94 protein-coding genes (2 of these 94 cut by a window edge) are annotated in these 115,343 nt (G+C 62.6%); 38 read left to right on the forward strand and 56 right to left on the reverse strand.

The genetic code is table 11. The features are described 5' to 3' along the window. Together AB4Z53_RS10365 and pbpC are read left to right on the forward strand one after the other, a co-directional pair. Positions 1 to 4,748: the 3' portion of an MG2 domain-containing protein gene (locus AB4Z53_RS10365; RefSeq protein WP_441595740.1), read on the forward strand. It extends 709 nt beyond the left edge of the window; 4,748 of the gene's 5,457 nt are visible here — the last part of the coding sequence; its start codon lies off the left edge, out of view; its stop codon occupies positions 4,746 to 4,748. A gap of 8 nt (positions 4,749 to 4,756) precedes the next feature. Beyond that, positions 4,757 to 6,838 carry a penicillin-binding protein 1C gene (pbpC, locus tag AB4Z53_RS10370; RefSeq protein WP_441595741.1) on the forward strand — a complete coding sequence of 694 codons (2,082 nt, stop codon included), beginning with the start codon at positions 4,757 to 4,759 and terminating at the stop codon, positions 6,836 to 6,838. Here the strand turns inward: pbpC and AB4Z53_RS10375 are convergent. Next, positions 6,828 to 8,615, reverse strand: coding sequence for a hybrid sensor histidine kinase/response regulator (locus AB4Z53_RS10375; protein WP_441595742.1), 1,788 nt, complete (start codon positions 8,613 to 8,615; stop codon positions 6,828 to 6,830). The two genes, pbpC and AB4Z53_RS10375, sit on opposite strands and share 11 nt — an antisense overlap. Positions 8,616 to 8,684: 69 nt before the next feature. On the opposite strand from AB4Z53_RS10375, the gene AB4Z53_RS10380 reads away from it, so the two are divergent. From AB4Z53_RS10380 to hpaH, 3 genes are all read left to right on the forward strand, one after another. Beyond that, positions 8,685 to 9,344, forward strand: a complete 660-nt coding sequence (locus AB4Z53_RS10380; protein ID WP_291151330.1) for a response regulator — start codon at positions 8,685 to 8,687, stop codon at positions 9,342 to 9,344. A gap of 212 nt (positions 9,345 to 9,556) precedes the next feature. After that, positions 9,557 to 10,171, forward strand: coding sequence for a LysE family translocator (locus tag AB4Z53_RS10385; RefSeq protein WP_441595743.1), 615 nt, complete (start codon positions 9,557 to 9,559; stop codon positions 10,169 to 10,171). A 74-nt stretch (positions 10,172 to 10,245) separates the two neighbouring features. Next, positions 10,246 to 11,049, forward strand: coding sequence for a 2-oxo-hept-4-ene-1,7-dioate hydratase (gene hpaH / locus AB4Z53_RS10390; RefSeq protein WP_291151324.1), 804 nt, complete (start codon positions 10,246 to 10,248; stop codon positions 11,047 to 11,049). A gap of 40 nt (positions 11,050 to 11,089) precedes the next feature. Here the strand turns inward: hpaH and AB4Z53_RS10395 are convergent, their stop codons facing one another. The 4 genes from AB4Z53_RS10395 to gcl form a co-directional block, all read right to left on the reverse strand. Continuing rightward, positions 11,090 to 12,358: a glycerate kinase type-2 family protein gene (locus tag AB4Z53_RS10395; RefSeq protein WP_441595744.1), complete on the reverse strand. Its 1,269-nt coding sequence runs from the start codon at positions 12,356 to 12,358 to the stop codon at positions 11,090 to 11,092. A 173-nt stretch (positions 12,359 to 12,531) separates the two neighbouring features. Next, on the reverse strand, positions 12,532 to 13,416 hold the full coding sequence (locus tag AB4Z53_RS10400) for a 2-hydroxy-3-oxopropionate reductase (protein ID WP_113535225.1): 885 nt from the start codon (positions 13,414 to 13,416) through the stop codon (positions 12,532 to 12,534). A gap of 5 nt (positions 13,417 to 13,421) precedes the next feature. Next, positions 13,422 to 14,237 carry a hydroxypyruvate isomerase gene (gene hyi / locus AB4Z53_RS10405; protein WP_441595745.1) on the reverse strand — a complete coding sequence of 272 codons (816 nt, stop codon included), beginning with the start codon at positions 14,235 to 14,237 and terminating at the stop codon, positions 13,422 to 13,424. Between the two features lie 78 nt (positions 14,238 to 14,315). Next, positions 14,316 to 16,100, reverse strand: a complete 1,785-nt coding sequence (gene gcl, locus AB4Z53_RS10410; RefSeq protein WP_441595746.1) for a glyoxylate carboligase — start codon at positions 16,098 to 16,100, stop codon at positions 14,316 to 14,318. A gap of 170 nt (positions 16,101 to 16,270) precedes the next feature. On the opposite strand from gcl, the gene AB4Z53_RS10415 reads away from it, so the two are divergent. Next, the gene (locus AB4Z53_RS10415; RefSeq protein WP_223728680.1) at positions 16,271 to 17,092 is read left to right on the forward strand and encodes an IclR family transcriptional regulator; all 822 of its coding nucleotides are present in this window, start codon (positions 16,271 to 16,273) and stop codon (positions 17,090 to 17,092) included. Between the two features lie 107 nt (positions 17,093 to 17,199). Here the strand turns inward: AB4Z53_RS10415 and guaD are convergent, their stop codons facing one another. Continuing rightward, entirely contained in the window at positions 17,200 to 18,549 is a 1,350-nt protein-coding gene (gene guaD, locus AB4Z53_RS10420; protein WP_441595747.1) for a guanine deaminase, read from the reverse strand. Further along, positions 18,546 to 19,784 carry a urate hydroxylase PuuD gene (locus tag AB4Z53_RS10425; RefSeq protein WP_113535230.1) on the reverse strand — a complete coding sequence of 413 codons (1,239 nt, stop codon included), beginning with the start codon at positions 19,782 to 19,784 and terminating at the stop codon, positions 18,546 to 18,548. Before AB4Z53_RS10425 ends, guaD begins: the two co-directional genes overlap by 4 nt. Positions 19,785 to 19,931: 147 nt before the next feature. Between AB4Z53_RS10425 and AB4Z53_RS10430 the strand changes: the two genes are divergently transcribed. Beyond that, complete coding sequence (locus AB4Z53_RS10430; protein WP_113535231.1) at positions 19,932 to 20,846, forward strand: LysR family transcriptional regulator; 915 nt, start codon at positions 19,932 to 19,934, stop codon at positions 20,844 to 20,846. 3 nt (positions 20,847 to 20,849) lie between these two features. Here the strand turns inward: AB4Z53_RS10430 and AB4Z53_RS10435 are convergent, their stop codons facing one another. Then, positions 20,850 to 21,776: a LysR family transcriptional regulator gene (locus AB4Z53_RS10435; RefSeq protein WP_441595748.1), complete on the reverse strand. Its 927-nt coding sequence runs from the start codon at positions 21,774 to 21,776 to the stop codon at positions 20,850 to 20,852. Positions 21,777 to 21,870: 94 nt separating this feature from the next. Between AB4Z53_RS10435 and AB4Z53_RS10440 the strand changes: the two genes are divergently transcribed. Then, positions 21,871 to 22,662: an NAD(P)H-dependent oxidoreductase gene (locus AB4Z53_RS10440; protein ID WP_441595749.1), complete on the forward strand. Its 792-nt coding sequence runs from the start codon at positions 21,871 to 21,873 to the stop codon at positions 22,660 to 22,662. A gap of 34 nt (positions 22,663 to 22,696) precedes the next feature. Here the strand turns inward: AB4Z53_RS10440 and xdhC are convergent, their stop codons facing one another. The 4 genes from xdhC to uraH are packed head-to-tail and all read right to left on the reverse strand — an operon-like array spanning position 22,697 to position 27,790. Continuing rightward, positions 22,697 to 23,566, reverse strand: coding sequence for a xanthine dehydrogenase accessory protein XdhC (xdhC, locus tag AB4Z53_RS10445; RefSeq protein WP_441595750.1), 870 nt, complete (start codon positions 23,564 to 23,566; stop codon positions 22,697 to 22,699). Positions 23,567 to 23,582: 16 nt separating this feature from the next. Beyond that, positions 23,583 to 25,922, reverse strand: a complete 2,340-nt coding sequence (xdhB, locus tag AB4Z53_RS10450; protein ID WP_441595751.1) for a xanthine dehydrogenase molybdopterin binding subunit — start codon at positions 25,920 to 25,922, stop codon at positions 23,583 to 23,585. Between the two features lie 11 nt (positions 25,923 to 25,933). Further along, complete coding sequence (xdhA, locus tag AB4Z53_RS10455) at positions 25,934 to 27,415, reverse strand: xanthine dehydrogenase small subunit (RefSeq protein WP_441595752.1); 1,482 nt, start codon at positions 27,413 to 27,415, stop codon at positions 25,934 to 25,936. Positions 27,416 to 27,418: 3 nt separating this feature from the next. Continuing rightward, entirely contained in the window at positions 27,419 to 27,790 is a 372-nt protein-coding gene (uraH, locus tag AB4Z53_RS10460) for a hydroxyisourate hydrolase (protein WP_441595753.1), read from the reverse strand. A 172-nt stretch (positions 27,791 to 27,962) separates the two neighbouring features. On the opposite strand from uraH, the gene puuE reads away from it, so the two are divergent. The 3 genes from puuE to AB4Z53_RS10475 all read left to right on the forward strand — a co-directional run bounded on the left by puuE (position 27,963) and on the right by AB4Z53_RS10475 (position 30,966). Further along, the gene (gene puuE, locus AB4Z53_RS10465) at positions 27,963 to 29,378 is read left to right on the forward strand and encodes an allantoinase PuuE (protein ID WP_441595754.1); all 1,416 of its coding nucleotides are present in this window, start codon (positions 27,963 to 27,965) and stop codon (positions 29,376 to 29,378) included. Positions 29,379 to 29,389: 11 nt separating this feature from the next. Continuing rightward, on the forward strand, positions 29,390 to 30,409 hold the full coding sequence (gene alc / locus AB4Z53_RS10470; protein ID WP_441595755.1) for an allantoicase: 1,020 nt from the start codon (positions 29,390 to 29,392) through the stop codon (positions 30,407 to 30,409). Between the two features lie 71 nt (positions 30,410 to 30,480). Further along, positions 30,481 to 30,966, forward strand: coding sequence for an ureidoglycolate lyase (locus tag AB4Z53_RS10475; RefSeq protein ID WP_441595756.1), 486 nt, complete (start codon positions 30,481 to 30,483; stop codon positions 30,964 to 30,966). An 86-nt stretch (positions 30,967 to 31,052) separates the two neighbouring features. Here AB4Z53_RS10475 and AB4Z53_RS10480 read toward each other — a convergent pair whose 3' ends face one another. Then, a complete protein-coding gene (locus AB4Z53_RS10480; RefSeq protein WP_441595757.1) occupies positions 31,053 to 31,901 on the reverse strand; it encodes an AraC family transcriptional regulator in 849 nt (282 codons plus the stop codon). A gap of 112 nt (positions 31,902 to 32,013) precedes the next feature. Here AB4Z53_RS10480 and AB4Z53_RS10485 point away from each other — a divergent pair, with 112 nt between their 5' ends. Both AB4Z53_RS10485 and AB4Z53_RS10490 read left to right on the forward strand, forming a co-directional pair. After that, a complete protein-coding gene (locus AB4Z53_RS10485; protein ID WP_441595758.1) occupies positions 32,014 to 33,267 on the forward strand; it encodes a cytochrome P450 in 1,254 nt (417 codons plus the stop codon). 42 nt (positions 33,268 to 33,309) lie between these two features. Next, positions 33,310 to 33,630, forward strand: coding sequence for a 2Fe-2S iron-sulfur cluster-binding protein (locus AB4Z53_RS10490; protein ID WP_043613820.1), 321 nt, complete (start codon positions 33,310 to 33,312; stop codon positions 33,628 to 33,630). 100 nt (positions 33,631 to 33,730) lie between these two features. Here the strand turns inward: AB4Z53_RS10490 and AB4Z53_RS10495 are convergent, their stop codons facing one another. Further along, positions 33,731 to 35,023 carry an NCS2 family permease gene (locus tag AB4Z53_RS10495; protein ID WP_113541458.1) on the reverse strand — a complete coding sequence of 431 codons (1,293 nt, stop codon included), beginning with the start codon at positions 35,021 to 35,023 and terminating at the stop codon, positions 33,731 to 33,733. A gap of 423 nt (positions 35,024 to 35,446) precedes the next feature. Between AB4Z53_RS10495 and AB4Z53_RS10500 the strand changes: the two genes are divergently transcribed. From AB4Z53_RS10500 to AB4Z53_RS10540, 9 genes are all read left to right on the forward strand, one after another. Beyond that, positions 35,447 to 35,644: a heavy-metal-associated domain-containing protein gene (locus tag AB4Z53_RS10500; protein ID WP_441595759.1), complete on the forward strand. Its 198-nt coding sequence runs from the start codon at positions 35,447 to 35,449 to the stop codon at positions 35,642 to 35,644. A gap of 376 nt (positions 35,645 to 36,020) precedes the next feature. After that, positions 36,021 to 38,453 carry a heavy metal translocating P-type ATPase gene (locus tag AB4Z53_RS10505; RefSeq protein WP_441595829.1) on the forward strand — a complete coding sequence of 811 codons (2,433 nt, stop codon included), beginning with the start codon at positions 36,021 to 36,023 and terminating at the stop codon, positions 38,451 to 38,453. A gap of 97 nt (positions 38,454 to 38,550) precedes the next feature. Beyond that, positions 38,551 to 39,021: a Cu(I)-responsive transcriptional regulator gene (cueR, locus tag AB4Z53_RS10510; RefSeq protein WP_441595760.1), complete on the forward strand. Its 471-nt coding sequence runs from the start codon at positions 38,551 to 38,553 to the stop codon at positions 39,019 to 39,021. Between the two features lie 96 nt (positions 39,022 to 39,117). Further along, positions 39,118 to 39,507, forward strand: coding sequence for a hypothetical protein (locus tag AB4Z53_RS10515; protein WP_441595761.1), 390 nt, complete (start codon positions 39,118 to 39,120; stop codon positions 39,505 to 39,507). Positions 39,508 to 39,933: 426 nt separating this feature from the next. After that, entirely contained in the window at positions 39,934 to 41,391 is a 1,458-nt protein-coding gene (locus tag AB4Z53_RS10520) for a TolC family protein (RefSeq protein WP_441595762.1), read from the forward strand. Between the two features lie 68 nt (positions 41,392 to 41,459). Continuing rightward, positions 41,460 to 42,797 (forward strand): multicopper oxidase family protein, encoded by a 1,338-nt coding sequence (locus AB4Z53_RS10525; protein WP_441595763.1) that lies wholly within the window; start codon positions 41,460 to 41,462, stop codon positions 42,795 to 42,797. A 50-nt stretch (positions 42,798 to 42,847) separates the two neighbouring features. Beyond that, on the forward strand, positions 42,848 to 43,333 hold the full coding sequence (locus AB4Z53_RS10530; RefSeq protein WP_113541451.1) for a cupredoxin domain-containing protein: 486 nt from the start codon (positions 42,848 to 42,850) through the stop codon (positions 43,331 to 43,333). Positions 43,334 to 43,360: 27 nt separating this feature from the next. Beyond that, positions 43,361 to 43,648 carry a copper-binding protein gene (locus AB4Z53_RS10535; protein WP_441595764.1) on the forward strand — a complete coding sequence of 96 codons (288 nt, stop codon included), beginning with the start codon at positions 43,361 to 43,363 and terminating at the stop codon, positions 43,646 to 43,648. Between the two features lie 83 nt (positions 43,649 to 43,731). After that, positions 43,732 to 44,193, forward strand: a complete 462-nt coding sequence (locus AB4Z53_RS10540; RefSeq protein WP_113541449.1) for a DUF411 domain-containing protein — start codon at positions 43,732 to 43,734, stop codon at positions 44,191 to 44,193. A 128-nt stretch (positions 44,194 to 44,321) separates the two neighbouring features. Here the strand turns inward: AB4Z53_RS10540 and AB4Z53_RS10545 are convergent, their stop codons facing one another. Further along, positions 44,322 to 45,038, reverse strand: a complete 717-nt coding sequence (locus AB4Z53_RS10545) for a phosphoribosyltransferase (RefSeq protein WP_291158469.1) — start codon at positions 45,036 to 45,038, stop codon at positions 44,322 to 44,324. A 157-nt stretch (positions 45,039 to 45,195) separates the two neighbouring features. On the opposite strand from AB4Z53_RS10545, the gene AB4Z53_RS10550 reads away from it, so the two are divergent. Continuing rightward, entirely contained in the window at positions 45,196 to 46,371 is a 1,176-nt protein-coding gene (locus AB4Z53_RS10550; RefSeq protein ID WP_113541469.1) for a M20 aminoacylase family protein, read from the forward strand. A gap of 146 nt (positions 46,372 to 46,517) precedes the next feature. Here AB4Z53_RS10550 and AB4Z53_RS10555 read toward each other — a convergent pair whose 3' ends face one another. From AB4Z53_RS10555 to AB4Z53_RS10585, 7 genes are all read right to left on the reverse strand, one after another. Further along, positions 46,518 to 48,275: an adenine deaminase gene (locus tag AB4Z53_RS10555; protein WP_441595830.1), complete on the reverse strand. Its 1,758-nt coding sequence runs from the start codon at positions 48,273 to 48,275 to the stop codon at positions 46,518 to 46,520. Between the two features lie 26 nt (positions 48,276 to 48,301). Further along, positions 48,302 to 49,222: a nucleoside hydrolase gene (locus AB4Z53_RS10560; protein ID WP_113541446.1), complete on the reverse strand. Its 921-nt coding sequence runs from the start codon at positions 49,220 to 49,222 to the stop codon at positions 48,302 to 48,304. A gap of 6 nt (positions 49,223 to 49,228) precedes the next feature. Continuing rightward, positions 49,229 to 50,257, reverse strand: a complete 1,029-nt coding sequence (locus AB4Z53_RS10565) for an ABC transporter ATP-binding protein (protein WP_441595765.1) — start codon at positions 50,255 to 50,257, stop codon at positions 49,229 to 49,231. Continuing rightward, entirely contained in the window at positions 50,250 to 51,029 is a 780-nt protein-coding gene (locus AB4Z53_RS10570; protein WP_060586135.1) for an ABC transporter permease, read from the reverse strand. The genes AB4Z53_RS10565 and AB4Z53_RS10570 overlap by 8 nt, the downstream gene beginning before the upstream one ends. After that, complete coding sequence (locus AB4Z53_RS10575) at positions 51,026 to 51,853, reverse strand: ABC transporter permease (RefSeq protein ID WP_113541444.1); 828 nt, start codon at positions 51,851 to 51,853, stop codon at positions 51,026 to 51,028. The genes AB4Z53_RS10570 and AB4Z53_RS10575 overlap by 4 nt, the downstream gene beginning before the upstream one ends. Positions 51,854 to 51,958: 105 nt before the next feature. Beyond that, the gene (locus tag AB4Z53_RS10580) at positions 51,959 to 52,981 is read right to left on the reverse strand and encodes an ABC transporter substrate-binding protein (RefSeq protein ID WP_441595766.1); all 1,023 of its coding nucleotides are present in this window, start codon (positions 52,979 to 52,981) and stop codon (positions 51,959 to 51,961) included. Further along, entirely contained in the window at positions 52,978 to 54,057 is a 1,080-nt protein-coding gene (locus AB4Z53_RS10585) for a LacI family DNA-binding transcriptional regulator (RefSeq protein ID WP_291158430.1), read from the reverse strand. The genes AB4Z53_RS10580 and AB4Z53_RS10585 overlap by 4 nt, the downstream gene beginning before the upstream one ends. Positions 54,058 to 54,527: 470 nt before the next feature. Between AB4Z53_RS10585 and AB4Z53_RS10590 the strand changes: the two genes are divergently transcribed. From AB4Z53_RS10590 to AB4Z53_RS10615, 6 genes are all read left to right on the forward strand, one after another. Next, positions 54,528 to 56,072 (forward strand): ABC transporter substrate-binding protein, encoded by a 1,545-nt coding sequence (locus AB4Z53_RS10590; protein WP_113541468.1) that lies wholly within the window; start codon positions 54,528 to 54,530, stop codon positions 56,070 to 56,072. Between the two features lie 219 nt (positions 56,073 to 56,291). Then, positions 56,292 to 57,257 carry an ABC transporter permease gene (locus AB4Z53_RS10595; RefSeq protein ID WP_113541441.1) on the forward strand — a complete coding sequence of 322 codons (966 nt, stop codon included), beginning with the start codon at positions 56,292 to 56,294 and terminating at the stop codon, positions 57,255 to 57,257. Then, a complete protein-coding gene (locus AB4Z53_RS10600; RefSeq protein WP_441595767.1) occupies positions 57,254 to 58,105 on the forward strand; it encodes an ABC transporter permease in 852 nt (283 codons plus the stop codon). Before AB4Z53_RS10595 ends, AB4Z53_RS10600 begins: the two co-directional genes overlap by 4 nt. Then, complete coding sequence (locus tag AB4Z53_RS10605) at positions 58,102 to 58,914, forward strand: ATP-binding cassette domain-containing protein (protein ID WP_441595768.1); 813 nt, start codon at positions 58,102 to 58,104, stop codon at positions 58,912 to 58,914. The genes AB4Z53_RS10600 and AB4Z53_RS10605 overlap by 4 nt, the downstream gene beginning before the upstream one ends. Continuing rightward, entirely contained in the window at positions 58,908 to 59,654 is a 747-nt protein-coding gene (locus tag AB4Z53_RS10610) for an ABC transporter ATP-binding protein (protein ID WP_441595831.1), read from the forward strand. The genes AB4Z53_RS10605 and AB4Z53_RS10610 overlap by 7 nt, the downstream gene beginning before the upstream one ends. A gap of 192 nt (positions 59,655 to 59,846) precedes the next feature. Continuing rightward, the gene (locus AB4Z53_RS10615) at positions 59,847 to 60,554 is read left to right on the forward strand and encodes an OmpW/AlkL family protein (protein WP_441595769.1); all 708 of its coding nucleotides are present in this window, start codon (positions 59,847 to 59,849) and stop codon (positions 60,552 to 60,554) included. 70 nt (positions 60,555 to 60,624) lie between these two features. Here the strand turns inward: AB4Z53_RS10615 and AB4Z53_RS10620 are convergent, their stop codons facing one another. The 11 genes from AB4Z53_RS10620 to AB4Z53_RS10670 form a co-directional block, all read right to left on the reverse strand. After that, positions 60,625 to 61,044, reverse strand: coding sequence for a CBS domain-containing protein (locus AB4Z53_RS10620; protein WP_291158411.1), 420 nt, complete (start codon positions 61,042 to 61,044; stop codon positions 60,625 to 60,627). Positions 61,045 to 61,131: 87 nt separating this feature from the next. Beyond that, positions 61,132 to 63,267, reverse strand: coding sequence for a glycoside hydrolase (locus tag AB4Z53_RS10625; protein ID WP_441595832.1), 2,136 nt, complete (start codon positions 63,265 to 63,267; stop codon positions 61,132 to 61,134). A 29-nt stretch (positions 63,268 to 63,296) separates the two neighbouring features. After that, positions 63,297 to 64,295, reverse strand: coding sequence for a glycosyltransferase (locus tag AB4Z53_RS10630; protein WP_441595770.1), 999 nt, complete (start codon positions 64,293 to 64,295; stop codon positions 63,297 to 63,299). An 81-nt stretch (positions 64,296 to 64,376) separates the two neighbouring features. Then, positions 64,377 to 64,739 (reverse strand): VanZ family protein, encoded by a 363-nt coding sequence (locus AB4Z53_RS10635; RefSeq protein ID WP_291158405.1) that lies wholly within the window; start codon positions 64,737 to 64,739, stop codon positions 64,377 to 64,379. 138 nt (positions 64,740 to 64,877) lie between these two features. Then, positions 64,878 to 65,978 carry a glycosyltransferase family 4 protein gene (locus AB4Z53_RS10640; RefSeq protein ID WP_441595833.1) on the reverse strand — a complete coding sequence of 367 codons (1,101 nt, stop codon included), beginning with the start codon at positions 65,976 to 65,978 and terminating at the stop codon, positions 64,878 to 64,880. Between the two features lie 325 nt (positions 65,979 to 66,303). Then, on the reverse strand, positions 66,304 to 67,548 hold the full coding sequence (locus AB4Z53_RS10645) for a glycosyltransferase family 4 protein (protein ID WP_441595771.1): 1,245 nt from the start codon (positions 67,546 to 67,548) through the stop codon (positions 66,304 to 66,306). A 9-nt stretch (positions 67,549 to 67,557) separates the two neighbouring features. Further along, positions 67,558 to 68,319, reverse strand: coding sequence for a polysaccharide deacetylase family protein (locus AB4Z53_RS10650; RefSeq protein WP_441595772.1), 762 nt, complete (start codon positions 68,317 to 68,319; stop codon positions 67,558 to 67,560). Continuing rightward, the gene (locus tag AB4Z53_RS10655; protein WP_113541429.1) at positions 68,312 to 69,640 is read right to left on the reverse strand and encodes an O-antigen ligase family protein; all 1,329 of its coding nucleotides are present in this window, start codon (positions 69,638 to 69,640) and stop codon (positions 68,312 to 68,314) included. Before AB4Z53_RS10655 ends, AB4Z53_RS10650 begins: the two co-directional genes overlap by 8 nt. A gap of 11 nt (positions 69,641 to 69,651) precedes the next feature. Continuing rightward, the gene (locus AB4Z53_RS10660; protein WP_441595773.1) at positions 69,652 to 71,265 is read right to left on the reverse strand and encodes a GumC family protein; all 1,614 of its coding nucleotides are present in this window, start codon (positions 71,263 to 71,265) and stop codon (positions 69,652 to 69,654) included. 128 nt (positions 71,266 to 71,393) lie between these two features. After that, entirely contained in the window at positions 71,394 to 72,464 is a 1,071-nt protein-coding gene (locus tag AB4Z53_RS10665) for a GNAT family N-acetyltransferase (protein WP_441595834.1), read from the reverse strand. 67 nt (positions 72,465 to 72,531) lie between these two features. Next, positions 72,532 to 73,851, reverse strand: a complete 1,320-nt coding sequence (locus AB4Z53_RS10670) for a lipopolysaccharide biosynthesis protein (protein WP_441595774.1) — start codon at positions 73,849 to 73,851, stop codon at positions 72,532 to 72,534. A gap of 217 nt (positions 73,852 to 74,068) precedes the next feature. On the opposite strand from AB4Z53_RS10670, the gene AB4Z53_RS10675 reads away from it, so the two are divergent. Both AB4Z53_RS10675 and AB4Z53_RS10680 read left to right on the forward strand, forming a co-directional pair. Then, positions 74,069 to 74,776: a HemK/PrmC family methyltransferase gene (locus AB4Z53_RS10675; protein ID WP_113541425.1), complete on the forward strand. Its 708-nt coding sequence runs from the start codon at positions 74,069 to 74,071 to the stop codon at positions 74,774 to 74,776. Beyond that, positions 74,773 to 75,888, forward strand: a complete 1,116-nt coding sequence (locus AB4Z53_RS10680) for a hypothetical protein (RefSeq protein ID WP_441595775.1) — start codon at positions 74,773 to 74,775, stop codon at positions 75,886 to 75,888. Before AB4Z53_RS10675 ends, AB4Z53_RS10680 begins: the two co-directional genes overlap by 4 nt. A 70-nt stretch (positions 75,889 to 75,958) precedes the next feature. On the opposite strand, the gene nadE is transcribed toward AB4Z53_RS10680, so the two are convergent. The 7 genes from nadE to AB4Z53_RS10715 all read right to left on the reverse strand — a co-directional run bounded on the left by nadE (position 75,959) and on the right by AB4Z53_RS10715 (position 85,525). Next, positions 75,959 to 76,966: an NAD(+) synthase gene (gene nadE / locus AB4Z53_RS10685; RefSeq protein WP_441595776.1), complete on the reverse strand. Its 1,008-nt coding sequence runs from the start codon at positions 76,964 to 76,966 to the stop codon at positions 75,959 to 75,961. Further along, positions 76,963 to 78,510 (reverse strand): class I adenylate-forming enzyme family protein, encoded by a 1,548-nt coding sequence (locus AB4Z53_RS10690; RefSeq protein WP_441595777.1) that lies wholly within the window; start codon positions 78,508 to 78,510, stop codon positions 76,963 to 76,965. The genes nadE and AB4Z53_RS10690 overlap by 4 nt, the downstream gene beginning before the upstream one ends. Before the next feature lie 21 nt (positions 78,511 to 78,531). Further along, positions 78,532 to 78,798: an acyl carrier protein gene (locus AB4Z53_RS10695; protein ID WP_113535695.1), complete on the reverse strand. Its 267-nt coding sequence runs from the start codon at positions 78,796 to 78,798 to the stop codon at positions 78,532 to 78,534. Between the two features lie 22 nt (positions 78,799 to 78,820). Beyond that, on the reverse strand, positions 78,821 to 80,758 hold the full coding sequence (gene asnB, locus AB4Z53_RS10700; RefSeq protein WP_441595778.1) for an asparagine synthase (glutamine-hydrolyzing): 1,938 nt from the start codon (positions 80,756 to 80,758) through the stop codon (positions 78,821 to 78,823). Between the two features lie 635 nt (positions 80,759 to 81,393). After that, positions 81,394 to 82,155, reverse strand: coding sequence for an FkbM family methyltransferase (locus tag AB4Z53_RS10705; RefSeq protein ID WP_441595779.1), 762 nt, complete (start codon positions 82,153 to 82,155; stop codon positions 81,394 to 81,396). A 112-nt stretch (positions 82,156 to 82,267) separates the two neighbouring features. Then, on the reverse strand, positions 82,268 to 82,732 hold the full coding sequence (locus tag AB4Z53_RS10710) for a cyclic nucleotide-binding domain-containing protein (protein ID WP_113535699.1): 465 nt from the start codon (positions 82,730 to 82,732) through the stop codon (positions 82,268 to 82,270). A gap of 90 nt (positions 82,733 to 82,822) precedes the next feature. Further along, a complete protein-coding gene (locus AB4Z53_RS10715; protein ID WP_113535700.1) occupies positions 82,823 to 85,525 on the reverse strand; it encodes an ABC transporter ATP-binding protein in 2,703 nt (900 codons plus the stop codon). Between the two features lie 305 nt (positions 85,526 to 85,830). Here AB4Z53_RS10715 and AB4Z53_RS10720 point away from each other — a divergent pair, with 305 nt between their 5' ends. After that, positions 85,831 to 86,505: a class I SAM-dependent methyltransferase gene (locus tag AB4Z53_RS10720; RefSeq protein WP_441595780.1), complete on the forward strand. Its 675-nt coding sequence runs from the start codon at positions 85,831 to 85,833 to the stop codon at positions 86,503 to 86,505. Positions 86,506 to 86,887: 382 nt separating this feature from the next. Here AB4Z53_RS10720 and AB4Z53_RS10725 read toward each other — a convergent pair whose 3' ends face one another. The 9 genes from AB4Z53_RS10725 to AB4Z53_RS10765 form a co-directional block, all read right to left on the reverse strand. After that, entirely contained in the window at positions 86,888 to 88,024 is a 1,137-nt protein-coding gene (locus tag AB4Z53_RS10725) for a glycosyltransferase family protein (RefSeq protein WP_441595781.1), read from the reverse strand. After that, a complete protein-coding gene (locus AB4Z53_RS10730; RefSeq protein ID WP_441595782.1) occupies positions 88,024 to 89,268 on the reverse strand; it encodes a glycosyltransferase family 4 protein in 1,245 nt (414 codons plus the stop codon). Before AB4Z53_RS10730 ends, AB4Z53_RS10725 begins: the two co-directional genes overlap by 1 nt. Positions 89,269 to 89,272: 4 nt before the next feature. Beyond that, on the reverse strand, positions 89,273 to 90,490 hold the full coding sequence (locus tag AB4Z53_RS10735) for a glycosyltransferase family protein (protein WP_113535704.1): 1,218 nt from the start codon (positions 90,488 to 90,490) through the stop codon (positions 89,273 to 89,275). A gap of 70 nt (positions 90,491 to 90,560) precedes the next feature. After that, positions 90,561 to 91,736, reverse strand: coding sequence for an ABC transporter permease (locus tag AB4Z53_RS10740; protein WP_441595783.1), 1,176 nt, complete (start codon positions 91,734 to 91,736; stop codon positions 90,561 to 90,563). Further along, a complete protein-coding gene (locus AB4Z53_RS10745; RefSeq protein ID WP_441595784.1) occupies positions 91,733 to 92,731 on the reverse strand; it encodes an ABC transporter permease in 999 nt (332 codons plus the stop codon). The genes AB4Z53_RS10740 and AB4Z53_RS10745 overlap by 4 nt, the downstream gene beginning before the upstream one ends. Before the next feature lies 1 nt (position 92,732). Continuing rightward, complete coding sequence (locus tag AB4Z53_RS10750; protein ID WP_441595785.1) at positions 92,733 to 94,634, reverse strand: ABC transporter substrate-binding protein; 1,902 nt, start codon at positions 94,632 to 94,634, stop codon at positions 92,733 to 92,735. Next, complete coding sequence (locus AB4Z53_RS10755) at positions 94,631 to 96,523, reverse strand: ABC transporter ATP-binding protein (protein WP_441595786.1); 1,893 nt, start codon at positions 96,521 to 96,523, stop codon at positions 94,631 to 94,633. The genes AB4Z53_RS10750 and AB4Z53_RS10755 overlap by 4 nt, the downstream gene beginning before the upstream one ends. A 122-nt stretch (positions 96,524 to 96,645) precedes the next feature. After that, positions 96,646 to 97,596, reverse strand: a complete 951-nt coding sequence (locus AB4Z53_RS10760) for a polysaccharide lyase (RefSeq protein ID WP_291155534.1) — start codon at positions 97,594 to 97,596, stop codon at positions 96,646 to 96,648. A 9-nt stretch (positions 97,597 to 97,605) separates the two neighbouring features. Beyond that, positions 97,606 to 98,955, reverse strand: a complete 1,350-nt coding sequence (locus tag AB4Z53_RS10765) for an adenylate/guanylate cyclase domain-containing protein (protein WP_441595787.1) — start codon at positions 98,953 to 98,955, stop codon at positions 97,606 to 97,608. Between the two features lie 372 nt (positions 98,956 to 99,327). Between AB4Z53_RS10765 and AB4Z53_RS10770 the strand changes: the two genes are divergently transcribed. Continuing rightward, on the forward strand, positions 99,328 to 100,665 hold the full coding sequence (locus AB4Z53_RS10770) for a nucleotide sugar dehydrogenase (RefSeq protein WP_441595788.1): 1,338 nt from the start codon (positions 99,328 to 99,330) through the stop codon (positions 100,663 to 100,665). 52 nt (positions 100,666 to 100,717) lie between these two features. Here AB4Z53_RS10770 and AB4Z53_RS10775 read toward each other — a convergent pair whose 3' ends face one another. Next, positions 100,718 to 101,887: a DUF3095 domain-containing protein gene (locus AB4Z53_RS10775; protein WP_441595789.1), complete on the reverse strand. Its 1,170-nt coding sequence runs from the start codon at positions 101,885 to 101,887 to the stop codon at positions 100,718 to 100,720. A 277-nt stretch (positions 101,888 to 102,164) separates the two neighbouring features. Between AB4Z53_RS10775 and AB4Z53_RS10780 the strand changes: the two genes are divergently transcribed. Further along, on the forward strand, positions 102,165 to 102,995 hold the full coding sequence (locus tag AB4Z53_RS10780; protein WP_441595790.1) for an MBL fold metallo-hydrolase: 831 nt from the start codon (positions 102,165 to 102,167) through the stop codon (positions 102,993 to 102,995). Here the strand turns inward: AB4Z53_RS10780 and AB4Z53_RS10785 are convergent. The 6 genes from AB4Z53_RS10785 to AB4Z53_RS10810 all read right to left on the reverse strand — a co-directional run bounded on the left by AB4Z53_RS10785 (position 102,982) and on the right by AB4Z53_RS10810 (position 111,539). After that, on the reverse strand, positions 102,982 to 103,755 hold the full coding sequence (locus AB4Z53_RS10785; RefSeq protein ID WP_441595791.1) for a polysaccharide deacetylase family protein: 774 nt from the start codon (positions 103,753 to 103,755) through the stop codon (positions 102,982 to 102,984). The two genes, AB4Z53_RS10780 and AB4Z53_RS10785, sit on opposite strands and share 14 nt — an antisense overlap. Continuing rightward, entirely contained in the window at positions 103,752 to 104,849 is a 1,098-nt protein-coding gene (locus AB4Z53_RS10790; RefSeq protein WP_441595792.1) for a glycosyltransferase family 4 protein, read from the reverse strand. The genes AB4Z53_RS10785 and AB4Z53_RS10790 overlap by 4 nt, the downstream gene beginning before the upstream one ends. 66 nt (positions 104,850 to 104,915) lie before the next feature. After that, positions 104,916 to 105,203 carry a hypothetical protein gene (locus AB4Z53_RS10795; RefSeq protein ID WP_223728598.1) on the reverse strand — a complete coding sequence of 96 codons (288 nt, stop codon included), beginning with the start codon at positions 105,201 to 105,203 and terminating at the stop codon, positions 104,916 to 104,918. Between the two features lie 36 nt (positions 105,204 to 105,239). Beyond that, entirely contained in the window at positions 105,240 to 106,694 is a 1,455-nt protein-coding gene (locus AB4Z53_RS10800) for a transglycosylase SLT domain-containing protein (protein WP_441595793.1), read from the reverse strand. A gap of 39 nt (positions 106,695 to 106,733) precedes the next feature. Further along, positions 106,734 to 108,860: a mechanosensitive ion channel domain-containing protein gene (locus tag AB4Z53_RS10805; RefSeq protein WP_441595794.1), complete on the reverse strand. Its 2,127-nt coding sequence runs from the start codon at positions 108,858 to 108,860 to the stop codon at positions 106,734 to 106,736. A 108-nt stretch (positions 108,861 to 108,968) separates the two neighbouring features. Beyond that, complete coding sequence (locus AB4Z53_RS10810; RefSeq protein ID WP_441595795.1) at positions 108,969 to 111,539, reverse strand: SH3 domain-containing protein; 2,571 nt, start codon at positions 111,537 to 111,539, stop codon at positions 108,969 to 108,971. Positions 111,540 to 111,997: 458 nt separating this feature from the next. Between AB4Z53_RS10810 and AB4Z53_RS10815 the strand changes: the two genes are divergently transcribed. From AB4Z53_RS10815 to AB4Z53_RS10830, 4 genes are all read left to right on the forward strand, one after another. Beyond that, positions 111,998 to 112,450: a helix-turn-helix domain-containing protein gene (locus tag AB4Z53_RS10815; protein WP_223728594.1), complete on the forward strand. Its 453-nt coding sequence runs from the start codon at positions 111,998 to 112,000 to the stop codon at positions 112,448 to 112,450. A gap of 27 nt (positions 112,451 to 112,477) precedes the next feature. Beyond that, positions 112,478 to 114,352 carry an SARP family transcriptional regulator gene (locus AB4Z53_RS10820; protein ID WP_441595796.1) on the forward strand — a complete coding sequence of 625 codons (1,875 nt, stop codon included), beginning with the start codon at positions 112,478 to 112,480 and terminating at the stop codon, positions 114,350 to 114,352. A 32-nt stretch (positions 114,353 to 114,384) separates the two neighbouring features. After that, the gene (locus AB4Z53_RS10825; protein ID WP_113535721.1) at positions 114,385 to 114,606 is read left to right on the forward strand and encodes a hypothetical protein; all 222 of its coding nucleotides are present in this window, start codon (positions 114,385 to 114,387) and stop codon (positions 114,604 to 114,606) included. Positions 114,607 to 114,678: 72 nt separating this feature from the next. Further along, positions 114,679 to 115,343, forward strand: the 5' portion of a protein-coding gene (locus AB4Z53_RS10830) for a YcaO-like family protein (protein WP_441595797.1). Its footprint extends 520 nt past the window's final position; 665 of the gene's 1,185 nt are visible here — the first part of the coding sequence; it begins with the start codon at positions 114,679 to 114,681; its stop codon lies off the right edge, out of view.

Here is a 115,343-nt window from a genome sequence, read left to right on the forward strand (position 1 = left end):
CCTTGAACGCCTACAAGGCGAGCCTGGAACTGGTGAAGGCGAAATCGGTCGAGGCGGCCTATCTCGATCTCAAGCAGCGCAAGGGCTTCCGCGTCGTCGAACATACGATTGATTCCGATGCTGCAACGCCGCGCGCCTGCGTGCAGTTCTCCGAGCAGCTTTTAAAGAGCGGCGCCGATTATGCCTCCTTCGTCACCGTCAATGGTGCCGCTCCGAAGGCGCTGGAAGCCAAGGGCGACCAGATCTGCATCGAAGGCCTTTCGCATGGCGAACGCTACAAGCTGACCCTTCGCACCGGCCTGCCCTCCACTGTCGACGAAGTGCTTGAGGCGCCGGTGACACTCGACATCTATGTCGCGGACCGCGCCCAGATGGTGCGCTTCACCGGTGACAGCTTCGTGCTGCCTTCGACCGCACGCCGCGGCATCCCGATCGTTTCGGTCAACACCGACAGCGCCAAGCTGAAACTCTACCGCGTCGGCGACCGCAGCATCGCCCAGGTGCTGCAGAGCTCGCAGTTCCTGAACCAGCTCGACGGCTACAGCGCGCAGCGCATCGAAGACGAAATCGGCGAACTCGTCTGGCAGGGCTCGATCGACATCGAGCGTGACGTCAACAAGGAGGTCGTTACCAGCTTCCCGGTCGACGAAGCGTTGCCTCAACGCAAGCCCGGCGTCTATGTCCTGACCGCCGCACCGACCACCGGCGTCAGCCAGGAATGGGACGCCCGCGCGACGCAGTGGTTCGTCGTTTCCGATATCGGCATCTCCACCTATGCCGGCACCGACGGGCTGAACGTCTTCGTACGCTCACTGGCCACGGCCGAGCCTATCGAAGGTGTGGAACTGCAGCTCGTCGCCAAAAACAACGAGATCCTCGGCACGGCGGTGAGCGATGGCGATGGCCGCGTCACCTTCACGGCGGGCCTGATCCGCGGCACGGCCGGCCTGACGCCTGCGGTGATCACCGCCAAGAAGGGTGAAGACGACTACGTCTTCCTCGACATGAGCCGCGCCGGTTTCGACCTTTCCGACCGCGGCGTCACGGGCCGCGCGGCTCCCGGCGCCATCGACATTCTCGCCTGGACCGAGCGGGGAATCTACCGCGCCGGCGAGACGGTGCATGCAGCAGCGCTTGCCCGCGACGTCGACGGGATGGCGATCGAGAACCTGCCGCTGACCTTCGTCTTCCTCCGGCCGGATGGTGTCGAATACCGCCGCATGACCAGCGCCGGTGGCAAGCTCGGCGGCCATACGCTTGACCTCAATACCCAGGCAAACGCCATGCGCGGCACCTGGACGATGCAGATATTCACCGATCCGAAGTCGCCTGCGATCGGCGAGAAGCAGTTCCTCGTCGATGACTTCGTGGCGGATCGCACCGAATTCGACCTCACCAGCGACGCCAAGGAAATCGCCGTCGGCGAAACAGCAAGCGTGGCTGTCGACGGGCGCTATCTCTATGGCGCGCYGGCTGCCGGCCTGGAACTTGAAGGCGAAGTGACGATCAAGCCGACGCGCGAAAGCGCTGCCTTCAAGGGTTACTCCTTCGGTCTCGCCGATGAAGAGGCGAGCGAGGACACGCGCCTGCCGCTCGAGGAACTTTCGCCACTCGACGAGGAAGGCAAATCCAGCTTCGACGTCCTGCTCGACGAAGTGCCCTCGACCACGCAATTGCTCGACGCAACCGTGACCGTGCGCATGCGCGAAGCTGGCGGCCGCGCCGTTGAGCGTTCGCTGAAACTGCCGGTGCGCGCCGAAGGCCCGATGCTCGGCATCAAGCCGGAATTCGAAGGTGAACTCGCCGAGAACTCGGTCGGCAAGTTCCGCGTCATCGCGGTGGATCCGGACGGCAGCAAAACCGCAATGCCCGGTCTCTTGTGGAAGCTGATCAGCGTCGAGCGCAATTATCACTGGTATCGCGACGGCAGCGCCTGGAAGTACGAACCCGTCGTCACCACCAAGCAGGTGGCAAACGGCAGCGTCGACCTGACAGAAGACGGCGGCGAGATTACCGTGCCCGTCGGTTGGGGGCGCTATCGCCTGGAAGTCGAGACGGCTTCGGTCGATGGCCCGACCTCGAGCGTCGAGTTCGACGCCGGCTGGTATGTCGCCGCAACTTCGACGGAAACCCCTGACGGCCTGGAAATCGCGCTCGACAAGGAGAAGTATGCGGTCGGCGACACCGCCAAGCTCAAGGTCTCGCCGCGCTTTGCCGGCGAACTGCTGGTGACCGTCGGCACCGAGAACCTGATCACGACGCAGACGGCTTCGATCGCCGCGGAAGGCGGCGAGGTCGACCTGCCGGTCACCGACGCCTGGGGCGCCGGTGCCTATGTCACGGCCACGCTCTATCGGCCGGGCGATGCGCAGGAAAGCCGCATGCCGATGCGCGCCATCGGCATCAAATGGCTCTCCGTTGATCCGGCCGAGCGCAAGCTCGCCGTCACGCTCGACGCGCCGGAAAAAATGGAACCGCGCAAGGCTCTCGACATCAGCCTTCAGGTCGCCGGTGCCGGCGCCGATGAGGAAGCCTATGTGACCATCGCTGCCGTCGACGTCGGCATCCTCAACCTCACCCGGTACGAGCCACCAAATCCGGAGGCCTGGTACTTCGGCCAGCGGCAGCTCGGCCTCGAAATCCGCGACCTCTACGGCCGCCTGATCGACGGCTCGCTTGGCGCCACCGGAAAGCTGCGTACCGGCGGCGACGGCGGCCAGGTCGCGCTCCAGGGCAGCCCGCCCACGGAAAAGCTGGTCGCCTTCTTCGAAGGACCGGTGCAGCTTGACGGCGACGGCAAGGCCACCGTCAGCTTCGACATCCCGCAATTCAACGGCACGGCACGGCTGATGGCCGTTGCCTGGACGAAATCCGGTGTCGGCCACGCCACCCGCGACGTGGTGATCCGCGATCCGGTTGTCGTCACCGCCAGCCTGCCGCGGTTCCTGGCGCCAGGAGATCGGTCCGAGCTGAGGCTCGACATCGCCAACACCGACGCACCGGCCGGCAACTACCAGATCCAGGTGACGACCAGCGGCCCGGCAACCGTGGAGCAGCCGGGAACGGGCAACACGGTAACTCTGGAACAGGGCGGCCGCTCCTCCATCACCCTGCCGGTGGTCGGACAGTATCCTGGCAACGGCGTCGTCACCGTGGCGCTGACCGGTGCCAACGGCCTTTCTCTCGAACAGTCGCTCGATCTGCTTGTGCGTCCGGCAACCCTGCCGGTGACACAGCGGCAGGTGGTCGCGATCGCACCGGGAAGCAGCCTGACGATCGACGGGCAGTTGCTCGCCGACAGCATCCTGCAGGGCGCTTCGGTCAATCTCAGCGTTACCCGTTCCGCCGCCTTCGACATGCCGGCGCTGCTGATGACGCTCGATCGCTACCCCTATGGCTGCACGGAGCAGACGACCAGCCGCGCGTTGCCGCTGCTCTACCTCAGTGAACTCGCCAAGCAGTCCGGCCTTGCTGATGACGAAGGCGTGACGAAACGGGTGCAGGAGGCGATCTACCGCGTGCTCTCCAACCAGTCGTCGTCAGGCAGCTTCGGCCTCTGGGGTCCGGGCTACGGCGACCTCTGGCTCGACGCCTATGTCACCGACTTCCTGACCCGCGCCCGCGAGCAGAAATACGACGTGCCCGAGGCCGCCATGGTTCAGGCCCTCGAAAATCTGCAGAACGGCGTCAGCTACGACACGAATGTCAAGGATCGCGGCAACGAGATTGCCTATTCGCTCTACGTGCTCGCCCGCAATCGGAAGGCCGCGATCAACGATCTGCGCTACTACGCCAACACGCTGATCAACGACTTCCCGACGCCGCTCGCCAAGGCGCACATCGCCGCGGCGCTCGCGCTCTACGGTGACGCTCAAGGCTCGCAGGATACGTTTGCCAATGCGGCGAACATGTCGACGGGCCTCGTCAATGTCAGCCTGTCGCGCTCCGACTACGGCTCGTCACTGCGTGACGGCGCGGCGGTGCTCGCGCTCGCGGCCGAAAGCCGACCGGTCCCGCCGATCGTTCCGGAACTATCGAAAATGGTCGCCCGCGAATGGGAACAGAAGACCTATACCAGCACCCAGGAACAGGCCTGGATGCTGCTTGCGGCCCGGGCCATCCAGAACGGCGACGAGGACATGGCGCTCGAAGTCAACGGCGCATCGAAGACAGGCAGCTATGCCGCCCAAATGACCGGCGACGCGCTGACCACCCATCCGGTCGTGATCCGCAACCAGGGAGCTGATCCGGTCTCGGCCGTCGTCACCACGGTCGCGGCTCCCGCCCAGCCGCTTTCGGCCGGCGGTGACGGCTTCACCATCGAGCGCACCTACTACACGCTCGATGGCGCCGAGGCGAACGTCATGGAAGCGCGGCAGAACGAGCGCTACGTCGTCGTCTTGAAGATGACGGAGGCCAACGACTGGCCCTCGCGCGTGCTGGTCACCGACCTGTTGCCGGCCGGCTTCCAGATCGACAATCCGAGCCTCGTCGACAGCGCCCAGCTCAGCAATTTCGAGTGGCTCGGCGAAATCACCGCGACCCACACGGAGTTCCGCAACGACCGCTTCGTCGCAGCACTCGACCGCAGCACCGGGGCCGGCCGCGAGGTCACGCTTGCCTATGTGGTGCGCGCAGTGACTCCCGGTGTCTACGATCATCCGGCCGCAACGGTCGAGGATATGTACCGGCCGCAGCTTTCGGCCCGCACCGCGACCGGACGCATGGAGGTGTTGGCCGCGCAATAGGCTGGATCATGTCGATTGGGCGCAAACTGCTGATCGCCTTGCCCGTCTGCTTGCTTCTGACGGGGCTGACGGGCTTTGCGATCGAAAAGGCCGACGAGGCCTTCCCGCCTCCGCTTGCGGAGGCGGGCGTCGTCTCACGGGAGGTGGACGACGCCGATGGGCAGTTGCTGCGCGCCTTCGCGACACCCGACGGCCTCTGGCGGCTGAAGACGACGGTCGACGATGTCGATCCGCAGTTTTTGAAGATGCTGATCGCCTACGAGGACCAACGTTTCGAGGAGCATTCCGGCGTCGATTTCCTGGCGCTCGGCCGCGCCGCGCTGCAATTCGTCAGCAACGGCCGGATCGTCTCGGGCGCCTCGACGCTCTCCATGCAGGTCGCGCGGCTGATCGAACCGCGGCAGAAGCGTTCGATCACGGCCAAGCTGCTGCAGATTGCCCGTGCGATCCAGATCGAGCGACGGCTATCCAAGGACCAGATCCTCAATCTCTATCTCACTCATGCCCCCTATGGCGGCAATATCGAGGGCGTACGTGGAGCAAGCCTTTCCTGGCTCGGCAAGGAGCCGAAGCGGTTGACCGCTGGCGAAGCAGCCCTGCTCGTCGCGCTGCCGCAACTGCCGGAAAAGCGCCGCCCGGACCGCAACCACGCGGCCGCCGTCGCCGCCCGCGAACGGGTGCTCACTCGCTTGGCGGTTGCAGATGTGATCGGAGACGGTGAAGCGGAGCGCGCGATCGCCACCTCCGTCCCCTCGCGACGGCTGCAGCTTCCCGCCTATGCCGCCCATCTCGCCGAGCGGGCGTTGCGCAAGGATCCGCAGGCGGTTCGGCACCAGACAACCCTACGCCTTGCCATTCAGCGCAACCTCGAAGCCGTGGCAAGGGATGGCGCTACCAAGCTGGGACCGAAGGTTTCGGTCGCCATGGTGATGGCCGATGCGAAGACCGGAGAGATCGTCGCTTCGGTCGGATCGGCCGACTATTTCGATGCGAGCCGCTCCGGCTGGATCGACATGACCCGGATCACGCGCTCGCCGGGTTCGACCCTGAAACCTTTCATCTACGGCCTTGCTTTCGAAGAAGGGCTCGTCAGCCAGGAGACGATCATCGAGGATCGGCCGGCGGACTTCTTCGGCTATCGCCCACGCAATTTCGACATGAGCTATCAGGGCGATGTCAGCGTGCGCGAGGCGCTGCAATTGTCCCTAAACGTGCCGGCGATCCGCCTCCTCGACGCTGTCGGCCCCGCCGAGCTGATGATGCGCTTCCGCCGTGGCGAGGTGAAACCGGCGCTTCCCGCTGGCGAAGCGCCGGGACTTGCGATCGGTCTTGGCGGTGTCGGGCTTTCGTTGCGTGATCTTGTCCAGCTCTATGCCGCCCTCGCCAATCGCGGCTTCCCGCTGCGGCTCGGTGACGGCGTCGATGGCAAGCCCGGCCTGATCGAAGCCGAACCGCTGCTGTCTCCGGTTGCCGTCTGGAATGTCTCCGATGCGCTCTCCGGCGTGTTGCCGCCGACCGGCAGCCGTCAGCGTGGCATCGCCTACAAGACCGGCACCAGCTATGGCTACCGCGATGCCTGGTCGGTCGGCTATGACGGCCGCCATGTGCTCGGGGTCTGGGTCGGACGGCCCGACAACGGCGCGGTTCCCGGTCTCACCGGCTATGGCAGCGCCGCCCCCATTCTCTTCGAAGGCTTCGCCAAGTCAGGCTTCGGCATCACGCCACTGCCCGATGCGCCGGCCGGTGCAATCCGTATTTCGCAGGCGGAACTGCCGATCAGCCAGCGCCGTTTCTCGCTGACTGCGAGCGGTCTCGTCAATGCCTCTGCCCGCGAACCGGCGCCGCAGATCGTCTTCCCGCCCGAGGGGGCGCGCGTCGAACTCGGCATGGACCACCAGGCAATCTCGCCGCTAACACTCAAGCTCCAGGGCGGGCGAGCACCGTTCCGGTGGCTTGCCAACGGTCGGCCCTTGCCGGAACTGAGCCGTCGCCGGGTGACACAATGGCAGCCGGACGGCGTCGGCTATTCGACACTGACGGTCATCGATTCTGTCGGCCGCGCCGCCAGCGTGCGCGTGTTCATCCAGTAGCAGTGCTACGCTCACGCACCGCGTCGCCTGCCACTATCGCTTCGATCTCCTCCTCCAGCCGCGCCGCATCGAGCGGCTTGTGCAGGAGTCGATAGCCGCTTTCGGTCACCTCCTTGAGCCGCGCCGGAGATGTATCCCCGGAGAGGATCAGGGCCGGCACGTCCCGACCGAAATAGCGGCTGACGTCACGAATGGCACCGATCCCCGTCTGCCCGTCTTCGAGACGATAGTCCGTGAGGACGAGGTCGACCGGCGCCTCGTTCTGGCTTGCGGCCTTGGCGTGCTCGCGGCAGGCCGCTGCGGCCGAACGACCGGCATAGACGCGGTAGCCTAGCGTTGTCAGGAGCAATGCCGTCGCGTCCAGCGCGTCCCGCTCGTCATCAATGACGATGATGCCGCCGTTCTGCATAGCGGCAGTCGGGCCCGCGCGGTCGCTCTGCTGGACAAGGCGCGGCGCGGTCACCGGCACGATGATGGAAAAGGTCGAGCCGCGGCCTTCCTTCGAGACCACTTTGACCCGATGTCCGAGCAGTGCCGCGGTCCGCTCTACGATCGCAAGCCCCAGACCGAGCCCTTGTGTCCGGTCGCGCGCCGGGTTCGCGAGCTGGACGAACTCCTCGAAGACTGCCTCCTGCTCAGCATTAGGGATTCCAACCCCCGTGTCCCAGACCTGGATTTCCACCTCGGCGCCACGGCGCCTGCAACCGAGCAGGACCGTGCCGGTCTGTGTGTAGCGAAAGGCATTGGAAATCAGATTGTCGAGAATCCGCTTCAGCATCATCGGATCGGTATCGACCCAGATGTCCGTCGTCATGACACGCCAGTCGAGCCCCTGCCCGCCGGCAATGCCAGCATATTCCGCCTTGAGATCGGAGAACAGTCGCCGCAACGCGACCGGCTCGCGCGCCACGGTCACGACACCGGCATCAAGCTTGGAAATATCCAGCAGGGCGTCCAGCAGACCGCTCAGATTGCCGATTACCGACCGCGCACGCTCGGCGAGCTCACGGGCACTTCTTGCCGGCACGTCGCCATTGCGACCCAGCGCGCCAAGCGTCGAGATGAAAAGGCCGAGCGCGTGGATCGGCTGGCGCAGATCGTGGCTGGCAGCGGCCAGAAAGCGCGATTTGGCGCGATCCGCACTTTGCGCCCTGTCGCGCTGTTCCTGCAGGCTGCCGATCAGCGACAGGTTTTCGAACCGGAGCCTTGCCGTTTCGGCGAGCGTCCGGTGGGTGACGCGGCTGTAATAGAGGTCGACCCCGAACAGACAGGTGGTGAAGATCAGATAAGTATCATAGAGCGGCCCCTCGCCCAGGAAGCAGCGGATCGCGAATGGCAGCAGGATCGCTACCAGCGAACCGGCATAGGCCAGCGGAAAGGCCGACAGCGACGGCACCGCACYGCTGGCAATGCCCGTGATCACGATGCAGATGAAGGCAAGCGTCTGCGGCTCGTTCGGATGGAAGGCAAACCAGCCAAGCGCGCCCCAGAGGCCGCTCGAAATCCACGAAAGCAGCGTGAAGCGCCAGGCCCACCGGCGCCAGTCCCGGCTCCGCGCCTCAGGTTTCTGCCGCCGGTAGCGCCAATCGAGAAGGATGCGGGCGATGGTCAGCAGGTAAAGTGCTGCGACCCAGGAAAGCAGGAGCTGCTCGGACAACAGATCGCGCAGGACATAGGCAACCGGCAGTGGAATTGCAAAATTGGCAAAAAGCACCGCGTAAGATTGACGAAATAATAAGTCTATCAGGAGAGGTTGCAGCTGCTCGCGAGTCTCCATTGCCGCTCTTCTCCCCGTGTTGCTCGGTATCCGCTGAGAAATGCCCGAATTCGATGAAGGATTGCTTACATGCGCAAGCTACTGACGGTCGTGGTGGCCGATGATCACGCTATCGTCCGCGAAGGCCTGAAGCTGCTGCTCTCCACCATGGATCATGTATCGGTGGTTGCGGAGGCTGCCGACGGCGAGGCGCTGGCGAGCATCGTTCGCGCCGGTAGCACCGACCTGGTGATCCTCGATCTCGGCATGCCGGGCGTCGCTGGCGTACAGTTCATCAGCGAACTCAGGGCCATCGCCCCACGCATGAAGATCCTGGTACTGACCGCCAACATCGAGCCGCGAACCGTGCGTGCCACGATCGCAGCCGGTGCCAGCGGCTACCTGACGAAGAGCGGGGATCCGGCGGAATTGACTGACGCGCTTGATGCCATGCTGCGGAGCGAAATCTATCTCAGCCAGTCCGTGCGCTTTGCTGTCGACGATCCGCGCAGCCACCAGCCGCCTCCGGTGACCGACGTGGCCCTTTCGCCCATACCCCTCACCCGGCGCGAGATGCAGATCCTGTCGCTCGCCGCACAAGGGCTGACGTCCCGTGAAACCGCCGATCGCTTGGGCATCAGCCCGCTGACGGCGCGCAAACACCGCGAAAACCTGATGCGCAAGCTCAGCCTGCACAACGCGGCGGAGATCGCGGCCTATGCGGTGCGCATCGGCCTGCCGATCGGCTGATGTCCTCATTTCCTCTCCTTAGCCCGCGACGGTCACAGTCCCTTAACCACCACATCATAGGTGCCGCTGCCGCGACGCCGAAATACGGCACCTGCCGTATATCGCCCCGGCACAACCAGGCGTAGTTCTCCCGCCACATCGCGCCACGAAAACCGTGGCCCGGCGAAACGACACCGGCCCCGCGAGGGCCGGCCATATCGGGAGGAACCGCCATGCCTTCGGTGGAGCATTGGATTTCGTTCGCGCTGGCAACGGCGGTCTTCGCTTTCATGCCTGGCCCCGCCATCCTCTACATGACGGCGCAAACATTGGCGCATGGTCGAAAAGCCGGCCTTCTTGCGGCACTTGGCATCCATCTCGGCTGTTACGTTCATATCGCCGCCGCGGCTCTTGGCCTCGCCGCACTGCTTCACCACGCGCCGGTTCTCTATGCGGCGATCAAGCTTGCAGGCGCCGCCTATCTCGTCTGGCTCGGCGCGACCATGTTGCTTGGACTTGGCAAGCACTCCGCCCATACGGACGCGGTCAAATCGGGGGTACTGCGCGACAGCATCGTGGTCGAGATCCTCAACCCCAAGACGGCGCTGTTCTTCGTGACCTTCCTGCCGCAATTCGTCGATCCCGCGGCCTCGATTTCGGTATCGGCGCAGTTCCTGATGTTCGGCCTGCTGGTGAACCTTGCCTTGTCGGTGGCGGACGTCGCAGCGGTGTTCCTCGCTTCGTTCACGCTTGGGCGCTTCGCTGACGGCGCCGGCCGTCTGGTGCCGCGCGCCTGCGGCTCGATCCTCATCGGCCTCGGCCTGATGCTCGCGAGCCAACCCATCTGATCGCCCGAAGACGGCCCGTGCCCACGTCACGAGCTTGGTGTATCCTCAAACACGCTGAAGTCGAGGGGCGCACCATGCTGAATGCAACCGAGATCGCCAAGGCCACTGAAAGCCTGCATCAAGCAGAGCACGATCGAAAGCAGATCGGACTTCTATCGCTCAAGCACCCTGAGATGACCGTCGAGGACGCCTATGCGATCCAGGCGGCCTGGGTCCGGCGCAAGCGCGAGGATGGCCACCGCATCATCGGCTGGAAGATCGGGCTTACCTCCAACGCCATGCAGCAGGCGCTCGGCATCGACACGCCGGATTCCGGCGTGCTCTTCGACAATATGCTGTTCGACGACGGTGCAACCATACCCGCCGAACGCTTCATCCAGCCACGCGTCGAAGCCGAGATCGCCTTTATCATGAAAACCGGGCTCAAGGGCCCGCGCGTCAACATCGTCCAGGTGCTGAACGCTACCGACTATGTGATGCCGGCGCTGGAAATTCTCGACAGCCGCATCGTCCGCACGGATCCGAAGACAAAGAAGGCGCGCACCCTCGTCGATGCGATATCCGACAACGCCGCCAATGGCGGTCTCATCCTGGGCGGGCGTGCTGTGCGTCCCGATACGGTCGACATGCGCTGGATGGGCGCGATCGTTTCACGCAATGCGGTGATCGAGGAGACGGGGCTGGCCGCCGGCGTGCTCAACCATCCCGCTCGCGGCATCGCCTGGCTTGCCAACCGGCTGGCGCAGTGCGGCGACGCAATCGAACCTGGTCAGATCGTACTTTCGGGCTCCTTTATCCGCACCCTCGAAGCCAGGAGCGGCGACACGATCGTCGCCGACTTCGGCGCCTACGGCTCGGTGAGCTGCCACTTCGCATGAACGTGGACGATGACGGGCGCGGCACGCCCGTCACGCTGTTTCACTGCACCAGGATGGCGCGGAAATCGTTCACATTGGTGCCGGTCGGCCCCGGCTTGAAGAGATCGCCGAGCGCATCGAACGCCGACCAGCTGTCGTTCTTCTGCAAGAGTGCTGCCGCATCGATGCGTTGTGCGACCAGCCTTGCGATCGTCGTGTCATCGGCAAAGGCGCCGGCATTGTCTTCCGACCCATCGATGCCGTCGGTATCGGCGGCGAGCGCCGAGACGCCCTTGGCACCGTCGATCCCGAGCGCCAGCGCCAGCAGGAACTCGCTGTTGCGACCGCCCTTGCCCTTGCCGCGGATGGTGACGGTCGTCTCTCCGCCGGAGAGAACGACAACCGGCTTGGTGAACGGCCGGCCGCGGCCGGCAACCTCCCGGGCGATTGCCGCGTGGACACGACCGACGTCGCGCGCCTCGCCCTCGATCGCATCGGAAAGAATGATCGCCTCGATGCCGGCCGCCTGCGCCTGTGCGGCAGCAGCCTCCAACGAAACGGACGCGGACGCGATGAGCCGGACTTCGTTTCGGGCAAAACGCGGATCATCAGGCAACGGCGCAGCGCTTTCCGGGTTCTTGAGCCAGGCCATGACTGTCGCAGGCAGTTGCAGGTCGTAACGTTCGACGAGCGTCAAGGCGTCTTCGCGATTGCTGACATCCGGCAACGTAGGCCCGGAAGCGACCAGCGCCGGGTCATCGCCCGGAATATCGGAAACGATCAGCGAGACCACCTTGGCCGGATAGGCGGCGGCGGCGAGCCTGCCGCCCTTGATCAGCGAGACGTGCTTGCGCACCGCATTCATGGCGCTGATCGGCGCGCCAGAGGCAAGCAGTGCCCGATTGACAGCAATCTCGTCCTCCAGCGTCAGGCCGGATGGCGGTGCAGGCAACAATGCCGAACCACCGCCACAGACGAGCGCGACGACGAGGTCGTCCTCCGTCAGTCCGCTGACCTCGGCCAGCAGTCGCTTAGCGGCCTGCAGACCGTTTTCATCCGGGAGCGGATGCGATGCCTCGAGGACCTCGATTTTCTTGCACGGAGCAGCGTAGCCATAGCGGGTGACGACCACGCCCGAGAGCGGACCATCCCAATGACGCTCGAACGCGGCCGCCATCTGGGCTGCGCCCTTACCGGCGCCGACGACGACCGTGCGCCCCTTTGGCCGCTCGGGCAGATTTGCAGCGATCACCCGTTCCGGGTCGGCGGCGACAACGGCCGAGGTGAACAATGTCTCCAGGAAGCTGCGTGGGTCGGTGATGGCTGGCATTGGTCTCCCCCTAGAGCACTAGCGCAATATCTGACGGAAAACCGCTTCGCACTTTTCCTGGATTGCTTGAAGGTCTCGGGCGGCGGTTCCTCCAACCGCCGCCCGGGCACATGACCGGCCCGGCGCAATGGGTTGCCGGACGAGTCATGCGCATTTTTACTCTTACAAAAGGATCAGGCGACCTGGTGGTTCGCCATGCGCTCGAGTGCGCGGACAAGGCCGGAGTGGTCGAGGCCGCTGTCGCCATTGGCGGCGCAGTTGTTGAAGAGCTCCTGCGTTGCTGCGGTGTTCGGCAGCGAAATGCCGAGCGACTTCGCACCCTGGAGAGCCAGGTTCAGGTCCTTCTGGTGCAGCGAGATGCGGAACCCCGGGTCGAAGGTGCGCTTGATCATGCGTTCACCGTGAACCTCGAGAATACGCGAGGAGGCAAAGCCGCCCATCAGTGCCTCGCGGACGCGTGCCGGGTCTGCACCGGCCTTCGACGCGAAGACGAGCGCTTCCGATACAGCCTCGATCGTCAGCGCGACGATGATCTGGTTGGCAACCTTGGTGACCTGGCCGTCGCCGCAATCGCCGACGAGCGTGATGTTCTTGCCCATCAACTGGAGGAGCGGCAGGGCGCGGTCGAAGCTTTCCTGGGACCCGCCCGCCATGATCGACAGTGAGGCGTTCTTGGCGCCGACTTCGCCGCCGGAGACCGGGGCGTCGATATATTCGGCGCCGGTCTCGCGTACCTTCTTGGCGAACTCCTTCGTCTCGATCGGCGAGATCGAGCTCATGTCGATGACGAGCTTGCCCTTCGAAAGACCGTAGGCAACGCCGTTTTCGCCGAAGAGGACGTCCTTGACCTCAGGGGTGTCCGGCAACATCAGGATAATCGTGTCGACGGTTTCGGCCAGCGCCTTCGGCGAGTCGACGAACTTGAGGCCGTTGTCGAGCAGTTCCTGGCGTGGGGGAATGACGAACTTCGAGGTGACGATGGTGTGGCCGGCATCCTGCAGGTGGCGCGCCATCGGCGTGCCCATGATACCCAGTCCAATGAAACCGATTGTTGCCATGGTGCTTAGCTCCTGATCTTGATGATGTCTGCGGATTGGGTGCGCTGGCGCTCGGTGCCGAGCCAGCCAAGGCCATCGGCCGTCGTGGTGCGCGGCTTGTATTCGCAGCCGATCCACCCGTCGTAGCCGGCCTCTTCCAGTGCGTCGAAGACGAACGGATAGTTGATCTCGCCGGTGCCGGGCTCGTTGCGGCCGGGGTTGTCGGCAAGCTGGACGTGGGCGATGCAGTTGGCATAACGCTTGTAGGTGCCGACCAGTTCACCCTCGGTGCGCTGCTGGTGGTAAAGATCGTACTGGATAAAGAGGTTGTCGCTGCCGACTTCCTCGATGATCGAAGCAGCCTGGCCAACAGTGTTGAGGTAGAAGCCCGGAATGTCGAAGCGGTTGATCGGCTCGATCAGCAGGCGAATGCCGTGCTTGCCGAGTTCGCTGGCTGCGAGCTTGAGGTTGGCGACCAGCGTCTTGCGCAGGATGCTGTCGGAGACACCATCAGGCGCGATGCCGACGAGGCAGTTGACTTGGCGGCAATCGAGCGCAGTCGCATAATCGATCGCGCTCGCTACGCCCTTGCGGAATTCGTCGACCCGGTCCGGCAGAATGGCGATGCCGCGTTCGCCGCGTGCCCAATCACCGGCCGGCAGGTTGTGCAGAACCTGGGTGAGGCCGTGGCGCTGAAGTTCGGCGCGCAGGCTCACCTTCTCGAATTCGTAGGGAAACAGATATTCCACGCCGTCGAAGCCGGCCTTGGCAGCAAGGGCGAAACGGTCGAGGAACGGCACCTCGTTGAACAACATTGTCAGGTTCGCAGCGAACTTCGCCATGCGATGCTTCCTCCTTGTGTTTGTCTTTGGAGCGAGATGCGGGCGGCTGACCCACTGCATCTCGTCAGTCAGGTGGCCTCAGTCGAGCAGCGCCGTGATCGCGGTCGGTACGTCCTCGCCGCGGGTCGCCAGTTCCTCGAACTCGACGACGGCGTTGATGTCGGCGCCCATGGAGATGTTGGTGACGCGCTCCAGGATGAACTCGATGACGACGGGAACCTGGTGCTCATCCATCAGGGCACGGGCACGGTCGAAGGCCTCCTGGAACTCGTTCGGGCTGCGCACCCGGATCGCCTTGCAGCCGAGACCTTCGGCAACCGCGACGTGGTCGACGCCGTAGCCCTTCTCCGCATCGCCAGAGGCGTTGATGTTGTCGAAGGCGAGGCTGACCTCGAAGTCCATGTTGAAGCCGCGCTGTGCCTGGCGGATGAGGCCGAGATAGGAATTGTTCACGACCACATGCAGGTAGGGCAGCTTGTGCTGGGCACCGACGGCCAGTTCCTCGATCATGAACTGGAAGTCGTAGTCGCCCGAGAGAGCAACGATCGGCCGGTTGGGATCGGCGGCGCGAACACCGAGAGCGGCAGGCAGGGTCCAGCCGAGCGGGCCGGCCTGGCCGCAATTGATCCAGTTGCGCGGCTTGTAAACGTGCAGGAACTGCGCGCCGGCGATCTGGCTGAGGCCGATGGTCGAAACGTAGCAGGTGTCGCGGCCGAAGGCCTTGTTCATTTCTTCATAGACACGCTGAGGCTTCAGCGGTGTCTGGTCGAAGTGTGTCTTGCGCAGCATGGTGCGCTTGCGCTCGCGGCACTCTTCCGCCCAGACGGACCAGTCACGCAGCTTGCCAGCTGTCTTCCATTCCGTCGCGACATCGAGGAAGAGCTTCAGCGCGGCCCCGGCATCCGAGACGATACCGAAATCGGGCGCGAAGACGCGGCCGATCTGCGTCGGCTCGATGTCGACGTGAACGAACTTGCGGCCTTCCGTATAGGTCGGGACGTTGCCGGTGTGGCGGTTGGCCCAGCGGTTGCCGACACCGAGAACGAAGTCGGAGGCGAGCAGGTTGGCGTTGCCATAGCGGTGCGAGGTCTGCAGACCACACATGCCGGCCATCAGCGGATGGTCGTCCGGAATCGTGCCCCAGCCCATCAGCGTCGGAATAACCGGTATGCCGGTGATCTCGGCAAATTCGGTCAGAAGATCGGAAGCGTCGGCGTTGATGATGCCGCCGCCGGCGACGATCAGCGGACGCTCCGCCTCGTTCAACATCGCCAGAGCCTTCTCGGCCTGGGCGCGGGTCGCCTTCGGCTTGTAGGGCTCGAGCGGCTGATAGGTGTCCGGATCGAACTCGATCTCGGCCAGCTGAACGTCGACCGGGAGGTCGATCAGGACCGGGCCGGGACGGCCGGAGCGCATGATATGGAATGCCTTCTGGAAGACGAAGGGAACGAGTGCCGGCTCCATGACGGTGACCGCCCATTTGGTGACGGGTGCGGCGATCTTCGAGATATCGACGGCCTGGAAATCTTCCTTGTCGAGACGGGCGCGCGGCGCCTGGCCGGTGATGCAAAGGATCGGGATCGAATCCGCCTGGGCCGAATAGAGGCCGGTGATCATGTCGGTACCGGCCGGGCCCGACGTGCCGATGCAGACGCCGATGTTGCCATGCTTGGCGCGGGTGTAGCCCTCCGCCATATGCGAGGCACCTTCAACATGGCGTGCCAGGATATGGCGAACCGAGCCGCGCGCCTTCAGCGCCGAGTAGAACGGGTTGATGGCGGCACCCGGTACGCCGAAGGCACAATCGATGCCTTCCTTCTCCAGAACATAAACAGCCGCGTCGACGGCACGCATCTTAGCCATGGGAACTCCTCCTATTTCCTGAAAACATAATCCATTATTGCCGCGACGCAATACATAAATGGAAATCATTTCCATCATGTGGAAATAAAGATTTTCAACAATTCGGAGAAAATCGCAGCAGGGCCTGATAGAGGATGATGGCGAGAGATGTGATTTGCAGAGAGGCTTCGATGGACGGCAACGGCCGAGGAAAACGCGGACGCAAGGCGGGCGAGAATGCTGCGCCGTCCTCCGTCCAGGTGCTGGACCGCAGCCTTGCTCTGCTGACGGTGGTGGCTAAGGGCGACGGCTCGACCTTGACCCAGCTTGCCGACGAAACCGGCATGGCGCCCTCCACGGTTCACCGCCTGCTGACGACGCTTTCCGGCCACGGCATGGTCATGAACGACCCGGATACCGGCGCCTGGACCGTCGGGCTCAAGGCATTCGAAATCGGCAATGCCTATCTGCGCTTCCGCAAGCTCGGCACCATCAGCCGGCCATTCCTCAAGGGGCTCATGGAGGAAAGTGGCGAGACGGCCAATATCGGCATCGAGGAAGGCGGCGACGTCGTCTTCATCTCGCAGGTCGAAAGCCACGCGCCAATGCGCGCCTTCTTTCGCCCGGGCCGCCGTGGCCCGGTTCATGCCTCCGGCATCGGCAAAGCCATCCTGTCCACCTGGTCCGACAAGGACATCGCCCAGCTTCTCCATGGCCGCGAGCTCGCGCATTTTACCGACAAGACCCGCGACACGCTGCCGGCACTGCTGAAGGACATCCAGGAGATCCGCCACCGCGGCTGGTCGGTCGACGACGAGGAGCACACGCTCGGCATGCGCTGCGTCGCAGCACCGATCTTCAACGAATATGGCGAAACGATTGCCGGCATCTCCATCTCCGGCCCATCGGTCCGCGTCAGCGATCAGAAGCTCTCGATCTTCGGCCCTGTGGTGCGCGAACGCGCCGACGCCCTGACCAAAGCGATGGGCGGCAAACGGCCGGAAGAACTGTAAGCGATCAAGCAGGCGCCGCGCATCCGGTTGGAATAGGCTGCACGCAAACAAAAAGGCTTGCAGATCCTTGCAGATCTGCAAGCCCTGAGAACGCGGTGCTATGCCGGTCAGACGGCTTCGAGGCGTTTGGCCGCCGGTGTCGTGTCCTTCACACCGCTGGTGGCACCCTTCATCGGCTTGCCGGCGACGTAGGTTTCAGTGACGCAGCGGTCATCGCCCATCGTCTGCAAGATGAAGAGCTCTTCCGCGAGCGAACCGGCGACCCGCATGCGAAGCTCCATCGACGGCTTGGCGCGACTGTCGAGCACGACGATATCGGCATCCGCGCCGACATGAAGGGAGCCGATGCGGTCGTCGAGATCGAGCGCGCGGGCGTTGCCGAGCGTCATGCGGTAGAAGGAATTGAACGGCGTCAGCCGCTGGCCCTGCAGGTGCAGTACCTTGTAGGCCTCGTCCATCGTCTCCAGCATCGAGAAGCTCGTTCCGGCGCCGACATCGGTCGCGACCGACCAGCGGGCACCTAGCTTGTCGAAGCGGTCCCGGTCGAAGAGACCGGAGCCGAGGAAGAGGTTCGAGGTCGGGCAGAAGGTGCCGACGGCCCCGGTCTCGGCGAGAACCGAGATCTCGCGATCGCTCAGATAGATACAGTGACCGAGCAAGGTCTTGCGCGTCAGGAGATCGTAGCGCGCATAGATGTCGGTATAGTCCTTCGCCTCCGGATAGAGCGAGGTCGCAAAGGCAATCTCGTCCCTGTTTTCGGAAAGATGCGTCTGCACGTAGCATTCCGGATGCTCGGCGACGAGCGTCCTGCTCGCCTCCATCTGCTCCGGGGTCGAGGTGATGGCAAAGCGCGGGCTGATGGCGTAGTGCGCGCGGCCGCGGCCATGCCATTTGGCGATCAGCGCCTTCGTCTCGTCATAGCCCTGTCGTGGCGTGTCGCGCAGCGCATCGGGCGCGTTGCGGTCCATCATCACCTTGCCGCCGATCATCAGCATGCCGCGTGCTTCCGCCGCGCCGAAGTAGGCGTCCACGCTTTCCGGATGCACGGAGCAATAGGCGACCGCCGTCGTCGTGCCGTTGGACAGGAGCTCGTCCATGAAGCGGCCGGCGATGAAGTTGGCATGTTCCGGCTTCCGGAACTTCTGTTCCTCGACGAAGATGTAGGTGTTCAGCCATTCAAGAAGCTGAGCGCCGTAGGAAGCGATCGCCTGCGTCTGCGGGAAATGCAGATGCGTATCGATCAGACCGGGCAGCACGAGGTTGGGGCGATGGTCGGCGACCTTGACGCCGGCGCCGGCGCAGCGGGCAACCACGGCATGTTCGCCGATATCGGCGACCTTGCCGTCCCGCACCAGCACGGCGCCATCCTCGAAGTAACGATAGGAGGCCGCATCGTCGAGACCCCTGGGCTCCTCGACGAAGGTGAGCACGCGGCCCCGGATCAGCAAATCGGTCATTGGGTCTTGCCTCCATTCACGACGGATTCGTACCAGGCGACGAGCAGCTGCCGCTCCTCGTCCGATACGCCGGTGACATTGGCGGGCGGCATTGCGTGGGTGCGGCCGGCCTGCAGATAGATTTCGCGCGCGTGGTTGGCGATCTCGGTGTCGGTTTCGAGCGTCACGCCCTTCGGCGGCACGACGATACCCTCCCAACCGGGCTCCTTGGCATGGCACATGGAACAACGGCCGAGCACCGTGTCGCGCACCTTCGGAAAAGCTTCTGCCGTCACGAAGGGCTGCTGCGCGGCCGAGATCTTCTCCTCGCCGCCGCCGGCCAAAATCTTCGGCACGGTCGACAACCACATGATCGCGACGAAGAGCAGCGCGGTGACGAGCCAGGTCCAGGTCGGGTTACCCTTGTTCGCGTGCCKGGTGTTGAAATAGTGGCGGATGGTGACGCCCATCAGGAAGACCAGCGAGGCGATGATCCAGTTGTACTGGGTACCGAAGGCCAGCGGATAGTGATTCGACAGCATCAGGAACAGAACCGGCAGCGTCAGGTAGTTGTTGTGGGTCGAGCGCTGCTTGGCAATCACGCCATATTTGGCGTCCGGCGTGCGGCCGGCGATCAGGTCGCCGACGACCACCTTCTGGTTCGGGATGATGATGAAGAAGACGTTGGCCGACATGATCGTTGCGGTAAACGCACCGAGATGCAGGAAGGCCGCGCGGCCGGTGAAGAGCTGCGTGTAGCCCCAGGCCATGGCGACCAGGATGAAGTAGAGCAGCACCATCAGTCGCGTGTTGTCACGGCCGAGTGGCGACTTGCAGATGGTGTCATAGGCGAGCCAGCCAAAGGCGATCGAGGCAAGCGAAATGGCGATCGCCACCGGCTTCGAGACATCGAGCACGTTCGGATCAATCAGGTAAAGGTCCGCGCCGGCATAATAGACCAGGCAGAGCATGCCGAAGCCCGAGAGCCAGGCGACGTAGGACTCCCATTTGAACCAGATCAGGTGTTCCGGCATGTTGGTCGGCGCAACCAGGTACTTCTGGATGTGGTAGAAGCCACCACCGTGCACCTGCCATTCTTCGCCATAGGCGCCGACGGGCAGGCCGGGATGCTTCTTCAGACCGAGGTCAAGGGCGACGAAGTAAAAGGACGAACCGATCCATGCAATGGCGGTGATGACGTGCAGCCATCTCACGGCAAAGGTCAGCCAATCCCAGGCGATGGCATAGTCGTACATGCAATTCTCCCATTTCTCCTCCAGCCATTATGTGTCATTGCTGGAGGTCGCGGGAACGTCGCTGCTTCACCAACACTTTCAAAAAAATCTATAAAATAGCGACGCAATGGATGGGCTAGTAAGAAGCCGGAGGAGTGGGACGGAGGCATGTCGTATCTGGACAATGTGCGCGTCTTCGTACGCGTCGTAGAGCTTGGAACCCTGTCGGCGGCCGGTCGCGACCAGCGCGTGACGCCGGCGGTTGCGAGCAATAGAATCAAAGAGTTGGAACGCCATATGGGGGTTCGCCTGTTCAATCGGACGACGCGCAAGCTGACCCCGACAGAGCACGGTCGCGTCTTTTACGACGGCGCGGTAAAGATCCTCGAAGCGGTCAACGAGGCCGAGAATGCGATCGCCGATCTTTCGCGAAATCCCAAGGGTGCGCTGAAGATTACCGCTCCTTTGGGGATAGGTCGGCGCCTGATTGCATCGGGCATTCCGGAGTTTCACGACAAATATCCCGACATCGAAGTGCGCCTTCGCCTTTCGGACCATAATGTCGACATCCTCTCGGAAGGCGTCGACGTCGCCTTCAAGCTCGGCATCCTCGAAGATTCGAACCTGCGCATGCGCGGCATCATGAATTGCGAGCGGGTAATCTGCGGGGCGCCCGCCTATTTCGAGAAACGAGGCATACCGCAAACGCCTGAAGCGCTGATCGCCGACAAGCATGACTGTCTGTTGCTGCGTTATCCCGGCTCGAAGGAGTACTTCTGGACGCTCCAGACCATGGAGGGCGTGCGCAAGCTGGAGGTGATCGGCCCTTACGATTCGGATGACGGTGACGTGCTGACCCAATGGGCCCTCGATGGGCGCGGCATCATCAACAAGCCGCTCTTCGAGGTGAAAGGCCACATCAACTCCGGCGCGCTGGTGCCGATTCTTGTCGATACGCCGCCGCTCAGCGTACAGCTTGCGGCGATCTATCCGCACAAGCGCTTCCAGGACCCGAAGGTTCGGTTGATGATCGACTACATGGCCGAACGCTGTCAGCGCCTGATCGGCAAGGCGCTGGAATAGCGCCTAGCCCTTGGTTCGCTCGATCCCGGGAACGCCGCCGATCTGCTCGACGAGAAAATCGACCAGCAGCCGCACCCGGGCAATGCCCGCGCGCTCCGGAACGATCAACAGGCTGAGCGGCACGGAAGGCAGCGTGTAATCCTGCAGCAGTTCCACGAGTTGGCCGCTCGCCAACAGATCGTCCACAAGCCAACGATGTGCAGGCGCAATGCCACGGCCGGCGGCGAGCGCCTCGCGCGCGCCAAGTCCGTGATCGATCCGAAATCGTCCGGCAAAGGGTACGGAATGGCTGTGGCCGTCCGGGCCCTCGCATGAGAGCATGTCGCTGCCGGCGACATTCGACATGCGGATCCCCTCATGGCGGGAGAGGTCCTGAGCCGAAGCGGGAGTGCCATGTGCCGCCAGATAGGTCGGCGCCGCCACGAGCAGGCGTCGGCTTTCGCCGAGAGGCCGGAGCTTCATCGAGCTGTCGGAGAGCGGCCCGAGGCGCAGCGCGATATCGACGCCTTCTCGCACCAGGTCGATGCGCTCGTCGGTCAGGCTGAGGTCGACCCCGATCTCCGGATACTTGTCCTGGAAGGCGAAGATCAGCCGGCTGACATGCAAGACCCCAAAGGCCGCAGTACAGGATACGCGGATGATGCCCGCAGCGGCACTGCGCGTGCCACGGGCTTCGTCGCCGGCCTGTTCCACCAGGCGCAAGATCTGGATGCTATCGGCATAGTAACGGCTGCCTTCGTCGGTCAGCGTGACGCGCCGGGTGGTGCGGCTGAGCAGCGGCACGCCGACCGCCTCCTCCAATTCCCGCAACTGCCGCGTGACCGTGGACTGACCAATGCCAAGCTCACGGGCAACCGCCGAGAGGTTGCCGCGCTCGGCGACGCGCACGAAGGTTCGCACCCGTTCGAGCGTAACGTCGGATTTATCCATTTTTCGGCACAATCCTATGCATTTCGGATATCTACCGCATAAGGGCGCAGCGGTCTACCTAGAGTCTCAATTGAAGACGCCAGGGATACCGACCATGAAAGTTCTGCTTGTTTATGCTCACCCCGAGCCCCGCTCGCTCAACGGCACGCTACGCGATGTCGCCATCAAGGCACTTGAGGCGGAAGGCCACGAAGTTCGTGTCACGGACCTCTATGCCGAGGGATGGAAGTCCGAAATCGACCGCGCCGACTTTCCCGTCCTTGTCCCGGACACGCGCTTCAAGCCGAGTCGCGCTTCGAAGGAGRCCTTCGCCACCGATACGCTGACCGCCGACGTCAAGGCCGAGCAGGAAAAGCTGCTCTGGGCCGACGCGCTGATCCTGCAGTTTCCGCTGTGGTGGTACTCGATGCCGGCGATCCTCAAAGGTTGGGTCGACCGCGTCTACGCCTACGGCTTTGCCTATGGCGTCGGCGAGCACAGCGACAAATACTGGGGCAGACGCTTCGGTGAAGGCACGCTTGCCGGCAAACGCGCAATGCTGGTGGTGACAACAGGCGGCTGGGAGGAGCACTATTCGCCGCGGGGCGTCAACGGGCCGATCGACGACCTGCTCTTCCCGATCAATCACGGGATCCTCTTCTATCCCGGCTACGACGTGCTTCCGCCTTTCGTCGCCTATCGCGTCGACGGACTGGACGAGTCCGGTTTCGAAGCCACGGCCGAGCGCCTGCGGGAGAGGATGCATGCGCTTGGAACGGCCGCACCCATTCCCTATCGCCGCCAGAACGGCGGGGACTATGCGATCCCGAGCCTTGAACTTCGACCTGAACTTGGCACGCCGGATACACGCAGCTTTGCGCTGCACCTGAACGGCGCGGCCGGCTAATGTAGAGAACGCTTGGTTCCTCCGCCTCGCCTGCCTAGCGCGCAAGCTTGGCGGCGGCCGGCCGACGTGAAGCATCGGCTTGCGCCGGCTCGCGGAAATTGAGTGCCGCTGCCATCACTTCGGCGGCCGCAAGCGCGCCAATGACCGCCGGCCGCTTGTCCTTCACCGTCGTGCCGCCGATCGGGCAGACGAGCCGGTCGAAAAGCTCCGGGCGGCCGATCTCGCGCGACAGCCAGTTCTTGAAGGTCGCACGCTTCGTCTTCGAGCCGATCATGCCGACATAGGAGGCGTCATCACGGCGAAGCGCTTCCGCGGCGATCAGGAAGTCGAGCGCATGGTCATGGGTGAGGATCACGAAGGCGCTGCCGGGGGGCGCATCGCGCACCACCGCCTCCGGCATCGCCGTCAGGCAGGTTTCGATACCGGGAATGTCGGCAACGGCGGAAAGCTCGTTTTCGCGGGTATCGACGAGAACGGTGCGCACCGGCACCAGGGAGAGCGCCATCGCCAGCGCATCGCCGACATGGCCAGCGCCGAAGACATAGACATGCGGCCGGCTGGCGATTTCCAGGTCGCTGCGTTCAATCAGCATGGCGGCTTTCTCCCGATCGATGCGTGTGAAGGCGAGCGCCACGCGCCCGCCGCAACACTGGCCGATCTCCGGTCCGAGCGGGATCGTCATCGCCTCCGGCGCATCGCCACGTTTGAGCGCCCGCCGGCCATGATCAATCGCCATGTATTCGAGTTGCCCGCCGCCGATCGTGCCAAAAAGGCTATCGGCGGCGACGAGCATCCAGGCATCGGTGTCGCGCGGGGTCGAACCCGCAGCACCCGTCACCTCCACGAGCACGCAGTCGCGCTCGCGTCGGAGAAAGTCCCTGATATCCTCGCGGCTCGCTACCATGGTCGATCAGCCCCTGTTACCCTTTCTGCCGTGCAGCCGCCCGCAACCGCTCGATCGCCATCAGCACCCGTTCCGGGGTTGCCGGCGCATCAAGGCGCGGTGCTATACGATACTCCGCAACGCTCGCGGCCGCCATCGACAAGGCCTCCAGAACAGAGATACCGAGCATGAAGGGCGGTTCGCCCACGGCCTTCGATCGACGGATCGTTTCTTCGCGGTTGACCGACCATTCGGCAAGCCGGGTGTTGAACACGCGCGGCCGATCTGAAGCCAACGGGATCTTGTAGGTCGAAGGCGCATGCGTGCGCAGCCGGCCCTTGGCATCCCACCAGAGCTCTTCCGTCGTCAGCCAGCCCATGCCCTGAACGAAGGCGCCTTCCACCTGGCCGAGGTCGAGCGCCGGGTTCAGCGAGCGGCCGACATCATGCAGGATATCGGTGCGGTCCACCTGGTATTCGCCGGTCAAGGTGTCGACGCTGACCTCCGAGCACGAGGCGCCATAGGCGTAGTAGAAGAACGGCCGGCCCCGGCCTTCGGCGCGGTTCCAATGGATCTTCGGCGTCTTGTAGAAACCGGCTGCCGAAAGCTGTATGCGGGCGCCATAGGCGATCTTGATGAACTCGTTGAAGCTCAGGCGCTCGGCACCGATCCGCACCACGTTCGGTTCGAAGGCGACATCGGCCTCGGCGACGTTCCAGCGCTCGGCAGCAAACTTGACCAGCCGTTCCTTGATCTGCTGCGCGGCGTTGGCCGCGGCCATGCCGTTGAGATCGGAGCCGGACGACGCCGCGGTTGCGGACGTGTTCGGCACCTTGCCCGTCGTCGTCGCCGTTACCTTGATCCGGTCGAGATCGACCTGGAACTCGTCGGCGACCACCTGGGCGACCTTGGTATAGAGCCCCTGCCCCATCTCGGTGCCGCCATGGTTCAGATGGATCGAACCGTCCGTATAGACATGCACGAGGGCGCCGGCCTGATTGTACTCCGTCTTGGTGAAGGAGATGCCGAATTTCACCGGCGTGAGCGCAATGCCGCGCTTCACCACGTTGTTCTCGCGGTTAAACGCGATCACCGCCTCGCGACGCTTGGCATAATCCGCCGAGGTTTCCAGTTCCTCGATGATGCGGCCGATGATGTTGTCTTCCACGGTCTGGTGATAGGGCGTGAGGTTACGCCCCTGCCCGCCGTAGAAGTTCAGTTTGCGGATTTCGAGCGGATCCTTGCCGACGGCATAGGCGATGTCCTCGATCATGCGTTCGCCACCGACCATACCCTGCGGCCCGCCGAAACCGCGGAATGCGGTGTTGGAAACGGTGTTGGTCTTCAGCGGACGCGAGCGCAGGCGCACGTTCGGATAGAAATAGCAGTTGTCGGCGTGGAAGAGCGCACGGTCGGTGACCGGGCCTGAGAGATCGGCCGAATAGCCGCAGCGCGCCGAGAAGACGGCATCCACCGCCTCGATGCGACCTTCGTCATCGAAGCCGAGTTTGTAGTCCACATGGAAGTCGTGGCGCTTGCCGGTCGCGCTCATGTCGTCGTCACGGTCCGGGCGGACCTTGACCGGGCAGCGGTATTTCTTGGCGGCAACGGCCGCAACGGCGGCGAAGATGTTCGCCTGGGTTTCCTTGCCGCCGAAGCCGCCGCCCATGCGGCGCACATTCACGGTGACCGCATTCGACGGCACGCCGAGCACGGTTGCGACCATGTGCTGCGTTTCTGCCGGATGCTGGGTCGAGGAATAGACGAGCACCTCGTCGTCCTCGCCGGGAATGGCAAACGAGATCTGGCCTTCCAGATAGAAGTGATCCTGGCCGCCGATGCGCATCTCGCCTTCGAGGATGTTCTTCGACTTGGCAAAGCCGGCGTCGATGTCGCCGCGCTCGAGCTTCAAGGGGTCGATGACCAGCGGATAGTTGGCCGCTGCCGCTTCGAGCACGTCAGTCACATGCGGCAAGTCGCGATACTCGATCTTGACCTTGGCCGCCGCACGCCGCGCAGCCTCGCGCGAAGTGGCTATGACTGCGAAGATCGGCTGGCCGTGGAACTCCACTTTGTCGGTGACGAAGATCGGCTCGTCGTGCTTGTGTGCCGGGCTGATATCGTTTTCGCCGGGGATGTCGGCCGCCGTCAGAACACCGATCACGCCTTCGCTGGCGTTCACGGCCTCGAAGTCGATCGACAAAATGTCGGCGTGCGCGCGCTGCGACAGGCCGAGATAGCCATGTAGCGTGCCCTGGGGCTCAGGAATATCGTCGATGTATTCGGCCGTTCCCGACACATGCTTGTGACCGGACTCGTGCCGTTCCTTTTCGTGTACGCCGCCGCGGATGCGGTCGATGGGCTGCATCACGTTCATGGCTTCCTCCCTTAAACCGCGACAGCAATGGTGCGATCGAGACGGAGCTGGCCGCCACTCGACTGCGTTTCGAGATAGAAGCGGCGAAGCAGGTTCTTCGCCACCAGCTGGCGGTATTCCGCCGAGGCGCGCCAGTCGGTGAGCGGCGTGAAATCCTGATCGAAGGCGGCGACAGCGCGCTCGATCGTCTCCTCGTTCCACTCGGCACCTTTCAGCACCGCCTCGACATGGGCGGCACGCTTCGGCGTCGCGGCCATACCGCCGAAGGCGATGACGGCGTCGGTCACCCGACCAGCGTCGAAGCTGATGTTGAAGCCGCCGCAGACGGCGGTGATGTCCTCGTCGAGACGCTTCGTCACCTTGTAGACGGCAACACGGGCTGTGTCCGAAACGAACGGAATGCGCACGCTTTCGACGAACTCGCCCGGCTCGCGGTCCTGCTTGCCATAGGCGATGAAGAAGTCTTCAAGCACCACCGTGCGGCGGCGATCGCCCTTGCGGAGCACGATCGAGGCGCCAAGCGCGATCAGCGCCGGCGGCGTGTCGCCGATCGGCGAACCGTTGGCAATGTTGCCGCCGACGGTACCCATGTTGCGGACCTGCTGGCCGCCAATGCGGTCCCAAAGCTCCGTCAACTCGGGGAAGTGTTCGACGATAACAGGATAGGCCTCGGCGTAACTGACGCCGGCGCCGAGCGTCACGCCATCTGAATTGACGGTGATCCGGCGCAGTTCTTCGAGATGGGTCAGATGGATGACCGGCGAGATGTCGCGCATGAATTTCGTCACCCAGAGCCCGACATCGGTCGAGCCGGCGACGATCGTCGCCTTCGGGTTGGCTTCGAGCACGGCGGCGAAATCGTCGACCGAGCCTGGAAGGATGAAGCGTTCCGTCTCCGAGCCGATTTCGACACGGCGGCCATCCTGAAGTGCTGCCAGTTCGCCTGCGATCCGGTCACGCTCTGCAACCAGCGGATCCTTGCCGACGTCGCCGATCGTCGAGATCGCCTCGGCGGCGCGGATGATTGCGGCATAGCCGGTACAACGACAAAGATTGCCCTGAAGCGCCTTTTCGATTTCGGCGATCGAGGGCTTCGGGTTTTCCATCCAGAGGCCGTAGAGCGACATAACGAAGCCTGGCGTGCAGAAGCCGCACTGGGAGGCGTGGGTGTTGACCATCGCCTGTTGCACCGGATGCAGCGGGCCTGCCGGCTGTGCTAGCGAATCCACCGTCACGATATGACAGCCATCGAGCGAGCCGACGAAGCGGATGCAGGCGTTGACGGATTCATACTTGATTTTGCCGTCGAGCAGACGGCCGACAAGCACCGTGCAGGCACCACAGTCGCCTTCGGCGCAGCCTTCCTTGGTGCCCTTCAGATTGCGGTCGATGCGCAGGAAATCGAGCAGGGTCTGAACGGGCGACACATCGGCAAGTTCGACCAGGCGGTGGTTCAGAATAAAGCGGATGGTGTTGCGGATCTGGATCGTCATTACTCAGCTCCCGCGGTAGGTGGAGTAGCCGTAGGGCGAAAGCAGCAGCGGCACGTGATAGTGCGCCCCCTGGTTATCGATGCCAAAGCGGATCGGGATCACGTCGAGGAACGGGTTCTCACCGCGCCTGACCGCGCCGCCGAGATAGTCGCCGGCATGGAACTGCAGCTCGTAGGTGCCGGTCTGCATGCGCTCGCCGCTCAAAAGCGGCTCGTCACAGCGGCCGTCGTCATTGGTCTTGACGGATTTGATATGCGTCTGGCGATCGCCCTCGACCCGGTAGAGCTCGATGCGCAGCCCTTCGGCCGGTTTGCCGCTGGCCGTATCCAGCACGTGCGTCGTCAAACGGCCGGCGTTTCCACCCTGAGATTGCATAGTTTTCGCTCCTCCCGAAGTCAGCTTTCCACCTCGCAGTATTCCGGCATTCCCACCTGCTTGGTAGCGAGCGGATCATTCGAGACTTTCAAATTTTTTGGGGGGAATGGCTCGAAACAAATGCCGCTAGAAATTGGATGCAGAGACGAAAATGTCTGGAGGAGCTGCTTTGATGAGATACCCCCGCGATCTTCACGGCCACGGCCCGAACTTCAAGATCACATGGCCCGACGGCGCGCGGATCGCCGTGCAATTCGTCATCAACTACGAGGAAGGCGGAGAGAACTGCGTGCTGCATGGCGACGCAGCATCCGAAGCATTCCTGTCGGAAATCGTCGGTGCGCAGGCCTGGCAGGGCCAACGGCACTGGAACATGGAATCGATCTACGAATACGGCGCACGCGCCGGTTTTTGGCGCCTGCATCGCATGTTCACCGAGCGTGGCGTGCCTGCCACCGTTTATGGTGTGGCCACTGCGCTGAAGCGCTCGCCTGAGCAGGTCGCCGCCATGCAGGATGCCGGCTGGGAAATAGCCTCGCACGGTCTGAAATGGATCGAGCACAAGGACTTCTCGCCGGAGCGCGAGCGCCAGGAGATCGCCGAGGCGATCCGGCTGCACACCATCGTCACCGGCGAGCGTCCGCGCGGCTGGTACACGGGGCGCTGTTCCGACAATACGCTCGACCTCGTCACCGAGGCCGGCGGTTTCGACTACGTGTCGGACGCTTATGCCGACGATCTGCCCTATTGGCATGAGCATGCCGGGCGCCATCAGCTGGTCATCCCCTATACGCTCGACAGCAACGACATGCGCTTTGCCACGCCGCAGGGTTTCAACAGCGGCGACCAGTTCTTCAGCTACCTGAAGGACAGCTTCGACGTGCTCTACGCCGAAGGCACCGCCGGTGCGCCGAAGATGCTGAGCATCGGGCTGCACTGCCGCCTCGTCGGCCGGCCCGGCCGCGCCGCAGCGTTGGCGCGCTTCCTCGACTACGTGCAAGGCCACGAGAAGGTCTGGCTGGCCAAGCGCGTCGATATCGCCCGCCACTGGACCCAAAACTACCCTTACAAGGCCTGGGACGATCGTCCGTCGCGGCTTGGCGAAGAGGCGTTCGTCGCCAAGTTCGGCGGTGTCTTCGAACATTCGAAGTGGATCGCAAAGCGCGCCTTCCAGGGTGAGCTCTCGCCGGCCAACGACACCGCGATCGGCCTTGCCGCAGCCCTTTCCGCCGTCTTCCGCGAAGCCTCGGCCGAGGAACGGCTTGCCGTCCTCATCGCCCACCCGGATCTCGCCGGCAAGCTGGCGCAGGCCAAGCGCCTGACCGAAAGCTCGACCAACGAGCAGGCCGGTGCCGGCCTTGACGCGCTGACCGATGCGGAGCTCGAGCGCTTCACCACGCTCAACGCCGCCTATGTCGACAAGTTCAAGTTCCCGTTCATCATGGCGGTCAAGGGCCGCACCAAGGACGAGATCCTCGCAGCCTTCGAAAGCCGGATCGGCAACGACCGCGACACGGAGTTCGAAACCGCGTGCAGGCAGGTGGAGCGGATCGCCTATCTGCGCCTCAAGGACATGCTGCCGAGCTGAGGAACCCCGCGATGACGACCGACGGCGTGACCGTGCCCGAATTCGCCCGCGATGCGATCAACCTTGCCTCCGCCGGCCTCGGCGCGCGGCCGGTCTTTGCGACAGACGAATTCTTCGCACCGCTGGAGCGTATGCTCCAGGATGCCTCGCCGGTCTATCATCCCGGTGTCTACGACGAGAACGGCAAGTGGATGGACGGCTGGGAGACGCGGCGACGCCGTGGCCCCGGCAACGACCACGCCATCGTGGCACTCGCAACGAACGGCCGTATCCGCGGCTTCGAGGTCGATACCGCGCATTTCACCGGCAACTACCCGAGCGCCTGTGCCATCGACGCCTGTCTGGCACCGGACGGCCCGGACAAACGGACGGTATGGACGGAATTGGTGTGCCCACGACCGCTCGGCCCGAGCGCGCTACATCACTTCGAAGCGCGATCGGATTCTATATGGAGCCATGTGCGCTTGCGCATCTATCCCGATGGCGGCATCGCCCGCCTCAGGGTCTACGGCACGCCTGCCCTCGACCGGGCAGCGATCGGCGACACTGTGGTCGATCTGGCCTCATCCTTGCTCGGCGGCCGGATCATCGCCTATTCGAACGGACACTACGGCCACCAGCGGCTGCTTGCGCCCGGACGCGGCATCAACATGGGCGATGGCTGGGAGACCCGCCGACGGCGCGAACCCGGCAACGACTGGATCGTCGTGAAACTGGCCGCCCGCGGTGAGATCGATTGCGTTGTGGTCGACACCGCGCACTTCAAGGGAAACTTCCCGGACGCCTGTTCGCTGCAGGCGGCAGATCTCGGAGCGGCCGCTTGCGAAGTGGCCGCATCCGTCACGGCATCGTCGATGTTCTGGCGCGAGCTTCTGCCGCCGCAGAAACTCGCCGCCGATAGCATCCACACCTATGAAGCAAACGGGCTCGCGGCCGCAGGTCCCGTAACCCACGTGCGCTTCAACATCTTCCCCGACGGCGGCGTCAGCCGGCTGCGTGTCTTCGGGCGTATAGCGAAAGCCGGCATCTAGATCGTTTCACCGAGGAGGCGAAACGATCAAACTTCCAGGCAACCGATCAACATTGGACGGAGGAGCGTCACATGAAGGAGATCGTCATACAGCCGTTGACCCGGGAGGCCTTTGCGCCTTTCGGCGACGTGATCGAAACGGAGAATGCCCACAACTTCCCCATCAACGGGGGCAATGCAACCCGCTACCACGACCTCGCCAAGATCGATACGACAGGCGAAAAGGCCCGGCCCATGATCAGCCTGGTGCGCGGCGTACCCTATCCACTGCCGCTGAAACTCACCATGGTCGAGCGCCATCCGCTCGGCAGCCAGGCCTTCATCCCCTTGAGCGACAATCCGTTTCTGATCGTCGTCTCCCGGGAAACCGACGAAGGCCCGAGCGAACCGATCGCCTTCAAAACTACGCCGGGCCAGGGCGTCAACATCGCCCGCAACGTCTGGCATGGCATCCTGACGCCACTCGATGACGTCTCGGATTTCGCGGTGGTCGACCGCGGTGGCGAAGGCGTCAACCTGGAAGAGCATTTCTTCAAGGAGCCGTTCCTGATCGTGTGAATGAATGCATGACCCGGTCGTCCGGTCGGGTTATCGGTGCGCCAGGGCCTCGCTGGCCGCCGAAATCGGACGATAGGACTAAGACTTCAATACCCCCCGTCACGCCTGAACTTCGTCGGCGTGTATCCCGTCAGCCGCCGAAAATCGCGCGAGAAATGATAGGGATCCGGGTAGCCGCAGACCGCCGCCACCGTCGAGACCTTGGCATCGGGTCCAACCAGCAGGCGTTTCGCCTGGTTGATCCGCTCATGCCGCAACCAGTCCATCGGCGTCGTCCCCACCATGTCGCGAAAGCGGCGAAAGAGCTGCGACTGGCTGAGCCGCGCCCGAGCCGCAAGATCATCGATCGTCCAGGGCCTCGCGAGATCCTCGCGCATCGCTGAAAGAACAGCCAACAGGCGATCCTCGCCCGGTGCATCCTGACCCGGCTCACTACCGGTCAACCGCGGCCCGATCATGTCTGCAATGAGCCCGGAAATGGCGGCACTCGCCAGGGCATCGGTCGCCGGCGACCGTTCGGCCAGAAACCTGCTTACGCCCTCGAATGCCGTTTGCGCCGTCTGCGGATCCCTCGGCACGAACAGTGGCGACTGCTGAACGTTGAGGAACTGATAGAGCGCATCAAGCCCGTGTCCCTCGATCCCCATCCAGAGATAACGCCAGCTTTCGCTCTCGGGCGCGCAGCTATGCGCATAGGCCTGGGCCGTATCGAGCCAGGCGACACTGCCGGTTTCGGCCGTGAACCGTTGACCGCGCACCTCGATCAACCCGCATCCCCCCGTCGTGTAGACGAAGACATGCTGGTGGAACCGCTTGCGGATCGGCACCTCCTCGGGACGGGCCGTCCGGTTTCCGGCCACCAGTGCCAGATAGGGAAACGCATCGGCGAATTTTGCCGGTGTGTGGAAATGGATTTCTTCGCTTTCGGGCAGCATGCCATTTTTCTGGCACCCGATGCGAGTTTTGTCCATCACCTTGCGACAGGGCACCATTCCCAAAGCCAATGCAGCGACGTTATCATGCAGCTTTATGCACGGAGTATTGCCCATGACCGAAGCCGCGCCGAACGGCGACGCCGCGAACTTCACCTTCGCGCCGCTGTCCCCGGATTTTGCTCGCGATCCCTATCCGACCTATCGCGCGCTGCGTGAAAAGGAGGGGCTGCACTACTTTGCGGATTTCGACATCTGGCTCGCCTCGCGCTTCGAGGATGTCTCGGCGATCGTCATGGACAAGCGCATGGTGCGCTCGCTCGAGGACATCGCGACGAAGGAAGAGCTTGCGAAACTGCAGCGTGCCGCCAATTGGCACGACATGCCGCACCATGAACGCTTCGTGCAGTTCAGCCTGCTCGACAGCGATGGTGCTGTGCATGACCGGCTGCGCAAGCAGGTCTTCAAGCTGTTCACGCCAGCCATGATCGCGAAGCTCCGCGACCAGATCCAGGCCTATGTCGACCGGCTGATCGACAGCCTCGCCGATCGCGGCGAGATCGATTTCGTCGATGACCTCGCCGCCCATGTTCCCGGCCACATCATTGGCCGCCTACTCGGCGTTCCGGACGAAGACTGTCCGCAGCTCCGTATCTGGTCGGAGAACATTGTTCAGTTCTTCGACGTCGACCGCTCCGACGCGCGCAAGGAGCTCGCCGAACGCAACACGACCGAGTTCTACGAGTATCTGACGGACTTGAAGGCCGAGCGTGAGCGAGCGCCGAAGGATGACCTCATCTCGGTCCTGATCGAAGCGGAACGCTCCGGCGCCATGAACTTCGACGAATTCATCTCCACCTGCATGCTGATCCTGATGGCCGGCCACGGCTCGACGATCGACGTGCTGGGCAGCGGCATGCATGCGCTTCTGCGCTTCCCCGAGCAGATGGCGCGGCTGCGGAGCGAGCCCGGCCTTATCCAGACCGGCGTCCAGGAGATGTTCCGCTACGAGTCGCCGCTTCCGTTCTTTCACCGCCATTGCGTCGAGGACATCGAGATCTTCGGCCGTCGCTTCGAACGCGGCACCAAGTTCGGCCTGCTCTATGGCGCCGCCAACCGCGATCCCAAGCAGTTCGACAATGCCGACACGTTCGATATCGGCCGCACGCCGAACCGGCACCTGGCCTTTGGCGGCGGTGTGCATTTCTGTCTCGGCAACCACCTCGCGCGCCTCGACATGGATATCATCTTCAGCACCCTGCTTCGCCGCTTCCCGACCATCGGGCTCGTCGACAAGGAACCCGAATACAAACGCGGCCTTTCGGTCCGTGGACCCAAGCGGCTGAAGATCGCCATCCGGCCCGCCTGATCCCGTATCCTCGACACCACCATACGCAATCGGAGAATACCCATGCCCAAGATCGTCTTCATCGACGCGGACGGCACGACGAAAGAAATCCAGGCGGAAATCGGCCAGTCGCTGATGTCCGCCGCTGTACAGAACGGCATCGATGCCATCGCCGCCGAATGCGGCGGTTCCTGCGCCTGCGGCACCTGCCACTGTTACATCGACGGCGAATGGAGCGACCGCCTGCCGGCGCCCGAATTCCAAGAACAGGACATGATCGAGTGCGTCGTCAATCCGAACGAACGCAGCCGCCTGAGCTGTCAGATCACGGTGTCTGCCGAACTGGATGGCCTTGTGGTGCACCTGCCCGCCGGCCAATACTGAGACGAAAAGAAAAGAAGGCCGGAGCGACGTTTCGCTGCTCCGGCCAACACTTACGGGGAAGTTCTGATCGGCCGAGGCGGCATGCCCCGGCCGAATTTCGTTATTCTGCGAAGAACGCGAAGCGCACGATGAAGAGCGCTGCAACGAGCTGGGTCGCCGGGTGGATGACGCTCCACTTACCGGTGAAGACCTTCAAGACGACATAGCTGACGAAGCCGAAGGCGAGGCCGTTGGCGATCGAGTAGGTGAAGGGCATGGCGAGTGCTGTAAGCGCTGCCGGTGCCGCTTCCGTCAGGTCGTCCCACTCCACTTCCGTCAGTTCGCGCATCATCAGGCCGGCGACATAGAGCAGAGCCGGAGCCGTCGCATAGGACGGAACGGCGGCTGCCAGCGGCGAGAAGAACAGCGCTGCCAGGAACAGGACGCAGACGGTGAGCGCAGTCAGACCCGTGCGGCCGCCAGCCTGAACGCCCGAGGCGCTTTCGACATAGGCGGTGGTGCTGCTGGTGCCGATCAGCGAGCCGGCGACGATCGCCGTGCTGTCGGCGAGAAGCGCGCGACCGAGACGGTTCGGCTTGCCTTCTTCGACGAGCTTGGCGCGCTTGGCTACACCGATCAGCGTGCCGGTGGCGTCGAAGACTTCGACAAGCACGAAGACGAGGATGACATGCAGCAGGCCGCCATGCAGGGCGCCCATGATGTCAAGCTGCAGGAAGGTCGGCGCAATGCTCGGCGGCGCCGAGACGATGCCTTTGAACTCGCTGACGCCGAGGATCATCGACAGGATGGTAACGACCAGAATGCCGATAAGGATCGAACCGCGAACCTTGAGCGAATCCAGCACCGCAATGACGAAGAAGCCGAGGATCGCGAGCAGCGGACCCGTCTGCTTGAGGTCGCCGAGACCGACGAGCGTTGCCGGATTGTCGACGACGATGCCGGCGTTCTTCAGGGCGATGATGCCGAGGAAGAGGCCGATACCCGTGGCGATCGCGCTTCGGAGTGAGTGCGGAATGCCGGCGATCAGCCAGCTTCGGACTCCGGTCACGGTCAGGATCAGGAAGATCACGCCCGAGATGAAGACCGCACCCAGCGCCTGCTGCCAGGTGAAGCCGAGGGCTGCGACGACGGTGAAGGCGAAGAAGGCGTTGAGGCCCATGCCGGGCGCCATGCCGATCGGCCAGTTGGCGACGAGCGCCATGACGGCAGAGCCGAGTGCGGCGGCAATACAGGTTGCGACGAAGACGGCATCCCTATCCATGCCCGTGCTCGACAGGATGTCGGGGTTGACGAAGATGATGTAGGACATCGTCAGGAATGTCGTGATACCGGCGATCACCTCGGTGCGCGCCGTCGTTTGATGCTCTTTCAGCTTGAATAGTCGTTCAAACATCTTTCCTCCCTTGGCGGCGTCACCACGACGCAGCCGAACGACAGTGAGCGGGAAACCGTCTCCTCCAGTTCCCGACCAGTGCATTTCGAACGCCCGGATAATTCCGAAGCGATCGCTTCGCTTTAGGCTTCGTGCCGGCTGGCGATCGTCCGCCCTCTTCCGGACGACGCGAATGCCTTTTGCACAGCCTTGGGATTGTGCGTCTTCCGCAGCCGGATCGCTAGCCGTCCATTCCCGGGATCGACGATGAAAGACTTTCAAATTTTTCGGAGAATTTGGCGGCGCCAAAACGACGCCATTGGGCCGGTTTCCACCTTCTGCGGGAGGCCAAAAAACCCTCGAAAAATATACGGAAAGGCCCTATTGACCTTCCAACGATGGGAACCGCCATGTTTCTCTCATACAGAAACGAAGGAGACAAGCATGCAGAACTACAAGATCGACAACATGACCTGCGGCCACTGTGCCGGCGCCGTCCAGAAGGCGATCCTGAGCGTCGATCCGCAGGCGACGATCAAGGTCGATCTCGGCAACCGGGAGATCAGCGTCGAGACCGCTGCTGCCGCCGGCCCGATCGCCGATGCCTTGAAGGCCGCCGGCTATGAGAGCCGCGCGCTCTGAACGACGCGCTGCAACGACAATTTCCGCCAGAACGCTCCGGCCAATCCGGGGCGTTTTTCTTTGAACTCTTTCTCGTCGGCGCTCGTTCGGCACAGCCGCAGAAATTTGTAAAACCCGCTCTTGACCTTCCAACGCTGGGAACCTCTACCTTACAGTCATTGGAAGCTTTGAAGGCGCCAAAGGCACGGAAGATCAGCTCGCTTCGCCGCACAGAAAATGCGGCATGCACCCTTGACCTTCCCACCGTTGGAAGCCCCAGATTATGATAAAAGACTGTGAAAGGAGCACGATCATGGGATCGGTGACCCCCATTAGAAATAACAACGTTGAAGCAATTTCCGCTGCCGCCTTCAGCGCCAGCATACCCGTCGAGGGCATGACCTGCGCCTCCTGCGTCGCCCGTGTCGAGAAGGCGATCCGCGCCGTCCCGGGCGTGACGTCTGCCTCGGTCAATCTCGCGACCGAACGCGCCGACGTGCACTTTGATGCAGGCACCAAGTCAGGCGATATCGTCAAGGCGATCGAAAATGCCGGTTACGGCGCGGCCGAAGACACGATCGAATTCACCATCGAAGGCATGACCTGTGCCTCCTGCGTCGCGCGCATCGAAAAGGCGCTGAAGACAGTTCCGGGCGTCACGCAAGCCAATGTCAATCTGGCGACCGAGCGCGCCTCCGTTCGCGTGACGAAGGGCATCGCCACGGCCGCTGCGCTCGAAGAGGCAGTCCGCGTTGCCGGCTACGCCGCCAAGCGCATCACCGGCGACGAAAGCGTCGATCGCGAAGGCGAGAAGCGCGAACAGGAGACGCGGAAGCTCGCGCGCTCGCTGCTGATTGCAGGCGTCCTGACGCTGCCGATCTTCGTGCTCGAAATGGGCTCGCACTTCATCCCGGCCGTGCACGAATTCGTCATGAACAATATCGGCATGCAGGAAAGCTGGTATCTGCAGTTCGTGCTGACGACGCTGGTGCTCTTCGGCCCGGGCCTGCGCTTTTACCAGAAGGGCGTTCCCGCCCTCTTCCGCCTGGCCCCGGACATGAACTCGCTGGTCGCGATCGGCACGTCCGCCGCCTGGATCTATTCGGTCGTCGCCACCTTCGCACCCGACCTTCTGCCCGACGGTACGGCCAACGTCTACTACGAGGCGGCTGCCGTCATCGTCACCTTGATCCTGCTCGGTCGGTTCCTGGAGGCGCGTGCCAAGGGCCGGACCTCCGAGGCGATCAAGCATCTGATGGGCCTGCAGGCAAAGACTGCCCGCGTCGTCCGCAACGGCGAGACGGTCGAGGTACCCCTTTCCGACGTCACCGCCGGCGATACCGTCGTCGTGCGCCCCGGCGACCGGGTTCCGGTCGACGGCAGCGTCCTCGACGGCAACTCCTATGTCGACGAATCGATGATCACCGGCGAGCCGGTTCCGGTCGAAAAGATCGCCGGCAGCGAAGTGGTCGGCGGCACGATCAACAAGACCGGCTCCTTCACCTTCCGCGCTACCAAGGTCGGCGCCGATACGGTGCTCGCGCAGATCATCAAGATGGTCGAGCAGGCCCAGGGCGCCAAGTTGCCGATCCAGTCGCTGGTCGACCGTGTCACCGCCTGGTTCGTGCCGGCCGTCATCGCGATTGCGCTTCTGACCTTCGGCGTCTGGCTGGTCTTCGGCCCGGATCCGGCACTCACCTTCGCGCTCGTCAACGGCGTCGCGGTGTTGATCATCGCCTGCCCCTGCGCCATGGGCCTTGCCACCCCGACTTCGATCATGGTCGGCACCGGCCGCGCAGCAGAAATAGGTGTGCTCTTCCGCAAGGGCGAGGCGTTGCAGACGCTGCGCAACGCCGCGGTTATAGCAGTCGACAAGACCGGTACGCTGACCAAGGGCCGCCCGGAATTGACTGACCTCGAAACCGCTGAAGGCTTCGACCGTGACACCGTGCTGACGCTGGTCGCCGCCGTCGAAACCCGCTCCGAGCACCCGATCGCCGAAGCAATCGTCGATGCCGCCAAGGCGAAGGGTCTTGATATCGGCGAGCCCGCCAAGTTCGAGGCGATCCCCGGCTTCGGCGCGAGCGCCGAAGTCTCGGGCCGCACCGTGCATGTCGGCGCCGACCGGCTGATGACGCAGCTGAAGCTCGACGTGTCGGCTTTCGCAGAACAGGCAGCGCGTCTCGGCTCTGAGGGCAAGAGCCCGCTCTATGCGGCGATCGACGGCAGGTTGGCGGCGATCATTGCCGTTGCCGACCCGATCAAGGAAACCACACCGCAGGCAATCCGCATGCTGCACGATCTCGGCCTGAAGGTCGCGATGATCACCGGCGACAACCGCCGCACCGCAGAAGCGATCGCCGCCAAGCTCGGCATCGACGAGGTCATCGCCGAAGTTCTGCCGGATGGTAAGGTCGCGGCCCTGAAGAAGCTGAAGCAAGGCGGACGCGCGGTCGCCTTCGTCGGCGATGGCATCAATGATGCGCCGGCGCTCGCCGAAGCCGATGTCGGTCTCGCGATCGGCACCGGTACGGATGTCGCCATCGAGAGCGCCGACGTGGTGCTGATGTCCGGCGATCTCCTGGGTGTGCCGAACGCGATCGCGCTGTCCAAGGCGACGATCCGCAACATCAAGGAGAACCTGTTCTGGGCCTTCGCCTATAACGCAGTTCTCATCCCGGTTGCCGCTGGCGCTCTCTACCCGGCCTATGGGTTGCTGCTGTCGCCGATCTTCGCAGCCGGTGCCATGGCGCTGTCGAGCGTTTTCGTGCTCGGTAACGCGCTGCGGCTCAGAGCGTTTCGCCCGGTTGCCGCAGCCCGCGCGGCTTAGGTTCGACATTCTTCCCGGCTGCTGCGGCGTGGCGGCGGCCGGGAAGAGCCCTTATATTCGAAGGGAATGGCCGTAGGGCCGCAGCAAGGATGACATCATGAATATCGGCGAAGCTTCCCGCGCCTCCGGCGTCTCGACGAAAATGATCCGCTATTACGAGACGATCGGCCTCATCCCGCAGGCGGACCGCAGCGAGTCCGGTTATCGCAACTACGGCGACAACGACGTCCATACGCTGCAGTTCATCCGCCGCTCGCGCGACCTCGGTTTCACCGTCGAACAGATGGCCGATCTCCTGGCGCTGTGGCGTGACCGGTCGCGCGCCAGCGGCGAGGTCAAGAAGATCGCGCTCGAACATGTCGCAATCCTCGAGCGCAAGGCCGAGGAACTCAAGTCGATGAGCCGGACACTGAAGTATCTCGCCGCCCACTGCAATGGCGACGGCCGCCCGGATTGTCCCATTCTCGACGACCTCGCCGATGCCGGAAACAAGCCCGCAAAGGCAGCCGAGCCCGCCCGCTTCGGCACGGCCGGCATCGATCCGGTCCGCAACCGTCGGCATGGCTGACCAAAACAGGTGCGCGTCGCCGCGTCTCACGCATTCGTGACGTCGCCGAACATCCGCAGCATTGACAGGAATCAAAGGCGTTTCTACGGATCGATCATGGAGAAGGTGCGAACCACATATCTGCGTTTGCTGATGGTGCTGAAGCTGGCGATCGCTTTGTCGCTGGCCCTGTTGCCTTTTTCCACCGCCTCTGGCATGATGCATGCAGCCGCGCACGGCTCGATGCAGATCGAGGCTTCGGCCAGCCCGACGCAAATTGCGACCGAGCACTGCCCGAGCCTCGACAAGGGCAAGGTGAAGCCGGCGGAGCAAAGCGGCAAGACCGACAAGAAGGATTGCTGCAAGACCTTCTGTGCCGCAGTGGCGGTGCTTGGCGATGCCGACGGCAGCCATCCGGCTTTCCTGCGCTCCATCAGCAATTTCGGCCCGCATCCGCAGCTCACCCCCGGCGAGCTCGACGGCCTCCATCGCCCTCCAAGAGCCTGATTTCGTGAATCCGTGACCGCTGCTGCGGGTCTCCTTTGGTCCTTGCCGACTGAAGGATCTGCGGTGGTGCGAAGCGCTGCGGCGGCTTCCGCGTGTCCGATGAGACGCTCGGCCCACCTCTAGTGCGGTCCGCGACAAGGCCCGCCCGGTTTCATCCGGTCGATCGCCGACCTCTGCCATTCACATTTCAGGTTTGACCATGAAACGTTTGTTTTCCATGGCGCTACTGCCCATGATCCTGGGCGGATGCGCTGCCACATTGCCTGCCGAGGTCTCAAGCCTTGGCGATCCCGCTGACAGCTCGAGCGGCATTCGAAGCACGCAATATCGCAGCCCCATTTCGGGCTATACCCATCGCGAACCGACCGGCCCCAAGGCGTGGCGCCCACTCAACGACGCGCAATCGACCGCCAAGGGAGACGCGTCATGAGGCTTCGCAAGCTCAACCTCGCGGCAGCCATCGGCCTGCCGCTCGTGCTCGCCGGATGCGTGACCGAATACTCGGCCAAGAATGCGGGCTTTACGACGGTGGACGCCAGGGTTTCGAGGGCCGCAGCCAAGAAGAGCGTCTGGGTTCAGAACCGCGAACAGGCCGACAAGGTCAATGCCGAGGTCAAGGCGCTCCTGAAGCGCAAGACCATCGACGCTGACACCGCCGTCCAGGTCGCACTCCTCAACAACAAGGGCCTGCAGGCGGCCTATGCCGATCTCGGCGACGCGTCGGCGGATGCCTGGCAGGCGACATTGTTCCTCAACCCAACCATCTCGATCGGCACCACCGGGGTCGGCACGCCGGAACTGCAAGCCTACAAGGCGATCGAAGGCCTCGTCACGACCAACATCCTGGCGCTTCTCACTCGCGACAAGACCATTGCCGTCGCCGATGCGCGTTTCCGCCAGGCGCAGCTGAATGCAGCGCTCAGCACATTGCAGCTTGCCGCCGAAACCCGCCGCGCCTGGATCGAAGCGGTCGCCGCATGGGAAACAGTCGGGCAACTGAACCAGGCGCAAGCCGCCGCCGACGCCTCCTCCGAACTTGCCGCCAAACTCGGCGAGACCGGCGCCATGGGCAAGGGCAACCAGGCGCGTGAGCACGTCTTCAACGCGGAACTTGCCGGTCAGGCAGCTGAGGCCCGGCTTGCGGCGCGCCTTGCCAAGGAAAACCTGACGCGGCTGATGGGGCTCTGGGGCGCTGACCTCGATTACCAGGTGCCCAATCGCCTGCCGAACCTGCCGAAGACCCTTGCCCGCAAGAACAGTATCGAGGCGGAAGCGCTGAAGCGCCGCGTCGACCTGCAGATCGCCCGCCTCGACCTCGAAGCCGTGGCCAAGTCCTACAAGCTCACCGAAGCGACCCGTTACGTCAGCGATCTGGAACTCGTAGCCGGTGCGGAAGCGGAACGGGAGAAGGAGGACCACGGCACCAAGGTCGAGACCACAGCGCAGTTCGAGCTCGAATTCGTCATCCCGATCTTCGACAGCGGCAGCGCGCGCATGCGCAAGGCTGAGCTTGCCCATATGCGCTCGGCAAACCTGCTCGCGGAAAGGGCGGTCAACATCCGCTCGGAAGCGCGGTCGGCCTATGAGGCTTATCGCTCGCGCTACGACATTGCCCGGCACTACCGCAACAACGTCGTGCCGCTGCGCAGCAAGATCGAGGAAGAAGCGACCCTCAGCTACAACGGCATGATCACCAGCACATTCGAACTGCTTGCCGACGTCAGGGCCAAGGTCAATTCGACCGTGCTCTCCGTCAACGCAAAGCGCGATTTCTGGCTGGCCGATGCCAACCTGATGACCGCAATCCACGGCGGCGGATCAGGTGGCGCGGCGGGAGGGGCAGCAGCGCCCGCAGCGGCGGAAGCCGGCGGCGCCGGGCACTAGGGCGGGTTGAGGAAAAGTGTGTGCGGTTTTCCGCACGCATCCCGCCTAACTCAAAAAGGATCAGAAAGATGTTCAATAGAAGACACTTCCTCGGCGCTGGTGCTGCTCTCGTTTCGACAGCCGCCTGGGCGCAGACCTCGAACTCCGGCCTGCCGGAAGCGGCAAGCATGGACAATGCCACGACCCAGAAGCCGCTCGTGCCGACGAGTGGTCCCGACTACAACCCGGTCGTCACCCTCAACGGCTGGACGTTGCCGCATCGCATGAACAACGGCGTCAAGGAGTTCCACCTCGTCGCCGAGCCGGTCGAACGCGAAATGGCCGATGGCATGACGGCCTACCTCTGGGGCTATAACGGCCAGTCACCGGGGCCGACGATCGAGGCCGTCGAAGGCGACCGTGTCAGGATCTTCGTCACCAACAAGCTGCCCGAGCACACCACCATCCACTGGCACGGCATGATCCTGCCTTCGGGCATGGACGGCGTCGGCGGGCTGTCGCAGCCGCATATCCCGGCGGGCAAGACCTATGTCTACGAGTTCGACCTCGTGAAGTCCGGCACCTTTATGTACCACCCCCATGCCGACGAGATGGTGCAGATGGCCATGGGCATGATGGGTTTCTTCGTGGTGCATCCGAAGGATCCGAACTTCATGCGCGTCGACCGCGACTTCGTGTTCCTGCTCAATGCCTACGACATCGATCCCGGCACCTATGTGCCGCGCATCATGGAAATGACCGACTTCAACATGTGGTGCTGGAACAGCCGGATCTTCCCGGACATCGACCCGCTGGTCGTGTCCAAGAACGACCGCGTGCGGGTCAGGGTCGGCAACCTCACCATGACCAACCATCCGATCCACATGCACGGCTATGACTTCGAGGTGACCTGCACCGATGGCGGCTGGGTGCGGCCGGAGGCGCGCTGGCCGGAAGTGTCGATCGACATTCCCGTCGGCGCCATGCGCGCCTACGAATTCGACGCCAAGTACGAGGGCGACTGGGCGATCCATTGCCACAAGTCGCACCACACGATGAACGCGATGGGTCACGACATCCCGACCTTCATCGGCGCCGACAAGAAATCGGTCGCGGAAAAGATCCGCAAGGTGAAGCCCGACTACATGCCCATGGGTACGGCCGGAATGGCCGACATGGGCGAAATGGAAATGCCGCTCCCCGACAACACGATCCCGATGATGACCGGCTGGGGTCCGCGCGGCGCGTTGGAGATGGGCGGCATGTTCTCGGTGGTGAAGGTGCGTGAAGGCATCTCCGCCGGCGATTACAGCGATCCCGGCTGGTACGAAAACCCGCCGGGAACACAGGCCTGGGAGTGGACCGGCGCATTGCCGGAGCCGACACGGGCCAAGGATGCCAAGACCGTCATCACGCCCAAACCGTGAGAGGGCGGCCGACTGCAATGAACTCTTTCAAATCCATCAGGAACATTACGATGAAGAAATCAGCATTCGCTCTGGCGCTCGTTGTCGCCTCCGCCCTTTCCTCTGAGGCCCTTGCCAGCGGCAGCCACGCCGGCGGCCACGACAAGGTGTCGATCGGCGAGCCCGGTGACAGCAAGAAGTCGACCCAGACGATCCGCGTCACCATGAAGGAAACCGACGACGGCAAGATGATCTTCACGCCGGCGACCATCAAGGTTCGCCAGGGCCAGACGGTCCATTTCGCCATCAAGAACGCCGGCGAACTCGCGCATGAATTCGTGCTCGACGACAAGGCGACGATCCAGGAACACAAGATCACCATGGAAAAGTTCCCGGACATGGAGCATGACGACCCGAACGCCATCCGGCTCGAGCCCGGCAAGTCCGGTGACATCTACTGGACCTTTACCAATGACGGCACCTTCGAGTTCGCCTGCCTGGTGCCGGGCCACTACGACGCCGGCATGCATGGCCCGCTCGACGTCGTGAAGAAGTAACCCGAGAAAACAGGAAAGGATGAAACCATGAAGTCTGTAGGTACCCTCTTTGCAGCGCTCGCGCTCACCGTCTCCGCCACCTTCGCCCTGCCCGCATACGCGGCCGAGTTCACCAAGGGCGTCGTCAAGAAGATCGACACCAAGGCCAAGAAGGTGACGATCGACCACGAGGACCTGAAGAACCTCGACATGCCGGCCATGACCATGGTGTTCCGCGCCGACGACGCGGTGCTTGCCAAACTCAAGGAAGGTGCTGCGATCGAATTCGTCGCCGACCGGGTCAACGGGAAGCTGACCGTGACCGAGATCAAGTAACAGCGACAAACTGCCCGGGTCGACTTTGCGCGGCCCGGGCGCCACAATCCTGAAATCAGGCAAGTAATGGAAAGGAATGTTCGATGAACGTATTACGCAGGCATTTCGTGGCGGGCACGATCGCGGGCATCACCCTCTTTGCAACGGGCGCGGTCGCGGCAACCGGTACCATGGCCGTCTACAAGGATCCACAATGCGGCTGCTGCGAGCAATGGGCCGACGCCATGGAAGCGGCCGGCTACAAGGTCGAGGTGCGCGATGAGGCCGACATGTCGGTGATCAAGACGCGCTTTGCGGTTCCCGCCGACATGGAAGGCTGCCATACCGCAGTCATCGACGGCTATGTCATCGAGGGCCATGTACCACTCGAAGCGGTCAAGAAGCTACTGGCCGAAAAGCCTGACGTTGCCGGTATCGCGGTTCCCGGCATGCCCTCGGGCTCGCTCGGCATGGGCAACGATCCGCAGGCTTCCTACGACGTCTATACGATCGCCAAAGCAGGTGCTCAGCCGACGGTCTACTATCAGGTTCGGCCGGCGAACTAAAGAATCCCTGCCGTTTGGCGCCCTCTCGGGCAATCCGGCGGGAAACAGTTCGGGCGTCTCCGCGAACACGGTGGCGCCCGACTTCGATCTCGACCAGTTGAGACGCGCGACCCCACTCCTGCGCTCGATCAAGCCCCTCGCCAGCTGCCGTCTTCGTTGCTGGTGAGCAACGGGGTCTGGAAGACGCCGACGACACGCTCCGGCCAATGGGACGCGCGGTCGGCAAGCGGCTGGCGCCAGCGCTCGGTCTGCAGCATGGCTGCGCCGATCCCGACCGGTTCGATGCCACAGGTCTCCATCAGTGTCAGCCCGGCAAGGATCGAGGTGCCGCTGGAAATCACGTCGTCGATCAGCGCCACGCGCCTTCCTTCAAGCAACGGCAGCATGCGCGGATCGACATAGAGCCGCTTCTTCTGGTCCGGCGTGGTGATCGAGGAGAGCGGCACAGAGAGATCGTCGACATACCAGAATTTCCTTGATGTACCGAGCGGCACGTAGCGGCTGTGCCCGAGCTTTCGGGCGACGGCCGAGGCGAGCGTGAGGCCGAGCGTCGGCAGACCGGCGATGACTTCGGGCTCATGGGGCGCGAGCTTCGCCGCAAGTTCCGTTGCCAATGCGTCCTCGACGGCAAAACTCGCCTGATTGACGATCAGCGAGGCCAGCGCGTGCTTGCCGTCGGCGAGCGGGCGGATCGGCAAGAGGATCTGTCTGCCATCACCGAGAGACGTTGGAAAGAAATCGCGGTAACCCATCTGAATATCGAAGCTTTTCGGCGGATAGATTTCCTGCCAGAAGTCGTGGGGCTGCATCGGTCCGGTCCTCGTCTGCGCGCTTTCGCCCGAAATGAAAGGCGATCAAAAAGGCCGGCTTGCTGTTCTGGTCCCGGCCGTTTTCGTCTATACCGTTTGCGACTTCGATCAAACCGAAAGGGCAACGCGGCTCAAGCAAAGCACGCGGAATTCACAAGCCCCTTCGCGCAATGAAACATGGGAATGCCTGCCGATGCGCCTGCCTGACGGAATAGCCGACGACCTCACCTTCCTCACCGACCTCCGTCGTGATCTGCATGCTCATCCCGAACTCGGTTTCGAGGAGGTGCGCACCAGCGACCTCGTTGCCAAATGGCTTGAAGAAGCGGGCCTCAAGGTCCACCGTGGCTTGGGAAAAACCGGTGTCGTCGGCACGCTGCAGGTGGGCAACGGTACGCGCTCTATCGGTCTTCGCGCGGACATGGATGCACTCGCCATGCCCGAGATCGCCGATCGCCCCTACAAATCTCGCGAGGCCGGCAAGATGCATGCCTGCGGCCATGACGGCCACACCACGACGCTGCTCGGCGCGGCCCGCCATCTGGCGAAGACGCGCAATTTCTCCGGCACCGTGCATTTCATTTTCCAGCCGGCCGAAGAAGGGCGCGGTGGCGCGAAGCGCATGGTCGAGGACGGACTGTTTAGCCTCTTCCCCTGCGACGCGGTTTACGGCCTGCACAACATGCCTGGCCTCGATCCGGACGAGATGGCCGTCGTCGCCGGCCCGCAGCTTGCCTCATCGGATAGCTGGCGGCTCACCTTCCGTGGCGTCGGCACCCATGGCGCCAAGCCGCATCTCGGCCGCGATCCGGTGACGGCATCAGGCACCTTCCTTGCCTCGCTGCAGTCGATCGTCGGCCGCGTCGTCGATCCGCTGCAGCCGGCCGTCGTCAGCGCCTGCTCGGTGCGGGCCGGCGACCCGAAGGCGCTCAACGTCATTCCTGATATCGTCGAGATCGGCGGGACCGCGCGCGCCTATACGCCCGAAGTCCGCGACCAACTCGAAACCGAGATCGGTCGTCTTGCCCGCGGTACTGCTGAGATGTACGGAATCTCCGTCGACTACGAGTTTGAACGACGCATTCCGCCCGTCGTCAACGACGCGGATGCCACTGCCCGAGCGTTGAGCGCCGCACAGGCGGTGTTCGGCAAGAAGACACGGACGGCATTTCCGCCGTCAACCGCCGGCGACGATTTCGCCTTCTTCGGTCTGGAAGCCCCCGGCTGCTATGTCTGGCTCGGCAACGGCCCCGCCGTCGACGGTGCGCTGCACCACAACACGGCTTACGACTTCAACGACGCGGCGATCGGCCCGGGCGTCGCCTTCTGGTCGACTCTGGTGGAGCAGGAACTGGCACGCGCCAAGTAGCGCGTTTCTTGCAAAGGCCTGCGAGGTCAGTCGCAAGCCTGCGATCTCAAGGATTTAGCGCGTTTATTTGAACCTTGAGATGATCAGAACCTGCAAGTTCGGCTCCCACCTATACTCGGCCGCCCTGCACGGGCTGCCTGTTAAAGTCATGCTTCAAGAATCTCGAGGATCGGGCTTTCCATGACCTTGCCCGTCGCCACGTCGGCGATGCCCCGATCGGTTTGGTGCGGGCCGGCATTGCAAGCGAGCGTCGCGCCGAAGCAGGCCTTGAAGACCAGATAGGGCGGCTGCCAATCGACGATACGGCCGACCGCTTCGCGGAGTTCGGCAAAGCTCTTTGCGACCTCTTCCAGCGGCTTTTCCGAGACCAGCCCGGCGAGCGGCAGAGGCAGCAGCGCATCCACCTTTCCGCCGGACGCCACAGCCATGCCGCCACCGGCGGCGATCACCGCATTGGCCGCAACCGTCATATCAGCGGCATTGCCGCCGAAGACCGTGAGGTTGTGGCTGTCATGCGAGACCGTGGTTGCAAAGGCACCGCGCCAGGTGCCCCAACTCGACAACAGACCAACAGCCGGCCGGCTATCAGCGCGTCCGTGACGGTGCGCCACTGCGATCAGCGTCGTACCCTCTGGCGGAACGACGAATCCGTCCTCGACCTTAGCAATGGCTTCGCCCCACTGGGTGAAGCGCGGCCGGTCGATCGTCGCGACGCGGACCTTCGTGCCATCGGCTGGAATGCGGAAGTCGTCATCCGAAAGTGGCGCGATCTTCATCGTGCCGTGCAGCGTCTCGGCGGCGATACCGCTCAACGGCTCGATCATCCGTCCGGCATTTGCAGTCACCTTGCCGTCGACAATGACCGTGCGTGCACGGAAGTCAGAGAGATCTTCGAAGACCACGATGTCCGCCCGACGTCCCGGCGCCACAAGCCCGAGATCGTGACGGCCGAGGCGCACGGCGCCATTGAGCGTTGCAGCCCGAAGCGCCCATTCGGCGGGCAGGCCATAGCGCACCAGTCGACGAACGACGTCGTCGAGGCCACCGGCATGGGCAAGATCGTCCGGGAAGACATCGTCGGTGCAGAGCGTTACCGTCTGAGGAAGATGGCCGAGCGCATTGAGTGCATTGACGAAATCCGGCAACAGGTGGTCATGCGAGCCACGCAGTTCGATCGACAGACCGGCCCGGAGCTTCGCCATCAGATCGTCACCCGAGACGAGCTCGTGGTCGGAGCTGACGCCGGCGGTAACGAAAGCTTGCAGATCTGCACCGGTAAGGCTGCGCGCATGGCCATTGACTGGCTTGCCGGCAGCAAGCCCCGCTTGAACGATCCCGGTGATACGCGCTTCGCCGTCGATGACGCCGCGCATGTTCATCATTTCGGCGATACCGCCGATTTCCGGCCAGCTCAGCATGTCGGCAATCACACCAGCGTCGAAATCGGCACCGGCCAGTTCCAGGCCCGGTGCTGACGGCACGCTCGACGGCGCGAGCAGCACTGTGCGCAGCGGACGATCGCGACTGGCGTCAGCGGCCCAGCGCACGCCGGCAACGCCGTTGACATTGCCGAACTCATGCGGATCCCAGACGACGGTCGTCACGCCACGCGGCAGCACCGCATTGGCATAGGTTGCCGGTGTCACCATCGAACTCTCGACGTGCATATGGGTGTCGATCAGACCGGGCGAAACGAAAGCGCCCGTCCCTTCGATCATGGTTGCCGCATCGGAGCGCGCGCCCGGTTCGTGGACACTTGCGATCAACGATCCAACGAGCCCGATATCGGCCGGGCGAAGCTCGCCGGTCACCACATCGACGAGCGTACCGCCCGAAATCAATACGTCGAACGGCGCATCACCACGCGCTGCGGCCACTGCCCGGGTGCGGAGCGCCGCATCCATCAAGTCCTGAGGCTGCTCTACGGAACTCACTTCTGCGCTTCCTTCATCAGGGCGCCCAGGATCTGTGCCCGTGTCGTCTCGACATGGGCGTCGACTGCATATTCGGCATTGAAAATCGCATGGCTTTCGCGCGTTTCAACGACGGTGCGTCCGCGGGTGAGCGTCGCGCCGAGTTCGACATCGATGCGCGCCTTGCGAAATGAGATCGCGCCCGCATTGACGAAGGCGACGGCCGCTGACGGGTCATAGATCGCCATGCCCGGCCGGCCGCGGCTGGTGCCGATGGAGATGTAGCCGGCAAGCAGATCGGCGATAAGCCCCGCATTGGCACCGCCTGCCGAGCGGATCGGCGCGACATCGTCAGGATAGGCGAAAACCTTGCGGCAGAGATCGAGATCGACCATGCGCAGCGGCAGGCCATGCGCGATCACGATCGCCAGTGCTTCCGGGTCGGCAAAAGCGTTGAATTCGGCAGACGCCGTGTGGTTGCCGCTGGTGACACCGCCGCCCATCCAGGTGAGATCGGTGATCCGGCTGGCCAAGTCCGGGCGGGCAAGGCAAAGGGCTGCGAGATTGGTGAGCGGTCCGAGCGCCAGAATGCGCTTCGGCCCCTCCTGCTCCAGCCAGCCACAAAGGGCAGCAAAGGCGTCGCTGACAGGCAAAGCATCGGCTTCCGGCAGCGTCAGACCAGCGGTCGGCATGCCGGCTTCGCCAAGGATCCGTTCGGCAGTCTCAAGCTTGCCGAGCACCGGCAGGGCACGCCCTTCGTGTACGGCGAAAGCCCAGTCGAAAGCGCGCGCGGCGCCGGCGGCATTGCGCTTCACCTGGTCAAGCGGCGTATTGCCGAAAACGAGCGACACGCCATCGATTTCTTCACCGCCATGAAGGACGACAAGCACCGCAGCGATGTCGTCGAAGCCCATGTCCGTATCGATCCAGACACCCATTTATCGTTACCCGAACTTCTTGAGGCGCGCGGCCTTCTCGACCGGCAGGTCGAAGGCGATGGCAGAGCCGGTTTCACGCGCTGCAAGTGCTGCATCCTCTTCCGCCTTGATGGCGCCGAGCGGCGTATCGAGCAGATACTCGCGCGTGCTGCCGGAGAAAGAGGCTCCGCGCACGGTGCCTTGGAAAGGACCTGAACCAAGGGTCACCATGCGCGGACGCCACGCAAGCCCTGCCGTGTCAGGCGGCAGGGATCCGGAAAGATCGATCGGGCCGTTGCCGGCCTTCAGCTTGCCGCCCTCGACGGCAAAGATGTTCTCGAAACCGACGAAGTCGGCGACGAAGCGGGAGATCGGGCGGTTGTAGATATCTTCGGGCGTGCCGATCTGTTCGATCGCGCCATTCAGCATGACGACGATCCGGTCCGCCAGCGACAGGGCTTCGCCCTGGTCGTGGGTGACGAAGATCATCGTGACGCCGGTTTCCTTCTGCACGCGCTGCAGCTCCGTACGCATTTCGAGGCGCAGGCGAGCGTCGAGGTTCGACAGCGGCTCGTCGAGAAGCAGCACCTTCGGCTCCATGACCATGGAGCGCGCGAGCGCGACACGCTGCTGCTGGCCGCCCGAAAGCTCGCCCGGCTTACGGGCGGAGAACTTCGAAAGCCCGACCGACTTGAGACCAGCCGTAACTTTGCTCTCGATCTCGGCAGCGGGCAACTTCTTCAGCCGCAGGCCGAAGGCGACGTTTTCGAACACGGTCAGGTGCGGGAAGAGCGCGTAGGACTGGAAGACGAGGCCTACCGAACGCTTGTTGGCGGACACGCGGGTGATGTCGGCACCATCGAGCTTGATCGCGCCTGAGGCCGGCGACAGCAGGCCGGCGATCGAGCGCATCGTCGTCGTCTTGCCGCAACCGGACGGACCGAGGAATGCCACCAGTTCGCCCTTGCGGATCGAAAGGTCGAGGTCCTTCACCGCAACGGTGTCGCCATAGGCGAGCGTCAGTTTTTCAAGGCTGAGGAAAGCGGCATCAGACATAGCGAGAGAATCCCAGGAAGCGTTCGGCAAGGAAGACGATGCCGATGGACATGAAAGCGAGCAGCGCGGAGAGGGCTGCGACCGACGGATCGTAGGTGATCTCCATATAAGAGAGCATGTCGATCGGCAGGGTGCGCACACCCGGGCCGGAGAGGAAGAGCGACACCGGCACCTGGTTGAAGCTCGTGACGAAGCCGAGAATGAAGGCGGCAAGAATACCGCTGCGGATGTTCGGCATCACCACCCGGAAGAAGGCCCCTGCGCGCGAGGATCCGAGCAGCACCGCGGCCTCCTCGATATCGGAGCGCAGATTGTTGAGGCTCGCCGAGACGACCCGTACCGCATAAGGCAGAACCAGCGCGGTGTGGGCGAGGAACAGGGTCAGTGTGATGTTGAGGCCAAAGGGCACGACGATGTAACGCAAGAGCGCCAGGCCTACGATGATGCCGGGCACGATGATCGGCAGCGAGACGATCGTGCGGATGGTTTCGCCGAAAGGCAGCTTGTAGCGCGACAGGGCGTAAGAGGCGGGAACGCCGAGCACGAGAGCGGCCGCCGTGCCACCGATCGCAAGCAGCATCGAGATCGCGAAACTCTCCTGGAAGCTCTCGACCGTGAAGACCTTGGCGACCCATTTGAGCGAGAAGCCCTGCGGCGGGAAGGCCAGCGTCTCGCCGCCGGAAAGCGACGCGGCGACGATGATGAAGAACGGCCCGATCAGGAAGCCGATCACCAGGAAGAGGACGAGCGGAGTAAAGATGCGAGGTGTCATCGCTTGTTCCTCGCAGTGGCAAGCCGTTTCAGGAGAAGATTGGCGGCAAAGCTCATGACGATCAGGATGAACGCGATGACGCTGGCGGCGACGAAATCATTGGCCACCGTGACGCGCTGATAGAGCAGCGTTTCGAGCATCAGCACCTTGGAGCCGCCGAGGATCGCCGGCGTGATGTAGGCGGTGAGCGAACCGGTGAAGACCAGTGTTCCGCCGATGACAAGGCCTTCCTTGGTCAGCGGCAGGATCACCTTGAAGAACACCTGGATCCAGTTGGCGCCGAGAACGCGCGCTGCCGGAATTGCATCCTTCGGCATGTTTTCGAGCGCGCTGATCAGCGAAAGGATCATCAGCGGCAGGAAGAGCTGCAAGAGGCCGATGAACACGGCAGTCTCGGTGAAGAGAAAGCGGATCGGCTCATCTGACAGGCCGACGAGCTGCAGCGCCTGGTTGACGATGCCGGTACGGCCGAGAATGACGATCCAGGCATAGGTGCGCGCAACAGACGAGATCATTAGCGGCAGCACGACAAGACCGATCATCTGTCCCTTGTTGCGCGGCGTCAGATTGACGATCGCAAAGGCGGCCGCATAGCCGATGACCGCCGAAACGGCGGTAACCATCAGGCCGAGCCGGAAGGTGCGCAGGAAGACGGTGCGGTTCAGCGGATCGGAAAAGAAGGTCGTGTAGGCTGACAGCGACCAGCTGTCGGCACTGCGAAAGCCTTCCGCCAGCAGGATCACCACCGGCGCCAGAAAGACGATCGCCGCAAAGACCGCTGCGGGCAGAGCGAGCGCCAGGGCTTCGGCGCGGTTCTGGAACATCCTTCTTCCTTTCGAGGCATTCGTGGGCGCCACGTCATCGCGCCCGAAGCATGAGGTCTCCACCGGCGACCAAGGCCCGCCGGTGGAGGTAGCTGTTGCTTGGATTTACTGGCCGACCTGCGCGTTCCACTCCGACAGCCACGCTTCGCGGTTGTCGAGGGCAACGGCCGACGGGATCAGCTTCAGGTTCTTCACGGTTTCTTCGCCGTAGGTGAGGTTTTCGGCGATCTCGGGCGAGACCTTCACTTCCTTGTTGGCCGGGCTGTCGACCAGCTTTTCGGCAAGGGCCGTCTGGATTTCGGTCGAGAGCCAGAAGTCCATGAACTGAAGTGCGAGATCCTGGTTCTTACCGCCCTTGGTCAGCACCATGACGTTCATGCCGCCGGTCTGGCCTTCCTTGGGCGTTGCCCACTTGATCGGCAGGCCGAGCTTGGTGAAGCCTTCCCAGGAGAAGCGGCCGATCGGTGCGGCCCAGATCTCTTCCTGCTGCATCAATTGCACGAGCTGCGAGGACTTGACGTAGAAAGTGACGATATCGTCCTTCTTGGCGCCGACGGCGGCGATCGCTTCCTTGAGATCCGGCGCGTTCTTGCCGATGGCTTCGCCGACCATGTAGAGCGCCGGCGGGCCCTGGTTGGTGGTGACGTTCGGGAAGGCGACGTGGCTGGCGTTCTTCTCGTCGAGAAGATCGGCCCAGGAATTTATCTCCATCTTGTCCGAGCGATAGACGATCGAGGTGGCATAGAAGGTGTAGCCGACGCTCATGCCATCGCCGTTCGGATCCTTGGCGAGGTCATAGAGCTTGTTGAAGTTCGAAAGCTTCGACGTATCGATCTTCTCGATCAGATCGGCGCGGGTGGCGGAAAGCGCGTCGGCCATCGAGACGACGGCCATGTCGACGACCGGGCTTGCCTTGTTGGCTTCCATCTTCGCCAGACGCTCGACGCTGTTGCCGGTTTCGACGACGAGCTTGCAGCCGCATTTCTGTTCGAACGGCGTGTAGACCAGTTCCTTGAATGCGTCCTGGGCAAAGCCGTAGACGGAAATGGTGAGCGTCTTTTCCTGAGCAGACGCGGCGTTGGCGCCGACGAGCAAAAGCGCGCTCGAGGCAAGCAAGAACTTCTTCATGGCTGGTGTCCTCCTTCGGTGACGGATGTAGCTGCGGTGGCAGTGGTAAGAACGGGTTGAAACGCGGGCGGTGCGGCCGCCGATTGCCGGACGACCAGGTGCATCGGCACCTTGGCCTTCTCGGCCGTAACCGGGGCACCAATCTCTGGATCAGACGGGTCGCGCTCGCTGATCGCCTTGACGAGGGCAGCGACGGCGATCGCCGCGATCTCGGTCATGTCCATGCGGGCCGTCGTCAGCGCCGGCGTGATGACCGGTGACCAGATCAGGTCGTCGAAGCCGGTGACGCTCGCCTTTTCCGGCACGTTGATGCCGGCGCGCTGCAATTCGGTCAGTGCCCGGAGCGCATGGAGATCGGAGATGCAGGCAAAGGCGGTGTAGCCTTGCGCCACCTTGTCCGCGAGCCCGAGCGGACAGCCCTTGCCGGCCACTTTTTCCAGTGGCTCGATCCAGAGCGTGTCGGTGTGGGTGCCCTCACCGAAGACCGAGCGGATACCGCCGGCGCGGTCGTTCTGCACATTCGAGGCGGGATTGTTTCCGATGATCAGCACGCGGCGGTGCCCGAGCGCCTTCAGGTGCTCGGCGATCTGCTGGCCGCCACCCCAATGGTCGGCGGCAACGGTATTGCCCGGCGTCGAGGGGGTATCGATGACGGCAACCGGACAGCCGACATCGGCGATGCGCGTGCCGCGCCGCGGCACGATCACGAGGCCATCGACATCACGATCGATCAGGCGCTCGATCGCCTTGGTCTGGGTCGAGACGTCGCCGCGGGAGTCGGCGATCAGCACACCATAGCCGGAGGAGGAGGCAGCAAGCTCAATCGCTTGGGCGATCTGCGGGAAGAGCGGATTGGCGATATCGGGAAGCACGAGGCCGAGCACCCCAGTGCGGCCCGTGCGAAGCGCCCTGCCCGCCTGGCTCGGCACGTAACCGAGCTCGGCAGCGGTCGCGCGAATCTTCTCCACCATCTCGGCGGAGACGCGGCCCTTGCCCGAGAGCGCGTTCGAGACCGTGGCCGCGGACACGCCGAGCGTTCTGGCAATCCTCGTCAGTTTTGGTCCGGAACGCGCCAAGTCAGTGGTTTCCGCTATCGCGTGATTAAACGATTAATCAGGCGATATATCAGAATCCCCTGACTGTCGAATCTTTTTGCCGGCTCATCGCATTTTGCAATTTTCAAGGGAAATACGTTGTGGACGACAATCAGCGGGCCGCTTCATCGCCTGAACCGATGTTGCGAATGGCGAATCTCACAGCGAAGTGACAACGGTCACGTGCCGAACACGCTCTAACCTACTAGTATTGCAAAGCGTTTATCGCTGTCTCCTGATATATCTGATGTGCGGAACGCCGATCGTCGTCAGAAAAGAACTTCGCCACAGACGCCGTGATCGCGGGTACAAATTTCAACTTCGACCAACAAAAGGAACCAATTTACCCACTAAATTACTAGGGAATAAGTATGATGCATCGCAATCGTCCGATGCGTACAATCGGATGGCAGCGCGAAACGCGCGACAGGCATAATGCAGGAGTTTGGGACATGACTGGCAATATCATCGGCTTTGGCAAGACCGCGGGGCAGGCCCGCCGGGCGCGAGGCGCAACCCTGGCAGCCGCCACGCTGGCGCTCGCGCTCTCGTCGAGCACGGCCGTTTTCGCCGAAGACGCGAAGTTCGACCCGAACGCTTCGATCACGATCGGCTCGCTCTATGAGCCGCAGAACCTCGACAACACCGCCGGCGCCGGCCAGGGCATCAACGAAGCCTTCAACGGCAATGTCTACGAAGCGCTGTTCACGCTGACCGATGCCGGCGAGGTTAAACCCGGTCTCGTTGCCGAACAGAGCGTTAGCGACGACGGCCTCACCTACACATTCAAGCTTCGCCCTGGCGTCACCTTCCACTCCGGCGATCCGCTGACCGCCGCCGACGTGAAGCACAGCATTGAGCGCGTGACTTCAGAACAATCCAAGAGCTCGCGCAAAAAGAGCCTCGCGACGATCAGCGCCATCGAGACGCCGGATGACCAGACGGTCGTCGTCAAGCTGTCCGAGCGCTCGATTTCGCTGCCCTACAATCTGAGCTACGTCTGGATCGTCAACGATGCGGCGAAGGACCTGAATGCCAGCGAAGACGGCACCGGCCCCTATCGCCTCGACGAGTGGCGCCGCGGTTCGTCGCTGGCACTCACGCGGAACGACAAATACTGGGGCACCGCCCCCACCAATGGCGAAGTCGTCTTCCAGTATTTCACCGATGCGACCGCGCTCAACAATGCGCTGCTGACCGGCGCCGTCGATATCATCACCAGCGTCCAGAGCCCGGACTCGATCGCCCAGTTCAAGGACAATCCTGACTTCACCGTCACGGCCGGCCAGTCGACGACCAAGGAACTGCTCGCCTTCAACGACCGCGTCGCCCCCTTCGACAACGTCAAGGTCCGGAAAGCGATCGCCCGCGCCATCGACGACAAGAAACTGCTGACATCGATCTGGGGTGAATACGGCACGCTGATCGGATCCTTCGTTCCGCCGACGGACCCCTGGTACGTGGATCTGACCGCCGTCGACGCCTATGACGTCGAGAGCGCCAAGGCGCTGCTGAAGGAGGCGGGCTTTGCCGATGGCTTCACCTTCAAGCTGGACACGCCGAACTACGACCCGCATCCGATCGTCGCCCAGTTCATCCAGAGCGAACTCGCAAAGGTCAACATCAAGGTCGAGATCAACGTGATCACCGCCAACGAGTGGTACACGAAGGTCTACAAGGCGCATGACTTCCAGGCGACGCTACAGGAGCACGTCAATCACCGCGACATCGTCTTCTACGGCAACCCGGACTTCTATTGGGGTTACAACAACCCCAAGGTCGTCGACCTGATCAAGGCCTCGGAAGGGGCAGCAAACACCGACGAGCAGACCGCCAAGCTTCGTGAAGCCAACACGATCATCGCCGAGGACGCCGCCAGCAACTGGCTCTACCTCTATCCGCAGATCGTCGTTTCGAGCTCGGCCGTGACCGGCTATCCGGTGAATGGCCTGAACTCGCAGTTCTTCGCCTACGGCATCAAGAAGAGCGAGCAGTAAGCGGCACTATCACCCGCTGTGCGCTAGCGCCGGATGCACAAACGACAGCCCCTGGATCCGATCCGGGGGCTGACTGCGTTTTGCGCCAATTCGTCCAGCCATCTCTCCGGCCTTCCACAGGCACTTCCAAAGATGAGAGACGCTCTAGCCTCCCCCTTCTTTTTGGTGCAAAAGCCAGCTCTCTGATCACGGACCCCGTGAGAAGAAAGGAATGCAGCCATTCTCACCTATCTCGTCCGCCGTTTTGCCATTCTGCTTCTGTCGCTGCTGATTGCAGCGGTGGTGTTGTTTGTGCTGTTGCGCCTTTTGCCCGGCGACCCCGCCAATGCGCTTCTCTCCGTCGGCGCCGATGCTGCGCAGATCGAGAAAGCGCGTGAACAGGTGGGCTCGAACCTGCCGCTCTGGCAGCAATTCCTCCGCTTTGTTGCGAGCCTTGCCCGTTTCGATCTCGGCACGTCCTTCGTCAGCGGCAAACCGGTGATCGAGGAGATCGCCGCACGGCTGACGGTCACCGTGCCGCTGGCGCTGATGGGTTTCGTGCTCGCCATCCTGATCGCGGTTCCGCTCGGCATCCTCTCCGCCGTCAAGGCCAACCGCTGGTATGGTGGGTTGATTTCGACCGTCTCGCAGCTCGGCATCGCGATCCCCGTCTTCTGGGTGGGCATCCTGCTGGTGACCGTCTTTGCCGTCACTTTCCGGCTCCTCCCTTCGGGTGGCTTTCCCCGCCGCGGCTGGCAGAACGAGGGGCAGGCTCTCTATGCGCTGGCATTGCCCGTGATGACGATCGGCCTCGTCATGGGCGCCTCGCTGCTGCGCTATGTCCGCTCGGCAACCAAGGACGTTCTCGGCAGCGATTATCTGCGCACCGCGCGCGCGCTCGGCGCCAGCTTCCCCGAAGCGCTCATTCGTCACGGCATCCGCAACGGCGCGGTGCCGATCGTCTCGATCCTCGGCATTGAGCTTGCAACGACACTGCTCGGCGCCGTCGTGGTAGAGCGCGTCTTTGCCCTGCCAGGCCTCGGCTCGATGCTGCTGCTTGCGATTGAGCAGCGCGACTATCCGAATGTTCAGGGCGTGCTGTTCATCTCCACCCTGCTGGTGCTGCTGATCGGTTTTGCCGCCGACCTCACCCAGCGGCTGATCGATCCACGCCTGCGCGAACGCGCTGTCGGAGGCAATGCATGAGCCCCGTCGAGACATCCGTTTCTGCGCCGAAGCGCCGGCATTCGCTGGCCCTGACGGTCGGCCTCGCGCTCGTCGGCATCAACCTCGCCGTCGCGGTTCTGACGCTTTTCTGGACGCCCTATGACCCGCTGAACGCCTCGGGCGGCCGGCTGGAAGCACCGTCGCTGCTGCACTGGCTCGGCACAGACCGGTTGGGGCGCGACCTGATGACCCAACTGATGATCGGCGCGCGTACAGCGCTGCTGGTCGGCACGGGCGCAGTCGCGATCGGGGCCGCGATCGGCGTCAGCCTCGGCGTTCTTGCCGCCTTCGCCACACGTCTTGCCGACGACGTGATGGCCGCAACGCTCGATATCCTGATTGCCTTTCCGACCCTGCTGCTTGCCATGCTGGTGGTGGCGGCAAGTGACAGCGCCAGCCTCTGGTCGGCGATCCTGGCACTCGGGCTTGCCATCTCCGCCATCGTCGCCCGGCTGACCCGCATCCTTGCCAAGCGCGTGCTCAGACAAGATTACATCATCGCCTCGCGCACATCGGGGACATCCTGGGCCGGTGTCGTCTTCCACCATGTGCTTCCCAACATCTGGCCGACACTGTCGGTCAACTTTGCCCTGCAGTTCGGTCTCGCTGTCATCGCCGAAGCATCGCTCTCCTACCTCGGCCTTGGTGCACCACCGCCAAACGCCTCCTGGGGACGGCTGCTGCAGGAGGCGCAAGGCACCGTCTATACGGCGCCGATCGGCGCGATCGCGCCCGGCATTGCGTTGGTCGCCCTCGTCATCGGTATGAATCTCCTCGCCGACGGCCTGCGCGATATCGCCGATCCGACACGCGGGAGATCGCGATGACAACGCTGCTCGACATCAAGGGCCTCACCGTTCGCGCCGGCGACAAGCCGCTGGTTTCCGACCTTTCCTTCTCGATCCGGCCCGGAGAACGCGTCGGCCTGATCGGAGAATCCGGTTCCGGCAAATCGATGACGGCGATGGCCGCCACCGGACTGCTGCCGCCTTCGATCACCGTAGCCGGCTCAATCGAACTCGACGGACAGCAAGTGGTCGGCGCCGCAGACAAAGTGATGAACCGGCTGCGCGGCGTTGCCGCTACCGTTGTCTTTCAGGAGCCGTTGACCGCCCTCGATCCACTGATGAAGATCGGCCGGCAGATCGMCGAACCGGTCCGACGACGCCTGGAACGGGATGGTCTGAAGGCAACGAAGGAAGCGGTACAACGCGAAGTCCGCGACCTCATCGACAAGGTGGCGCTGCCGCAGCCCGACCGCATCATCAATTCCTACCCGCACGAAGTGTCCGGCGGCCAGCGCCAGCGCGTCGCGATCGCCATGGCGCTCGCCTGCCGCCCGAAGCTCCTGATTGCCGACGAGCCGACGACGGCGCTCGACGTCACGACGCAGGCCGAAATCCTGAAACTGCTGGACCAGTTGGTGCGCGATACCGGCATGGCGCTTCTGTTCATCAGCCACGACCTGCCCGTCGTCGCCCAGGTGGTGGAACGCGTCATCGTGCTGAAGAACGGCATCGCTGTCGAAGAAGGTCCGGTCGGTTCGGTCTTCGGTAACCCGCAGCACGGCTATACCAAGACCCTGGTCGAGGCCGCCCGCCTGTTCGACGAGGCGTTGGGAGCAACCGGATCATGATGCTCGATCTTCAAAACGTCAGCTTCGGCTATTCCCGCCAACAGACCACGCTCGACGACGTCTCGCTGTCGGTCCGCCCTGGCGTAAGCGTCGGTCTCGTCGGCGAATCCGGATCCGGCAAGACGACACTCCTGCGCCTGATGCTCGGGCTGGTTCGCCCGACCGGCGGAACCATCCGGTTTGGCGACGAGGTGCTCGACCCCGGCAACAACGCCTTCATGCGCCGCTATCGGCGCGCGGTGCAGCCGGTGTTTCAGGATCCCTATTCCTCCCTCGACCCGCGCCAGCGGGTGATCGACATTGTCGCCGAGCCCCTGCGTTCACTCCGTATTCCCGGCGATCGGACGCAGGCGGTGACGGAAGCGCTCGGGGCGGTCGGGCTGCCCTCCGACACCATGCGGCGTTTTCCGCACGAATTTTCCGGCGGACAACGGCAGCGTATCGCCATCGCCCGCGCAATCGTCGCTGGCCCGCAGATCGTGCTCGCCGACGAAGCCGTCAGCGCGCTCGACCTTTCCACCCGCATCCGCATTGTCGAGCTTTTCAAGACCCTCGCCGAGAAGCTGACGCTGGTTTTCGTCTCCCACGATCTCGGCGTCGTCGCGGCACTGTGCGAGGAAATGATCATTCTGGAGCGTGGCAAGGTGGTCGAGAGCGGCAAGACCCGCGACATTCTGACCGCCCCCAAGCATCCCTATACGCAGCGGTTGCTTGCCAGCATTCCGCGCATGCCCGCCTGACAAGCGGTTGGCGCGGCTACCGTCCCGCCAGGCGAATCCGCCTTTGTCCCCAAAGACTTGGTGATTCTGGACCGCATTGATCCAGGACAACCCCTGAGAGACCCGTCTTGAGCATAGTGCCGCCGGCCGCAGACAACTACGGCCGAACGCCCTGACCGGCGATGTTCAACTTCTTCTGGGGGTCCGGAAATTATGCCTATTCGCGCTATTCTACCATCTGCCGTCTTCCTTGCCGCACTCGCGGTGCCGCTCGCGATCGCGACGGCGGCAGATCTCTCCGAGCCGAGCGCGGTAGCAGCACCGGAAATGCCTCTTGCCAGCGAGCCGGGTCCATGGATGATCCGTGCCCGCGCACTGGCCGTCCTGCCGGACGACAAGGCCTCGCTCTCCCTGAACGGCACTGCACTCGACGGCGAAAAGGTTGGTGTCAGCAACTCGGTCGTGCCCGAACTCGACATCACCTATTTCTTCACCGACAACATCGCCGCCGAACTGATCCTCGGCACAACGCCGCACACGGCGCGCGGCAGCGGCTCGATCGCCGGCCTCGGTGAAATCGGCAAGGCGTGGCTTCTGCCGCCAACGCTCACGCTGCAGTACCACTTCAACGTCACCGACGAGATCAAGCCCTATGTCGGCGCCGGCGTGAACTACACGATGTTCTACAACGAAAAGCCCCGTGGCGACTTCACGAGCTTCAACATGAAGAACACGTTTGGAGTGGCGCTCCAGGCGGGTGTCGACATCAAGCTTGACGAGCATTGGGGCCTGAACTTCGACGTCAAGAAGCTGTTCCTCGAGCCCGAGGTCAACGCGACGCTGCCCGGCGCAGGTGCTGTCAGCGGCAAGGTCAAGCTTGATCCCTGGCTGATCGGCACAGGCATCAGCTACCGCTTCTGATCCAATTCAGATCGGCCTGATAAAACCGTTTGCGGCGCCGATCACGGCGCCGCAATTGCAAATGCAGCTTTCAGAGATGGTGGGCCGTCACCGCCCTGGCGAGCTCACCCGATAACTGACGGCTGCCGGCATGAGATACGTCGCCGAGCGACAGCATTCCGACCATGCGCCTGTCCTGGTCGATCACCGGCAGGCGCCGAACCTGCTTCGCCTCCATCAGATGGACAGCATGTTCGATCGTTTCATTGGTGCGGCAGTAGACGATGTCCCTGGTCATCACATCGCGCGCCGTCATCGACGCGGGATCGCGCCCGTTGGCAAAGGCGCGCAAAGCAATGTCGCGGTCCGTGACCATGCCGATCAGGCGGTCGTTTTCGCCAACGGGCAAGGCGCCGATATCCTCATCCCGCATAATGCGTGCGATCGTCTTGATGTCGGTTTCGGGAGAGATCCAGCGAGCGCCGGGATGCATGGCTTCCGATATTCTCATCGTATCCTCCTTTGCATGAAAGCGGCGGAGAATAGGCTGACATCATGGCCATACCTTGATCCACGCAGGCGCGAGAGCGCGGATGGCTTACCTGAGTTCGAGCAGGAAATAGGTGGTCGGCCCGGAGGCAACATTGTTGGACAGACGGAACGCAACACCCCCGTTGCCGCGCGTGATCGGCGGATGCACGGTCCCGTCGAGGCCGACCGGCGAAACGCTCCAGCTCGCGGCATTTCGCGCCAGCGAAAGATCGGCATAGCCTTCACGGATCCGCACCGGCAGGCGCCCGAAATCCTCGATCACTTTTTCCTCGGTGTCGCGAAACGTCATGCCGGTGTTCTGGGCATCGGTCGCAAAGATCACGAGGAAGCGGCGGCTCTTGGCCAAGGATGCTTCCGCATCGAGCGCCGAGATCGCGATCAGCCCATTGCCGTCGGCTCGCTCAATGCTCAGCGTGCCGAGATCGATGGGCTCGCGGAGCGACGAGAAGGCCGCGGCCTCGGTTGCCGTGGTTGCAACGCGCAATTGCCCGGCAAAGCGGTTCAGCAGGATCTCGCCGGTGCTGCTCTGGTAGATACCGGCATCGATATTCGTGGCGTTATCACCCGGAAGCACACCGCTCTGCCGCAGGCTTTCGAGGAGTGCTTCGCTGTTCTGCTGACGCGGTTGCAGGACGGCCGCAGCGTCGTCGAGGGCCTTTGCGTCTTCAAGTCCGATCCGCCCAATCAGCGCCAGGTCCGTCAGGTGCTCCGGTTCCCGCGCCTGCATATCGTCGGAGAGATCCTCTTCTCCACGCACGGCAAATGGTACCGTCACATCCGATGTCGCAACGTCCCCGCGGCGGTAGAGCAGTGCCGCCAGTGTCTCTCCGGCGCGGGCGACCGGATCGAGCGCAATCGCATAGGGCAGCATTGCCCTCTTGTGTGCGAAAGGCTCGCCATAGCTAAGGACGATCGGGCCGTGACCGTGGCGGCAGAGCGCGTCCCAGCCCTGCAACGCCGCGTAGGCCGGCATCGCCAGGCCGGCTTCGTAGCGGTAGCGATTCCAGAAGAGGTGATCGTATTCGCTGATCACGAAGGGCCTGCCCAGCCAGCGCGCCGCAGCGATCATCCGGATATAGTTCGCCCCGTCGGCGATCGAGCTGACCTGTGTGGTCTTGCTGCCCGGCGCGTAGCCGCTGACCCAGTCGTGATAGGTGTTCATGGTGACGGCTTCCAGACCGCGCCGGCTAAGCGACGCCTGCACCGTCGGCCAATTGTTGTAATTGCTGATCAGGCCGCGGTAGCCGAGCCCGCGCAACACGTCGCTCATGCGCGCTGTTGTGGTCTCTTCCGTCTCGGTGAAGAAGGCCTGCAGGTCGCGCAGCCGTGGACTATCGTTATAGCGATCGATAGGAAGCTCGACTGATCCCGCATCAATCGTCTCATCCGAGCGAAGATCGGGCCATGCCTTGGCCAACTTCTCGGTCGACCCGTAGCGCTTCGCCAGCCAGCGGTTGAACGGCTTGGCAAGCTGCGGATCATAAGGCGGCTTGCCCGGCCGATCATGCACGACGGTGTCAAACTCCATGCCGTTCTCGTTGGCGAGAATGACGACCGCGAGCGCATCGTCGCGGATCGGCGCTACACCCGTGTAGGGGTTCACGCGTCCAAGGATAACCTCCTGCATGCGTTTCCAGTGATCGAACGCCCGCTCGTCCACAAACAGCTCGAGCTTGAGGTTTCCCCCATCGTCCCAACGGTCGTCAAAGCCGCCATAGACGCCGCGCAGCGACGAAAGGCCATCCATCATCCAGTAGATGCCGTTCTTCTTCAGCGCCGCGAGCAGATAGTGGATGCGATCGAGCGTCCCTGGATCGAAGTCGAAATCCTTGTCGCGGCCGAACATCAGGCTGGCGTCGACGAAATGCAGGCGCGCGAGATTGTAGCCGTGCATCGCCAGTTGCCGGGCATAGCGATCCGCGGTCTGGTGATCGGGAAACCCGCCGGAGGCCGGGCTCCAGGCGAGCGACGCGCAGAGCATTCTTTCGGGCTTCTCGGGCGATTGCGCAAAGGCGAGACCACCATTGGCGCCCGCGACGAGGCGACGATCCGCATCGATCGTCCCGTTCGGCAGAAAAGAAGAGAAGTCGAGGGGGCTGCCTGGCCTCATTTCGAGCGAGACTTCGCGCACAGGAAGCCACTGGTCGGAAGCGCGCACGGGCGAGCCGACGGCGAGGAACATAGCTGCCGCAGCGAACAGGCTCCGCCCTGTCACGCCGACGCTCCGAGCAGCTTGCTCTCGATCGGCGCGTCGGGCTTCCGGCGCGCCCGGAAGAAGYCGACCGGCAGCGCCGCCGCATGGAAGAACCAGGCGACAACGGTATAGAGCCCCATGCTGAAGCCGCCTTTACGCAGGCTCATCAACCCAACGACGCAGGCGAAGATCGCCAGTACGAGGCCGAGCGCGAGCGCCTTGTTCGGCATGAACAGCAGCAGGCCGAGCGACACCGCCCACCAGAGATAGACCAGCGCCCAGAGCTTGAGCTCCGGCAATTCCCGAATGAGCTGCAGAAAATAGGGCCGGCCAAGCGAAGCGCGCAGCAACTCGCCGATACCGAACAGATACTTGCTCTTCCAGCGGCGGACGAGCAGGCGGTAGGAATTGTCCGTGTGGCCGAAATGCTGGACGAAACGACGGTCAAGACGATGCAGTTTCCAGCCTGCGCTTCTGAGCCGGATGCCGAGGTCGAACTCCTCGTAGCCGTGGAGATTGCGGTCGGAGAGATAACCGACCGCCTCGATCGCCGCGCGCCGATAAAGACCGCCACCATTCATGCGGTCGATCGCGCCGATACGATTTTCCGGCGAATTGCGTGAGACACGCCGGGCAAATTCGAGGTTGGCGGTGAGCATCTCCTGGACATGACCGGTGACGCCGCCGACCTTCGGATTGTCGGCCAGGAAGGCCTCGGCCACCTCGAGGAAATCGCTGTCGAGCAGCATGTCGCCATCGAGGAGGCAGATGTGCTCGTGACGGGAATACTGGAAACCGAGTTGCGGGCCGATCCCGCAGCTGGGAAGCGCCGGCGGGCTGATCTGGGCGATAACGACCGGGTAACGGGATGCAATCTCTACGGTTCTGTCGGAGGAGCCGCTATCGGCGACGATGACCTCACCGCCGACCGTCTTGAGTGCCGCAAGCGCGCTCTCGATGTTCGCGGCGATGCGTTTTTCTTCGTTCAGCGTCTTGATGATGACGGATACTGCCACGCGATTCCCCCATATCAGCAGCGCGTGGGTAACCGCGCCCCGGTTGCCGGCGACCTTACCGTCGATATTTTGCGTTTTGGTTTACCGCCCCAGCAGACGCAGCAACGGCAAACGATAGCGGACGAGGAACCAGCCGGAGAAAACCCCGCACACGCCGCCGAGCAGTTTGACGGCGACATCCGCCGCGCGTGCATGACGGTCCGCCGAAATCATCTGCAGAAGTTCGAAGCCGATCGCGGTCACGAAGACGAGAAGCAGCACACGCGTCAGGTGCTTCGGATAGGCGATCGCGAACAGCAGACCGAGCAGACCGAAAGCGCCGAACCGCTCAAGATGAACGAGATGGCCGATGCGTGGGCGCAATTCGAGGGGGGACATCGTCGAATAGGCAATCACGGCAAACAGGAGCCATGCGAAAAGGCCGGCGGCGCGTTTGAGGTTCATTATCAGCTTGTCTTCCAGGCGGCGTGCATGGCACGGCAATCGTCGAACGGACCACGACGGCGCCTGCCTGCCCGTCCACTGGTGCAAGGCGCGCTGTCGCACTTTATCGGCGAAGACACGGCAGACGCGAACGCCCGCCTACTTCGCCAGCAATGCGCTATACACTGCCGCGGTCCTTTGCGCCACGTTTGTCCAACTGTAGGTCGCCTCCGCATGGGCCGCGCGCTCACGCACCTCATCATCGCTGAGCGGCGCGGCAAGCTTTGCGGTGATACTGGAGGCAAGTGCGTCGATGTCGCCGAGCGGGAAATACTCGTCGGAAGCAAGGTCCAGCTCCCGGTTGGGAACGATATCGCTCGCCAACAGGGGCAGGCCGTAGGCCATTGCCTCGAGCAAAGCGATCGGCATGCCCTCATGGCTCGACGGAAGCACGAAGAGGGCAGCATTGGCGAAGAGTTCCGCCAATCTATCGCCGGACTGAAAACCGGTCAGCACCACTCCCGGCACCTCGCCGGCAAGCGTCTTCACCTCCCGGACATACGGCGTGTCAAACTCCGCACCGCCGGCGATAACGAGCCGCACGTCGGTCAATCCGCATTTTGCAAACGCCCGGATGAGATCGAGTTGCCGCTTCTCCGGAACCAGGCGTGCCGCGAGCAGAATGTAGCGTCGCGGTGTCAGGCCATATTCGCGCAGAATACCGGCATCGCCCGAGGGCATCGTAATCGCGACACCATTCGGGACCAGCGTCATCGACACATGGTGACGGGCGCGCATCGTTTGAACGATATCCTCGGATATGGCCACGCGCCCATTCGAGAAGCGCATGCCGAAGAACTCACCGAGCTTTAGCGTCCGCTTGGCAAAGGCGCCCCATTTTTGTCTGTCGTAGTCGTAGCCATGATGGGTGACGACCACCCTCAGCCCGAACAGTCGGGCAAGCGGCGTCATCAAAGCCGGACCGATCGCGTGGATATGCAATACGTCCGGCCGCCGCCAGGCCGCAAGGCAGACGCCGATAAAGGTATGAACGAGCGCCTCCAGCGCCATGCGACGAGGCGACCAGAGCGGGATTACCTCGACCCCGTTCCACGCATAGCGGTCACCGTCCTGAAGATAGCGGCGACGTCCGACGACGTCGACATCCCAGCCATACCCCAGAAGTTTGCTGGCAAGCATTTCGACGTGTTTCTCGACACCACCCTGAACGTTTGGAATGCCGCGCAAGCCCAGCATCATCACGCGCTTGCGCTCGCCTCTCGAGGCCACGGCTCCACTCTGGACGGCAAGGCTCCGCTGCCTTCCGGACAAGGCCAAGCCACGACGAGGCATCTGCCCGCGCCCCTCGGACAGTCCGGTTTGTGCGATCTCCGGTGCAATCACCGGCTGTTTCCGGTGATTTCGCGAGACATCAGAGTTACTGCTCATGCGTCGCCTCGAGGGTTGTACACACCGTTTTTGACGGTGAAATACTTACCAACCAAGTAAATATTTTATTGACCACTTATATAACTGACCAAAAACCATACGGCGAGCCCACGTTACTACAAATTGCGCGCGACGGTTAACGGCGCCGCCCCTTCCCCGCTCCAAGCGACGCATAGAGGTCCAGTGTTCTGTCGCGATAGGCGCCAGCCGAGAATTCATTGGCGATCCAATGCCGGCCCGATGCCCCCATGGCCGCGCGCTCGGAGGATGGGAGCGTCGCCATCCTCGTCAATACCCGTGCAAGATCGTCAGCATCACCGGATCTTGCCGTCATCCCGGTCTCTCCCTCCCGGATCATTTCGGGAATACCGCCGATCGATGCTCCGATGACCGGCCGTCCCAGGGCGTAGGATTCGAGCACGCTGATCGGCGCGTTCTCATACCATTCGGACGGCAGGACCAGGGCGCGGGCCTCCCCAATCATACGATGCAGGGCCTGGCCCGAGAGATAGCCGGCGAAGGTGACGTCGGCTCCCGTCTGTTCGGCAAGCTGGCGAAGCATCGCTTCCTCGGGGCCGGTTCCGGCAATTACCAGCCGCTGTCGCGACGATGCCGCCGCCCGTATCAACGTTCCCAACCCCTTCTCCGGCGCCAGGCGTCCGGCGAAGACGAAGTAGTCGCCCTCTGTCCATTGGTCGGAATAGTCGTCGACGTCGACGAAGTTCGGAATGTGGACCATGCGCTCGCGTGGCCATCCCCACTCGACCAGCTTCTCGACGTAAAATTTGCTCGGCACGACGATGCGGTCGACCTGGTTGCGGTAAAGACCAAGCGCGCGGTGGACCAGGGTTTCGGCGAACACCACAGCGCTCAGGGTCAACTCGCCCTTGATGCAGCGGTGACGCAACACATTGTAGACGTGCCCGCCGCGACAGTCCTCGCAGACGGCGCCAACGCGCAGCATCTTGTAGGAGGGGCAAGCAAGCTTCAGATCGTGCGCCGTCATGACGACGGGAATGCCCGCCTGCTTCAGAGTAGAGAAGATCGCCGGAGACAGATGATGGTAGACGTTGTGGGCGTGAGCGATCGATGGCCGGACACTCTGGATCAGCCGGTCGATGTTACGCTGGGCCTCGCGCGAGTAAATGACACTCGCCGCCTGCACGACCTTGCGCAGCAGGCTCGTGCGCCGGCCGTACTCGATCTCGGAGACGAAGTAGTCGGACCAGGGAGAAGGCTCGTTGTCCTCATGCTCCATGGCGAAGGGCACCACGTCCCAGCCGATATCGCCGAACATCTTCATATGGTCGAAGAAAACCGCTTCGGCGCCGCCGCGACGATAGAAGTAATTGTTGATCGCGAGCAACCGCTGCCCTGACATCGCGCGCCCCTACCAACCGAGCCTGTCGAGCACCCGCTCGACCGGCAGCACCACGCACCCCTTGGCGATCGCGTATTCAACGAGGTGTTCGAATGTCTCCGGCGTACAGCCGTAGGGCGTCGGACGGGCGGCGATGTCGTGGGTGAAAAACACCAGCCAACCGGGCCGGGCGACCACATCGTCGATCCATCCGGTCAGTGCGCGTGCATCCACCTCGGGCTGACGTATTTCCACGCCCTTGAGCATCAACGGGTCAACGCCCGAGCGATTGACGCTCTCGCCGCCCGCGCGACAGGTGCGGTAACGCCGCCCCAGTTCCCGGCGCGAAAGCGGCCAGGCGGCGTTGTAAGGGAAGGCGAAATTCGTCGCCGCCGGCTCGACGCCGCTGCGCTTCAGATAATCGGCATTGCGGTCGAGATCCCGAGCCAGAGCGACACCGCCCAGGCGCCTGATCTTGCTGTGAGAAAAGGTATGGCAACCGACCTCGTGCCCGCGGCTGGCCAGATCGGCGCATCCCTTGGCCGAGATCAGGGTGCGATCGACCTCGACGCGATCAGCCAAGCCGCCGGCAATGTAAAACGTGCCCCGCGCGCCGTGGCGTTCAAGGATCGTTGCCCCGTTGTGAAGCGCCGTATCCGGCACGTCATCGAAGGTGAAGGAAACGAGCGGCACATCCGTCACGACGTCGCGCGGCTTCGCCGCGAAACGCCAGATCAACCGGTTGGCGACGCGATCGACGAGGCCGTCCACGGTTTGCAGCAGATCAGGCATAGACGGCTCCAGATTTTACCTGCTGCGGGGCCACTGAAAGAACCGCGCGCGACTGTAGGTGCAGGCCGTAAAGGGAAAGGAGGAAGGTGAACCACAAAGCGTTGCCCCCCTCGAAAAACAGGCTTTCGAGACCAGCGTTGAAGATCGTGTAGAGCCAGACGCGGATGTAAAGCCGGGTGAGATGCGAATGCTCCTCTGCCGGGGCAAGGCGCGCTATGTTGCACAGAGGCAGGACCAACAACCAGATTGCGGTCAGCATCAATCCGGGAAACCCTGTCATCAGGGCGATGTCCAGATAGGAGTTGTGGCCGTTTGCGGCCGCCACGGCCCAAGTCTCGATGGAGCCGCCGCTGTTTACCAGTTCCGAGGTCTGCCAGAAAGCCTTGAAGCCGTAGCCGGTGATTGGTTGTTCGGCGAGCGCCGTGAAGGCGAAGCGCCAGATATCGGCGCGGTTGGTAAAAGTCGCATCGATGCCAAGATCGGTGACGAGATCACTGAGCGGCTTAAACACCGCCGAGCCGACGGCGAAAAGATTGAACAGTCCGACCCCACCGATAACGATCGGTATGCGTAGGAAACGGAACCGTTCGAAAACCCAGGCAAGCATCACGATCGCTGGAAGCATGGCGGTAGAGGTCTTGCCGCCCGTATGAAGCAGAAAGTTGAACGACAGGACGACGATGGCAAGTCCCGCCAGCCGCGACCAGATATTCATGACGAAGAGGCCGAAGAAAGCGGCAATCACCATGGCAGCGGCAGCACTGTTCTTGTGAGGGAAATGGCCACGCCAGAGGCCGGCATTCATCGGCTCGCGCAGCTCGGAAGCCTGATGGATCGCCAGAGTCGGTTTGAAGAGAATGCCGTAGTAGGCAACTGCCAGCATGAACAGAGTGCCGATACCGAGCATCTTGGCAAAGTGTCGCTCCGAAGCAGGCAGCAGCAGGTAGATGCTGGCATTGATCGTCACCATCACGGCGAGCACGGTCCCCTTGATGCCAAACATCGGATAGGCAGAAATCGCCGAGACAAACAGGAACCAGATGTAGAGCATGGCCAGCAATGGTCGCGGCTGCAGAATGATACCGCGCATGGGATGCGCGAGCCCATAAGCAAACATGCCTGCGAAGAGCGCAAGTGATATGATCTGGTTCAACCGGTTGGAGTTGCCGGCGGAAGGATCCAGGACCGCGGCCCCTGTCAGATCGATGAAGGGTGTGGTCGATATCCAGAAAAACAGGAACGTAGCCATGAAGAGCACGGTTCCTATACGGACGCGGAGGTGGTCCGCCGGGCTCTCTTCACGATAGACGGCGCTCGTCATGCCGTCCCCTCTCAGGCTGCTGCAGACCGGCGTCCGCGCAGGAAGCCCCAGAGTCCTCGCGTCAGCGTCAGGCCAATGCCAAGGGCGAGGCCGAGGATCGCGCCGCCGGCAAGGAGGACCACCGTCCGCGGCGGCCAGCTTCGAGCGTTCGGCGGCAGGGCGCGGGAAATGACGCGGACATTGGTCGTGTCGATCTGCTGGCGCTCGGTGATCTGCTGGGCGCGCGCCAGATGCGTCTCGTAGATGGCGGCCTTGGCGCGCGCATCTCTTTCAAGGTCGCGAAGCTGCACCTGCGCTTCGTTGTCGGAAAACACGTTGGATTTCTCGTCGCTCGCCTTGGCGCGCAAGGCGGCAAAGGCCTGCTGCTCGCGATCCATGTCCGCCTTGGCGCGATCGAGTATACGGCGCGCCTCATCGGCCATCGCCCCCTCCAGCGTCGTACGCTCGGAGCGGGCATTGACGAGGCGCGGGTGGCGCTCGCCATAGGTGCGCTGCATCGAGGCGATCTGCTGCTGGAGCACGTTGTGCTGCTCGCGCAGGTTCGTCATGTTGACGGACTCAAACTCCGAGGCACTCGCGGTGCGGCCCTGCGCAATCGCATCGTTCATCTGCCGGTAGCGTGTCTCGGCCTGGATGAAGCGCTGCTGGGCGTCGAGCACCTGTGTGTTCAGTTCGTTCGAAAGCTGATTGCTGACGAGTTGACCGTCGTTGGTAGACTGCAGACCATTCTTGCGGCGGAAGTCCTCGACCGCCCGCTCCGCCTCGGTGACGTTGCGGCGCAATTCGTCAAGGCGGGCGTTCAGGTTCTGGGCAACGCGACCGGCGCTCTCAGCGGCAGACTGAAACAGCTCCTGCTCGAAGGCTGCGACGATCGCGTTGGACAGCGTCACCGCCTTCGTCGCCTCTTCGCTCCAGACCTTCATCACCACGACGAAGGAACGCTCTTCGCGGCGGGCTTCGACCCGCTCCGATAGCGCCCGCATCGCGGCAAGCTCATTTCCCGCTTGCTGCTCCGCCTTCGTCGAGAAGAGGCTTTTCAGCGAACTGAAAGCGGACGGCTTCACGAATTCCGGATCCTCGGTAAGGCGCAGTTGGGTGATCACCCGCGACAACACGTTGCGCGACGTGAGGATACGAAGCTTGCTTTCGACCTCCAACAGCTGCGCATCACGCTGCGGATTGGAAGTGAAAACGTCGTCGCTGACGACGTTCAGATTGGAGGGATCGACTACGATGTCGGTATAGACATTGTAGCGCGGCGTCGCCGTCATCGCATAGGCGAGCGCGGCGGCCACACAAAGCATCACGGCGACGACGATCCAGAGGAGCCCCTCGCGCAGCCAGCCGATGATATCATCGACGCCGATATCGCCGATTTCGCTCAATCCGGGGAGGTAACTGTCGCGACGCACCGGCGCGTGCGACGCAGCTGCCGCGACCTGTCGCTTTGGGGCTGAGGGCACTTCGCGTTGCGAATGGGGACTTGTGCGCTCTTCGGCCTTGTGCTCGGCCACCGGCGTGTCAGACGATAGCAGATCGAGCAACGAGCCTCTCACGGCCGGCGCACGCTGATCGTGCTCCGGCTGGCTGGGCCTCCGTTTTTCGGCCTCGTCCGGCCTATACATAAGCATCCCTCACGCACGCCCTTCGAGACGCGAAAATCGTGATCCCACGAGCCGCCTTCCATCGCAGGATTAGGGTTGCAGGGTGAATATTCCGTTAAACGGCAGGACTTGCTGCTTAACGCACGGAGTCAGAAGTCCGTGAGCAAACGGCTCCAGCTCTCCGATGCAAGCCCACCGACATAGATGTCGTTGCGCTGCACGGCGTCCTTGAGATCCGCATGCCGGGTCACCATGCAGAAATAGCCACGATGGTGGAAGGAGAGCCACCTTTGGCGCGAGATCGCGTTCATCAGGAACGGCTGCGCGCTGCCGACAGCAAGAGCGTAACCCTCCGCATCAAGCGAATGGAACATTTGCGCCGTAACGTCTAGCTCGCGGCCGGCCTCACAGACGATGTTGAGCACCGTCGCCACTTCACCGGCCTTGCCGAAGTAGAGATAGGCGCCGATCACGCGTTCGCTCTCGTCCATGACCTCACGGCAAAGAAGCTTTCCCAAGGTGCTGTTCAGACCTGCGACGGTCACCAGCCAGTTGAATTCGCTCCGGGACCAGACGGGCCTAACGGCAAAGCGCTGGAGCATTGGCTCGGCACAGTCGACGAAGGCCGCGGGATCGATGGCACGTGTTGCGCAACCGCTGGGCGCGCCCGGCTTCATCCTGGGGTGCCGCCGCCGCAAGATTCGATCGACCGCGGCAAGCGGCCCTGTGACGACGCGCGATCTGAGCAGCGGCGCCTGTCTACCGATCATCAAGGCCCATGCTTTCAGTGGATGAAAAGAACGACGCCAATCGAGGCTCTGGATAGGGAGCACGATGCCACCGCCGGCTGCCCCGTGATCTGCGCTGACCGGTGACAGATTGTCCGAAAAGCACATATCCTGTTTGGCGGCGCGCATGGCGCGAGCAATACATGCAGCGCCATGGGCGCCCGCTTTGCCTTCAGACATGAAAGCGCAGAGCAATTTTGCGACCGTCCGGCGCCCCTGCACCGAGAATTCCATGGGGAGCGCCAGGATGACGCTACCTATGCCGCCTGCTCCGTCATCATAGACAACACTGCCGCGCTCGGGCGAATAGAGCGGACTGCCAAAGAAAATGGTCTCGATGTACTTCTGAAGCTCGTCACCCGCCTTGTACTCGCGCTTGCGGAAGATCCGGGTAAACATGCTGCCCACGGCAGGTATGTCTCGAAGCTCCATCGCGCGCAGCGCACCCGAACCGGGCCAATCGGGTCCATGCAGTCTTGCCGCGTGGATCGTCCCGACCTCAACCTTCATGGGCCATCCTTGCCGAGAGCGGCGCCCTGTCCGCATCTCGTCTGTCGCGCCGGACGAAGCGCAAGAAGACCGTCCAGGAGACGATAACCATCGCGATTTCGATCACGTAGAACGAAATGAACGTTCCGGTCGGCGGCGCATACCAGGTTGCCCAGGCCGTGATCGCGGCGCCGAGCACGCTGCCGAGCCCCATGACCGAGGCGCGCGCAGGGTGATGGCCGGACGCGCCGAGCGCCTCCATCGCGACCGACCACATGGCAATCGGGACAACCACCCAGCAGAGTGTACGGACGAAGGAAACGAGGGAAACATAGTCCTTGCCGAAAAGACTGGGCAGGACTGGCGCCAGCACGAACACCGCGATGGCGGCAGCGATACTGATCGAGGTGGCGGCGATCAGCACCTTGCGCACACGCTCGAACGCATGGTGCAGGCCGGCCGCGGTTGCCTTTGCGGAGCCGGGATAGATCAACCGGTTCAGCGCCTCGACTGACAGATAGCTGCTTTCCAGCATACGCCGCGCAACGCTGTAGCTCGACATGACCTCGGCCGTCGCCACCAGGCTCAAGACCAGAAGGTCGGCGTTCTGCCTGACGGCCCGCAGGATGAACGGGATACTGAAATAGAGCCCCAGTGGCAGCTCTTCACGAACGATGCCGTAGATCGGACGCCCCAACCCCTTGACGGCGCGCCAGCACCCGACAGCCACGAGCACATGACAGATGAATTGCCACACCGCCCAGGAGGCGACAGTCGCAACGCCGAAGGCGATGCAGGCAAGCGCGGCGGCGATGGTACGCGCCACGGCAAAACCGACGACCACCTTGTTTGCCGAGGCAAAATTCGAATGGGCGAGGAAAATCTGCTCCGCCAGCACGATGACGCGCACGAAGACGATGTTGGTGATCAGCATCAGCGTGATCACTGCGACATTGGTCAACGGATCCGGTGACAGCGTGAAGAAGAACGGCAGGATGGCGGCACCGAGCAGGACCAGGATCACGCCGCTCACGGCGGTCAGCAGAATGTTGTGCCCGAGCATGCGCGAATACATGCTGCGGTCGCGCGCCACGCGACGCACCAGGCATTCCATCGCACCGAGACCACACAGGTGCACGGCGATGTTGGCGACAGCCGTTATTGCGACGAAAACGCTGAATTCATGTACGCCGAGCCAGCGCGCCAGGATCGCAAACGTCAAGAGTTGGGCGGCCGATCCGATGACGAGGCTGCCGCCGGATGCAGCATAGGACATGATCATCGAAAGGAACGGTCTGTGCGCTCGTTCCTTCACACTTTCCGAAGCCATTCCGTTTCGCCTTTGACACCAACTCGCCGTTCACTTCGCAAGAGCGCACTCAATGACAGCGAGCAATCGCCTTTGATCGCCGCGCAAGGTAGCAGGTAGAGATGATTGCGCCGTTAACGCATGCGTCGCAATTGCATTTGAGCTTCGTTTACCCGATTACAATAGTCTGCAGCACTTCGCGTCTACGGATTTATCCAGCGACAATTCGACCGGGGACATGAAGGGGGTGGCCGTGCCGCACAACGACAATAATATTCGTCTGCATCGTTTCATGGGGGTAGAGCTTGAGCTGGCACCCGACGTTCTCGTCCCGCGCGAGGAAACGGAGCTCCTTGGACGAAAGGCCGTATCGGTCCTCGCGGATCGCCCGGCGGCGCCGACCGTCATCGACATGTGCTGCGGTTCCGGAAATCTCGCGCTCGGTATCGCTAACGAAGTTCCGTCCGCGCGCGTCTGGGGCGCCGACCTCACAGACAGCACCGTTGCGCTGGCGCGCCGCAATGTCGACCGGTTACAAACCGGCGCACGCGTTTCCATCCGGCAAGGCGATCTCTTCGGCGCCTTCGAAGGCGACAATCTCGAAGGCACGGTCGATATGATCGTCTGCAACCCGCCTTATATCTCCACGGGACGGCTGGAGGGAGACCGGGCGCACCTGCTTGAGAGCGAGCCGCGCGAAGCCTTTGATGGCGGCCCCTACGGCATATCCATTCACCAGCGGCTGATCCGCGATGCCGTTGCCTTTCTGAAGCCGGGTGGCTGGCTCCTGTTCGAGTTCGGCGAGGGCCAGGATCGACAAGCGGCAGCACTTCTGTCGCGCATCAAGACCTATGAGCCGGTAACGTTTGCGACCGATCGCGACGGCAAACCGCGCGTCGCGATCGTCAGGAAGATCGACGACGGAGCCGGAAGCGTGTCCAAATGAGCGAAATCCGTTCGCTTGAACGTGCGGACATTCCGGCGATTGCCGGCATGTTCCAGCGGGTGTTCCGTAACGACCTGGGCCGACCACCGCCGGCACTTGCCGATTACATGCAGCAGCTCTACCTCGACGCCCCCGGCTGCGATCCCGAGATACGCCCGCTTGTGCATGTCAACGACAAGGGCGCCATCTCCGGTTTCGTCGGCGTCAACGTCCTGCCCATGCTCCTGAATGGCCGCCGGCTGCGGGCAGCCATCTGCGGCTCGCTGATGGTCGAGGATCACGAGAACGATCCCTTGGCCGGGGCGCGCATCCTCAAGGCCTTTCTCGCCGGCCCGCAGGATCTCTCTTTCAGCGAAACCGCAAGCGACGTCTCGGCCCAGATGTGGACGCGCCTTCGGGGTGTCGTCCTGCCGCAATACAGTCTCGATTGGGTGCGCGTCATCCAGCCCGCGTCCTTCAGCCTGAGCGTTGCATCGAACCGCATCGGGCCGGCGCGGCTCGCAGCCCCCATTGCGCGTGCCGTTGACGGCGCTTACCGCAAGCGGATGGCGCCGGGCGAACAACGCTGGTCCGCCGTGTCAACCGCCGGCACAAGCCAGGCCGGCTTCAAAACTCAGGAAACCGATCGCAACGGCTTTGCCGCCGTGGTCGATCTCTTCATCGGACAGTTTCCGCTGCGCCCCGACTGGGCTGAAGGACAACTCGACTACATTCTCGGCGATGCGGAGCAGAAGCCCGAACACGGCACACTTGTCTACGCGCTGGTCACGGCACGCACCGGCACGCTCGTCGGTGCCTTCGCCTATTACGTTAAAGCCGGAGAAATCGGGCGGGTCCTGCAGGTGCTGGCGCTGCCCGGCCAGGCCGGACCGGTTATCGACTGCCTTGTCGATCACGCCGCCAAACGCAACCTTCCGGGTCTGAGGGGCCGGACGCAGCCGGCACTGATGGAAGCCATGCTCGGACGCCGGATTGCCTTCGTCCATGTTGCCTCGACCGTGGTTCACTCTCGTGATCCGGCAATCGTCCAGGCCTGCCGAGACGGACAAGGCTTCTTCAACGGCATTGCCGGAGAACACTGGTGCCGGCTGATCGCCGGCCAGTTCGACTGAAACGCCTTCGGTTATTGAGATGTTTCGTTGAAGCCACCGCAATAACCCGGCCTCGTCTCTAGACTCGCGATCAGCCCTTGATTTCCTCCACGGGCCGCACGAGCTGCGGCCCCAGATGCAGGTAGCGCGTCGCCTTGCGCTTGGCAGCAATATCCGCCCAGACCCGTTCCACCTGCGTCGCCGTCAGGCCAGCCGCATGGGCGACGGCGTCGATATCGATGCCGTTGTTGAGCCCATAGAGGCAGAGGTCCATGCGGTCGTATGGCAGCGAGAAGTAGAATTCCTCCTGCGTCTGCTCCAGCGAATAGGTGTCTGTCGTCGGCGGCCTGCGCCGGATCTCCTCGGGAATGCCGAGATAGGCGGCAACCGCGTAGACCTGCGACTTGTAGAGATGCGCGATCGGCTTCACGTCAGCGGCACCATCGCCGTTTTTGACGAAGAAACCCTGGTCGTATTCCAGCCGGTTCGGCGTGCCGAGCACCGCGAAATTCAGCCGGTCGGCGTGGTAATACTCCACCTGCTTGCGCGTCCGCTGCTTCATGTTGGTGGCGGCGACGATGCCGAGATAGACCGAGGGTGGCATGCGATGCTTGGACTGCACGCCATCAGGGCTTTGAACCACGAGCGAGGAAATATTGTAGCCCTCGCCTTCCAGCGCATTGGCGATCACGATCTTGGAGGCCCATCCGTCGCCATAGTCCGCAACCAGTTCGCGAATGAAGGCATCGCGACGCTCGTAGCAACCCATCGCCTTCAGCGTCGGGCCGATATCCTCGATGATTGCCTCGACGCCGAAGGTCTCAGCCACCATACGGCCAAAGCGCAGGCTTTCCGGATCAGAATCGTTTTCCGGCATGAACAGGCAGAAGACATTCTTGGCGCCGACAGCGCGCACCGCCAAGGCAACCGAAACGCTCGAGTCGATGCCACCGGAGAGCCCGAGCACTAGGCCGCGCTTCTTCATCGCCCGCAGCTGCTCGCGCAGCCCCGCAACGATCCGGTCGGTCTCGGCCGCATGATCGATCGTCAGCGTCTCGGCCGAAAACGGGCGCGCGCCTTCTGTTGTTCGAATGTTCATTGAGCAGGCTCCATCATCTCGGCCGCGAGGCGGCGGCTGACCTTACCGGTATCCGTCTTCGGAAGTTCGGTGCGGAATTCGATAATCTTCGGCACCATGAAGTCTTCAAGGTGGCGGGTGCAGTGGCGAATAATGTCCTTGTCCGACAGGCTGAGATCGGAGCGCACCACCAGCGCTGCAATCGCGTGGCCGAGTACCGGATCGGCCACGCCGACCACGACGGCCTCGGCAATGCCGGGATGCGTGTGCAGAACGGTCTCGACTTCCTTGGGCGCGACCTTCTCGCCGCGTGTCTTGATGATGTCGTCCTTGCGGCCGACGAAATAGAGGAAGCCCTCTTCGTCCGTCTGGAACAGGTCACCCGTATAGAGCACCTTTTCCCACGGGTTCGGCCCCGGTCGCAGCATGCGCTCGGTCGCCGCATCGTTGCGCCAGTAGCCTTGCATGACGTGCGGACCGCGAATGACGAGTTCGCCGGGAACGCCCGGCGGTACGCGTTTGCCCTCGTCGTCGACGACGAACGCCTCGGTGTTTGGTATCGCGATGCCGACCGAACCCGGCCGGCGGTCGAGTTCCTCGGGCGGCAAATAGGTGCAGCGTTTGCACTCCGTCAACCCGTACATCGAATAGAGCCGGGCACCCGGGAAGAGTTCGCGGAGCCGCGCGATGTGCGGCGGCGGCAAGGCGGCGGCGGTATTGGAGAGATAGCGCAGGCTCGGAAGGAAGCCGGGCTCCAGATCGCGCATCTGCAGGATCATCGCCGCCATTGTCGGAACCAGCGGGAAGCCGGTGACGCCCTCCTCGCGGATCCGTTCGAAGATCGCGTGCGGGAACGCGAAGGACTTCTCCAGCACCAGCGTCGCCCCGATGCGGATCGCCATCAGCAACTGGTAGAGGCCGTAGTCGAAGGCGAGCGGCAGGACGTTGAGGATGATGTCGTCGGGCTCGTTGCGCAAATAGGTGGTGATCGACTCCGATGCCGCATCGATGTTGCGATGGGTCATCATCACGCCCTTCGGCCGACCGGTCGAACCCGAGGTATAGATCAGCATCGCGAGGTCGACGTCGATGCCGCCATGCAGCACCGGCATTGCCGCCTCCGCGAGGCAGGCATCGAAGGAAATCGCGTTAGCCGGCGTCTGGCCATTCGGCGCGGCCGTCGAGGCAATGAAGATATCCGATTTGCCGCTCAGGGCCTGCGCCTCCGTCACGGTCGGCATCAGCTTTGCCTGCGTCAGGATCGCCGCCGCCTCGCAGTCGGTGATGATGTAGGCGAGCTTGTCCGACTTGGTCGAGGCGTTGATCGGGCTGAAGGTCGCGCCGGCCTTCAGGATCGCGAAGATCGAGACCGCCGCTTCCCAGCAATTGTCCATGAAGACGAGCACGCGATCGTTGCGTTTGACGCCGGCCCGCGCGAGCGCGGCGGCCAGCCTACCCGATAGATCGTCGAATTCGCCGTAGCTCAGGCGACGGCGGTCAGTGACCAGCGCCGTTTTCGCCGCTTGCCTTGCGGCATTGCCAGTAAGGAATTGCTCGAACCGCATGGACGCCCCCTCGCGCCTTGACTATGCCGTGGCCGCCGCCCCGACCCGGGCCTCGATGAAGGCCGAAATGCGCGAAAGAGAATCGAGGTTCGCGGGCACGATATCGGCATCGCCCATGGCAATGCCGAACTGGTCCTCGATGAACGCCACGAGTTCGAGAACGCCGGTGGAGTCGATGATGTCATTCTCGATCAGCGATGCCGTATCGGCGAGATCGTAGGACGTGTCGCCGAACAGGAAGTTTTCGATGACGAAGGCTCTAACCTTGTCTTTGATCGTTTCCGTCATGTGGTTTCCTTTCTTGAATAGATCAGGCTGCTTCCGCCGCGCGGACGCTGGTGCCGGTGAAGGTTTGCAGCCAGAGCTGCGTCGACAGGACGCCGACGAAAGCCGCGTTGTCGCGGAAGCCGCTCACCGGCTGCGACTGGCATTTGTCGTAGAGCTTCGTCACGGCTTTGGCATTGAAAAGCCCGCTGTCGCTGACGCGCGCCTCGCTCATGGCGTCGCGGACGTAGTCAAGTTCGCCCACCCCGGCGAAGGAATGGCTGTCCGGCGCGCGGTAGGGCTGCTTGGTCCGCTTACCGATGGACGGGGGCAGCAGATCCTTCGTCGCTTCGCGTAGGATATGCTTTTCCACCAGGCCCTTCAGCTTCATCTCTGGCGGCAGACGGGTCGCGAATTCGACGAGGCGATGGTCGAGGAACGGGAACCGCCCCTCGATCCCATGGGCCATGGCCATGCGATCGCCCTGGCTCGACAGGATGTAGCCCGGCAGCAGGAAGCGGCTTTCGAGATATTGCGCCTGATGCAGCGGATGCCAGCGACCGAAGGCTGCGGGAAGCCGACTCGCGAGGTCTTCGGCGGCATCGTAGTTGCTCAGCCGTGTACGCAGGTCTCCGGAGAAGAAGATCTTGGTTGCCGCCGTGCTCTTGAAGCGCGGACGATGCGAGAACAGCGGATCGTCTAGCGGCACGTCGCCGGCGCCGAAGAACGCGGCCAGATACTCCGCCGATTGCTGCTGTAGGCCGGGGATGTAGGGATAGAGCTTGCGGAAGAGGTGCGGGCGCATGCGTGAACCGGGCTGCCGGCCGCAGAACCGGCGCACCCGCGCCTCCTTGAAGATATCGTAGCCGGCAAAGACCTCATCGGCCCCCTCGCCCGTCAGAACCACCTTCAGCCCCTGCTCCCGCACCAGACCCGAAAGCTGATAGAGAGGCGCTGGCGCCGTCCGGATGATCGGTCGCTCCGCGAAGCGGATCACCTCCGGGAAGGATCTTGCGATGTCACCCGCCCGGCAGGCGACGGCGCTGTGGTGTGTGCCGAGCGCTGTCGCCATTTCCACCTGGAAGGCGCTCTCGTCGTGTTCCGCGCTATCGAAGGTGACGGAGAAGGTCCTGAGGCCCTGCGGCGCCATGCCGGTCGCCATCGCCGCGACAATGGAGGAATCGAGCCCGCCCGAAAGGTAGGAGCCGACGGGAACATCGGCGCGCATCCGGATCCGGGTGGCATCGGTGAGCAGCGCACGCAGTTCTTCGGCAGCGACACGCTCGTCCGTGAAAAGTGGCGGCGCACCGAAGTCGGGATAGTCGAGCTGCCAATAGGGACGGATCGAAACCTTGCCCTTTTCTGCAATCATGAGATGCGCCGGCTCGAGCTCCTGAATGTCGCGAAAACCGGTGCGCGGCGCGATCGGCGCCCAGAGCGTAAAGATCTGATCGAGCGCGATCGGATCGAGTTCGGCAGAAACGCCCGGCACCTGCAGCAGGGCCTTGATCTCCGAGGCAAAATAGAGCGTGCCGCCGTGGGTCATGTAGAACAGCGGACGAACGCCCATCCGGTCGCGCGCCAGCACCATCCGCTGGCGACGCCGATCCCAGATGGCGAAGGAAAAATCGCCGTTGAGACGGGACAGGCACTCCTCGCCCATGACATCGTACAGATGCAGGATCACTTCGGTGTCGCTTGACGTGCGGAAGCGCCGTCCCTTGGCGCGCAGTTCCTCGCGCAATTCGACATAGTTGAAGATTTCGCCGTTAAAGGCGATCGTCAATTCGCCGGTCTCGTCCGACATCGGCTGCTGACCATCACCGAGACCGACGATCGACAGACGCACATGCCCAAGTCCGGCCTCCTTGTCGACGAAAAAACCGTTCTYGTCCGGACCGCGATGCGCAATCGCAGTAACCATTTTCTCGAGAAGGATCTTAGCGTCTGGAATTGAGCCGAAATGGCCACCGAAACCGCACATGTTCAAATACTTTCACACCGGTCGATCACCGCCGGAGCATAATCCGCATGAGGGACTCAAGGGTTAAGTCTCCGGCATTTTCTGGTTGTATGGTAAATGCCACGGTTCGGGCGTCAAATCCCGAGATAGGGCAGGGAATCTAGCCTTAACGCTCCGAAATTCTTGTTTTCGATATCATTTTAAACATCAGATAGAGAAACAGGACCGGCCAAAAAATGCATATGAGCAGCCCAGCGAAACGATACATGTTCCAAGGCGCACGCGCCTGCAAACCTTCAAGATAGGTCATCGCCAATAGAAACAAGGCGGGCATGCAATAGGCGGCAGTCGCAAGATATATCCATGCCATACGGTCGCCCTCACGACGCAACATCAAGCCCAGGCAATGGCGGCCGAGAAATTTATAGCAGCGAAAATCACGTCTTCAAACGACGAATCAACATTCTCTAAAGAATGGTTAACCATGCCGGGTCTCCGCCGCTCGTCGACGAGCGGCTGCCTTGTTCGAAAGCGAACTGGCGGACGGGGTTGCCCTGAGACCGCGCCTGCGCCAAGACGCACGTGCGCAGCACATCGTAACGGGCCATCCGGATAAGGAGACGGGTCGAGAACGTTCCCGGCGTTCTCGGGTTCGCTTAGCGACCTTGACGCCTCGAAACGAACAACAGATCGAAGCCGCGAAACTCCCGGCGGGCGATCGATTTGCGCAGCGCCGTCCATACCGCCTGCGGATTGTCGAGGCGAAAGCCGCTCAGGCTGCGGATCAGACGCATTGTGGCTGCTATCGTGCGAATGGCACGCAGCGCCGAAGGCCCCTCCAGCGAGGCAAAGAGGATTTGCGGGTGCACGGCAAGCAGGACCCCGGCCGTTCGCTGCGGATCGATCGCCCGGAACTGATCCATGGCGCGATACTCATATCCTTCGATATCGATCTTGAAGCAAAGCCTCTCGGTGCGGGCCATGGCCTGAAGCTCAGCGATCGTAACCGTCTGCGCCCTGATCGCCTCGCCGTTGTCATCCGCAATCAGGGCTGACGTTTCCGAGCTGCCAAAGCCGCCGCCCACGGAGTGCAGCACCAAAACTTCGTCCTCGGAAAGCGCGGCGTTGATCACGCGCACCTCCCCGCGGTTTTCCGGCTGCATTTCCTTGAGGATACCGAAGCAGACGGGGTCAGGCTCGACGGTTATGACGTTGTCGGCAATCTGCGCCGCCCAATAGGGCGTCACCCCGATCCATCCGCCGATGTCGACAAAAGTCGTCTTGCCATCGACTAGGCGCTCGATGTTCTGAAACGTGCAAGGCTCCCAATCGCCGTTCTGCAGACGCGCGAAAAAGCGCTTCTTCTCCGGTTTGTCGGGGAACTGAACGGTTTTCTGGAAATAGGTTATCGAACGCATGGCGCCTGTCTAGCCGATATCTCCGCAAAGCGGAATCGCTTTTGCGAAAGGCTCACATGACGGGAGGGAATGCCTGAACATGAAACGGGCCGGCGCGAAGCGTGCCTTGGCGTCAAGCCTCCACCCGCTCGACCTGGCTGCGGGCTTCGCTAAGCTCGGCCGTGGTCTGGGCGAGGCGGTCTGCCAACACACGCATGATCTCCACCGCCATCTCCGGAAAATCGGCGAGAAGCTTGAGGAAATCCTCCTTGCGAATACGCAGGGCCTCAAGCGGCGTGGCAGTGCGCACAGTCGCCGTGCGCGGCGTATTGCAGAGGATAGCGATTTCGCCGACGATCGAATTTTGCTCGAACTCGGCAATTTTGAAAGGCCCGCCGGCCGTATTGATCAACACTTCGGCCTTGCCGGAAAGAATGACGTAAGCCGCATCGCCGATGTCGCCCTGATAGAACAGTGCCTCGCCGGCGCCGTACATCACCCTGTCAGACGTGAAGGCAAGAAGTTTCAACTTTGCCGGCGGCAATCCTGAAAACAGGGTAATCCGGCGCAGCATTTCAACTTCATCCTTGAGCAACATCACAATCCGTGTCTCCGATTTCCCGTCGGGAGCAGTCTGCCTCCCGCATCGCGCGGGACCATATGCTCGTGCCCTGACATTAATATTACATCAAGATGCCATTTCCTTGTAGTCGCGTCCGTCATCCACCGCGGCATCGGCACCGGTGTCGTGCACCAACCGCCCGTTTTCGAACTGCGCAACGCGATCGAACAGGTCCAGCAACGAAGGGTTGGCAAGGACCCACACGATCGCCGGTTCCCGCCCGGCGCGGTCAAGCATCGAGAAGACGTTGCGCACGACTTGTTCCTGGACGCGTTGATCGAGCGCAAGCAGCGGCTGATTGAAGATATAGAAGTCGCAGGCGCGGATAAGCGCGCGCGCAAGGTCGAGCTTCTGTCGCTGTGCTGCCGTCAGACGCTTGCCGCCGGCGCCGACATTGAAATCGAAGCCGAAGGCCAGCACTTCGTTGTAGAGGCCGCCGGCCTCGAAGAGATCACGTACGATCGCCCGGATTTTCTCCGACCCATCGGCGTGCTTGTGGCCAATGCGTCCGAAGAGCACGTTGTCGATGATGCTGCCGGAAGCGATGTAGCGGTTCGGGCGGTAATGCTCGATCATTCCTGCGAGGTCGGCTGGCAAGCCCTCGTCGAACTCGCGACGCGCAGCAACAACCTTCGCCATCACCTCTTCCGTCAATAGACCGAAGCGGTGCCGCGGCTCGATGTAATCGAAGCACAGCCGGATGATCTTGATCTGATCGTCTTCGGAAACCTCGCCCTTGCCGCGGCTGCGCACCTTCTGGAGGATGGCCTCGTAAACGGGTATTTCCTCGGCGGTCATGAACGTCAGCTGTTGGAAGAACGGATGATCCGGCGGCAAGTCGCGGAACAGTTCGACCACGTTCTCGGCGATCTCGATGCCCATGTCGTAGAAGGTTTCACGCAACCCGACCCGCTGCAGGATCGTCTTGAAGAACGGGTGGTTCTCCAGCGCGTCCGCCCACATTACCTGATCGGTGATGGTGCCGAACAGCAGGTTTTCACCGATGGTGGCCTCGACGTTGTAGGCTCCCGGCTCGAAGAACACGACGAGGTCGCTGAGCTTTTCCTTTTCAAGGCTCTGCCTGAGCGCGCTGCGCATCTCTACGATGCCGGCCGCGAATGCCGCATGGCGGTTCGGGTCGATCGTCGAGCGGACGGCAAGCGCCATCACGTCGTTGGTCAACAGCACGGCGTCGAGAACCGGGCGGATCTGCACGAGCAGATCGTCCGGGCCGCTTGCCCCTGCCGACCCGTAGTCGATCCAGTCGCTGTTGACGTCGAGATACGGATTACCGGCAAGGCGGGCCTCGATCACTTCCCACTTGCGGTGCGAAGCGCCCTCCCCTTCATAGGCAACCTCCGTCAGCGGAGCGTGCTTCAGACCATAGAAAAGGTTGTCACCGAGGCTGCCCTGGAACACGTAGACATCGGACGACGCGTAAGCGATCCGACGCCCGGTGACGGATTCCGGAATCTCCAGAATGTCCTGTCCGCCGATGACCACCTTGCCGCTTGCCGGCCAGACCAGGCGACCAAAGGCCTCCGCCAGCACCTCGCCACCGCCGGTCAACGCCACCTTCTCTCCAGGCTGCACCTGAAGCGACACGTGGTCGAGCAAGGTCGAGCCACCGTCGTCGATCACCGTAAGGTTCACGGCGGCCAGCGGACCATTCAGCGATTCGATGGTTCCCGTGGCAACCGCCTGAACCTTCGGATCGAGCAGCGGATCGACGCTGAATTGCTCGACGACTTGCGCATACTTGACCTGGACGTCCTGGCGGGCCTGGTCCCAATCGATCAGTTCCTTCAGGGGACCTGGCAGGTCCTTGTAAGCGCCGATGACCGCAACGAGCTGCCCGATGTCAAGGCGACCCTGCAGGGCGAAATAGCCGCCGATCGCGTAGAACAGGAATGGCGTGACCTGCGCCAGGAAATTGTTGATGAACTTGACGAGGAATTTCCACTGATAGAGATCATAGCGGATCTTGAAGATCCTCGCGAGGCGCGAGGCGATGTCGGCCCGCTCATAGTTTGAGGTATCGTGCCCGCGGATGGCGCCAATACCGTCAACGATTTCGCTGACGCGGCCGGAGAGCTCGCGCGCCGTCAGCTGGCGTTCACGCCCAAGTATCAGCAGCCGCTTGCGCATGCGCGGGATGATCACCGCCTGAACCGCGACGATCAGCGTGGCGATCAGGCCGAGCCAGAAGCTCTGCAGAAGAATGAACACCAAGGCGGTCAGCGCCTGGCCGCCGAGCAGTGCCGGCGAGACGAAGGCATCGCCGGTAAAACCACCGAGCGGTTCGACCTCGTCCTTGATCATCGTCGCGATTTCGGCCGGTTTCACCCGCTTGAAGTGGCTGGGCGGGAAGCGCAGGACGCGGTCGACCAGTTCGAAGCGGATACGCCGCAAAAGGCGCTCGCCGAGCCGACCCTTGAAGGTGTTAATGTAGAACTTGAACAGGCCGTTGACGACCACGAGCAGCAGGAACACCAGGCTGAGGGCGAGCAGCATGCCTTCCCGGCCGAGGTGGAAGCCCTCGAAGACGTTGATCGTTCCGAAGTACGGCAAGTCGAAGGAAATCGGCAGGAAGGCCTGCGTCGCCTCCGGACTGTCGAAGCCGTCGCCCTGGATCGGTCCGTTGACGATCTGCTTCGGCAGGTCGAAGGACAGGAAATAGGGAATCATCGACAGCGCGACGACCACCAGAATCCAGAGCTGATCCTTGCGCGTGTGGGTCCAGATATAGCGGGAAAGGCGTGGTTCCATGTGTCTGGCAATAGGACCTTATTGAACACGATAGCTGCTGGCGTGGCGGACTGCCGTTTGCTCCACCACGCATCATTCCTCGGCGGTGTCTCCGGATGGKTGCCTATCGGCGCTCGATCGCGAAGTGGATGCCTGCATATTCCGCCGGGCGCCGAATCCGGTTCTGTCGATTATGCAGGTGCGAGGGAAATCTGCAATGGACGCGGGTTCCAACTCCAATGCCGCGAAGGCAACCACAGAGACCGTCACGCTCCGAAGCACACGCCGTTATTGCACTCGCCCGACACGCAGCTTACAACGGGCGCATGAAACACACCAGCCACCCGCCGTCCCGAGCCAGCGATTGGTACGAGCATGCCTTTGATTTGGCACGCGGTATCGCCGCCTACACGCAAAGCCCCCTGATCGAGGGTGTCGCGAAGGTAATCGCCAAGCATCCCGACGCCCACATCGCCAACGCCTTCAATCACAAGCAGGTCGCCTGCAAGGTCTGGGCGCGCGATACGCTTTTGAATGTTGCGGGCTCATCCTACACCAGGATCGCGATCCTCGGTGGCTGGTACGGCATCCTGGGCGCCATGTTGCTGGAGGACGCGCGCTTCAACGTCGCCGCGGTCGACAGCTTCGACATCGATCCGGATGTGGAAACGGTCGCGCGGACCCTCAATTTCGCCTTCTCGGAGAAATTCCGCGCCGTGACGGCCGACATGTACGCCATCGATTATACGACACTCGGGGCCGACCTCGTCATCAACACGAGCTGCGAGCATATCGCCGACCTCCGGTCGTGGCTCGATCGCGTCCCTGCCGGCACGCGCGTCCTGCTGCAATCCAACGACTATTTCAGCGAGCCCACCCATATCAATTGCGTGGCTTGCGTCGAGGACCTCACGAAACAGGCAGCGCTGACCACTGTCGAATTCGCCGGCGCACTGCCGACGAAGAAATACACCCGCTTCATGCTGATCGGGACGGTCTGAGCACGCCGGCAGGTCAAACCGTCGCCAACATGCGCTCAACCGCCATCTTCAGGGAAATCGTGCGGCGCCGATGCTCGCTGGCGCTATGTCGGGACCAACGCCGGCGCCACCGGGCGGGCGCGCACCCCGCCAAGACCGAGGCCACATCGCGGGCGCTCCAGTCTTCCGGTCTGCGCAGTCCGATAACTCACCATGGGCTTTACCCGGCATGCACACCTTCAGGACGCCCCGAGGCATACATGGCTGAGGCGCGTCATGGTCGCGGCGACCGCGGACATGTCATCGGCCATTGCGAGTTGAGGCCGCGAGACGGGCGGTCCGTCGCAAGGCGTCGCCAACGCGCTCCCTTTGAAGCGCCCGCGCAAAGCCCGCAATGGAACCGTCAAAGAGCCGTGCGGCTCTCGAGGATTTCGGCAGTCTTCATCGCCCCATCGAGGTCCAGCGGCGGAATATTCGGCTTCGGCCGCGCCAGCATCGCTTCCACATCGCGCGCCAGCCTCTCGGGCGTCACCTCGGCCTCCGGCAGCACGCCGGCAAGGCCGAGCTTTTCAAGCCTTTCCGCCCGGGTCGACTGCTCGGTTTCGCCGCCGGCAACGAAGGGGATCAGCAGGGATCCGCAGCCGGCGCGGATGATGTCGCAGACCGTGTTGTAGCCCGCTTGAGAAACCGAAAGCCGCGCGCCCGAAAGCAGGCTGGCGAAATCCTTGCGGAAGCGAAAGAGCTGCACGTTGCCGGGCGCGGCAGCCGCGAAGGCGTCGTAATCCTGCTGCGGCAGGTTCGGTCCGGTGACGAGGCACCATTGTAGCTCGCACGGCAGCAGACTTGCCGCCTGCAACGCCGCACCGATCAGTTCCTTGCCGACCGCACCGCCGCCGGCCGAAACGAGCACGTCGAACTTTTCCGCCGGCGCATCCGGTGCCGGGCCTGCCACGAGGCCGGTATAGGCCACCTTGTCCGCGATCTCGGCCGCGTAAGGATAGGTTTCCTCGAGCCGCGCGAATGCAGGGTCTCCATGCACCAGCACGAGATCGAAATGTGCCCTGACGACATCAAGGGTCTCTTCGGCGCGGCCGGGCTTCGTCCGCTCCTGCAGAATGTCCCGCAGCGATGTGGCAACGAGAGGCCTTGGGTTCTGTTTTTCGATCACCTCGAGCAAGGGCATCAACTCGAAACGCATCTGCCGGCGGCCGAAAGGGAAGGCTTCGAAGACAACGATGTCCGGATCGCAGGCCAGATACGCCTCGATCAACAGGTTCCGGCGCTGATCCTTGAAGGCATCGCTGACCGGATTTCCGTCGCTGTCGGCAAGGCCTGAAAATCCCTTGTCGCCGGCGAGCACAGGCGGAAGGGCCACATGCTTTACATCGCTTCCCGGGAAACCCGGGACCGGGTTGCCACCGGTCACGACGGTCACCTCGAAGCCCCTGGCGGCAAGGGCGCTCGCGATCCGGCTCGCCCGCGCCAGATGTCCGATGCCCAGCAGGTGCTGTACGTAGAAAAAGACACGACGCGCACCCATCAGGCGGCCCTCCATTCGCTGGCGAACAGGGCGGCGAGCTGATCGATGCTGGTGTGGTGGTCGAATTGCTCGCGGACTTTCCGTTCCGCCGCATCGCCAAGCCTGAGGCGGAGCGCCGGATCGCGGATGAGTTGCTCGAGCGCCGCAGCAAGCGCCTGTGGGTCCTCCGACGGAACGACCCGGCCGTTTTCGCCATCGGCGAGAAGTTCCGGAACGCCGGAGATCGCCGTCGAGACGCAGGGCAGCCGCTGGCTTGATGCTTCGACGAGGACATTGGGCAATCCGTCGCGATCGCCGTCGGCGGTGATCCGGCAGGCAAGCGCAAAGATGTCGCTCGTCCGGTAGTGCGCCAGCACATCGGTCTGGTCGAGCGCGCCCTTCCAGGCAATCCTGTCAGAAACACCAAGCTCGGTCGCAAGCGTCTTGAGCTCGCCGGTCAGTTCCCCCGCGCCGATATGCTCGAACCGCCAATGGAGGTCTGCCGGCAGCAGCGAGAGCGCCTTCAGCAGCACGTCGTAACCCTTCTTGCCGACGGCACGGCCGACGCTGACAAGGCGCACGGGATCCGAACGGTCGGAACCGTTCCGACCGGAATGTGCGCCTTCGAAACGGGGGAACCGGTCAAGATCAAGGCCGTGATAGCTCAGGTGCACCCGCGCTTTTTCTGTCGTCAGGCTCTTCAGATGCTCGTAGCCCATGCGTGTGCAGGTCACTGTCCAGCGCGCCCGTCCGAGCTTTTCGGAAAGCTCCCAGTCGGGCGACGTCCAGATGTCCTTGGCATGCGCCGAGCAGGTCCATGGCGTGCCGGTGATCACGCTGGCATAGGCGGTCACCGACGCCGGCGTATGGATGAAATGCGCGTGCAGCCAACGCGGGTTGCCCGGCCATTCCGAAGCGAGCACCACCGCCTGTCCAAACCGGCGAAAGCGGTTGCGACTGAAGTCGCGGCGCAGGTCTTTGAGAAAAAGCCCGAATGCCGGCCAGAAACCCGGCTTCGGCAGGGAACGGACGAGGCCGCGCAGCACCCGCAACGGTTCTTCGTGAAGATATTCGGGCAGATAGTGAACCTCGGCGCGAATCTCGTCGTGAACCGGGTGGCGCTTGCCGTCGGTCGGACGGCGCAGTGCGATCAATACGAGGTCCAGTCCGGCCCGCTCGAGGCCAAGCAGTTCCTGCGCGATGAAGGTTTCCGAAAGACGCGGATAGCCCTTCAGCACGACTGCAATCTTGCGATCTGTCGGCAATGCTTCAGCTCGATTTCTTCACGATATTCAGATGGCCGCTCGAAGGCCGATCGAGCCACCCGCCGACGATTTCGGAGATATGCGCCAACCCTTCGAGCCGCAGGCCGTTGGCAGTGCTTTTCGACGGCGGCGCCCGGGACGGAAGCGCTTTCAGCGCCGCCGCCAAGCGCAGCGGATCTTCCGCTTCGTCGGGCAACAGCATTTCGACGAGCCCGAGTTCGGCGGCGCGGCGGGCGCGGATCAGTTGCTCCTCGCGCGGCTGGATGCGCGGCACGATCAGCGCCGGCTTGTCGAAAGAGAGAATTTCGCAATAGGTGTTGTAGCCGCCCATGGCAACGACACCCTTTGCGCCAGCAATGAGCTCTTCCATGCGATTGTCGAACTCGATGATCTTGATGTAGGGAATCTTGCTCCCTTTGCGGATCAGCTTTTCCCGCTTCTTGACCGGCATATAGGGCCCGAGCACGATCAACGCCCTGTGCATCAGTTCCGGGTCTTGCTGGTAGGCGTGGATGACCTGGTGGATCAGATCGGCGCCGTCGCCGCCGCCGCCGGTCGTCACCAGGATGTAGTCGCCTTGGGGCTTATGGCCCGGCAGTTCCTCGCGCGGAACGCTGCGCTGCAGGAAGCCAACGAAGTCCATCCGGTCGCGCACGGCCGGCGGCACTTCGAGTTCGGTCAGCGGATCGTAAAAGTCCGGCGGGCCATAGACCCAGATCGTATCGTAGTACTGCTCGATCTTGCGCATGGTATCGCGCCGCTTCCACTCTGCCTCCAGCAGATGCGGTGCATCCATGACCTCGCGAAGGCCCAGGACCAGCGTCGTGCCATGGGCTTTCAGGTAGGTCAGCGTCTCCTCGACTTCGCCGCGCAGGCCCATGGGCTCCTTGTCGACGATGAAGATGTCGGGCTTGAAGGTCTCGGCGGTGTGGCGAATGATCGCCTGACGCATCTTCAGCGTCTCATCGAGTTCGATATGACGGTCGAGCGAGGTATAGTCGCCGTTGTGCAGCTTGATGACGCTCGGGATCTTCACGAAGTCGACGCGCGCGCGATAGTCGAAAGCACCGGCGATCGTTGCGCCGGAGATGATCAGGATGTTCAGGCCGCGATAGTCTTCCACCAGCGAATGCGCGATCGTGCGGCACCGCCGGAGATGGCCGAGCCCGAACGTATCATGGCTATACATGAGGATCCGGGCATCTTCGAAACGCCGCATCATGCAAGAAACCTTTCGCACAGGGTGCAATGAACCGTTTCACGCCGACCGCTTGCCGGCTTCAAATCGGGCTTCATTTGTAGGGATCGGCCGCATCGCGCAACCCATCTCCCAAGAAGTTGAATGCCAAAATCACAAGAATGACCGGAATTGTGGGAAATAGGAGCCAGGGATAGAAGGCGATGACGCTGACGCTTTTGGCCTCGGTCAGGAGAATGCCCCAGCTGGTGATCGGGGGCCGGAGGCCGAGACCGAGGAAGCTCAGTGCCGTCTCGCCAAGGATCATGCCTGGGATCGAGATCGTCGCGGTGGCGATCAGATGCGACATGAAACCCGGCACGAGGTGCCTTCCGATGATGCGGCTGCTCCTCGCGCCCATCAGCTGGGCCGCAAGAACATAGTCCTCCTCGCGAAGCGCCAGCAGTTTCGAGCGCACGGCACGCGCAAGCCCCGTCCAGTCGAGAAGCCCGAGGATGATCGTGATCGCCAGGTAGATCAGAATCGGACTCCAGGTCGCCGGCATGATCGCTGCGAGCGACAGCCAAAGCGGGATGCTGGGGATCGACTGCAGGACCTCGATGACGCGCTGCACGATGAGATCGAAGACGCCGCCGTGATAACCGGCAAGGCCACCGATGACGATGCCGAGCACGAAGCTCACGGTGATGCCGAAAAGGCCGATCGTGAGCGAGATTCGAGCGCCGTAAATGATGCGCGAAAGCACGTCGCGGCCGAGACGGTCCGTCCCCAGGAAGAAGGCCTGACCGCCTTCCGCCGGGCAAACGAGATGCACGTTGCTGTCGAACAGACCCCAGAAACGATAACCGTCGCCGCGGCAGAAGAAGCGGAGCCGCTGCACGTCCTTGGTATCGTCGGCGTAGTTGCGCTTCAGCGTGTCCATGTCGAGCGTCATGGTCCGCCCATAGACGAAGGGACCGACGAACTTGCCCTCATGGAACAGGTGCACCGCCTGCGGCGGGGCATAGATGTAATCCATGTTGCGGGTGTGCAGATTGTAGGGCGCGAGGAACTCGGAAATGAGGATCGACAGGTAGAGCGCCCCAAGGAAAACACCCGAGACGAGCGCGAGCCTGTGGCGGCGGAACTTCCACCACATCAGGCGAAGCTGCGAAGCCTGATTGACGCGCACCTGCTCGTCCGTCATCGCCTCGACGGAATAGGGATCGAAAGGGGCCGTCGAAACATAGTGCGGCAAGGGCTCGCCGGGCGCCGGAAGAAATGACGTCACTTGGTGCTCCTGCCTTGCAGCCGAATTCGTGGATCGAGGATGGCGAGCGCGATGTCGGAGATCAGCACGCCAATCACTGTCAGGAAGGCGAGGAACATCAGGAACGAACCGGCAAGGTACATGTCCTGGCTTTGAAGGGCCTTGATCAACATCGGCCCTGTGGTTTCCAGCGACAGCACGATCGCGGTGATTTCCGCACCGGATATGATCGCCGGCAGGATCGAGCCGATGTCCGAGATGAAGAAGTTCAACGCCATGCGCAGCGGATACTTGACCAGCGTGCGCATCGGCGAAAGCCCCTTGGCGCGCGCCGTCACCACATACTGTTTCTGCAGTTCGTCGAGCAGGTTGGCGCGCAGACGCCGGATCATGCCGGCCGTGCCCGCGGCACCGACGATGATGACGGGTATCCAGATGTGCTCGAGGATCGATTTCGCCTTGGCCCAACTCATCGGCTCGGCCAGATATTTCTGATCCATCAGGTGGCCGATCGATATCCCGAACCAGATATTGGCGAAATACATCAGAATCAGCGCCAGCATGAAGTTCGGGATGGCAATGCCGATCAAGCCCATCAGCGAGAGGCCGTAGTCGCCCCAGCTATACTGATGGGTCGCGGAGTAGATGCCGATCGGAAAGGCGATCAGCCAAGTGAAGATGATGGTAACGAAAKAGACCAGAATCGTCAGCCACAAGCGATCGCCGACGACGGCGCTGACCGGCAGTTCGTATTCGAAGGAATAGCCGAAATCGCCCTGCAGCATGCCGCCAAGCCAATAGACGTAGCGCAGGACCGGCGGCTGGTCGAAGCCATATTCCTTCCTGAGCGCATCGATCTGCTCCATGTCGACGCCTTCGCCCTGCGCCTTGAGCTCGGCGACATAGCTCTCGAAGTAGTCGCCCGGCGGCAGTTCGATGATGGTGAAGACAAGAGCGGAAATGATGAGGAGGGTGGGAACCATCGCCGCGATACGCCAGAGAATATATCGCAGCATGTCAGGTTTCCTGCTCGATCCAGAAGGTATCGGTCTTGTAAACACCAAAGTAGGACGTGGGATCGAAGCCGTAGAGCGCCGTTTCCGGCACGTTGCGGAGCTTCTTCGCCACGAGGATCGGCTGCAGCGAGGCGTTGACGATACCGATTGAGAACACCTGGTCCGTATAGATCGACAGCATGCGGGTCCAAATCTCCGTACGCTCGGCATCTTCCGCCGAATGGCGCCAGCGTTGCAAGAGTTCCGTCAGCTCGACGGCGGCAGGAAGATCCGGCGCCTGGCCCATTTCGCCATGGGACAGATAGTTGAGCCCCCAGACCGGCCATTGCAGCTGGTCGTCGGCCGTGGGCGCCAGCTGCCCCGGGTTCATGCCGGGAGTGGGCACGCCGTTGTCGAGGCCGAACCACATCGACATGACGATCTCGCCGCCCACGGCGCGGCTGCGGAACGTGTCGCGCTGCGAGGTGCGGATGAAAAGCGATATACCGATCTTCTGCCAGTAGTCGGTGACAAGCTGAAGCACGTCCGTCTCGAGCGTACTTTCGCCCGCCGTTTCCACAACGATCTGCGCCGGCCGGCCATCGGAGAGAATACGAATGCCGTCACTGCCGCGCTGTATCAGCCCAACCTCGTCGAGCAGCGCATTGGCTTGGGCCGGATCGTGGGCGACCCACGCACTGGCGAACTCCGGACGGAACAGCGGGCTATCCGGCAGAACCGTGTCGGCGCTCTCCTTGGTCAGGCCGTAGAAGACGGCCTTGTTGATCTCGGTGCGGTCGATCGCGAGCGAGAGCGCGCGGCGAACGCGTACATCCTGCAGCAACGACCGCCAGACCGTGTCGGAGCAGTTGAGGTTGGGCAGGAGCGCCAGGCGCGAGCCCTGCGTCTTCTTCCAAAGCAGCACCTTCACCGGATACCGCTTCTCGGAATCCTTGAGGAAGGTATAGTCGACGAAGTCGAGGCCCGTGGCCTGCAGATCGCTTTCACCCGTGCCCGTCTTCGCCGGGATCAGTGCCGAGGAGCTGACGTTGAGCACGAACTTGTCGATATAGGGAAGCTGCAGCCCGTTCTCGTCCACACGGTGAAAGTAGGGATTACGCTCAAAAACGAACTGCTCGGCTGGAAGCGGTGTCGTGTTGCGCCACGGGTCGAGCGTCGGCAGGTCCGGGTTTTCAGGGCGATAGGAGCGTGCCATGCGCATATGGAGCTGGCTCCATTTCTTGACGCGCTGCTCCTTCATCAAGGCTTTGAGCTTGTCTTCTTCCTGATATTTCTCGTGGAATTGCTTGAGATAGGCGGAAGGCATCGCCACCAACATCGGCTGGGGCGCCGCAAGCTTCTGCAGGAAGTCCGGGTTTGGTGTCGACCATGTGTAGCGTACGGTTCGCTCGTCGAGCACTTCGAACTTTCCGGCCTCGCCGTCCATCACCAGCGCAGTCGGCAACCCGGCGGGGCTAAGCTTTTCGTTGTTGAGCACGTCGTCCCAGCAATAACGGAAGTCCTCGGCGGTCAGCGGCGTTCCGTCGGACCACTTGTGCCCTTCCCTCAGGTGGAAGGTGAAAATGCGGTCCTCGACCGTTTCGTAGCTTTCCAGGACATCCGCTTCGAGCTTCAGCGTTTCGTCATAGCCGACCAGCCGGGCATAGCCATAGATGGTCATGAGCCGGATGTCCTTGGCGCTGCCGATGATCATCGTCACGACGCCGCCATGCTTGCCGGGCGTACGCCCCAATGCCGCGACGTTGATGACACGCGGCGTCTTGGGCAGACGCTCGCTGAGCGGCGGGAGTTTGCCGTCGGCAATCAGCTTTTCCAGAAACGCCGGCTCGCCGCCAGCAGCCAGCAGCCGCACGGGAAATGCAACGGTTGCAAGCAATGCCAGTACAGTTCGGCGGGTGATCATGGCCGTAACTCCCTTGCATCCACGGACCGGTGCGCCAGCACGAAATGGTCGCCACCGAGATCGGTGGGGATGAGCGCGTCGCCAGCATCGTCCTCACGGAACTGCGGCCCCCAGCGGCGCATGTCCGATCCTTCGCTGTCCTTCAACCTGTCGAAGTCGAGCGGACGATCGAGATCCGGATAGGGAACGGCCGCCAGAAGCGATTTGGTATAGGGATGAACCGGCTTGCGCATCAGCACCTCGCGCGGCGCGACCTCGACGATGCGCCCGGCGCACATGACGGCGATGCGATCGGCCATATAGTCCACGACCGCAAGGTTGTGCGAGATGAACAGACAGGTGAGCCCCAGTTCCTTCTGCAGGTCCTTGAGCAGGTTGAGAATTTGCGCCTGGACGGAAACGTCGAGCGCCGAAACCGGCTCGTCGCAGATCAGCAGTTCCGGCACGAGCGCTAGAGCCCGGGCGATACCGATGCGCTGGCGCTGGCCGCCGGAGAAGCTGTGCGGATAACGGTTGACGAAGCGCTGGTCGAGACCGACGGCCTGCAGCAGCGAGCGCACTGTTTCGACGCGCGATTTCGCCGTGCCACGCCCGTGGATTTCCAAGGGCTCACTGAGGATGTTCTTGACCGTCATGCGCGGCGAAAGCGACGAGACCGGATCCTGGAAGACCATCTGGATTTTCGAGCGCAGTGCCTGCAGATCGTCGCCCTGAACCTTCAGGACATCCACAGGGCCTTTGCCATTGTCGAACGTCACAGATCCGGCGTCAGGCGTCACCGCCCGCATGAGGATCTTGCTGACGGTGGTCTTGCCACAACCGCTTTCGCCGACGAGGCCGAGACACTCGCCGCGGCGGATGTCGAAACTGACGTCGTCGACTGCGCGATGCAGCGTACTTTCCCCGCCGCCGAACCAGGAAGACTTCCGCGTCCCGTAGGTCTTCGAAACATTGCGGACGGAAAGCAGCACATCCGGGCCGGCGGGCTTGTTCGCTGCCGAGGTCCCGAGCAGCGTGCCGGCCTTGACCGATACTTCGCGTAGCGCCTTCAGCCGCTCTCCGGGCTTCATGTCGAAATGCGGGACCGCCGCCATCAACCCCTTGAGATAGGGATGCTGCGGGTTGCGGAAAATCGCCTCGACAGGGCCGGCCTCGACGATCTGTCCGTGATAGATGACCACGACCTCGTCGGCCATATTGGCAACGACGCCGAGATCGTGGGTGATCAGCAGCATCGCCATATTCAGCTTCACCTGAAGCTCGCGCAGAAGTTTCAGGATCTGCGCCTGTACCGTCACGTCGAGCGCAGTCGTCGGCTCATCGGCGATCAACAGCGCCGGCCGGCAGATCAGCGCCATCGCGATCATCGCGCGCTGACGCATGCCGCCGGAAAGCTCGAACGGATACATGTCGTAGGCACGCTTGGGATTGGCGAAGCCGACATAGCCAAGCAGCTCCTCGGTCCGTGCCCGGCGTTCCGCCTTTTCGGCATCCGTATGGATCTTCAGCACTTCGGAAATCTGGTTCCCGATCGTGTGGAGCGGCGACAATGACGTCATCGGCTCCTGGAAGATTTTGCTGATGCGCGTGCCACGCAGGCTGCGAATCTCTTCCCCCTCCCGCTCCAACGCGAGCAGGTCGATCGGCTTTGCCGCCGTAGTGGGATCATTGAACAAAATTTTGCCACCAACCCTCGCGACGTTGGGCAAAATGCCCATCACCGCCTGGCTGATTGCCGACTTTCCCGATCCCGACTCACCAACGAGCGCCGTGACCTTGCCGGGCAAAATCCTGAAATTTGCGTTGTTGACGGCTTGAACTTCGCCGCCGAGCACCGAGAATGTGATCCGCAGACCTTCAACTCGAAGCAGGTCCGCCCCAGATGTCATAGCAGCACGCTTCCCTCATCGCCTTTTTATCCGCCGCCTCTAAAAAAAGACTAGCGCAGCTTCAGAGGGCTGTCCAGCAGGCCGACTGCAACCGGAGCATTGCTCCTTGCATCTTCAGTCGGTTAGAGCGCGGGGCACGCCCCGGCCTTTAACACGTCGGCGCAATTCGGCGAGCGACGGAAGTCGTCGTAGAACAGCGTCCAGTCGGTTGTATCGGCCGCTCGGTAGGGGCCGAACTTGAAGTACTGGTTCTTGCCGAGCCCCTTGTCGTCGTGACCGACGTGACCGGTTACCGTAATGATCGGCTTGTCGTTGGCGAAGATTTCGATACGCCCGGTGCCATTCGCCCCCGGCAGCGTGTAGATCGCGAAATCGATCCAGCCGGATTTCGGATCGGGCAACGGATTGCCATGGCTCGTCACCTTCACGGCATCCGTGCAGCCATTGAAGAGGCTGCCGTCTTCCGGCTTCCAGTTGCTGTCGGCGGCCACCAGCATGCGCATCTGGTTGATGCTGGGGCGCCCCCACACGGGAACCTCGCCGGGCCTACAGCTGGCCGGCGTTCCTTCCGGACCGGATGAAAGCGGCGCGATGTAGTTCGTCTCCACCGTGGCGAAGAGCTTGCCGGCTTCGAGGCGCAAAGCCAGGAACGGGCTGAAATCGCCTTCGGCGCCGGGGTCGATCTCACGTTTCCACTGGGCGATCAGATAGCGATGGTCCTCGCTTGGGATCGGATCGGCAAACTTGACCGCGAAACCGTACCAGACCCCCTGGTCGTAGGGCACACGCAGCGCCGTCTTTTCCCAAATCTCGGCTCGCTCGCTACAACCGTCGAGGGAGTCCGGACACGTCGGAACGACACTCAATTTGAGCGCGCCGTTTCCGGTACGCTTGACCTCGTTCTGAAATTCGACCGTGCCCGCAGTCTGCTCGAAATTTTCGCGATAGTAGAGCCCACCTTCGGGCGCGAAATTCTGTCCTTCGAAGCCGTCTGACAGTTTGGTTTCCCACGGCTGCGCCATGGCGCCTCCGGCCATGGCGATGCTGGCGGCGACAAACACGGCTCGGAACATTCTTCCTCCCTACTGAAGCATCTTGTCGATAAGGCCGCGCGGCGGCTGAAGCGGACGAGTATTACGGTGAAGCAACATGACATGTTCCGCTTCGGAAAGTCCATCCTGCGACACATCGTCGAAGCGCTCGTCTGCCCTGGCAAGCAACGCCGCATCGTTGGGGTAGAGAATCGTGAACTTCTGCCGCACGCCGCGCAGTTTTTCCTGGCCGAGCGCGGTCCAATCCCCACCGCAGTAGTTGACGAAGGCTTCGCTCGCGACGACGCTGTGCGCATACTTCTTGGTGAGGTTCTGCAACCGCTGGACTTCGTTGACGGCCGAGCCGAAGGCGGAGAAGGTCAGCCGGTCGCGAAGGCCGACATTGCCGAACATCACGTTGCCGACATGCAGTCCGATGCCGTAGCCGATCGGATCACGCGCTTGCTTGCGCCTTTCGCCGTTCAGCATCTCCATGCGCACGGTTGCTGCGCGAACGGCTGCGAAGGCTTCGCGGGCAGCAAACTCGGACGGCTCCTTGTGGCGCCCACACGGATAGACGGCGATGAACCCGTCACCGACGAAGCTCAGGATATGGCCGCCATTGCGATTGAAGGGGGCAGCAATCGCATCGAAATAGGTGTTCAGCGTCTCGATGTAGGACTGCCGCCCTTCCTTTTCCGCCAGCATCGTCGAGCGGCGCATATCGGCCATGACCAGGATCGCACGTACGGTTTCGCCATCGCCACGACGCACCTGGCCACTCATCACGCGGCGGCCGGCGCTGGATCCGAGATAGGTGGTCAGCATATTGTCGGCGAGTTTTCCAAGCACCGCCATCTTGGCGGCGACTGCCAGATGATGCTGCAGTTTCAAAAGCGCCCCAATCACATCGTCGGTAAAGCCGCCGTGGCGATCCGTCGTCCAGGATCCGACCATGCCGTGTCCGGAATCGGCACCCAGTGACTGCATGAAGGCCAAGTAGTCCGTCGCACCCATCTCCTTGAGATCATCAAAGATCGGGAACTCGGACGGCGTATCCTGATAAAGGCGCCGCCGGACATGTTCGAGATTGTTGTTGAGCAGGTAATAATACGGGCTCTGGAGAAAACGTTCGGGATTGAGCGCCAGCTCTTCGTGCCGGAGGCCACTCACCTCGACGCCCTTGCCGCGCACCCAGGTGAAGCCAAGTGCGTCGTAAAGCGGATGCAGCATCGAAAAGGAGAGGTGAACGCGCATCAGCGGCAGACCGGCGGCTGCCAGCCGCTCGCAGAAGCCTTTGACGATCGTTTCCAGCGGTGCGTCGCTGAGCGACGTCCGCATCAACCAGTCGGCAACCTTGTCGATGAGGATTTCGGATACGTTGTCGTTTGTCGGGGCCATTTCGCGTCCTCATCATGACAGACCGTCCCACGCCAGCATCCGGAGACGACGAACGCCCCGGCAAATTGCCGGTCCAAGTTCGCGGTGGATGATGATGAGCCGTGCCCGTTAAGAAAATGCTCCAGCCGTTCCGGCGTCGATGACGTGCAGGCACCCGGAAAGCGGGACTTATCCTTTGCAGATATTGATCCCGCCCGCCGATTTCCAGAGGCCAGGCAAAGTTTTTTCGCGCGAAGATTTGATAGTCGGCTCATGGGCCAGTCCCGCGGCGCGACGCGGTGCCTCGCTTGACTTGGGGCTTGTTTCTCTCCAACAAACCACGACATGTTCGCGCGACGCCGCCCGTCTGTCCACGAGATCCGGAAAGCAAAATTGACCTCACCTCACTTCGAAACCCTGCTCTCGTCCATCTCCGCCTTCAGCGCCAGGGTTGGCGTCATCGGACTTGGCTATGTCGGCCTGCCACTCGCCATCGCCGCTGCCCGCGCAGGCTTTGCCGTCACCGGGTTTGATATCGATCCCAACAAGATCGTCGCGCTCGATGCGGGCAAGTCCTACATCGCCGCCGTATCGGACGCAGCGCTTGTGAAAGAGAGCAGTGCCGGCCGCTTCCGCTCGACAACGGACTTTCAAAGGCTGGCGGGCTGCGACGTCATCATCATCTGCGTGCCGACGCCGCTTACCAAACACCGAGACCCGGATCTTTCCTTCGTCGAGAAGACCTCCCGCGCAATCGCTGCGACACTTCGGCCAGCACAACTTATCGTCCTGGAATCGACCACCTATCCCGGGACGACCGATGGCGTCGTGCGCACCATCCTTGAGGAAACCGGGCTCAAGTCCGGCAGCGACTTCTTCGTCGGCTTCTCCCCGGAGCGCGAGGACCCCGGCAATCCGACCTATGAGACCGTCAGCATTCCGAAGGTCGTCGCCGGTGATGGTCCGCAGGCTTCGGCGCTGATGGAGTGTTTCTACGCAGCCGTGGTGAAGACCGTCGTGCCGGTCTCTTCCAACGCCACGGCGGAGGCTGTGAAGCTCACTGAGAACATCTTCCGCTCTGTCAACATCGCCCTCGTCAACGAATTGAAGATCGTCTACGAGGCAATGGGCATCGACGTATGGGAAGTGATCGAAGCGGCAAAGACCAAGCCGTTCGGCTATATGCCGTTCTACCCCGGACCGGGGCTCGGCGGCCACTGCATTCCGATCGACCCCTTCTACCTCACCTGGAAGTCGCGCGAATTCGAGCTACCTACGCGCTTCATCGAGCTTGCCGGCGAGATTAATTCGGCCATGCCCCGCCATGTGGTCAGCCGCCTGGCCGAGGCCCTCGACCGCAAGGCGGGCAAGGCGCTCAGCCGTTCCAACGTCCTCGTGGTGGGCCTCGCCTACAAGAAGAATGTTCCGGACATTCGCGAAAGCCCGTCGCTGCGCCTGATCGAATTGATCGAAGAGCGCGGTGGGCGCACCGCCTATCACGACCCTTACGTCGCCGAGATCCCGCCGACGCGTGAATATGGCGCCTTGAAGGGCCGGCGGTCCGTCGTGCTCGACGCGCAAACGCTGGCAGGGTTCGACGCCGTGTTGATTGCCACCGACCATGACCAGGTGGACTACGCCGCCCTTGCGGCCGCCGCGCCGCTCGTCGTCGATACGCGCAACGTCTTTCACCGCAACGGGCTGACCGGCGAACATATCGTCAAGGCCTGACCCGCACGGATTCGCCGAGGGCCGCAAACCGGACGGAATCTCGGTGCCGTTGCTAGGCAGTCTGAACCCGCGCCAGCGTTGCCTTGAGCTTGCTTGCGGCGACCGCATAGCCGCCTGACGCACCGTCGACGAAATGCATGTGGTCCCGCGTCATCGGCGTCGGCACGATACAGGTCATGAGCGCGGAATCCTGCTGATGCAGTCCATAGTGCCCGACGCCCGCGGCCTCGGCCTGCTTTAGCCGCGCTTCGATCCGTTCCAGCCGTTCGGCGCTGATGTCGACCGTCATTTTCAGTCCGTCGTCGAACTTGCGGAAATCCGTGTTGTCAGCGAGGTCACGGCGGTAGCGGCCCGTGTCGAACGTCCCGAGATTCCACCCCATCTTCAGACATACAAACAGCGCCAGTGTCTGCACGGTGATGAAGCAACGGGCGAAAAAGCGCTGCCCCTTCGGCGCCACGGCCCGCGTCTCAGCGTCGATGCCCTTGAAAGAGAACCGCGGCCGCGGCCCAAGCTCTGGAACAGGATGACCGTTGCGCTCTTCCTCGTCAGCCAACGCGACAATATCGGCGATCAACGCCTGGAACTCCGGTCCATCGCCCTTCTGTCCGGGCACGGCGATGATCGAGGCTATGGTGCCATGGCGGGACTCGATCGGGTTCCAGCGACAGGAGAGCCCGGCCAGATCGGGCCGGGTGCCGGCGGCCGCAGCACCGACGGGATAGCGTCCCGCCTTCATCGCCGCCTCCGCCCAACTGGCGCCGCCGCCCGCAAACATCGCATAGAAGACTTCTTCGCTCGCCTTGAAGCGGGCGACGCGCATGTCGAGGCCGTTGGCCCGGATGTCACTGACCGGCACCAAGGCGGCGCGCAATTCGAGCCCAAGCTCCTCGGCCACCCAGGTCTTGACGGCGGAAAGTGCAGCGCGTGCGCGGCCCTCCATTGGCGCCGGCAGCGCGGCGAGGGCGCCGTCACCCCCGAAAACAAAGGGCATCGACTTTTCTTCGAGCGCGTTCATCAACGCCGATATGACGCTGGCGCCCGCCATATTCACAGTTTTGTAGCGGCCTTCGGCAATCGCACCGGTCGAGTTGACGATGTCGGCAACGGCAAGGACCCAGCCGTCCGGCAGCGGGCGATAATTCGCCTCGTCCGCCACCCCCTCGAACGCATCGAAGAGAGGTACGCTGTCGTAGAACCGCCCGTCCGTTGCCTCAACCATGCGTAACCTGTTCCCTGCGTTACTGCGTTCGATAGACAATCCACGTAAGAGCGCAACAAAAAGTTTCATATGCCGTTGCTAAGGGCGAGCCATCGATCCGGCGATTCCCGCTGATACGCTGTTCCGTCGGGCGATTTTCAATCGGTCACTCTTGGCGACGCTAAGGTTACTTTCCAAATAATAACCCATGGCATTGCAGGGGTGTGGCCATCTGTGCTTGTTTAACAGTCACACAAGGATCAAAATGGTCCGAGCGTGCGTAGTGAAGCCGAAATGAATGCGTGACGACAACTTTCGAGTGCGGTTCTGGGGCGTAAGAGGAAGTTTGCCGGTATCCGGCCAACAATACGTCGCCTATGGAGGGAATACGTCCTGCATCGAGATTCGATGCGGCAAGGACGTTTTGCTTTTCGATGCAGGGTCTGGAATACGTGAGGCCGGTTACTCGCTGATCGCCGAAGGTATCGACCAGTTCGACCTTTTCTTCACACACAGCCACTATGACCACATCATCGGCCTCCCCTATTTCAAACCGATCTACAAGTGTCAGAATTCGGTGCGCTTCTGGTCCGGCCACCTGCACGGCACTATGACCACGAAGGAAATGATCCGCGACTTCATGCGGCCGCCGTGGTTCCCCGTGGATCCGGATATCTGTCAGGCAAGCCTCGACGGCATGGATTTCAAGCCCGGTGACGTCCTGACGCCGCGCGCGGGGATCACGATCCGCACAACGAGCCTCAATCATCCCGGCGGCTGCGTCGGCTACCGCGTCGAGTGGAACGGTCGCGCCGTCGCTCTCGTCTACGACACCGAGCATGAGCCCGGCATTCTCGATCCCGCCGTTCTTGAACTGATCGCCGGCTGTGACCTGATGGTCTATGACTGCACCTATCTCGAGAGCGAGATGGACCATTTTCAGGGCTACGGGCACTCGACCGGCATGCATGGCGCGCGGCTGGCAATGGCCGCCGACGTCAAGCAACTCGCCATGTTCCATCACGATCCGTCCCGCACCGACGAAGCGCTGACGGCAATGGAACGCGACGTTCAGGCGACCTTCGCCGGCGCCTTTGCCGCCCGCGACGGACAGATCATCGAGCTGTAGTAATCTCGCGGCCGGCGAGCCAGCGACAGGCCGGGTGCCTGCTCGTCGCCGCGAAGAGCTTTTCGAGGAACGCCCAGACGCCCTCGTCGTGAACCAGATGATGCGTCAAAACGCCGATCGTGCGGCCCTTCTGATCCGCCCTTTCCTCGACATCCCCGCAGACCTGCCTAAACCTTGTAATGATATCGGCGACGATCGATGCATGGTCGCGACAGCCGCGCGTTCCGCGCCAGTCCATGACGTCCACATGGGTGTTGGCCAGCTTGAACGGCGACGGCTTCTCCGGCCCGAAGACCGAAAGCACCGTGAACCCGATTTCGGGCAAGGCATCCAGGAGAGACTTGTCGATCCGGTTCCACGGAGGAACGAGCATCGGCACGAAACCAACAGGGAAAAGCGTCCGCAAGCGGTCGTAGCCGAGTTCGAGTTCGTGGAGCACCGCGGCCCGCGGCCGGTGCGCGCCGAGTTCCTGCTTCTTTTCTTCAGGCGGGGCATGATTGCGATGCGCCCATCCATGTACGGCGATGCTGACATGCGCGAGCCCATCCAGACGGCGCGCAAGCGCTTCGTCGGTTAGGGCCGGCGGAACGGCGAGAACGACGGCAAGCCCGTGTCTGTCGACCAGCGACAGCAGACGATCGAGCGCCACCGTCGGCTCGGCTGCATCATCGTCACGAAGCCAGAAATCCACCTGCCGGCCTGACGCCGCGATGCGATCGAGTTCCGCAGCAAGGCGCTGCCAATGGACTTCCTCTGTCATCTCGGCGTCTCCAGGAATTCATCGAATATCGAGCGAAGCCGTCGCGCGGCGGCGTGAAACGAGCGCTCCTCGTGAACGAACCGCCGGGCGGCTGCGCCCAATCGCCGGCGGCGAGCCGGATCCTCGATCAGGTCACGCATCGCCGCCGCATAGGCGGTCACATCGCCATCCGGCGTCAGCAGCCCAGTCTCGCCGTCTCGCACCACCTCGGGCACGCCGGCCGTGTGTTGCGCGATTACCGGCAGGCCGGCAGCCTGCCCTTCGAGATAGGCAAGCCCATAGGCCTCGCCGCAGCCGGGCCACACATAGAGATCGCTGCTCGCCAGAATGTCCGGCAATTCGGCTGCGTCTTTTTCGCCAAGCCATACCAGTCGCTCGGAAGGCAAGGCCGCAAAGGCTTCCATGACCTCGTCGCGACAAGGTCCGTCACCGACGATCGTCAAGGTCCAGGCGGCATCCGCAAGGTGCGCCAGCGCCTGCGCCAGCATGCGGTAACTATCCGTCTTGTCGCCGCTTCGCATCATCGCGACCACGACCATCCGGCAGGCGGCACCAACCGACGGCTCGCTCTCACTGAAGGGAGACGCGTCGATGAATGGCGCGAGCATCGCGTGCCGACACGACGGTGCGGCTTCGAGAAGGCCATCGCGGTCGCGGCGCGTCAGGCAGATATTGACGGCCGCCTTCTCGATGGCGGCAAGAACGCGGCGCTGGGCAATGGCCCGGACACCCTCGTTCCGCCGCATCGAGTAGGACGCTTCTGCGGTGACATAGGGAATGGAAAATTCGTCCGCGAGCGCGGGCCCGAGAAGGTCGGGCGCCTTGTAATAGGGATGGTAGCAGAACCAGAGGTCGGGTGCGCCCTCGTGGCGCCAGAGCTTCCGAAGGCGCGCGGTCTCGGCCTCCGCCGCCCGTTCCAGTTCGGCAAATTCCTCGTTCGACGCCTTGGCCGTGAAGCTGCGCAGGTCCGATGCAATCGCAACCGCATGTCCATCGGCCCGAAGTGCTGCAATCAGCATGCGCGCCATCAGGCGGTCGCCGGAAGGCACCGGATGTTCGGGCGATTTCAATGGTGCGTAAAAAGCGATCTTCATCCGCTGCGAGCTATCGTGTGTCGACGCGGGACTGTCAACCAACCAAGCCCGGGACCCATGCCCCGTTCATCGATCGATCGGCAGATCATAGTAGTCGCGACGGATGAGTTTCAGCGTGCGGTCCGGCTGAATGACATAGGTCTCCTGGACGAAACTGTTGCCGCTGGTGAAACGGTGCGGGACGATGCTGCCCACGGGCGCCTTCGTCAGCTTCGTCCGCGGCTGGCCTCCATAGGTGATGCTGCCGGGGATCGGTTCAAGATCCGGGGTCGTGCAGCCCGCAAGTGTCAGAGCGCAAAGGCAAAGGAAGGCCGCCGACCGTCTCACCAGCGAGTTGCTCTTCACCAAGACCATTTCGAGACCTCCACTACTGGCGAGCAACACCTGCGCCTATGGCGCGGTGGTCGCCGTCTTGTTTTCGATTTTCGTCGCGGCCGTGTCAGCATCATGGGCCGCAAGCAGGCTGTAAGCGACATAGTACTTATAGATATTGCTGACATATTGAACCGTCTCGCGCCCAACGATCGCGGCCGCGGCATTTTCGACATTGCCGAACCAGAGGTTCGGATCGAGCCCCATTTCGCTGGCCTTTGCCCGGAACTTCCGCAGGTTCCCGGGCCCGGCATTGTAGGCCGCGAAGGCAAACAGCAATTGGTCGCGCGGCGTCACGGCCGGATCGTTGATATAGGTATCGACCAGGAAACGCAGGTATTTCGATCCGGCTTCGACGTTCAGATTCTCGTCCTTATCGATACCGCGGATGTTAACCGCCTTGTCCGCCGCAGTCGACGGCAACAACTGCATGATGCCGACCGCGCCACGCTGGCTGCGCCGGGTCTGATCGAGTTGCGATTCCTGGTAACCCTGCGCCATCAGCATCAGGTGATCGAAAGAATAGGTGCTTCCGTGCTTGCGGAAGATCTCGACGAGTTGCTTGAAACGTTCGACGTCATCAGGCGCATAGGCCCGCTTCAGCATCTTGTCACCCTTGTAATAGGTGTTTCTCAGGATGTTGCCAAAGGTGGTGCCGATCTTATGGCCCTTGACGAAGTCATCAAGAACGGCCTTGAGCTTGGGGCTGTCTTTGCGGATTGCCCAGGCGATTTCACCATGATCCGAGACGGCAATATCCTCTCTCACCTTGAGGTCGGTGAAGACCTTCGACCAGATATTCGCCTTGTACATATCGACGACGGTCCATGGCAGCAGTCCGGCGTTGATCATCTCCAGGACGTCTTCGTCCTCGAGATTCTCGTCCATGTCCTTCAAGGCAATCGGTGCGCGACCGGACTTTTCGAAACCGGCGCTGAGCGTCGCCAGGTGTTCGTAGTAGCTGCTGGAGCGGCGCACGTGGATTTCCTGTCCGCTGAGGTCGTCAAGGCTGGCGATCACGGGCGCCGAAGGGCCGGTGACCAGAACCTCCCTCGCTTCATCGTAGAGCGGAGCGGTGAAATCGACCTTCGCTCGCCGCGCTTCGGTGATCGTCAGGTTGGCCATGACGATATCGCCAAGCCCTTCTTCCAGTGCCGAGAGAAGCTTCGCCCGCGGCATCGGCACGAAACCGACGCGGATCTTGTCGATCTGCTTCTTGCGGCTCTTGTTGAGTTCGTTCTCAAGCGCCGTCCCGAATTCGACGGCCGTGCCCAGTTGCTGGCCCCGATCGATGAAGTAGATCGTCTTGCTGAACGGCACGATGATCCGGACGATGCGTCGCTTTTCCATCCCGTCGAAATCGTCCTTGTGCGGGACAAACATCGACCGGACGAAGGCTTCGTCCGACTGCGCCCAGGCGCCGCCGCCCGCACACAGCACAAGCAGCACCAATCCCACAAGCAGGCGTTTCATGATCGGCCTCCCAGCCCCGAGAAACCTTCCCGATGGATCCTATTCCTCCGGCGCACCGCCTTCGGCGAGGGCCGCGGCGGCATTCTTCTTGGCGATCGCGTCGCGGGTCGCAGCGGCGGCCGCAACGGAATGCTGCTGCTCGTCGCCTGCCACCTGCACCGTCGGCGATGCGAAGCTGATGCCGTTTTCCTTGAAGGCTTCCTTGATCATCACCTGGGCCCGACGCCTTACCTGCGTCTGGTTCCCCGGCTTCGTCTTCATGGCAAAACTCAAGGTCATCCCGTAGTCGCCGAAATTCTCGACGCCCTTCATCTTGACCGTTTCCAGGATCAACGGCCCGACATCAGGATCCTCGAGCAGCTTGGCGCCAATTCCCTTCACCAGCTTCTTCACCTTGGCGACATCAGCGTCGAAGGAGACGTTGATCAGGAACTTGTCGATCACCCAGTCACGGCTCATGTTCTGCACCGCGCCGAGCGAGCCGAAAGGTACGGTAAAGACCGGGCCGCGGTGATGGCGCAGCTTGACGGAGCGAATGCTGAACGATTCGACTGTGCCCTTGTAGCTGCCGCTCTGGATATACTCGCCGATGCGGAAGGCATCGTCCATCATGTAGAAGATGCCGCTGATGACGTCCTTGACGAGCGTTTGCGAGCCGAAGCCGATGGCCACGCCGAAGACACCGGCACCGGCAATCAGCGGGCCGATTTCCACGCCGAGTCCGGAGAGCACCATGAGCACCGCCACGACGGCGATGAAGGCCGCGAGAAAATTGCGCAGGATCGGCAGCAATGTCATCAGACGGGTATTGCGGGCGCGCTCCGCCGGGTCCTCGGTCGCGTGATTGGCCTGCTTGACCCGCAGATTGATGAAACCCTTTACGAGCTGCCAGATGAGATCTGCCGCCAGCAGAATGACGATACCGGCGAGCAGCCCGCGGACCACGCGGTTGAAGGCGTCGTCATGCATCATCGCCGTCGCACTGACCTTGAAGACCAGCGCCAGCCAGCCAGCCGCCAGAGCAATGACCAGCAGTCGGGCGCCGCGCTCGATCAAGATGTTGCGCATCACATGCACGTCGTCTTCGGCGGAAGCCTGCAGCAAGGTTTTGGTGAAGGCGCTGGTGAAGCGCAGCAACGGCGGCATGCCGATCAAGTAGAGGCCGATCCAAAACAGGACATCCATGCCGGCGACCCAAAGCATCCACAAGACGATCAGGAAGGCGACCAACAGGACGTTACCGACAATGCGTCGCGAGCCAATGACGGTGCCGACGGGCCGACGCACCACCGTCACGATCCCGAGCACCAGAACGACGAGACCGAGGGCAGCGGAGACGAGATCATGTACGTCATCCGAAATGGATAGCGCCCGCATTGCATCGCCGACGCCCCATACCAGCGCCGCAGCGCCGATCAGCCACAGGCTGTGCCGGTGCCAGAAGCGGGCATCATCCGCCGTCAGCGACATGTAGCCGACCCGCCCGTCTGCACTCTCCTCGCTTGCCGGCCCACCGGTCAGCACAGCCGCGGCGATGATCATCAGCAGGCGGGCGCCGATCCAGGCACCAAGCAACGGTGCGATCGTCGCCTCCAGCCTCGGAGGCCAGTCGGCGATCGCGAGCACCGATATGCTGGCGGCCGCGAAAACGATGAGCGGCAGCACCCGTGTCAATATCGTTCGGGCCGGCACCGTCAGGACCGCGCCCTGAAGGCTGCGCTTCAGCACCCAGCGCAAGAGATATTCGGCGCCATAGCCGATCAGCAGGATGAAGAAGAAACCCTTGAGGATCGGAGCGGCGCCATGGTTCTCCATGTCGCCAGCCAGGCGGTCCCGCGCGGCCTGTATTTCCGGGAGAACGCGCGGCACCGCATTGCTGATGCCTGTCAGGTGGTGCCTGATTTGGGCTGTCCATCGGGCGACGATACCGGTCGCCGGCGCCTCAGCCTCCGCCGCAGGGGCGGCAGGTGCCTGTTTCGCCGAAAGCCACTGCTTCACCTCAGGGTCGTCAAGAAGCTGGATCAGTTGCTGGACCTTGGCAGGCGGCGCGGCGGGTGCCGGCTCCTGCGCAAATCCCTTGGCGACGGGTCCGAAAACGATTGAAAGCAACACAAGAAGGCCGAAAAGCGGCCCCAGAAAACGATGCGACGACCCGACACAGCCCATGCTTACCACCCCCACCGATCATGCCGGTCCCCCGACCGGCACGATTCTCAACTTTTACAAATGCTAACATACCTAAAGGCGGTTCTGCCAATGCCCTTTCGCCGCAGATCAGCGACGGCGGAAACCGCCACCGCCATGGAAACCACCGCCTCCACTGAAGCCGCCCCCACCATGGAAACCGCCGCCGCCGTGGAACCCACCTCCTTCGAAGCCACCTCCCCCGAAGCCGCCCGGACGGTCAAAGCCACCGCCTCCGTTGCTCGGGAAGTTCAGCGGGCGTTGATCGAAGGACTGGCGTTCGAAGGCGCGCTGGTTGCCGAGCTGTCGCCCGATGTTGTCGATGGCCAGATGGTCGGGTGCCCGGTCCAATGTTCTGGCGCCTGCTCCCTGGCCGGACTGACGTGTCTCGATCCGCTGATTCAGGTTCTGGGCCGCATCCGGATGATTGGCAGAAAACTGTTCGCCCGCCTTGGCCCGATCCTGGATGGACGGCTTGTCGACTGGCTGCCAGCCGTCCGGCGTGTGCTTCTGCCATTGTCCGTCGTCGCGGCGATAGACGCTTCCGTCACGCCCGGCATAGACGTCGCCACCCTTGCCACCGGCGACAAAGCCATGATTGCCATCTGACGTGCGCCAATGCATCCCGGCGCCGCCCGCAGTCGCGCCACCGGAGATGCGCGCAAAGTCCGAGCCGTGCTTGACGGCCGCCGTGCCCCAGCTGCCGTAGACATTGTGCCCGCCACGCGCGATCGCGGCGTTGCCGGTGCGCGGATTGTAAGCCGCGACGAAGCCCCGGTCGCCATTCGGTCCGTAGCCGACAGCGCCGCGCATATAGGTCCCGGTGCGCGGATTGTAGGCGGCGCCGGCGGCGATGCCGCGGTAGGGGCCATAGGCATAGCCATAGCGGCCAAAGGTCCCGACAGCCGGATTGTAGAACGCGCCGACACCATAGGTCACCGGGCGCGGATAATAAGGCCAATAGCCCCCGCCGGCCCAGCCATAGTCCCAATAGTCGTCATAGTACCAGCCGGTGCCGTAGACGAAGGTGTCCCAGGCGAGATAGGCACCGAGATAGCCCATCGTGTAGCCGAACCAGACCGCATCAGGCTCCGTCTCGTAGATCCGCACATAGGTCGCGTTGTAGACCGGCGAAGATGGCGGGATCTGGTAGATCTCGTCCGGCACCGCCTTGGCGACGCTAAACGGTCCGGTCGGTTTGTCGCCGACGAACCAGATCCCGTCCTTCACGACGAAGTACTTGTCGCCGACCTTGATGACGGTCTCGTTCGTGTTCACGGCGTAGGTGAGCGAAGTGCCGTCGATCTTCTCGAACTTCGGATCGCCGCTATAGGTCACGTCGACCGTGACCGACCCATCGAGCGCCACGCGCGCCTTTTCGGGAATGCTTGCCTTCAGCCGCGCTTCGGCATTTTCAGACGTGCCGGGAACGGACGCGCGCACCGTGTAATAGGCGGCATCCTGCGGGATGTTCTGGAAATCCTCGGGAAGCTTGGGCGTCGCGAAGGTCCACGGACCATCGAGAGAAGAGCTCGCGAACCAGCGGCCGGAGACGAGGATGTACCAGTTGGAATCCGCATCGCGGTAGAAGACATCGCTCTCGCTGTTGGTCGCAACCTTGAGGCCGGTGCCCGGCACCTGCTCCAGCTTCGGCTCGCCGTCGAAGACGAGCAGCTCGGAAGGTTTGTCCGAATAGACGACATCCGGCACCACGACCTTGTCCGGTTGCGGCGGAATTGCCGCCTTCGCATCTTTCCAGTTGTCGTCGTCCGGCAGCTTGCCAAGAATGTCGGGCAGCGTCGGCGCAGGCTGCCACCCCGAGGCCAGGTCCTTCGATTGCAGCCAGGACTTGTCGTTGCGCAGATAATAGGTGCCGTCCGCATCGACCTTGAAAAGGTCCCAATTGGTGTTGACGGCGAAGGACAGGCCCTCGACACCGTTGACCGGCGCGAACACCGCCTTGCCGTCGGTCTGCACCAGCACCGCCGGTTTCTTGCTGACAAAGATCGGCGGCGGATCGGCCTTCAGCCCTTCGACATTACCGAGCCGCTCGTAGTCGGCGAGGCTCGCCGTCAACTTGTCCTCGGAAATGGTGATGGTTCCGACCGGCATCAGCTTTCCGACCTCAAGCGCGAGATCCGCCAGCTCCTTTCGGTCGAGGACGGAAAAATTGATCTCCGTCATCTTGATGTCAGAAACGACGACCTGACCGGACGCGCTGTCGGCGTCGGTCTTGCCGGTGACCCCGATGACGCCGTAAATCGGCTTGGCATCGTCGGACTGTTTGTACTCGGCCGCGATCAGCGCATCGAGATCAGCGAAGTCCTTCCACGCATTGATCTGCGGCTGGTAGAGCGTGATGGTCGCGCCGCTGTCCGTCTTGAAGGCGCGCGGCCAGCCAAGCCCCTTCGGGTCGGCATCGTTCAGGTACTTGCCGCTGACGAAGCCGTTCTGGCCGCTGAAGCTGACGGCGCACCATGTGCCGGCATCGTCGCATTCCTTGACGTCGACCTCCGCGCCTTCCGCAATCGTGCCCAGACTATTGAAACCGGTGCCCGGTCCTTCCCGGAAATTGACGGACGCGCTCGTCGTAGCCGGACCGGCTTCTGCCGGCATGGAAGCAATCGCCAACAGGGTCAAGGCCAGGGTCAATCTGCGCATTTCGGTTCTCCGGCATCTAGCAGCAATCCGAACCGGCGCCGTGCTACCCCCTCATACCGCCAGCAGACAGGTAAGGCGCGGACATAGAGCCGGTATGATCGCAGCTTCTTCAGGAGCCGGGGCAGCACAAGTACGTAACAGTAACGGCGACCGTAAAAGCCGTTGAATGAGCACGATGGGACCCAGCCGTTCGCACAGTCGCAAGCGCATTGACGCCGGATCGATTCGCGCCCGGCGCCCCTGCATTTTGGCGTAAACGAGGCAAGTTGGCCTCCGTGATCCGCCACAATTCGCGCGCTTGTGCTCCAATCGTTGCGGCATCGCCCGGCTCACCTCCTGGAAAACCGGGGCGGCTTTGCAAATCTCCGTGTTTTAGCCCGTGGTGATTGCATCGGGAGATTTATTCAAGCAAACTCATATGTATGATTTGACCACTCCTACGTGCGGAGGAAATACAAGTGAACACAAAAGCCCCCAGCCAGATTGATGTCTTTGTCGGTTCCCGCGTCAGGATGCGTCGGTTGATGGCCGGGTTGAGCCAGGAGAAGCTGGCCGACGGCCTCGGGATCACATTCCAGCAGGTTCAGAAGTACGAAAAAGGCACCAACCGCATCGGCGCCAGCCGTCTTCAGGCGATCGCCGATATCCTCGGCGTGCATCCGAGCTTCTTCTTCCAGGAAGGCGACGACGCAGCTGCTCGCAACGGCGCCGGCGACACGACGCGCGAACCGAGCGAAATCTCCTCCTTCGTTTCGTCGAAGGAAGGCATCGCGCTCAACCGCGCTTTCCTGAAGATCACGGATCCGGTGTTGCGCAAGAAGATCATCTCGCTCGTCGCCGCCGTGGCCCAGACGCCGGAGACGGAAGGCAGCCGCGCGGGAACGACCCACGCCCAGGATCTGCACGGATAATCGTTTGCGCCCGACAGGAATGACCGGATGACATTCAGACTGCAGACCCTCGGGCGCTTGCGCCTCGTCGATGCCGACGGGCGCGAAGTGGCCTTTCCGGAAAAGGGTCTGCTCATCCTTTGTTATTTTATCGTCGGCGGACATCGCGAGCAGTCGAGAAACGACATTGCCAAGCTGTTGTGGGATGAAGTCGTCCCCAGCCAGGCCTTCGTCAATCTGCGCAAGACGATCTCCCGGATCAGCGCGCGACAGGACGAACTCGGCTGCCATTTCCTGAGTTTCTCCCAATCGTCGGTCGGGCTCGACGTCGATCGGCTGCAGAGCGATCTCGATGAAATCGGCCGAGACACGGGCGATCCCCTCGCCCGCTTCCAGCTGGCGGCGACGACGTTCCAGGAGGACTTCCTCAAGGATCTGAAGTCGCAAGGGCAAGCGCTCCACGGCTGGATCGAGCGGCAGCGCGGCGAGCACATGACGCTCCTGCGCGAAAGCCTGCTCTTAGCCGCACCGGAATCGACGAAGAGCCTGCGCAAGCTGGTCAAGGCGGCCGCAGCACGGCTCCTTGAGCGCAATCCGCTCGACGAAGATGTGCGCAAGATCCTGACCCAGGTGTTTCAGCTGGAGGGCAATCCCCTCGAGGCAAGGGCAATCGCGCACAGTGATGCGCCGGTCGTTCCCGCGGTCGCGGAATGGCGACCGCCAGCTTCGACGATCCTCGCTCCAGTTTCGGAGATAGCTGCCGACTTGCGTCCGCCGCGTGTCGTGCTGCTTCCGCCGAGCAACGGAGCGATCGACAGTCCCTCCACCCAGTTCGCAAGCGCCCTGATCGAGGACGTCACCATCGGTCTTTGCGCGCTTCGTTCGGTTTCGGTCATCGCCCCCTACACGGCCGCGCAGATCAGCCTTCAGTCCGACAAGGCAAACACCTACCAAAAGCACGCCATCAGCTACATCCTCGATACCCGTTTGACGGACGAGGGCAGCCGGCTGACCCTGTTCACCCAACTGATCTTCTTTGCCAACGACGAGGTGATCTGGGCCGACCGCTTCAATATCGACGGCGACGGGTTGATGACCTCCAGGCGGGAGATCGCACTGCAGATCGCCTATGCGATCGCCAGCCAGGTAGAGCGCAACGAGACACAACGGAAGACCTACGAAACCAATGTCGGCTCCTATCGCAGTTTCCTGCTTGGGCAGCGCTACCTCAAGCAGCTCAACCTTCCGGAAGTGCGGCGCGCTCGCAAGAGTTTCCGTGAATCGCTGTACGAGAATTCCGACTTTGCGCCGGCGATGAGTGGCCTGGCACGCAGCTACTTCTTCGAATGGCTGCTGACGGCGCGTGGCGACAGCGAACTGCTGGCACTTGCAGAGCGGCATGCGCGCGACGCGGTGGGAGCCGATGACACGCTGGCAACGGGTTATCGCGAACTCGGTGTCGTCAAGCTCTATCTGAGACAGTTCGATGAGAGCATGGAGTACCATGACAAGGCGGAGGCGCTGAGCCCGCAGCATGCCAACGTGATCGCGAGCTACGCCGACACGCTGGTGCAGGCCTCGCGTCCCGAGGGCGGGCTACGCAAGATCCAGGCCGCGCTCGACCTCAACCCGATCGCGCCGGACGAATATTTCTGGACCGCGGCCGGCGCCAGCTACTCGCTCGGGCAGTACGAGCAGGCCATCGCCTATATCGAGCGTATGCGCGATCCGACGCCTGCCGACCGGCTGTCGGCGGCGAGCTGGGGTATGCTTGGCAACAAGAAGAAGGCACGCCAATTCGTCCGCAAGACATTCGACGTGCATCCGGATTTTGATCTCGACAAATGGATGGCCATCGTTCCCTTTAGGGAAGAGTGGCAGCGAGTCCACTATTGCGAGGGCCTGCGCAAGGCAGGCTTCTGACGTCTTCATTCAGTGAAAGCCAGGAGGGGCAAATGGCGAAAGTGGTGGTAATTGGTGTGGAAGGCGATGACAGGCTCTGGATGGCAGATCTGGATGCGGGAACGGTGACGCTAATTCCGACGCCGACACAGGGACCGCTCGCAGCGGCCAACGATCTGCGTAGCAACGGCGGCGCGACAGTGCACAAGGGCGTGAACCTCGCCGTGCTGGCCGCCTCGTCCGGTTCGGTTTCCGGCGGTTTCATGGACGGCTAGCGCCGAGACGTGGCGCGGGCCACCGAAATTGACCGGCCGTCGGATGATCGTATCGGTCATCCGACGGCCGGAATGCTCTCATACAGCGATCGCGCCTGTTCGCCCGAAGAGACCCTTCGGCGCATCGGGCCGCTTTTGCCGACATTCGGCGTCAGCCGGCTTGCGCGCCTGACCGGGCTCGACAAGATCGGGATCCCGGTCTGGAGCGCCATTTCCCCGAATGCGCGGTCGATCGTCATCAATCAAGGAAAGGGCGTCAGCGATAGCGACGCCAAGATTTCGGCCGCCATGGAGTCGATCGAACGCGCCGTGGCCTGCACGCCTTCCGTTCCGTTCAGAATGGCGACCAGACGGGCCCTGCGCGAGGGTGGGGACCGGGCCTTGACGCTTCCGGGTCTAGTGGCCGCCGGCGGGGCCGATCTCGGAGACGACGAGACGATCGCCTGGCTCAGCGGATTTGATCTGGCGGATGGATCCACCACATGGGCGCCGCTTCACGCAGCGACGCTCGACCGAACCATCGACCGCTGCCGATATTGGCAATCCTCCGACGGCCTTGCCTCCGGCAACACCGAGACCGAGGCTATCCTGCACGGCCTGCTGGAGCGGATCGAGCGCGACGCCGAAACGCTCTGGCGTCTGTTGCCGCTGGACGGCAAGCTCAGGACTTGCATTGATCCGGCATCGTTCGAGGACCCGATCCTCGACGGGATGGAGCGGCGGATCGTGGACTGCGG

Source organism: Ensifer sp. 2TAB8 (assembly GCF_052115125.1).
In the GTDB taxonomy this organism is placed as follows: Bacteria; Pseudomonadota; Alphaproteobacteria; order Rhizobiales; family Rhizobiaceae; genus Ensifer.

Excerpts from the sequence above, each read along its gene's own strand:
- pbpC (WP_441595741.1), top strand. The coding sequence starts at position 4,757 with ATGTCGATTGGGCGCAAACTGCTGATCGCCTTGCCCGTCTGCTTGCTT.
- AB4Z53_RS10380 (WP_291151330.1), top strand. The coding sequence starts at position 8,685 with ATGCGCAAGCTACTGACGGTCGTGGTGGCCGATGATCACGCTATCGTC.
- AB4Z53_RS10385 (WP_441595743.1), top strand. The coding sequence starts at position 9,557 with ATGCCTTCGGTGGAGCATTGGATTTCGTTCGCGCTGGCAACGGCGGTC.
- hpaH (WP_291151324.1), top strand. The coding sequence starts at position 10,246 with ATGCTGAATGCAACCGAGATCGCCAAGGCCACTGAAAGCCTGCATCAA.
- AB4Z53_RS10395 (WP_441595744.1), bottom strand. The coding sequence starts at position 12,358 with ATGCCAGCCATCACCGACCCACGCAGCTTCCTGGAGACATTGTTCACC.
- AB4Z53_RS10400 (WP_113535225.1), bottom strand. The coding sequence starts at position 13,416 with ATGGCAACAATCGGTTTCATTGGACTGGGTATCATGGGCACGCCGATG.
- hyi (WP_441595745.1), bottom strand. The coding sequence starts at position 14,237 with ATGGCGAAGTTCGCTGCGAACCTGACAATGTTGTTCAACGAGGTGCCG.
- gcl (WP_441595746.1), bottom strand. The coding sequence starts at position 16,100 with ATGGCTAAGATGCGTGCCGTCGACGCGGCTGTTTATGTTCTGGAGAAG.
- AB4Z53_RS10415 (WP_223728680.1), top strand. The coding sequence starts at position 16,271 with ATGGACGGCAACGGCCGAGGAAAACGCGGACGCAAGGCGGGCGAGAAT.
- guaD (WP_441595747.1), bottom strand. The coding sequence starts at position 18,549 with ATGACCGATTTGCTGATCCGGGGCCGCGTGCTCACCTTCGTCGAGGAG.
- AB4Z53_RS10430 (WP_113535231.1), top strand. The coding sequence starts at position 19,932 with ATGTCGTATCTGGACAATGTGCGCGTCTTCGTACGCGTCGTAGAGCTT.
- AB4Z53_RS10435 (WP_441595748.1), bottom strand. The coding sequence starts at position 21,776 with ATGGATAAATCCGACGTTACGCTCGAACGGGTGCGAACCTTCGTGCGC.
- xdhC (WP_441595750.1), bottom strand. The coding sequence starts at position 23,566 with ATGGTAGCGAGCCGCGAGGATATCAGGGACTTTCTCCGACGCGAGCGC.
- xdhB (WP_441595751.1), bottom strand. The coding sequence starts at position 25,922 with ATGAACGTGATGCAGCCCATCGACCGCATCCGCGGCGGCGTACACGAA.
- xdhA (WP_441595752.1), bottom strand. The coding sequence starts at position 27,415 with ATGACGATCCAGATCCGCAACACCATCCGCTTTATTCTGAACCACCGC.
- uraH (WP_441595753.1), bottom strand. The coding sequence starts at position 27,790 with ATGCAATCTCAGGGTGGAAACGCCGGCCGTTTGACGACGCACGTGCTG.
- puuE (WP_441595754.1), top strand. The coding sequence starts at position 27,963 with ATGAGATACCCCCGCGATCTTCACGGCCACGGCCCGAACTTCAAGATC.
- alc (WP_441595755.1), top strand. The coding sequence starts at position 29,390 with ATGACGACCGACGGCGTGACCGTGCCCGAATTCGCCCGCGATGCGATC.
- AB4Z53_RS10475 (WP_441595756.1), top strand. The coding sequence starts at position 30,481 with ATGAAGGAGATCGTCATACAGCCGTTGACCCGGGAGGCCTTTGCGCCT.
- AB4Z53_RS10480 (WP_441595757.1), bottom strand. The coding sequence starts at position 31,901 with ATGCTGCCCGAAAGCGAAGAAATCCATTTCCACACACCGGCAAAATTC.
- AB4Z53_RS10485 (WP_441595758.1), top strand. The coding sequence starts at position 32,014 with ATGACCGAAGCCGCGCCGAACGGCGACGCCGCGAACTTCACCTTCGCG.
- AB4Z53_RS10490 (WP_043613820.1), top strand. The coding sequence starts at position 33,310 with ATGCCCAAGATCGTCTTCATCGACGCGGACGGCACGACGAAAGAAATC.
- AB4Z53_RS10495 (WP_113541458.1), bottom strand. The coding sequence starts at position 35,023 with ATGTTTGAACGACTATTCAAGCTGAAAGAGCATCAAACGACGGCGCGC.
- AB4Z53_RS10500 (WP_441595759.1), top strand. The coding sequence starts at position 35,447 with ATGCAGAACTACAAGATCGACAACATGACCTGCGGCCACTGTGCCGGC.
- AB4Z53_RS10505 (WP_441595829.1), top strand. The coding sequence starts at position 36,021 with ATGACCTGCGCCTCCTGCGTCGCCCGTGTCGAGAAGGCGATCCGCGCC.
- cueR (WP_441595760.1), top strand. The coding sequence starts at position 38,551 with ATGAATATCGGCGAAGCTTCCCGCGCCTCCGGCGTCTCGACGAAAATG.
- AB4Z53_RS10515 (WP_441595761.1), top strand. The coding sequence starts at position 39,118 with ATGGAGAAGGTGCGAACCACATATCTGCGTTTGCTGATGGTGCTGAAG.
- AB4Z53_RS10520 (WP_441595762.1), top strand. The coding sequence starts at position 39,934 with ATGAGGCTTCGCAAGCTCAACCTCGCGGCAGCCATCGGCCTGCCGCTC.
- AB4Z53_RS10525 (WP_441595763.1), top strand. The coding sequence starts at position 41,460 with ATGTTCAATAGAAGACACTTCCTCGGCGCTGGTGCTGCTCTCGTTTCG.
- AB4Z53_RS10530 (WP_113541451.1), top strand. The coding sequence starts at position 42,848 with ATGAAGAAATCAGCATTCGCTCTGGCGCTCGTTGTCGCCTCCGCCCTT.
- AB4Z53_RS10535 (WP_441595764.1), top strand. The coding sequence starts at position 43,361 with ATGAAGTCTGTAGGTACCCTCTTTGCAGCGCTCGCGCTCACCGTCTCC.
- AB4Z53_RS10540 (WP_113541449.1), top strand. The coding sequence starts at position 43,732 with ATGAACGTATTACGCAGGCATTTCGTGGCGGGCACGATCGCGGGCATC.
- AB4Z53_RS10550 (WP_113541469.1), top strand. The coding sequence starts at position 45,196 with ATGCGCCTGCCTGACGGAATAGCCGACGACCTCACCTTCCTCACCGAC.
- AB4Z53_RS10555 (WP_441595830.1), bottom strand. The coding sequence starts at position 48,275 with ATGGATGCGGCGCTCCGCACCCGGGCAGTGGCCGCAGCGCGTGGTGAT.
- AB4Z53_RS10560 (WP_113541446.1), bottom strand. The coding sequence starts at position 49,222 with ATGGGTGTCTGGATCGATACGGACATGGGCTTCGACGACATCGCTGCG.
- AB4Z53_RS10565 (WP_441595765.1), bottom strand. The coding sequence starts at position 50,257 with ATGTCTGATGCCGCTTTCCTCAGCCTTGAAAAACTGACGCTCGCCTAT.
- AB4Z53_RS10570 (WP_060586135.1), bottom strand. The coding sequence starts at position 51,029 with ATGACACCTCGCATCTTTACTCCGCTCGTCCTCTTCCTGGTGATCGGC.
- AB4Z53_RS10575 (WP_113541444.1), bottom strand. The coding sequence starts at position 51,853 with ATGTTCCAGAACCGCGCCGAAGCCCTGGCGCTCGCTCTGCCCGCAGCG.
- AB4Z53_RS10580 (WP_441595766.1), bottom strand. The coding sequence starts at position 52,981 with ATGAAGAAGTTCTTGCTTGCCTCGAGCGCGCTTTTGCTCGTCGGCGCC.
- AB4Z53_RS10590 (WP_113541468.1), top strand. The coding sequence starts at position 54,528 with ATGACTGGCAATATCATCGGCTTTGGCAAGACCGCGGGGCAGGCCCGC.
- AB4Z53_RS10600 (WP_441595767.1), top strand. The coding sequence starts at position 57,254 with ATGAGCCCCGTCGAGACATCCGTTTCTGCGCCGAAGCGCCGGCATTCG.
- AB4Z53_RS10615 (WP_441595769.1), top strand. The coding sequence starts at position 59,847 with ATGCCTATTCGCGCTATTCTACCATCTGCCGTCTTCCTTGCCGCACTC.
- AB4Z53_RS10620 (WP_291158411.1), bottom strand. The coding sequence starts at position 61,044 with ATGAGAATATCGGAAGCCATGCATCCCGGCGCTCGCTGGATCTCTCCC.
- AB4Z53_RS10625 (WP_441595832.1), bottom strand. The coding sequence starts at position 63,267 with ATGTTCCTCGCCGTCGGCTCGCCCGTGCGCGCTTCCGACCAGTGGCTT.
- AB4Z53_RS10635 (WP_291158405.1), bottom strand. The coding sequence starts at position 64,739 with ATGAACCTCAAACGCGCCGCCGGCCTTTTCGCATGGCTCCTGTTTGCC.
- AB4Z53_RS10640 (WP_441595833.1), bottom strand. The coding sequence starts at position 65,978 with ATGATGCTGGGCTTGCGCGGCATTCCAAACGTTCAGGGTGGTGTCGAG.
- AB4Z53_RS10645 (WP_441595771.1), bottom strand. The coding sequence starts at position 67,548 with ATGTCAGGGCAGCGGTTGCTCGCGATCAACAATTACTTCTATCGTCGC.
- AB4Z53_RS10650 (WP_441595772.1), bottom strand. The coding sequence starts at position 68,319 with ATGCCTGATCTGCTGCAAACCGTGGACGGCCTCGTCGATCGCGTCGCC.
- AB4Z53_RS10655 (WP_113541429.1), bottom strand. The coding sequence starts at position 69,640 with ATGACGAGCGCCGTCTATCGTGAAGAGAGCCCGGCGGACCACCTCCGC.
- AB4Z53_RS10660 (WP_441595773.1), bottom strand. The coding sequence starts at position 71,265 with ATGTATAGGCCGGACGAGGCCGAAAAACGGAGGCCCAGCCAGCCGGAG.
- AB4Z53_RS10665 (WP_441595834.1), bottom strand. The coding sequence starts at position 72,464 with ATGGAGCTTCGAGACATACCTGCCGTGGGCAGCATGTTTACCCGGATC.
- AB4Z53_RS10670 (WP_441595774.1), bottom strand. The coding sequence starts at position 73,851 with ATGGCTTCGGAAAGTGTGAAGGAACGAGCGCACAGACCGTTCCTTTCG.
- AB4Z53_RS10675 (WP_113541425.1), top strand. The coding sequence starts at position 74,069 with ATGAAGGGGGTGGCCGTGCCGCACAACGACAATAATATTCGTCTGCAT.
- AB4Z53_RS10680 (WP_441595775.1), top strand. The coding sequence starts at position 74,773 with ATGAGCGAAATCCGTTCGCTTGAACGTGCGGACATTCCGGCGATTGCC.
- nadE (WP_441595776.1), bottom strand. The coding sequence starts at position 76,966 with ATGAACATTCGAACAACAGAAGGCGCGCGCCCGTTTTCGGCCGAGACG.
- AB4Z53_RS10690 (WP_441595777.1), bottom strand. The coding sequence starts at position 78,510 with ATGCGGTTCGAGCAATTCCTTACTGGCAATGCCGCAAGGCAAGCGGCG.
- AB4Z53_RS10695 (WP_113535695.1), bottom strand. The coding sequence starts at position 78,798 with ATGACGGAAACGATCAAAGACAAGGTTAGAGCCTTCGTCATCGAAAAC.
- AB4Z53_RS10705 (WP_441595779.1), bottom strand. The coding sequence starts at position 82,155 with ATGCGTTCGATAACCTATTTCCAGAAAACCGTTCAGTTCCCCGACAAA.
- AB4Z53_RS10710 (WP_113535699.1), bottom strand. The coding sequence starts at position 82,732 with ATGTTGCTCAAGGATGAAGTTGAAATGCTGCGCCGGATTACCCTGTTT.
- AB4Z53_RS10715 (WP_113535700.1), bottom strand. The coding sequence starts at position 85,525 with ATGGAACCACGCCTTTCCCGCTATATCTGGACCCACACGCGCAAGGAT.
- AB4Z53_RS10720 (WP_441595780.1), top strand. The coding sequence starts at position 85,831 with ATGAAACACACCAGCCACCCGCCGTCCCGAGCCAGCGATTGGTACGAG.
- AB4Z53_RS10725 (WP_441595781.1), bottom strand. The coding sequence starts at position 88,024 with ATGGGTGCGCGTCGTGTCTTTTTCTACGTACAGCACCTGCTGGGCATC.
- AB4Z53_RS10735 (WP_113535704.1), bottom strand. The coding sequence starts at position 90,490 with ATGATGCGGCGTTTCGAAGATGCCCGGATCCTCATGTATAGCCATGAT.
- AB4Z53_RS10750 (WP_441595785.1), bottom strand. The coding sequence starts at position 94,634 with ATGATCACCCGCCGAACTGTACTGGCATTGCTTGCAACCGTTGCATTT.
- AB4Z53_RS10755 (WP_441595786.1), bottom strand. The coding sequence starts at position 96,523 with ATGACATCTGGGGCGGACCTGCTTCGAGTTGAAGGTCTGCGGATCACA.
- AB4Z53_RS10760 (WP_291155534.1), bottom strand. The coding sequence starts at position 97,596 with ATGTTCCGAGCCGTGTTTGTCGCCGCCAGCATCGCCATGGCCGGAGGC.
- AB4Z53_RS10765 (WP_441595787.1), bottom strand. The coding sequence starts at position 98,955 with ATGGCCCCGACAAACGACAACGTATCCGAAATCCTCATCGACAAGGTT.
- AB4Z53_RS10775 (WP_441595789.1), bottom strand. The coding sequence starts at position 101,887 with ATGGTTGAGGCAACGGACGGGCGGTTCTACGACAGCGTACCTCTCTTC.
- AB4Z53_RS10780 (WP_441595790.1), top strand. The coding sequence starts at position 102,165 with ATGCGTGACGACAACTTTCGAGTGCGGTTCTGGGGCGTAAGAGGAAGT.
- AB4Z53_RS10785 (WP_441595791.1), bottom strand. The coding sequence starts at position 103,755 with ATGACAGAGGAAGTCCATTGGCAGCGCCTTGCTGCGGAACTCGATCGC.
- AB4Z53_RS10790 (WP_441595792.1), bottom strand. The coding sequence starts at position 104,849 with ATGAAGATCGCTTTTTACGCACCATTGAAATCGCCCGAACATCCGGTG.
- AB4Z53_RS10795 (WP_223728598.1), bottom strand. The coding sequence starts at position 105,203 with ATGGTCTTGGTGAAGAGCAACTCGCTGGTGAGACGGTCGGCGGCCTTC.
- AB4Z53_RS10800 (WP_441595793.1), bottom strand. The coding sequence starts at position 106,694 with ATGAAACGCCTGCTTGTGGGATTGGTGCTGCTTGTGCTGTGTGCGGGC.
- AB4Z53_RS10805 (WP_441595794.1), bottom strand. The coding sequence starts at position 108,860 with ATGGGCTGTGTCGGGTCGTCGCATCGTTTTCTGGGGCCGCTTTTCGGC.
- AB4Z53_RS10810 (WP_441595795.1), bottom strand. The coding sequence starts at position 111,539 with ATGCGCAGATTGACCCTGGCCTTGACCCTGTTGGCGATTGCTTCCATG.
- AB4Z53_RS10820 (WP_441595796.1), top strand. The coding sequence starts at position 112,478 with ATGACATTCAGACTGCAGACCCTCGGGCGCTTGCGCCTCGTCGATGCC.
- AB4Z53_RS10825 (WP_113535721.1), top strand. The coding sequence starts at position 114,385 with ATGGCGAAAGTGGTGGTAATTGGTGTGGAAGGCGATGACAGGCTCTGG.